Origin of the sequence: Longimycelium tulufanense, assembly GCF_014645795.1 — a bacterium.
Lineage (GTDB): Bacteria > Actinomycetota > Actinomycetes > Mycobacteriales > Pseudonocardiaceae > Longimycelium > Longimycelium tulufanense.
In genome coordinates this window covers 1-115343 of the sequence record NZ_BMMK01000009.1, presented here as the reverse complement: position 1 = coordinate 115343, position 115343 = coordinate 1, and the positions used below count along the sequence as shown (strand labels likewise).

General features: G+C 69.6%; 114 protein-coding genes, 3 tRNA genes and 1 pseudogene (1 of these 118 running past the window's edge). 94 read left to right on the top strand and 24 right to left on the bottom strand.

The window, feature by feature from the left end; all coding sequences use genetic code 11:
* From IEY55_RS11730 to IEY55_RS11720, 3 genes are all read right to left on the bottom strand, one after another.
* On the bottom strand, window positions 1-488 hold the 5' end (the start) of the coding sequence (locus IEY55_RS11730) for a DUF1259 domain-containing protein (RefSeq protein ID WP_189056965.1). The gene continues 502 nt to the left of window position 1, outside the view; only the first 488 of its 990 coding nucleotides appear in the window; the start codon lies at window positions 486-488; its stop codon lies off the left edge, out of view.
* 85 nt (window positions 489-573) lie between these two features.
* Entirely contained in the window at window positions 574-1170 is a 597-nt protein-coding gene (locus tag IEY55_RS11725; protein WP_229686278.1) for a carboxymuconolactone decarboxylase family protein, read from the bottom strand.
* Window positions 1171-1283: 113 nt separating this feature from the next.
* Window positions 1284-1829 carry a hypothetical protein gene (locus tag IEY55_RS11720; RefSeq protein WP_189056963.1) on the bottom strand — a complete coding sequence of 182 codons (546 nt, stop codon included), beginning with the start codon at window positions 1827-1829 and terminating at the stop codon, window positions 1284-1286.
* Between the two features lie 464 nt (window positions 1830-2293).
* Between IEY55_RS11720 and IEY55_RS11715 the strand changes: the two genes are divergently transcribed.
* The gene (locus tag IEY55_RS11715; RefSeq protein WP_229686277.1) at window positions 2294-3118 is read left to right on the top strand and encodes a DUF817 domain-containing protein; all 825 of its coding nucleotides are present in this window, start codon (window positions 2294-2296) and stop codon (window positions 3116-3118) included.
* A gap of 20 nt (window positions 3119-3138) precedes the next feature.
* On the top strand, window positions 3139-3657 hold the full coding sequence (locus IEY55_RS11710; protein WP_229686276.1) for an NUDIX domain-containing protein: 519 nt from the start codon (window positions 3139-3141) through the stop codon (window positions 3655-3657).
* Here the strand turns inward: IEY55_RS11710 and IEY55_RS11705 are convergent.
* The 3 genes from IEY55_RS11705 to IEY55_RS11695 all read right to left on the bottom strand — a co-directional run bounded on the left by IEY55_RS11705 (window position 3630) and on the right by IEY55_RS11695 (window position 5731).
* Window positions 3630-4190: a flavoprotein gene (locus IEY55_RS11705; protein ID WP_189056959.1), complete on the bottom strand. Its 561-nt coding sequence runs from the start codon at window positions 4188-4190 to the stop codon at window positions 3630-3632. The genes IEY55_RS11710 and IEY55_RS11705 overlap by 28 nt on opposite strands.
* Window positions 4191-4344: 154 nt before the next feature.
* A complete protein-coding gene (locus IEY55_RS11700; protein WP_189056957.1) occupies window positions 4345-5202 on the bottom strand; it encodes an NAD-dependent epimerase/dehydratase family protein in 858 nt (285 codons plus the stop codon).
* Window positions 5203-5347: 145 nt separating this feature from the next.
* On the bottom strand, window positions 5348-5731 hold the full coding sequence (locus tag IEY55_RS11695) for a thioesterase family protein (RefSeq protein ID WP_189056955.1): 384 nt from the start codon (window positions 5729-5731) through the stop codon (window positions 5348-5350).
* A gap of 84 nt (window positions 5732-5815) precedes the next feature.
* Here IEY55_RS11695 and IEY55_RS11690 point away from each other — a divergent pair, with 84 nt between their 5' ends.
* The 7 genes from IEY55_RS11690 to IEY55_RS11660 all read left to right on the top strand — a co-directional run bounded on the left by IEY55_RS11690 (window position 5816) and on the right by IEY55_RS11660 (window position 11903).
* Window positions 5816-6592 carry a PhzF family phenazine biosynthesis protein gene (locus IEY55_RS11690; RefSeq protein ID WP_189057131.1) on the top strand — a complete coding sequence of 259 codons (777 nt, stop codon included), beginning with the start codon at window positions 5816-5818 and terminating at the stop codon, window positions 6590-6592.
* A 418-nt stretch (window positions 6593-7010) separates the two neighbouring features.
* Complete coding sequence (locus IEY55_RS11685) at window positions 7011-9626, top strand: putative bifunctional diguanylate cyclase/phosphodiesterase (RefSeq protein WP_189056953.1); 2616 nt, start codon at window positions 7011-7013, stop codon at window positions 9624-9626.
* A gap of 64 nt (window positions 9627-9690) precedes the next feature.
* Window positions 9691-9763, top strand: a tRNA-Thr gene (locus IEY55_RS11680).
* 75 nt (window positions 9764-9838) lie between these two features.
* A tRNA-Met gene (locus tag IEY55_RS11675) sits at window positions 9839-9911 on the top strand.
* Between the two features lie 606 nt (window positions 9912-10517).
* Complete coding sequence (rpmG, locus tag IEY55_RS11670; RefSeq protein WP_189056951.1) at window positions 10518-10682, top strand: 50S ribosomal protein L33; 165 nt, start codon at window positions 10518-10520, stop codon at window positions 10680-10682.
* A 319-nt stretch (window positions 10683-11001) separates the two neighbouring features.
* On the top strand, window positions 11002-11481 hold the full coding sequence (locus IEY55_RS11665) for a MaoC family dehydratase N-terminal domain-containing protein (RefSeq protein ID WP_189056949.1): 480 nt from the start codon (window positions 11002-11004) through the stop codon (window positions 11479-11481).
* Complete coding sequence (locus IEY55_RS11660) at window positions 11478-11903, top strand: MaoC family dehydratase (RefSeq protein ID WP_189056947.1); 426 nt, start codon at window positions 11478-11480, stop codon at window positions 11901-11903. Before IEY55_RS11665 ends, IEY55_RS11660 begins: the two co-directional genes overlap by 4 nt.
* Before the next feature lie 361 nt (window positions 11904-12264).
* On the opposite strand, the gene IEY55_RS11655 is transcribed toward IEY55_RS11660, so the two are convergent.
* Window positions 12265-13488, bottom strand: a complete 1224-nt coding sequence (locus IEY55_RS11655; protein ID WP_229686275.1) for a pyridoxal phosphate-dependent aminotransferase — start codon at window positions 13486-13488, stop codon at window positions 12265-12267.
* A gap of 237 nt (window positions 13489-13725) precedes the next feature.
* Here IEY55_RS11655 and IEY55_RS11650 point away from each other — a divergent pair.
* The 6 genes from IEY55_RS11650 (at window position 13726) to IEY55_RS11625 (ending at window position 19091) form a co-directional block, all read left to right on the top strand.
* Window positions 13726-13798, top strand: a tRNA-Trp gene (locus IEY55_RS11650).
* A gap of 32 nt (window positions 13799-13830) precedes the next feature.
* On the top strand, window positions 13831-14244 hold the full coding sequence (gene secE, locus IEY55_RS11645; protein WP_189056945.1) for a preprotein translocase subunit SecE: 414 nt from the start codon (window positions 13831-13833) through the stop codon (window positions 14242-14244).
* A 74-nt stretch (window positions 14245-14318) separates the two neighbouring features.
* A complete protein-coding gene (gene nusG, locus IEY55_RS11640; protein WP_189056943.1) occupies window positions 14319-15134 on the top strand; it encodes a transcription termination/antitermination protein NusG in 816 nt (271 codons plus the stop codon).
* Between the two features lie 162 nt (window positions 15135-15296).
* Entirely contained in the window at window positions 15297-15731 is a 435-nt protein-coding gene (rplK, locus tag IEY55_RS11635) for a 50S ribosomal protein L11 (RefSeq protein WP_189056941.1), read from the top strand.
* 74 nt (window positions 15732-15805) lie between these two features.
* Window positions 15806-16522, top strand: coding sequence for a 50S ribosomal protein L1 (gene rplA, locus IEY55_RS11630; RefSeq protein WP_189056939.1), 717 nt, complete (start codon window positions 15806-15808; stop codon window positions 16520-16522).
* A 202-nt stretch (window positions 16523-16724) separates the two neighbouring features.
* Complete coding sequence (locus IEY55_RS11625) at window positions 16725-19091, top strand: HAD-IC family P-type ATPase (RefSeq protein ID WP_229686274.1); 2367 nt, start codon at window positions 16725-16727, stop codon at window positions 19089-19091.
* A gap of 352 nt (window positions 19092-19443) precedes the next feature.
* Here IEY55_RS11625 and IEY55_RS11620 read toward each other — a convergent pair whose 3' ends face one another.
* Entirely contained in the window at window positions 19444-19947 is a 504-nt protein-coding gene (locus IEY55_RS11620; RefSeq protein ID WP_189056935.1) for a hypothetical protein, read from the bottom strand.
* 425 nt (window positions 19948-20372) lie between these two features.
* Between IEY55_RS11620 and rplJ the strand changes: the two genes are divergently transcribed.
* The 21 genes and pseudogenes from rplJ to IEY55_RS11515 all read left to right on the top strand — a co-directional run bounded on the left by rplJ (window position 20373) and on the right by IEY55_RS11515 (window position 47381).
* Complete coding sequence (rplJ, locus tag IEY55_RS11615) at window positions 20373-20906, top strand: 50S ribosomal protein L10 (protein ID WP_189056933.1); 534 nt, start codon at window positions 20373-20375, stop codon at window positions 20904-20906.
* Window positions 20907-20996: 90 nt separating this feature from the next.
* Entirely contained in the window at window positions 20997-21389 is a 393-nt protein-coding gene (gene rplL, locus IEY55_RS11610; RefSeq protein ID WP_189056931.1) for a 50S ribosomal protein L7/L12, read from the top strand.
* Window positions 21390-21869: 480 nt separating this feature from the next.
* Window positions 21870-22991 (top strand): annotated as a pseudogene (locus IEY55_RS11605) (ABC transporter ATP-binding protein); the annotation flags it as partial.
* Window positions 22992-23434: 443 nt separating this feature from the next.
* A complete protein-coding gene (locus IEY55_RS11600) occupies window positions 23435-24166 on the top strand; it encodes an MlaE family ABC transporter permease (RefSeq protein ID WP_189057127.1) in 732 nt (243 codons plus the stop codon).
* Between the two features lie 77 nt (window positions 24167-24243).
* A complete protein-coding gene (locus IEY55_RS11595) occupies window positions 24244-25008 on the top strand; it encodes an MlaE family ABC transporter permease (protein WP_373289999.1) in 765 nt (254 codons plus the stop codon).
* Entirely contained in the window at window positions 25005-26384 is a 1380-nt protein-coding gene (locus IEY55_RS11590) for an MCE family protein (protein WP_189056927.1), read from the top strand. Before IEY55_RS11595 ends, IEY55_RS11590 begins: the two co-directional genes overlap by 4 nt.
* Window positions 26381-27412, top strand: a complete 1032-nt coding sequence (locus tag IEY55_RS11585) for an MCE family protein (protein ID WP_189056926.1) — start codon at window positions 26381-26383, stop codon at window positions 27410-27412. Before IEY55_RS11590 ends, IEY55_RS11585 begins: the two co-directional genes overlap by 4 nt.
* Complete coding sequence (locus tag IEY55_RS11580) at window positions 27409-28419, top strand: MCE family protein (protein WP_189056924.1); 1011 nt, start codon at window positions 27409-27411, stop codon at window positions 28417-28419. The genes IEY55_RS11585 and IEY55_RS11580 overlap by 4 nt, the downstream gene beginning before the upstream one ends.
* Entirely contained in the window at window positions 28416-29636 is a 1221-nt protein-coding gene (locus IEY55_RS11575) for an MCE family protein (protein ID WP_189056922.1), read from the top strand. Before IEY55_RS11580 ends, IEY55_RS11575 begins: the two co-directional genes overlap by 4 nt.
* A gap of 5 nt (window positions 29637-29641) precedes the next feature.
* On the top strand, window positions 29642-30823 hold the full coding sequence (locus tag IEY55_RS11570) for an MCE family protein (protein WP_373289998.1): 1182 nt from the start codon (window positions 29642-29644) through the stop codon (window positions 30821-30823).
* Window positions 30820-32070, top strand: coding sequence for an MCE family protein (locus tag IEY55_RS11565; RefSeq protein WP_189056918.1), 1251 nt, complete (start codon window positions 30820-30822; stop codon window positions 32068-32070). Before IEY55_RS11570 ends, IEY55_RS11565 begins: the two co-directional genes overlap by 4 nt.
* A gap of 48 nt (window positions 32071-32118) precedes the next feature.
* Window positions 32119-32682 (top strand): Rv1363c family protein, encoded by a 564-nt coding sequence (locus IEY55_RS11560; protein ID WP_189056917.1) that lies wholly within the window; start codon window positions 32119-32121, stop codon window positions 32680-32682.
* A gap of 71 nt (window positions 32683-32753) precedes the next feature.
* Window positions 32754-34160: a hypothetical protein gene (locus IEY55_RS11555; protein WP_189056915.1), complete on the top strand. Its 1407-nt coding sequence runs from the start codon at window positions 32754-32756 to the stop codon at window positions 34158-34160.
* 889 nt (window positions 34161-35049) lie between these two features.
* A complete protein-coding gene (rpoB, locus tag IEY55_RS11550; RefSeq protein ID WP_189057125.1) occupies window positions 35050-38535 on the top strand; it encodes a DNA-directed RNA polymerase subunit beta in 3486 nt (1161 codons plus the stop codon).
* A 97-nt stretch (window positions 38536-38632) separates the two neighbouring features.
* Window positions 38633-42508 (top strand): DNA-directed RNA polymerase subunit beta', encoded by a 3876-nt coding sequence (locus tag IEY55_RS11545; RefSeq protein WP_189056913.1) that lies wholly within the window; start codon window positions 38633-38635, stop codon window positions 42506-42508.
* A gap of 246 nt (window positions 42509-42754) precedes the next feature.
* Entirely contained in the window at window positions 42755-43138 is a 384-nt protein-coding gene (locus tag IEY55_RS11540; RefSeq protein ID WP_189056911.1) for a PE domain-containing protein, read from the top strand.
* On the top strand, window positions 43131-43739 hold the full coding sequence (locus IEY55_RS11535) for a DUF3558 domain-containing protein (RefSeq protein WP_189056909.1): 609 nt from the start codon (window positions 43131-43133) through the stop codon (window positions 43737-43739). Before IEY55_RS11540 ends, IEY55_RS11535 begins: the two co-directional genes overlap by 8 nt.
* A gap of 17 nt (window positions 43740-43756) precedes the next feature.
* Entirely contained in the window at window positions 43757-45073 is a 1317-nt protein-coding gene (locus IEY55_RS11530) for a PPE domain-containing protein (protein ID WP_189056907.1), read from the top strand.
* Complete coding sequence (locus IEY55_RS11525) at window positions 45070-45876, top strand: ESX secretion-associated protein EspG (protein ID WP_189056905.1); 807 nt, start codon at window positions 45070-45072, stop codon at window positions 45874-45876. The genes IEY55_RS11530 and IEY55_RS11525 overlap by 4 nt, the downstream gene beginning before the upstream one ends.
* A gap of 132 nt (window positions 45877-46008) precedes the next feature.
* A complete protein-coding gene (locus tag IEY55_RS11520) occupies window positions 46009-47031 on the top strand; it encodes a hypothetical protein (protein WP_189056903.1) in 1023 nt (340 codons plus the stop codon).
* Window positions 47025-47381 carry a GntR family transcriptional regulator gene (locus tag IEY55_RS11515; protein ID WP_189056902.1) on the top strand — a complete coding sequence of 119 codons (357 nt, stop codon included), beginning with the start codon at window positions 47025-47027 and terminating at the stop codon, window positions 47379-47381. The genes IEY55_RS11520 and IEY55_RS11515 overlap by 7 nt, the downstream gene beginning before the upstream one ends.
* Before the next feature lie 39 nt (window positions 47382-47420).
* Here the strand turns inward: IEY55_RS11515 and IEY55_RS11510 are convergent, their stop codons facing one another.
* Complete coding sequence (locus IEY55_RS11510) at window positions 47421-47636, bottom strand: hypothetical protein (RefSeq protein ID WP_189056900.1); 216 nt, start codon at window positions 47634-47636, stop codon at window positions 47421-47423.
* Between IEY55_RS11510 and IEY55_RS32010 the strand changes: the two genes are divergently transcribed.
* Together IEY55_RS32010 and IEY55_RS32785 are read left to right on the top strand one after the other, a co-directional pair.
* The gene (locus IEY55_RS32010; RefSeq protein ID WP_229686298.1) at window positions 47532-48077 is read left to right on the top strand and encodes a DUF5753 domain-containing protein; all 546 of its coding nucleotides are present in this window, start codon (window positions 47532-47534) and stop codon (window positions 48075-48077) included. The genes IEY55_RS11510 and IEY55_RS32010 overlap by 105 nt on opposite strands.
* 4 nt (window positions 48078-48081) lie before the next feature.
* Complete coding sequence (locus IEY55_RS32785; protein WP_308424746.1) at window positions 48082-48396, top strand: DUF397 domain-containing protein; 315 nt, start codon at window positions 48082-48084, stop codon at window positions 48394-48396.
* Here the strand turns inward: IEY55_RS32785 and IEY55_RS11495 are convergent.
* The 4 genes from IEY55_RS11495 to IEY55_RS11480 are packed head-to-tail and all read right to left on the bottom strand — an operon-like array spanning window position 48378 to window position 51136.
* Complete coding sequence (locus tag IEY55_RS11495) at window positions 48378-49016, bottom strand: hypothetical protein (protein WP_189056896.1); 639 nt, start codon at window positions 49014-49016, stop codon at window positions 48378-48380. The genes IEY55_RS32785 and IEY55_RS11495 overlap by 19 nt on opposite strands.
* Window positions 49016-50218, bottom strand: coding sequence for a hypothetical protein (locus tag IEY55_RS11490; protein ID WP_189056894.1), 1203 nt, complete (start codon window positions 50216-50218; stop codon window positions 49016-49018). The genes IEY55_RS11495 and IEY55_RS11490 overlap by 1 nt, the downstream gene beginning before the upstream one ends.
* Before the next feature lies 1 nt (window position 50219).
* Window positions 50220-50573, bottom strand: a complete 354-nt coding sequence (locus IEY55_RS11485) for a hypothetical protein (protein ID WP_189056892.1) — start codon at window positions 50571-50573, stop codon at window positions 50220-50222.
* Complete coding sequence (locus tag IEY55_RS11480) at window positions 50573-51136, bottom strand: YbaB/EbfC family nucleoid-associated protein (protein ID WP_189056890.1); 564 nt, start codon at window positions 51134-51136, stop codon at window positions 50573-50575. The genes IEY55_RS11485 and IEY55_RS11480 overlap by 1 nt, the downstream gene beginning before the upstream one ends.
* Before the next feature lie 763 nt (window positions 51137-51899).
* Between IEY55_RS11480 and IEY55_RS11475 the strand changes: the two genes are divergently transcribed.
* The 38 genes from IEY55_RS11475 (at window position 51900) to truA (ending at window position 77599) form a co-directional block, all read left to right on the top strand.
* Entirely contained in the window at window positions 51900-52343 is a 444-nt protein-coding gene (locus IEY55_RS11475) for an enediyne antibiotic chromoprotein (protein ID WP_189056888.1), read from the top strand.
* Between the two features lie 1214 nt (window positions 52344-53557).
* Window positions 53558-53932 (top strand): 30S ribosomal protein S12, encoded by a 375-nt coding sequence (gene rpsL, locus IEY55_RS11470; RefSeq protein WP_189056886.1) that lies wholly within the window; start codon window positions 53558-53560, stop codon window positions 53930-53932.
* A complete protein-coding gene (gene rpsG / locus IEY55_RS11465; RefSeq protein WP_189056885.1) occupies window positions 53932-54402 on the top strand; it encodes a 30S ribosomal protein S7 in 471 nt (156 codons plus the stop codon). The genes rpsL and rpsG overlap by 1 nt, the downstream gene beginning before the upstream one ends.
* Before the next feature lie 114 nt (window positions 54403-54516).
* Window positions 54517-56619, top strand: a complete 2103-nt coding sequence (fusA, locus tag IEY55_RS11460; protein WP_189056883.1) for an elongation factor G — start codon at window positions 54517-54519, stop codon at window positions 56617-56619.
* Window positions 56620-57055: 436 nt separating this feature from the next.
* Window positions 57056-58249 carry an elongation factor Tu gene (gene tuf, locus IEY55_RS11455; protein ID WP_189056881.1) on the top strand — a complete coding sequence of 398 codons (1194 nt, stop codon included), beginning with the start codon at window positions 57056-57058 and terminating at the stop codon, window positions 58247-58249.
* A 444-nt stretch (window positions 58250-58693) separates the two neighbouring features.
* Window positions 58694-58999: a 30S ribosomal protein S10 gene (rpsJ, locus tag IEY55_RS11450; RefSeq protein WP_003938093.1), complete on the top strand. Its 306-nt coding sequence runs from the start codon at window positions 58694-58696 to the stop codon at window positions 58997-58999.
* 23 nt (window positions 59000-59022) lie between these two features.
* Window positions 59023-59676 (top strand): 50S ribosomal protein L3, encoded by a 654-nt coding sequence (gene rplC / locus IEY55_RS11445; protein ID WP_189056879.1) that lies wholly within the window; start codon window positions 59023-59025, stop codon window positions 59674-59676.
* A complete protein-coding gene (gene rplD, locus IEY55_RS11440; protein WP_189056878.1) occupies window positions 59673-60356 on the top strand; it encodes a 50S ribosomal protein L4 in 684 nt (227 codons plus the stop codon). The genes rplC and rplD overlap by 4 nt, the downstream gene beginning before the upstream one ends.
* On the top strand, window positions 60353-60652 hold the full coding sequence (gene rplW / locus IEY55_RS11435) for a 50S ribosomal protein L23 (protein WP_229686273.1): 300 nt from the start codon (window positions 60353-60355) through the stop codon (window positions 60650-60652). Before rplD ends, rplW begins: the two co-directional genes overlap by 4 nt.
* 47 nt (window positions 60653-60699) lie before the next feature.
* Window positions 60700-61536, top strand: a complete 837-nt coding sequence (gene rplB / locus IEY55_RS11430; protein ID WP_189056876.1) for a 50S ribosomal protein L2 — start codon at window positions 60700-60702, stop codon at window positions 61534-61536.
* An 18-nt stretch (window positions 61537-61554) separates the two neighbouring features.
* Complete coding sequence (rpsS, locus tag IEY55_RS11425) at window positions 61555-61836, top strand: 30S ribosomal protein S19 (protein WP_189056874.1); 282 nt, start codon at window positions 61555-61557, stop codon at window positions 61834-61836.
* A gap of 41 nt (window positions 61837-61877) precedes the next feature.
* Complete coding sequence (gene rplV, locus IEY55_RS11420; RefSeq protein WP_189056872.1) at window positions 61878-62303, top strand: 50S ribosomal protein L22; 426 nt, start codon at window positions 61878-61880, stop codon at window positions 62301-62303.
* Window positions 62303-63160: a 30S ribosomal protein S3 gene (gene rpsC / locus IEY55_RS11415; RefSeq protein ID WP_189056870.1), complete on the top strand. Its 858-nt coding sequence runs from the start codon at window positions 62303-62305 to the stop codon at window positions 63158-63160. The genes rplV and rpsC overlap by 1 nt, the downstream gene beginning before the upstream one ends.
* 3 nt (window positions 63161-63163) lie before the next feature.
* Window positions 63164-63583 (top strand): 50S ribosomal protein L16, encoded by a 420-nt coding sequence (gene rplP / locus IEY55_RS11410; RefSeq protein ID WP_189056868.1) that lies wholly within the window; start codon window positions 63164-63166, stop codon window positions 63581-63583.
* Complete coding sequence (rpmC, locus tag IEY55_RS11405) at window positions 63583-63822, top strand: 50S ribosomal protein L29 (protein WP_189056866.1); 240 nt, start codon at window positions 63583-63585, stop codon at window positions 63820-63822. Before rplP ends, rpmC begins: the two co-directional genes overlap by 1 nt.
* Window positions 63819-64100: a 30S ribosomal protein S17 gene (rpsQ, locus tag IEY55_RS11400; RefSeq protein WP_268239297.1), complete on the top strand. Its 282-nt coding sequence runs from the start codon at window positions 63819-63821 to the stop codon at window positions 64098-64100. The genes rpmC and rpsQ overlap by 4 nt, the downstream gene beginning before the upstream one ends.
* A gap of 63 nt (window positions 64101-64163) precedes the next feature.
* Complete coding sequence (rplN, locus tag IEY55_RS11395) at window positions 64164-64532, top strand: 50S ribosomal protein L14 (protein WP_189056864.1); 369 nt, start codon at window positions 64164-64166, stop codon at window positions 64530-64532.
* Window positions 64532-64846, top strand: coding sequence for a 50S ribosomal protein L24 (gene rplX / locus IEY55_RS11390; protein WP_189056862.1), 315 nt, complete (start codon window positions 64532-64534; stop codon window positions 64844-64846). The genes rplN and rplX overlap by 1 nt, the downstream gene beginning before the upstream one ends.
* A gap of 2 nt (window positions 64847-64848) precedes the next feature.
* Window positions 64849-65412 (top strand): 50S ribosomal protein L5, encoded by a 564-nt coding sequence (gene rplE, locus IEY55_RS11385; protein ID WP_189056860.1) that lies wholly within the window; start codon window positions 64849-64851, stop codon window positions 65410-65412.
* A gap of 2 nt (window positions 65413-65414) precedes the next feature.
* Window positions 65415-65600, top strand: coding sequence for a type Z 30S ribosomal protein S14 (locus tag IEY55_RS11380; RefSeq protein ID WP_189056858.1), 186 nt, complete (start codon window positions 65415-65417; stop codon window positions 65598-65600).
* A 93-nt stretch (window positions 65601-65693) separates the two neighbouring features.
* Entirely contained in the window at window positions 65694-66092 is a 399-nt protein-coding gene (rpsH, locus tag IEY55_RS11375) for a 30S ribosomal protein S8 (RefSeq protein ID WP_189056856.1), read from the top strand.
* Window positions 66093-66109: 17 nt separating this feature from the next.
* Window positions 66110-66649, top strand: a complete 540-nt coding sequence (gene rplF, locus IEY55_RS11370; protein WP_189056854.1) for a 50S ribosomal protein L6 — start codon at window positions 66110-66112, stop codon at window positions 66647-66649.
* Between the two features lie 2 nt (window positions 66650-66651).
* Window positions 66652-67053, top strand: a complete 402-nt coding sequence (gene rplR, locus IEY55_RS11365; protein WP_189056852.1) for a 50S ribosomal protein L18 — start codon at window positions 66652-66654, stop codon at window positions 67051-67053.
* A 43-nt stretch (window positions 67054-67096) separates the two neighbouring features.
* Window positions 67097-67699 carry a 30S ribosomal protein S5 gene (gene rpsE / locus IEY55_RS11360; RefSeq protein WP_189056851.1) on the top strand — a complete coding sequence of 201 codons (603 nt, stop codon included), beginning with the start codon at window positions 67097-67099 and terminating at the stop codon, window positions 67697-67699.
* 5 nt (window positions 67700-67704) lie between these two features.
* Complete coding sequence (rpmD, locus tag IEY55_RS11355) at window positions 67705-67890, top strand: 50S ribosomal protein L30 (RefSeq protein ID WP_189057119.1); 186 nt, start codon at window positions 67705-67707, stop codon at window positions 67888-67890.
* Window positions 67890-68345 (top strand): 50S ribosomal protein L15, encoded by a 456-nt coding sequence (gene rplO, locus IEY55_RS11350; protein WP_189056849.1) that lies wholly within the window; start codon window positions 67890-67892, stop codon window positions 68343-68345. Before rpmD ends, rplO begins: the two co-directional genes overlap by 1 nt.
* 859 nt (window positions 68346-69204) lie before the next feature.
* On the top strand, window positions 69205-70515 hold the full coding sequence (gene secY, locus IEY55_RS11345; protein WP_189056847.1) for a preprotein translocase subunit SecY: 1311 nt from the start codon (window positions 69205-69207) through the stop codon (window positions 70513-70515).
* Window positions 70515-71069, top strand: a complete 555-nt coding sequence (locus IEY55_RS11340; RefSeq protein WP_189056845.1) for an adenylate kinase — start codon at window positions 70515-70517, stop codon at window positions 71067-71069. The genes secY and IEY55_RS11340 overlap by 1 nt, the downstream gene beginning before the upstream one ends.
* 13 nt (window positions 71070-71082) lie before the next feature.
* Window positions 71083-71877 carry a type I methionyl aminopeptidase gene (map, locus tag IEY55_RS11335; RefSeq protein WP_189057117.1) on the top strand — a complete coding sequence of 265 codons (795 nt, stop codon included), beginning with the start codon at window positions 71083-71085 and terminating at the stop codon, window positions 71875-71877.
* Between the two features lie 140 nt (window positions 71878-72017).
* Complete coding sequence (locus IEY55_RS11330; RefSeq protein ID WP_189056843.1) at window positions 72018-72449, top strand: DUF1707 SHOCT-like domain-containing protein; 432 nt, start codon at window positions 72018-72020, stop codon at window positions 72447-72449.
* A 330-nt stretch (window positions 72450-72779) separates the two neighbouring features.
* A complete protein-coding gene (gene infA / locus IEY55_RS11325; RefSeq protein WP_009948665.1) occupies window positions 72780-73001 on the top strand; it encodes a translation initiation factor IF-1 in 222 nt (73 codons plus the stop codon).
* A gap of 64 nt (window positions 73002-73065) precedes the next feature.
* Window positions 73066-73179, top strand: coding sequence for a 50S ribosomal protein L36 (gene rpmJ / locus IEY55_RS11320; protein WP_010148647.1), 114 nt, complete (start codon window positions 73066-73068; stop codon window positions 73177-73179).
* A gap of 209 nt (window positions 73180-73388) precedes the next feature.
* The gene (rpsM, locus tag IEY55_RS11315; protein WP_189056841.1) at window positions 73389-73769 is read left to right on the top strand and encodes a 30S ribosomal protein S13; all 381 of its coding nucleotides are present in this window, start codon (window positions 73389-73391) and stop codon (window positions 73767-73769) included.
* Window positions 73770-73798: 29 nt separating this feature from the next.
* Window positions 73799-74206, top strand: coding sequence for a 30S ribosomal protein S11 (gene rpsK / locus IEY55_RS11310; protein WP_189056839.1), 408 nt, complete (start codon window positions 73799-73801; stop codon window positions 74204-74206).
* Window positions 74207-74229: 23 nt separating this feature from the next.
* Window positions 74230-74835: a 30S ribosomal protein S4 gene (gene rpsD, locus IEY55_RS11305; RefSeq protein ID WP_189056837.1), complete on the top strand. Its 606-nt coding sequence runs from the start codon at window positions 74230-74232 to the stop codon at window positions 74833-74835.
* A gap of 168 nt (window positions 74836-75003) precedes the next feature.
* Window positions 75004-76065 (top strand): DNA-directed RNA polymerase subunit alpha, encoded by a 1062-nt coding sequence (locus IEY55_RS11300; RefSeq protein WP_189056836.1) that lies wholly within the window; start codon window positions 75004-75006, stop codon window positions 76063-76065.
* Between the two features lie 56 nt (window positions 76066-76121).
* Window positions 76122-76664: a 50S ribosomal protein L17 gene (gene rplQ / locus IEY55_RS11295; protein WP_189056834.1), complete on the top strand. Its 543-nt coding sequence runs from the start codon at window positions 76122-76124 to the stop codon at window positions 76662-76664.
* 62 nt (window positions 76665-76726) lie between these two features.
* Window positions 76727-77599, top strand: a complete 873-nt coding sequence (truA, locus tag IEY55_RS11290; protein WP_189056832.1) for a tRNA pseudouridine(38-40) synthase TruA — start codon at window positions 76727-76729, stop codon at window positions 77597-77599.
* A 32-nt stretch (window positions 77600-77631) separates the two neighbouring features.
* On the opposite strand, the gene IEY55_RS11285 is transcribed toward truA, so the two are convergent.
* Window positions 77632-78402: a class I SAM-dependent methyltransferase gene (locus IEY55_RS11285; RefSeq protein WP_189056830.1), complete on the bottom strand. Its 771-nt coding sequence runs from the start codon at window positions 78400-78402 to the stop codon at window positions 77632-77634.
* A gap of 600 nt (window positions 78403-79002) precedes the next feature.
* Between IEY55_RS11285 and IEY55_RS11280 the strand changes: the two genes are divergently transcribed.
* The gene (locus tag IEY55_RS11280) at window positions 79003-79335 is read left to right on the top strand and encodes a hypothetical protein (RefSeq protein ID WP_189056828.1); all 333 of its coding nucleotides are present in this window, start codon (window positions 79003-79005) and stop codon (window positions 79333-79335) included.
* An 81-nt stretch (window positions 79336-79416) separates the two neighbouring features.
* Here IEY55_RS11280 and IEY55_RS11275 read toward each other — a convergent pair whose 3' ends face one another.
* From IEY55_RS11275 to eccE, 3 genes are all read right to left on the bottom strand, one after another.
* Window positions 79417-81012 (bottom strand): S8 family peptidase, encoded by a 1596-nt coding sequence (locus IEY55_RS11275; protein WP_189056826.1) that lies wholly within the window; start codon window positions 81010-81012, stop codon window positions 79417-79419.
* Window positions 81013-81655: 643 nt separating this feature from the next.
* Entirely contained in the window at window positions 81656-82378 is a 723-nt protein-coding gene (locus IEY55_RS11270; RefSeq protein ID WP_189056824.1) for a hypothetical protein, read from the bottom strand.
* A complete protein-coding gene (gene eccE / locus IEY55_RS11265; RefSeq protein WP_229686294.1) occupies window positions 82375-83625 on the bottom strand; it encodes a type VII secretion protein EccE in 1251 nt (416 codons plus the stop codon). The genes IEY55_RS11270 and eccE overlap by 4 nt, the downstream gene beginning before the upstream one ends.
* 357 nt (window positions 83626-83982) lie before the next feature.
* On the opposite strand from eccE, the gene eccB reads away from it, so the two are divergent.
* A complete protein-coding gene (eccB, locus tag IEY55_RS11260) occupies window positions 83983-85584 on the top strand; it encodes a type VII secretion protein EccB (protein ID WP_189056820.1) in 1602 nt (533 codons plus the stop codon).
* A 268-nt stretch (window positions 85585-85852) separates the two neighbouring features.
* Here the strand turns inward: eccB and IEY55_RS11255 are convergent, their stop codons facing one another.
* Window positions 85853-86728, bottom strand: a complete 876-nt coding sequence (locus tag IEY55_RS11255; protein WP_189056818.1) for a phosphatase domain-containing putative toxin — start codon at window positions 86726-86728, stop codon at window positions 85853-85855.
* A gap of 418 nt (window positions 86729-87146) precedes the next feature.
* Between IEY55_RS11255 and IEY55_RS11250 the strand changes: the two genes are divergently transcribed.
* Window positions 87147-89075 (top strand): S53 family peptidase, encoded by a 1929-nt coding sequence (locus IEY55_RS11250; RefSeq protein ID WP_373289994.1) that lies wholly within the window; start codon window positions 87147-87149, stop codon window positions 89073-89075.
* 165 nt (window positions 89076-89240) lie between these two features.
* Here the strand turns inward: IEY55_RS11250 and IEY55_RS11245 are convergent, their stop codons facing one another.
* The 3 genes from IEY55_RS11245 to eccD are packed head-to-tail and all read right to left on the bottom strand — an operon-like array spanning window position 89241 to window position 92725.
* Window positions 89241-89777 (bottom strand): DUF1697 domain-containing protein, encoded by a 537-nt coding sequence (locus IEY55_RS11245; RefSeq protein ID WP_189056816.1) that lies wholly within the window; start codon window positions 89775-89777, stop codon window positions 89241-89243.
* Window positions 89778-89828: 51 nt separating this feature from the next.
* Entirely contained in the window at window positions 89829-91316 is a 1488-nt protein-coding gene (gene mycP, locus IEY55_RS11240) for a type VII secretion-associated serine protease mycosin (RefSeq protein ID WP_189056814.1), read from the bottom strand.
* A gap of 11 nt (window positions 91317-91327) precedes the next feature.
* A complete protein-coding gene (gene eccD / locus IEY55_RS11235; RefSeq protein ID WP_189056812.1) occupies window positions 91328-92725 on the bottom strand; it encodes a type VII secretion integral membrane protein EccD in 1398 nt (465 codons plus the stop codon).
* A gap of 319 nt (window positions 92726-93044) precedes the next feature.
* Here eccD and eccCa point away from each other — a divergent pair, with 319 nt between their 5' ends.
* The 11 genes from eccCa (at window position 93045) to IEY55_RS11180 (ending at window position 106904) form a co-directional block, all read left to right on the top strand.
* On the top strand, window positions 93045-97070 hold the full coding sequence (gene eccCa, locus IEY55_RS11230; RefSeq protein ID WP_189056810.1) for a type VII secretion protein EccCa: 4026 nt from the start codon (window positions 93045-93047) through the stop codon (window positions 97068-97070).
* Between the two features lie 63 nt (window positions 97071-97133).
* A complete protein-coding gene (locus tag IEY55_RS11225) occupies window positions 97134-98957 on the top strand; it encodes a type VII secretion-associated protein (protein ID WP_229686271.1) in 1824 nt (607 codons plus the stop codon).
* Between the two features lie 480 nt (window positions 98958-99437).
* On the top strand, window positions 99438-99752 hold the full coding sequence (locus IEY55_RS11220) for a WXG100 family type VII secretion target (protein ID WP_189056808.1): 315 nt from the start codon (window positions 99438-99440) through the stop codon (window positions 99750-99752).
* A gap of 74 nt (window positions 99753-99826) precedes the next feature.
* The gene (locus tag IEY55_RS11215) at window positions 99827-100111 is read left to right on the top strand and encodes a WXG100 family type VII secretion target (RefSeq protein ID WP_189056807.1); all 285 of its coding nucleotides are present in this window, start codon (window positions 99827-99829) and stop codon (window positions 100109-100111) included.
* A gap of 259 nt (window positions 100112-100370) precedes the next feature.
* Window positions 100371-100814, top strand: coding sequence for a 50S ribosomal protein L13 (rplM, locus tag IEY55_RS11210; protein ID WP_189056805.1), 444 nt, complete (start codon window positions 100371-100373; stop codon window positions 100812-100814).
* Window positions 100815-100873: 59 nt separating this feature from the next.
* Window positions 100874-101287 (top strand): 30S ribosomal protein S9, encoded by a 414-nt coding sequence (gene rpsI, locus IEY55_RS11205; RefSeq protein ID WP_229686293.1) that lies wholly within the window; start codon window positions 100874-100876, stop codon window positions 101285-101287.
* 157 nt (window positions 101288-101444) lie between these two features.
* Entirely contained in the window at window positions 101445-102779 is a 1335-nt protein-coding gene (gene glmM, locus IEY55_RS11200) for a phosphoglucosamine mutase (RefSeq protein WP_189056801.1), read from the top strand.
* A gap of 20 nt (window positions 102780-102799) precedes the next feature.
* Window positions 102800-103117, top strand: a complete 318-nt coding sequence (locus IEY55_RS11195; protein WP_189056799.1) for a hypothetical protein — start codon at window positions 102800-102802, stop codon at window positions 103115-103117.
* 189 nt (window positions 103118-103306) lie between these two features.
* The gene (locus IEY55_RS11190; protein WP_189056797.1) at window positions 103307-103615 is read left to right on the top strand and encodes a hypothetical protein; all 309 of its coding nucleotides are present in this window, start codon (window positions 103307-103309) and stop codon (window positions 103613-103615) included.
* Window positions 103615-106422 carry a WXG100 family type VII secretion target gene (locus IEY55_RS11185; RefSeq protein ID WP_189056795.1) on the top strand — a complete coding sequence of 936 codons (2808 nt, stop codon included), beginning with the start codon at window positions 103615-103617 and terminating at the stop codon, window positions 106420-106422. Before IEY55_RS11190 ends, IEY55_RS11185 begins: the two co-directional genes overlap by 1 nt.
* A gap of 29 nt (window positions 106423-106451) precedes the next feature.
* Complete coding sequence (locus IEY55_RS11180) at window positions 106452-106904, top strand: hypothetical protein (RefSeq protein ID WP_189056793.1); 453 nt, start codon at window positions 106452-106454, stop codon at window positions 106902-106904.
* 57 nt (window positions 106905-106961) lie between these two features.
* Here the strand turns inward: IEY55_RS11180 and IEY55_RS11175 are convergent, their stop codons facing one another.
* Window positions 106962-107501, bottom strand: a complete 540-nt coding sequence (locus IEY55_RS11175) for a hypothetical protein (RefSeq protein ID WP_189056791.1) — start codon at window positions 107499-107501, stop codon at window positions 106962-106964.
* Window positions 107502-107734: 233 nt separating this feature from the next.
* Window positions 107735-108556, bottom strand: coding sequence for a dienelactone hydrolase family protein (locus IEY55_RS11170; protein ID WP_189056789.1), 822 nt, complete (start codon window positions 108554-108556; stop codon window positions 107735-107737).
* Between the two features lie 85 nt (window positions 108557-108641).
* On the opposite strand from IEY55_RS11170, the gene glmS reads away from it, so the two are divergent.
* From glmS to IEY55_RS11155, 3 genes are all read left to right on the top strand, one after another.
* A complete protein-coding gene (gene glmS, locus IEY55_RS11165) occupies window positions 108642-110513 on the top strand; it encodes a glutamine--fructose-6-phosphate transaminase (isomerizing) (RefSeq protein ID WP_189057111.1) in 1872 nt (623 codons plus the stop codon).
* 92 nt (window positions 110514-110605) lie between these two features.
* Window positions 110606-111229 (top strand): hypothetical protein, encoded by a 624-nt coding sequence (locus IEY55_RS11160; RefSeq protein WP_189056787.1) that lies wholly within the window; start codon window positions 110606-110608, stop codon window positions 111227-111229.
* 55 nt (window positions 111230-111284) lie between these two features.
* Window positions 111285-112754 carry an NAD(P)H-hydrate dehydratase gene (locus tag IEY55_RS11155; RefSeq protein ID WP_189056785.1) on the top strand — a complete coding sequence of 490 codons (1470 nt, stop codon included), beginning with the start codon at window positions 111285-111287 and terminating at the stop codon, window positions 112752-112754.
* 24 nt (window positions 112755-112778) lie between these two features.
* On the opposite strand, the gene IEY55_RS11150 is transcribed toward IEY55_RS11155, so the two are convergent.
* A complete protein-coding gene (locus IEY55_RS11150) occupies window positions 112779-113795 on the bottom strand; it encodes a class I SAM-dependent methyltransferase (protein WP_189056783.1) in 1017 nt (338 codons plus the stop codon).
* A 257-nt stretch (window positions 113796-114052) separates the two neighbouring features.
* Between IEY55_RS11150 and IEY55_RS11145 the strand changes: the two genes are divergently transcribed.
* Window positions 114053-115276, top strand: a complete 1224-nt coding sequence (locus IEY55_RS11145) for an MFS transporter (protein ID WP_189056781.1) — start codon at window positions 114053-114055, stop codon at window positions 115274-115276.
* The last annotated feature ends 67 nt before the right edge of the window (window positions 115277-115343 follow it).

Genomic DNA, 115343 nt, shown 5'->3' with positions numbered 1-115343 from the left:
AAGTGCGTCCACCACACGTCGGGCTCGTGGGCCAGCAGATGCTTGTGCACCGCGGTCTGCGCGATCCCCCTGGCCTGGAGGGCGTCGGTGACCTTCGGCAGCTCCTCCTCGGTCACCACCAGGTCGCCCATGGCGATGTTCTTGCCGTCCGGATAGCGGGCGAAGACCGCGTAGGAACCCAGCGCGAACCCAGCCTTGATCGGCATCCCTCTTGACACCAGGTTCAGGTCGCTCCGGGGAAAGCCAACTCGGTAGACGGTGTCACCGGACATCTTCCCGGCGCGGCCCAACGCCTCCGCCACGCCCTTCCAGTCGTCCTCGGAGGTCTGCACCGGGTCCTGCCCGCGCTGTTGCCCCGCGGGGAGCTTGTCCCGATGGCCGGTACCCGTGCCGCCCGCCGGACCATCACCCCCGTCGGCGCAGCCGGCCAGCATCACGGCCGCTGCCGCGATCGTCCCCAGCAGGCGGCCGGCATGTCCCCGCGACATCAAGCTCACTCCAATTCGTGGTCGGCTTCGCTCCTCAGCCGGGTCCCCGAGGGTGCTGTGATCACACCTGGTGGCGCGTTCTCCGTCAGGCCGGCAGCCGCTCCCGCACGGCCAGGTAGCCCCGCCCGGTGAGCAGCCCGGCGAGCTGCTCGTAGAACTCGGGCTCATCCGGTGCAGTCGCCCCCAACCCGTCGACATAGCGGTTGAGCAGCGAGAACATCGCGGCGATCAGCACGGTGTCGTGGATGTCCAGGTCGGACGCGCCGGCGGCGCGCGCGGCGGCGACATCCTCCGCGGTGACGGCCTTACCGTCCTGCCGGACCAACTCCGCGATCCGCAGCAACGCCTTGAGCCGGTCGGAGATGGGCGCCGACTCCGGATCCGCGTGGACCTGGTTGACGAGCGACATTCCACCGGACAGCTGGGCCGCGGCGTTCGCCGAGTGCGACCGCGCACACCAACGGCATTGGTTGTGCCCGGACACGAAGGCGCCAATGAGTTCGCGCTCCCCCGGGGAGAGGGATTTCGCCGAACGGAGCAACGCCTCACCGAGTTCCAGGAGCGGCCGTGCCGTCTCCGGACGGAACTCGAACAGGCCGATGATGCCCGGTGAGTCGGTGGGGAGGTCGATGTGCGGCATGGCGTCACGCCCTTCGCCGGACCCGGCAAGATCGTCGGCCATGCTATCGACCCTGGCTGCCGAGCGCACTCGTCCGATGACCGGCAGTAGCCGAAGGGTACAAAGCCGTGTCCAGGGCCAGCGCCCGCTCCCAGCTACCGGCGCTGGTAGACGCGCTATGCCCCCGTGCTGTTCGTGGCGGCTGGTTCGTCGTGGTGGCCGGCTGTTGTCGCCCACTCCGGCAGCTGCTGGACAACGCGGTACAGCACCTCGAACACCACGGCGGTGACCACCGCGTAGCCGAGGTGCGGGATGAGGTCGGAGATCCAGTCCCGCCAGCCCCACCCGATCTGGTTCGTCAGCCCGAAAACGACCATCGGGCCGTTGCTTGCCAGCATCACGACCACGAACACGGCCAACGTGGCCGGGAGAAGTGACAAACGGCGGACCCGGAGACGGGCGAGCGCGTACCCGGCGCCCACGGCCAGTCCGGTGAGGTAGCCGAGCAGTGCGCCCACGGCGGCGCGACGACCGGGCACGGCTGCGGGGTCGCCGAGGTCGACGCCCAGGACCCTGGCGAGGGTGTCGGCCACGGCGGCCGGCGTCTGGCTTGCCGCCCGCCCGCTGACCACCATGTCCAGGTAGCCGGTGATGTCCAGGACCATCGTGCCCGCCGCGCCGGCCACCAGGCCGACCAGGAGCACCAGCCATCCGGATCTCATGTTCCGGTTTCCTCCCAGTTGTCGCTGTTGTTTCCTCGCCGTTGTTCACCGGGATACGCGGGCGGTTGGGCGGGGATGCTAAACGTCCAGACAAAGCGCGGACGAATCAGCGGTGGTCGTTTTTTCCAATGCCGGCAAGGGAGTGGTCCGGCAGCGGGACACACGCAGGCGGGAGGCAAGCGAACTCCTTGTGGTGGCGGGCAGTTTGGGCGGAGCCTGCCGGCTGTCACGCGATATACACGCCGCCCGCTCGCACGCGTCAGCGAGGCACCGCCATCCCTTTCCCGATGACTCCGAACGGTTTCTCCCACGCGCCGGATCGCGCCACGAATCCCGAGCCGGCGACCAGGAAAATCGGCCGCCAGACCATCTCCCCGACCACGCACCCCGATCAGGGCGGCCGGTGTCTCACCGCAATCGTGCGTGACGACGCAACTAAGCCGGCCGTCAAGCGTCACCCACTTGTGAGATCTGTCCGGTTCGGTGTCCTCCAGCTGCTACGTTTCGCGTGGCTGGAGGCACGGAGTTGCGCGTTCGCGGTGACGTTGTTCGCCGGCCTCGCCGCCTCCACGCTGGTCGACCTGCCGATCCCGCGTTACGACGCGTTGCTGCTGTACGGGCTGCTGGTCAGCCTGCTGTTCTGGCTCACCGGACTGGAAACGACCGGCGAGATCGCGGTGATCGGCGTGTTCCATCTCATCGGGCTGGCCTTCGAGCTGGTCAAGGTGCACCTGGGCTCGTGGGCCTACCCCGAGCCCGCGCTGACCAAGCTTGGCGGCGTCCCGCTCTACAGTGGCTTCCTCTACGCCGCGGTCGGCAGTTACGTCTGCTGGGGGTGGCGGTTGTTCGACCTGCGCGTCTCCAACTACCGCCCGCTGGCCATCGGGCTGGTCTCCGCCGGGATCTACGCCAACTTCATCACCCACCACTGGCTGCCCGACCTGCGTTGGCTGCTCGCTGCGGCGTTGCTCGTGGTGACGTGGGGCGCCCACGTGCACTTCACGGTGGGAGGGCACCGGTACCGGATGCCGCTGGCGCTGTCCTTCGTACTGATCGGGTTCTTCCTGTGGGTGGCCGAGAACGTCGCCACGTACTTCGGCGCCTGGCGGTACCCGTACCAGCTGGAGGTCTGGCGCCTGGTGCATCCGTCGAAGTTCGGCGCGTGGGCACTCTTGGTCAGCGTGTCGTTCGTACTCGTCGCGGGATGGAAGTCCAGGCATGGCCAACTACGACCGACCACAGTGGACGCGCCAAAGATGGACCGACGCGATCCGTTGCCGCAGACCTGAGATCGCTAGGGTTACCCGCCGTGGGGCTGGCCGAGGACCTGAACGCCGAGGGGGAGCCGGAGCGGGAGTTCGTGCCCGGTATCGCGAAACGAATGCCACGCAAGAGAACCGCCTCCGGTGCCCTGGTGCGCGACCACGCCGGCCGCGTCCTGTTCGTCGAGCCGACCTACAAGCCCTACCTGGACCTGCCGGGCGGGATGGTCGAGGACGACGAGTCACCGCTCATGGCGTGCCACCGCGAAATCCGCGAGGAGCTGGGGACGGTGTTGCCGATCGGCCCTCTGCTGGTGGTCGACTGGGTGCCCGCGCACGGGGCCTGGGGAGATGCCGTGGCGTTCGTCTTCGACGGGGGAGTCCTGGACGACGACCAGATCGCGAACCTTCGCCTCGCCACCGACGAGCTGCGCGCCGTTCACCTCCTGGACCCGGCGGACCCGGCCGCCGAACTCCGGCCGTCCCTGCGGCGACGCGTCCTGACCGCGCTGACGGCGCTGGCGGACGGCGTCCCGCGCTACGCCGAGTTCGGCCGGGTGCGCTGAACCGTCTCGAGGATGGTCGCCCACGGCATGGCTCGGTCGGGCTCCTCCCCGCTCTCGTACAGCGGCCAGACGTCCGGACCGTAGACGAGGTGGACACCGCCGCCTCGGAGCGTGGCCAGGTGACCCTCCCAGGCCGGGTGCCGGGCGTTCGCGGCGTTCACCCTGGGGAACACCACGACATCGACCCCGGGCGTTCCGATCCCCTCGCAGACCGGCGTGAGCGCCTGGTTGTCCCCGATCCCCAGCGCGAGCTTCGCGACGGTGTTCGCGCTGGCCGGGGCAACCACGTAGCAGTCGGCCGGCGGATGCGGCCTGGGCTCGCGGGGCAACCGGGACTCCCACCGCACCGGCAACCCGGTGACCTCGGCCAGCCGCTCGATCTCGCCGAGATCGGCCAGCCAGCGGGCGGCGGTCGGCGTCAACGTGACCCCTACCTGCCAACCGAGGTCCACCGCCGGCTCGACCAGGCCCGTGCGCAGGCCCTGCAGCCCGCCGGCGGCCGACCCGACGACCGCTAACACCCCGTGCGACACCCGTGACCTCCCTGCTCCGTTGGATTGCTCGGTTCTGGGTTTCGCTGTGCGCCTTATCGCCCCGATGCTCGCTTCACCCGTCACCTCGCGGTGACCGGCACTCGACCCGCCACTGATCGGCAACGATGTCCGGCAACCTGGACCGCTCGGGAACTCACCCCAGCTCACGCCGGATCCGCTCGGTCGCCGCACGCATCTCACGGACCTCACCGGGATGGGCCGGGTGCCGCGTCACCGGAACCGGTCGCCTGGCCACCGACTCGGTCACGGCCACGATCTCGTTCACGGTCGCCGGTGTCGCTCCCACGTTGAACACCCGGTAGTCCCCCCACCGGCAGGTATCCAGCGCCAGGACGAAGGCACGCGCCACATCGGCGACGTGCACGAAGTCGCGGACGGCGGAGCCGTCGCCGTAGATGTCGAGGCCGGCCACCCGCCCCGAGGCCACCGCACAGGCTCGGGTGATGACTCGGGTGTCGTCCTGATCGCCCTGCTCTCCCACGGCGCCGGCCACGTTGAACAACCGCAACGTGACCGCACCCAACCGGCCGGCCCGCGTCTGCCATGCCACGGCCTGCTCAGCGGCCAGCTTCGAAGCGGCGTAGGGGTTGTTGGGGTCGGGCAGCGTGTCCTCGGTGATGGGCTGTCGGGCGGGCGAGCCGTACACGCTGGCGGTGGAGGCCAACACCAGACGTGCCGGACCCACCTGGTCCGCGAGGGCGTCGAGCACGTTGGTCGTGCCGCCCACGTTCACCCGGTAGTAGCGGGTCGGGTGCTCGAACGACTCCCGCACGTTGGCGAGCGCCACGAGATGCACCACCGCGTCGACACCGTCGACCGCTGCCCGCAACGAGGGCACGTCGAGCACGTCACCACGGCGCCACGTGATGCCACCGAGGTCGGACGACGCGACCCGGTGCACCAGACCGATCGGCTGGTGGCCGGCAGCGGCCAGCGCGCGCACCACGGCTTGGCCCACATAGCCGGATGCACCGGTGACCAGAACCCGCATGAGCTGATCAGATCAGGTTGGGATCGTCTCCGGGAGGGGCACCGGAGCCGATGAGGGCACGGTGCGGACCGCTGAGCGCATGCGCCTGGCCGGCCTGCCCGCTCCGCCACGCGGCGGACAGCGGCACCGAGGGCCCGCCGCCGGGTCAGTTCCGGGTCGGGCCGAGGAAGCGCTCCCGCTCCACCAGGGCCCGGTGGACGGTGCCCCGGCCGACCACCTGGCCGTCCCCGTCGACCGCTTCGAATTCGAATCGCAGGCGCTTGCCGTTGGCCTCGGCCAACGTCGCCCGCACGGTGACCTTTCCGCCGACGGGTGTCGCCCGCACGTGGTCCAGCTCCACCCGGGTGCCGACCGTCGTCCAGCCGGGGGCCAGGTGCCTGGCCAGCAGCGCGACCGTTGCGGCCTCGGCGAGTGCGAGCAGCCTGGGCGTGGCGAGCACGGGCACGTCCCCGCTGCCCACCACGCTCGCGGTGTCCGATTCCTCGACGACCCGCTCCACGGTTGTCTGGGTGCCCGGCGCCACGTCCATGCCACCGAGGCTAGGGGCGCCCCGTGCGCGGCGCCAAAATCGCTCTTGCCCAGGTTTTCCACCGTTTAGGTTGCGGGCATGGGTATCGAGATCCATGTCGTGGACGCCTTCACCGACCGCGCCTTCGCGGGCAACCCCGCGGGCGTGGTGCTCCTGCGGGAACCGGCCACCGGGGCGTGGATGCGGTCGGTCGCCGCCGAGATGAAGCACGCCGAGACCGCGTTCGTGGAGCTGGACCGCGAGGTCGACGGTGCGCTGCCGCTGCGCTGGTTCACCCCGACCACCGAGGTCGACCTGTGCGGCCACGCCACCCTCGCCACCGCGCACATCCTCGGTGGCACGCGCCGCTTCCACACCCGCAGTGGCGTGCTGACCTGTGCGGTCGGTGCGGACGGCTGGCTGTCGATGGACTTCCCGGCCGACCCGCCCGCACCCGTCGAGCCACCGTCGGACCTGACCGGCGGGCTGCCCGGCGTGCGCATCCAGGCGGTGACCCGCGGCGTCTCAGACTTCCTGGTGGAGGTCGCCTCGGCGGCGGAGCTGCGGGCACTGCGCCCGGACCTGGCGGTGTTGGAGCGGCTGCCCGTTCGCGGGGTCATCGTGACCGCACCCGGCGACCGGGCGGACATCGACTTCGTCAGCCGGTGCTTCTACCCCGCGGCGGGCGTGCCCGAGGACGACGTGACCGGGTCCGCGCACTGCACGCTCGCCTGCCGGTGGTCCGACCGGCTCGGCCGGGCCGAACTCGTCGGCGAGCAGGCGTCACCCCGAGGAGGGATTGTGCGTGTCGCGCGACGCGGGGACCGGGTCGTTCTCGCCGGCCGTGCCGTGACGGTGCTGAGCGGGACACTGCACGTCTGACACTTGGGAAGACGGCGCCGGAAGTGTCAGCTTCACCACACGACGGCTGATGACGCCAAACAGTAACGAGACCTGCGCCTTCGCAGGACCGGATGCCAAGCGGTTACACTGCGTAGTGGACACAAGGTTTACCCGATATTGCTCTCGACCACTCCAAAGGGGTATCCAGAACCCGATCACTGGCAATTGCCACCAGGGAGTTGCCTGATGGGTTCCGCGACCGGGTGACGGCACGTGACCGGTAGGGGTGGGTTGGCCTAGTGCCAGCCACCTATCCGATCGGGTGAGCAATGTGTGCGGTCCGTGGTTGTTAGCCGGAGCGCTCTGGTCAAGCGGGCGGGCGTCCGTCACGATCGGGCGACGGTGCGGTCCCGTTACTGCCCACGCGGTGTCGGGGACGAAGGTGATGAGGAGGGCCATGTCCGATCACCACCGCCCGCATGACCCGGACTCGTCCCGCCTGTCCGACCGGGCGCAGATGGATCCGCGCCGGCGGCTGCTCTACCGAGCGTTCTCGCGCGCCGTCCTGGTGGTGGGCGTTGTCGCCGCCGCCGCGGTCGCCTGGTGGCTGCCGCTGGAGCTCGAGACCCGCCTGCTGTGGATCGGGCCGCTGCTGGTACTCGGCTTCCTGCTCGCCGAGCACCTCACCATCGACGTGGACATCCGGCAGGTCGGCTGGGCCATCTCCTTCACCGAGATCCCGCTCGTGCTCGGCCTGCTCAGCGCGCCGTTCGAGGTCGTACTGGCCGCGCACCTGCTCGCCGGCGTGGGCAGCCAGCTCGTCCGCCGGCTGACCAGCAACCTGGTCTACAACGTCGGCGTCATGTGCCTGGAGATCGCGGCGCCGTTCGCGATCTACTCCCTGCTCAAGCAGGCCCTGGAGGGTGCGGCCCCGCCCTGGGTGGCCGCGCTGCTCGGTGCCCTGGCCGCACCGCTGGTGAGCACCGCCCTCGGCCTGACCGCGCTGAACATCCTGCGCGGCGAGCCCCGGCTGCCGGCCGCCTTCCGGCTCGCCCTGCACACCCTGGTCGTCGGCCTGCTCAACATCTCGGTCGGTGTCGTCGTCTACGAGGTCGCCCACCGCGCGGACTGGGGCTGGGTGCTGAACATCCTGGTCGTCGCGGCACTGGCCGCCCTCTACCGCGCCTACTACGGGCTGCTGCGCGAACAGCGGGACCTGGAGACCCTCAGCGACGTCAGCCTCAGCGTGGCCCGCTCTGGGCAGCAGGTCGTGGCGCGCCCCGGCAAGCTGCTGGAGAGCTCGCTCACCGAGCTGGACTCCGACGAGTGGCAGAAGATCGCCCAGCGGTTGCGCGAGCAGCTCTCGGCCAAGCGCGTCGTGCTGCACCTGCGCCTGGACCAGGCCGGCCCGACCCGCACCGTGGTCGCCGGCCGGCCACTCCCGGCGGGCGCGGAGCACCCGTCCCCGGACGACCCGCTGGTCGAGCTCCCCGGCGGCCACGTCCGCTACTTCCGCAGCCTGGACGCCGACGACGACGTCCGGCAGGCACTGCGGCACCGCGGTGCGCACGAGTCGCTGGTGGTCCCGCTCCGGGGCGCGCACCAACTGCTCGGCACCGTCGAGGCGCACGACCGGCTCAGCCGCTGGCGCGGCTTCGGTCGCTCCGACGTCCAACTCCTCGGCACCCTGGCCAGCCACCTGGCCACAGCGCTGGACAACCGGCGACTGCTCGCCAGGCTCCGGCACGACGCCTACCACGACCCGCTCACGAACCTGCTGAACCGGCCGGGCTTCCGCGAGGCCGTGCTGGAACGACTGCGCCGGCACTCCGGTTCCGTGCTGCTGCGCCTCGACCTGGACGTGCTGTCGGCGGTCAGTGACGCGCTGGGGCACACCTGGAGCGACCGCATCGTGGTGGCCGCCGGGCGACGGCTCAAGGAGGCACTCGGCGACGACGTGCCCTTGGCACGGCTGGAAGGTGGCGCCTTCGCCGCGCTGCTGGTCGATCGCACCGAGGCGGAGGGGCACAAGCTGGCCGAGCAACTGCACGAGGTGTTGGCGGCGCCGTACCCGGTGGACAAGCTCAACGTCGAGGCCGGTGCGGTTGTGGGGTATGTGGCCGTGCCACCGGACGGCGGCGAGGGCGGCGTGGAGGTCGACAGCCTGCTGCAGCGCGCCGACGTGGCGCTGCGCGCGGCACGCACCAGCGGGGACGCCGTCCGCGCCTACCTGCCGAGCATGGGGCAGATCTTCCTGCGCCGGTTCCAGCTCGTCACCCAGTTCCGGCAGGCACTGGACAGCGGGCAGGTCACCGTGCACTACCAGCCGAAGGTGGCGCTGCCAGGTCGTGAGGTGCTCGGGGTGGAAGCGCTGGTGCGCTGGGTGCACCCGGAGTTCGGCCGGCTGGACCCCGACGAGTTCGTGCCGGCCGTGGAAGCCACCGGACTGGTCGACGCGCTGACCTCGTTCGTGATGGACAGCGCCCTGGCCAAGGTGCGCGGGTGGCTCGATCGGGGACTGCGGCTGTCCGCCGCGGTCAACCTGTCCGTGCGCAACCTCGCCGACGAGACGTTCCCGGACCGGGTGGCCGAAGCACTGCGCCGGCACGACGTGCCACCGCGCCTGCTGTCGTTCGAACTGACCGAGTCCGGGGTCATGGCAGAGCCGGAGCGGGCGCTGCCGGTCCTGCGGCGGCTGCACGCGCTGGGCGTGGTGCTGGCGGTGGACGACTTCGGCACCGGGTACTCGTCGCTGGCCTACCTCCGCCAGCTCCCGGTGGACGAGGTGAAGATCGACAAGAGCTTCGTCCTGGGCATGGGCACCGACCTGGGCGACATGGCGGTCGTCCGGTCGATCGTGGAGCTGGGGCACTCGCTCGGGCTGATCGTGGTCGCCGAGGGTGTCGAGGAGGACGCCGCGCGCGACCAGCTCATCGAGATGGGCTGCGACGTCGCCCAGGGCTACCTGATCTCGCGGCCGCTGTCGGAGGACCGGTTCGAGGCGTGGCTGCGGGCCCGTACCGTGCGGGCACGGGGGCGCCGGGACGAGACCGTGCTCACCCTGGTCCGCTGAGGCGCCCCCGGTTTTGGATCGTGGGCCGGGGTTGTGTAGAGTTCTCCTCGCTCCGCGAGGGCACGCCCCAATAGCTCAGTCGGCAGAGCGTCTCCATGGTAAGGAGAAGGTCTACGGTTCGATTCCGTATTGGGGCTCAAGGGAAAGGCCGCGGTGCTCGCGAAGCGGGCCCGCGGCTTGTTCCTGTGGGACGTCTTATGATGTCCCGGTGTGGCGGTGTAGCTCAGGTGGTAGAGCAAGCGGCTCATAATCGCTGTGTCGCCGGTTCGAGTCCGGCCACCGCTACGCGAGGGGGCGAGGTGTGTCTGGCGGCGTCAGACCGGCTCGCTTCGCGTTTTTGTGGGGGCGAAGCCCCCACACCCACCCGGGGGGCTTGCTCCCCGGACCCCCACCGGGGTTCCGTAGGGCTTCGAGCTCGCTGTGGGTAGGTCTTCCGGAGTCCCACTCGGGGTTGCGGAGGACTCGGGCGTTGCGGATGAGTCCTTCGGACCCCCGAGCAGCAGGGTGACGTAGGGGAGGAGCCCGCTCGGGTGGTCCCCGGTCGGCCCTGGCCGGGTTGCGGAGGTCTTCCGTCGTGTGCGGGGAAGTCCTCCGGCGCCGGGCGGGGTACCAGGCGCAGGCCCGGTACCTCGTGGGGGCGCCAGGGGTGGGCGGTGTCCGTGCGGACGGCTGCTCACTCGAGTTTCGCTCCGCGCGAGGTCGCGCGGAGCGGTGGGGCAGGTCCCCGAACCCCCATTACTGGGGGTGTGAGCGGGTGAACCGGGCTCGCGTGGCGGGCAGGTTCACCACGTGATGCACACTGGGACCAACCGGTCCCAGACCCCAGCCGGGGACTTCGACCCCGGGCCCCCGCTTGCGGGGGTGCGAGCACGAGCGAGAGAGAGGCACCCCGTGGCCGCCACCGACGTCCGCCCGAAGATCACGCTGGCGTGCGAGGAGTGCAAGCACCGGAACTACATCACCAAGAAGAACCGGCGCAACGACCCCGACCGCCTGGCGATGAAGAAGTACTGCCCGAACTGCAACGCGCACCGGGTGCACAAGGAGACGCGCTGACCGCTCGGTCGGCGTAGTCCCGCCACAGCCTTTTCACCGGGCCGCCCCGCCTCGCCGCGGGGCGGCCCGGTCGTGTTCGTCTACGGGCCGCGGTCCGCGAAGTTCTCGCGCGCTGGCCAGGCGGGCGCGCTGCGCGGCGGCTCTTCCTCGCGGTCGGGCGGGATGGCCGGGGGCGATCCCGCCGAAGGCCGGTCGCGACAGTGGACTGGCCAGCCCCTTCCTCCCTTTCCTCCCGGGACGGGGGTGGGGTTCCGCACAGCCGGGGTGGTGGCCGCCGCCGGTCCACGGGGTGGCGGCGGGCCTCGGCTAGCCTGCCGACGTGGCCCTTGACCAGTCGTTCGTCGGGCGGTCCTACCCATCCACCGAGGTGTGGGAGGTCGGCCGGGAGAAGATCCGAGAGTTCGCCGACGCGATCGGGGACGACAACCCCCTCTACCGCGATCCGGAGGCCGCGCGCGCCGCCGGCTATCCGGACGTCATCGCGCCCCCGACCTTCGCCGTCGTCCTCTCGCTCAAGGCGCACCACCTCGTCATCAACGACCCGGAGCTCGGCCTGGACTACAGCCGCGTCGTGCACGGTGACCAGCGGTTCATCCACCACCGGCCGATGCGGGCCGGCGACCGCCTGGTCGCCGCCGCGCACGTGGACGACATCAGGTCCCGGGTCGGCAACGACTTCCTGTCGATGCGCGCCGAGATCACCACCGAGGACGGCGAGCCGGTGTGCACCTCGCGCGCGACCCTGGTCGCTCGCGGCACCGCCGACCGCCCCGCGTCCAGCGAGGAGGCCACCGCATGACCCGCCGCGGCTTCGCCGACGTCGTCGAGGGCGAGGAGCTGCCGCTGCACAGCTTCACCGTGACCCGCGTCGACCTGGTCCGGTACGCGGGCGCGTCCGGCGACTTCAACCCGATCCACTGGAACGAGCGGTTCGCCCGCGAGGTGGGCCTGCCCGACGTGATCGCGCACGGAATGCTGACCATGGCCCTGGCCGGGCGCGCGGTCACCGCGTGGGCGGGCGACCCGGGCGCCGTCGTGGACTACGGCGTGCGCTTCACCCGGCCGGTCGTGGTGCCCGACGACGACAAGGGCGCCACGGTCGAGGTCACCGGCAAGGTCACGAAGAAGAACGATGATGGCACGGTCAAGATCAATATGACCGTCAAGTACGCCGGGCAGGGCGTGCTGGGCGGCGCCTCGGCCCTCGTCAGGCTCGCCTGAGCCCGTGGCGGCGCGACGGCCACTGCCCGAGCACCGTCGCGCCGCCACGGCGGGGCCAGTAGGTCGCGAGCGTTGCGGCAATGCGGTCCGCACGAACGCCCGGAGGGCAGCGCGCAGGCTGGCGCGTGGCTCGCGTCCGTCGGGCAGGAGCTGCGCTACGGATCTCAAGTGCAGTCGGCAACTCCCGGGGGGCAGCGGGAAATCTGCCTGACTGGCGTCGGACCCGGCCTACGTGCCGAACGCAAGTGCAGCCCGCAGGAACGGCGGCTCTGCTCACGCCCGCGTGGCTCTCGTTCGAGCCCGGGGTACTCCACACATTCGAGCCGGGGCACTCGCCACCCCGGCGGGCGTCCGCCAGGGCTCAGCGCGCTTCGGCGAGGAAGTCGGCGATCCGGGTCACGCCGGTGACCAGGTCGTCGTCGCCCAGTGCGTAGGAGAGCCGGAAGTAGCCGGGCGTACCGAACGCCTCGCCGGGCACCACGGCGACCTCGACGTGCTCCAGCAACAGCCCCGCCAACTCGGTGCTGCTGCTCGGCCGCACCCCACGAATCTCCTTACCCAGCAACTCCTTCACCGACGGGTAGGCGTAGAACGCCCCCTGCGGAACCGGGCACGTCACGCCCTCGATCCCCTGCAGCAGCTCCACCATCCGGCGCCGCCGCCGGTCGAAAGCCGTCCGCATCTCCGCCACCGCGTCCAGTGGCCCACTCACCGCCGCCAGCGCCGCCCGCTGCGCCACGTTGCACACGTTCGAGCACAGGTGCGACTGCAGGTTGGTCGCCGCCTTGACCACGTCCGGCGGCCCGATCAGCCAGCCCACCCGCCAGCCGGTCATCGCGTAGGTCTTGGCCACGCCGTTGAGCACCACGCACGTGTCGGCCAGCTCCGGCACCACCGTCGGCATCGACACGTGCTCGGCGCCGTCGTAGGTGAGGTGCTCGTAGATCTCGTCCGTGATCACCCAGATGCCGTGCTCGTGCGCCCAGCGGCCGATCGCCGCCACCTGCTCCGGCGGGTAGATCGCGCCCGTCGGGTTCGACGGCGAGCAGAACAACAACGCCTTCGTTCGCGAGCTGCGCGCCGCCTCCAGCTGCTCGACGCTCGCCAGGTAGCCGGTGGACTCGTCGGTGGGCACGATCACCGACCGGCCCCCGGCCAGCGCGATCGCCTCCGGGTAGGTCGTCCAGTACGGAGCCGGCAGCAGCACCTCGTCGCCCGGGTCGATCAGGGTCTCGAACGCGGTGTAGACGGCCTGCTTGCCGCCGTTGGTGACCAACACCTGGCTCGGCTCCACCGAGTAACCGGAGTCCCGCCGCGTCTTCGCCGCGATCGCCTCCCGCAGCTCCGGCAGGCCGGCCGCCGGGGTGTAGCGGTGGTTGCGGGGATCGGCGCAGGCCGCGGCGGCCGCCTCGACGATCGGGCTCGGCGTCGGGAAGTCCGGCTCACCGGCACCGAAGCCGATCACCGGCCGCCCCGCCGCCCGCAGCGCCTTGGCCTTCGCGTCCACCGCCAGGGTGGCCGACTCACCGATCCCCCCGACCCGCGCCGACACCCGTCGGGTTCCGCTCACCTGCGATGCGCCCATGGCCCGCATGATCGCAGGGATCACGCGACGGCGCGACGAACCAACCGGATCACGCCCCCGCGCACGGCTGGCGCAAGGTCGCTGACATGGGCGGTTGGAGGTCGCCGACCGGTGTGTCGTAGACTCGCCATCTTGGAACGCTCGACCATCGACCCCACGAGGCCCGTGGGGCGGGTGGAAGACGGCCACGCGCGTGATCTCGAGTACCCTCTCCGGGTGCGCGGGTCGATCGCGCGAAGGGGTGTAGCTCAACTGGCAGAGCAGCGGTCTCCAAAACCGCAGGTTGCAGGTTCAAGTCCTGTCACCCCTGCGTCGTAGCAGACGGCGAGCGGAGGAGCAGGCGTGAGCGAGGACCGCGAGCAGGGCCGGGCCGAGGAGCGCGACGCTTCCCGTCCGGTGACCTCCGCGGCGCGGCGGGAGCGCCGTGCCTCCGCCCGCCCGGCCGCCCGCAGGGCTCGGGGCGGCCGCGCCGCCGGCCCGGGTGCTGGCGGCACTGCCGAGGTGACGGGTGCCAGTGGTGCCAAGGGCCGGCCGACGCCGGTGCGCAACCGCCGGGAGTCCAAGGGCTCTCCGCTGCGTCGGCTCGGGCGGTTCCTCCGTGAGGTCGTCGCCGAGCTGCGCAAGGTCATCTGGCCCACGCGCAAGCAGCTGGTGACCTACACGGCGGTGGTGCTGGTGTTCGTCGCCTTCATGACGGCGCTGGTGGCGGGGCTGGACTTCGGCTTCGGCCAGGCCATGTTCTGGCTGTTCGGCTGAGCCGGCCGGGCGAGCCGGGGCGGGCAGGCGCAACGGCCGGGACAGGTGCGACACGAGAGGAAGCGAGACCGACTGTGACCTCCCACGACGGCAGCCAGGAGCTGACCGGTCAGCTCGACGACTCCGCGCGCGCGGCCGCTGAGCCGGGCGACGCCGAGCGCGTCGAGGACGCGGTCGCCGAGGCCGGCGCCGAGGACGCAGGCGCGGTCTCGGACAGCGCCGAGGAGCCGGCCGAGCAGGCCGCGGACACCCCCGCCTCCGACGAGGAGGAGGCCGAGGAGGACCCGGTCGCCGAGCTGCGCGCCGCACTGCGCCGCGCGCCGGGCGACTGGTACGTGGTGCACTCCTACGCCGGCTACGAGAACAAGGTCAAGGCCAACCTCGAGACCCGGATCCACTCCCTGGACATGGAGGACTACATCTTCCAGGTCGAGGTACCGACCGAAGAGGTCACCGAGATCAAGAACGGCCAGCGCAAGCAGGTGCAGCGCAAGGTGCTGCCCGGCTACATCCTGGTCCGGATGGAGCTCAACGACGCCTCCTGGAGCGCGGTCCGCAACACCCCGGGCGTGACCGGCTTCGTCGGCGCCACCTCCAAGCCTTCCCCGCTGTCCATCGACGAGGTGCTGAAGTTCCTCGCGCCGCAGGTGGAGAAGGAGCAGGAGAAGGCGGCCCCGGGCAAGAAGGCGCCGGCCGCGGCGGCCAAGCCGGCGATCGAGGTCGACTTCGAGGTGGGCGAGTCGGTGACCGTCATGGACGGCCCGTTCGCCACGCTGCCGGCGACGATCAGCGAGGTCAACGCCGACGCGCAGAAGCTCAAGGTCCTGGTGTCGATCTTCGGCCGGGAGACCCCGGTCGAGCTGTCGTTCAACCAGGTCTCCAAGATCTGACCGGCACCCCCGCCGGGCGGCGGGGCGACCGGATCGGCCGTGCCACCGCGAGGCAGGGCAGTGGCACGGGACACCTCACCTGGCGAGGTGCGCGTCGCGATGCGGTGACCAGCCGCGGAGCAGGCCCGGAACCGAGCCATCGAGCACAGAGGAAGCACTGAGATGCCGCCCAAGAAGAAGAAGCTGGCAGCGATCATCAAGCTGCAGATCAGCGCGGGCCAGGCGAACCCGGCCCCGCCGGTCGGCCCGGCGCTGGGTCAGCACGGCGTCAACATCATGGAGTTCTGCAAGGCATACAACGCCGCGACCGAGTCGCAGCGCGGCAACGTGGTGCCGGTCGAGATCTCCGTGTACGAGGACCGGTCGTTCGACTTCAAGCTCAAGACCCCGCCGGCCGCGAAGCTGCTGCTCAAGGCCGCCGGTGTGGACAAGGGCAGCGGCGAGCCGCACCGCAACAAGGTCGCCAGGGTGACCATGGACCAGGTGCGCGACATCGCCCAGCAGAAGATGGCCGACCTCAACGCCAACGACATCGACGCCGCCGCGAAGATCATCGCCGGCACCGCCCGTTCCATGGGCATCACCGTCGAGGGCTGACCAGACCGACCCCGCAGGTGGGAGGGCCAGGCGCTGGCCCGCACCACGACTGATCCGTAAGAGGGAACAGCACAATGAAGCGCAGCAAGGCATATCGCAAGGCCGCCGAGCTGGTCGACCGCGCCAAGCTGTACTCGCCGCTGGAGGCGGCGAAGCTGGCGAAGGAGACCAGTGCGGTGAAGATGGACGCCACCGTGGAGGTGGCGATCCGGCTGGGGGTCGACCCCCGCAAGGCCGACCAGATGGTCCGCGGCACCGTGAACCTGCCGCACGGCACTGGTAAGACCGCACGCGTCATCGTGTTCGCCACCGGCGACAAGGCCGCCGAGGCCGAGGCCGCCGGCGCGGACGCCGTTGGTACCGACGAGCTCATCGAGCGCATCCAGGGCGGCTGGCTCGAGTTCGACGCGGCGATCGCCACCCCGGACCAGATGGCCAAGGTCGGCCGGATCGCCCGGATCCTGGGCCCGCGTGGCCTGATGCCCAACCCCAAGACCGGCACCGTCACGGCCGACGTGTCCAAGGCGGTCAAGGACATCAAGGGCGGCAAGATCAACTTCCGGGTGGACAAGCAGGCCAACCTGCACCTGGTGATCGGCAAGGCCTCCTTCGACACCGACAAGCTGGTGGAGAACTACGCCGCTGCCCTGGACGAGATCCTGCGGGCCAAGCCATCCGCGGCCAAGGGCAAGTACCTGAAGAAGGTCACCTTCACCACCACCATGGGCCCGGGCATCCCGGTGGACCCGAACCGGACCCGCAACCTCCTCGCCGAGGAGGCGTCGGCCTGATCCAGGAGTGAAGCAGCCGTGAGGGGCGCGTTTCCCAGCAGGGGACGCGCCCCTCACGTGTCGCCAGTTCTCGAGGACACGGCCACGCCCGTGCGGGCGAGGTCCTGGCCGGTCCTCCGACCGGATGGTCGCCGAACGGCGGACCCCGACCTGGCCGGTCGGTCGATGCGCACGGCGGTCGTCCCGCGCATACGATCGCGGAGTGCCGGCATCACCGCAGGTGGACGACGTCGACGTGGTACGGGGACTCAGCGCTGAGCAGGTCCGGCGTCGCGTCGCCGCGGGGCAGACCAACGACGTGCCCGCCCGGGCCAGCCGCAGCGCCACGGACATCGTCCGGGCCAACGTCCTCACCCGGTTCAACGCCATCATCGGCGTGCTGTTCGTGATGATCATGGTCGTGGGCCCGGCCAAGCAGGGCCTGTTCGGCCTGATCATCGTGATCAACACGGTGATCGGCATCTTCCAGGAACTGCGCGCCAAGCAGACGCTGGACAAGCTGGCGATCATCGGCGAGGCCCGACCCCACGTGCTGCGCGACGGCGAGGTGGTCGAGCTGCCGCCCAACCAGGTCGTGCTGGACGACATGATTGCGCTCGGACCGGGCGACAAGATCGTGGTGGACGGCGCGGTGACCGCTGCCGAGGGCTTGGAGGTCGACGAGTCGCTGCTCACCGGCGAGGCGGACCCGGTCCTGAAGCAGCCCGGTGACCAGGTGCTCTCCGGCAGCTTCGTGGTGGCCGGCAGCGGCCGTTACCGCGCCACCAAGGTCGGCCGCGAGGCGTATGCCGCCAAGCTCGCCGAGGAGGCGAGCCGCTTCACGCTGGTGCACTCCGAGCTGCGGTCGGGCATCAACGACATCCTGCGGATCATCACCTGGTTGCTGGTGCCGGGCGGGGCGTTGATCATCTGGAGTCAGCTGCTCAGCACCCCCGACCTGCCGGGCGCGATCCGCGGGATGGTGGCCGCGCTCGTGCCGATGGTTCCCGAGGGCCTGGTGCTGCTCACCAGCGTCGCGTTCGCGGTGGGTGTGATCCGGCTCGGCTTCCGCAAGTGCCTGGTGCAGGAGCTGCCCGCGATCGAGGGCCTGGCCCGGGTCGACGTGGTGTGCGCCGACAAGACCGGCACCCTCACCGACGCCGGCATGCACCTGGCCGAGGTCCGACAGCTCGACAGCTCCGCGCCGGTGCCGGATGTGTTGGGCGCGCTCGCCGCTACCGACCCGCGGCCGAACGCCAGCCTGCAGGCTATTGCCGAGGCGCATCCGTCGGTGGACGGTTGGCGGGCCACGGCGGTGGCGCCGTTCTCCTCCGCACGGAAGTGGAGTGGTGCCAGCTTCGGGGAACACGGTCACTGGGTGCTCGGTGCGCCCGAGGTCCTGCTGCCGCCGGACAGCCCGGTGCTGGCCGACGCGGAGCAGATCAACGTCCGGGGACTGCGGGTGTTGTTGCTCGGCCGGGCGGCGATGTCGGTCGACGACGCGGGCGCGCCGGGTGCGGTGGAGCCAGCCGCGCTCGTGGTGCTGGAGCAGAAGATCCGGCCGGACGCCGCACCGACCCTGCGGTACTTCGCCGAGCAGGACGTCGAGGTGAAGGTGATCTCCGGCGACAACGCGCGCTCGGTGGGCGCGGTCGCGACCACTCTGGAACTGCCCAGGGCCGACCGCCCGGTGGATGCGCGCGAGCTGCCTGCGGAACGGGACCAGCTCGCCGAGCGGTTGGCCGCGGGCACCGTGTTCGGACGGGTCACGCCCGCGCAGAAGCGCGACATGGTGGGTGCGCTGCAGTCCCGCGGTCATGTTGTCGCGATGACCGGCGACGGTGTGAACGACGTCCTCGCGTTGAAGGACGCAGACATCGGCGTCGCGATGGGGACCGGTAGCCCGGCGACGCGTGCGGTCGCGCAGATTGTCTTGCTGGACAACAAGTTCGCGACGTTGCCGTACGTCGTGGCCGAGGGTCGCCGGGTGATCGGCAACATCGAGCGGGTCGCGAACCTGTTCCTGACCAAGACGGTCTACTCGGTGTTGCTGGCGATCCTCATCGGTGTGGTGCACGTGCCGTTCCCGTTCACGACGTTGCACCTGACGCTCGTCGGCAGCCTCACCATCGGCACGCCTGCGTTCTTCCTCGCGCTGGCGCCCAACGTGGAGCGCGCCCGGAGCGGGTTCGTGCAACGTGTCCTGCGGATGGCGGTTCCCGCCGGGATCGTGGCGGGGTTGACCACGTTCATCACGTACTGGATCGCGCGGGGCGATGCCAGCGCCACGCCGCGTGAGCACCAGACCGCGGCGGTGGTTGCCCTGTTCCTGGTGGCGTTCTGGGTGCTGGCGATCGTCGCCCGCCCGTACGTGTGGTGGAAGCTGGTGCTTCTCGGGACGATGTTCAGCGGTTTCCTGCTGGCGTTGTTGCTTCCCCTGGGACAGCGATTCTTCGAACTCGACCCCAGCCACCCGCACGTCATGCTGACCGCATTGGTGAGTGCGGCGGTGGCGATCGCGCTGCTGGAGGTCGGTTGGTGGCTCGACGGCTGGTTCCGGCAGGAGAAGCGCCGGCTGATTGGTCGGTGAAGCGCGGGAGCCAGCCTGCCGCCGCGCGGCACCTCGACGGCGTTGTGGCTGGCGAGAGCCCCTCGCGGGGCGGGACGGTGACTGCACGAAGCACGCAGGATGCGTGACGCCGACGGGATCTCGAGTGCGCTACGAGTGCTCCCACGGCGTCGCTTGCGGGCATGTGCTGTCGCGGCGGTGGCATGGGACGGCCCGGGTTGGTGGTCATCGGCCAGGGCGGCATGGGGTCCGGGCGTCGGGCAGGCGGTGAGTGCGGTGCGGTGGGGCCGGAAGCCCGGGTGCCGCTGGGAGCCAGGTACTCGCCGCGGAGCGAGCAAGAGACCCCGAATGAGGGCGCTGGTAGTCCACGGCCTCAGCCGGTCGAACAGTTGGCCGGCTCGGTGCGGTGGTCCGTGATGATCCAGCTCCCGTTGTCCTGGCGCTCGAGCGTGAAGGCACCGAGAAGTCGCCCGCCGCTGACCTTCATCGCGCACGAGCTGATTTCGGCCCGCCCACCGCTCACGGTGGCCGAGCCCGCCGGGAAGCCGGGGTTGGCGTAGCCGGACTTGTCCCTCACCTCGCCGGAGAGGCGGCGCATGGCCTCGCCGCAGTCACCGCCACCCATCGCCTCGGCGAACCCGCTGGCAGCCTCCGGCTGGAACAGGGCGCATGCCTGCCCGCCCCGGTTGGCCGCGACATAGCCGTAGAGCGCGCGCACCGAGTCCTTGGGCGACTGGGGGAGCACCACGGTGTTCTCCGGGCCGCCCTGCCCGGATCCCGGGTCGCGGTCGCTGGTGAAGTACCAGGCGGCGACCACGACGAGCAGGAACCCGCCGCCGAACAACAACAGCGTCCGCTTGACCTTCCACTTCGCCACGAATACCTCCCCGGATGCCCGCCAGAGATCGTGCCAGGTGGGGGTGCGGGCCCACACCCCGCTTCCACCCGATGCGCCCCGAGCCCACCGCTGATCCCCGGGGGCTCGGCAGCCGGCGGGACCGGGGGGCGGTTTGCCGGCGAAACCGCGGGTCACGTACAGTGGTCGCCGGTTCCACCAAAGACCGCTGGTCTCCTGTCGCGTGCCGGGCACGTCGACGGGACGAAGAACCCGGGAAGCCGGGCGGCCTGCGCAGGAGGGACGAGGCAAGACTGACCACGCCCACTATCGGGCGTGCGTCCGTGTTCTTACGCCCCGTGCCGCATCCTGCGCCGGGGCGTTTGTCGTTTCCTCGGGGTTCTGCAGGGCCCGTACGGGCCCGAGTGCCGGCCAGCCCGCGCACTATCCACAGAGAGGAGGCGACCATGGCAAGGCCCGACAAGGTCGAGGCCGTCGCCGAGATCCGGGACCGGTTCCGGAACGCCTCGGCGGCCCTCGTCACCGAGTACCGCGGCCTCACCATGGCCCAGCTCACCGAGCTGCGTCGTGCCCTGGACAAGGGGGGCGCTGCGTACCGCGTTGCAAAGAACACGCTGGTCAAGCGCGCTGCCGCCGATGCCGGTGTGACCGGGCTGGACGCCCTGCTGAGCGGCCCGACCGCGATCGCCTTCGTGCAGGGCGAGCCGGTCGATGCGGCCAAGGCCCTGCGCGACTTCGCGAAGAACAACAAGGCCCTTGTCATCAAGGGCGGCTACATGGACGGCAAGCCGCTCTCGGTCGACGAGGTCAACCGGATCGCGGACCTGGAGTCCCGCGAGGTGCTGCTCGCCAAGCTGGCGGGCGCGATGAAGGGCAACCTGACCAAGGCCGCCGGGCTGTTCGCCGCCCCGGCCTCGCAGGTCGCCCGCCTGGCCGCCGCCCTGCAGGAGAAGAAGCAGGGCGAGGGCGAAGCCGCCTGAGCCGGGTAGTCACCCCCACCAAATTCATCACCACCCGGTGCCCCGCGCGTGTCGGCGCAGGGCCCAGCTAGCGAGAGAGGAACCGCCATCATGGCGAAGCTCAGCACCGAGGACCTGCTCAAGCACTTCGAGGACATGACCCTGCTCGAGCTGTCGGAGTTCGTGAAGGCGTTCGAGGAGAAGTTCGACGTCACCGCGGCCGCCCCGGCCGCCGTCGTGGCCGCCGCCCCGGGTGCCGCCGGCGCCCCGGCCGAGGCCGCCGAGGAGAAGGACGAGTTCACCGTGGTGCTGGACTCGGCCGGTGACAAGAAGATCCAGGTCATCAAGGTCGTCCGCGAGGTCGTCTCCGGCCTGGGCCTGAAGGAGGCCAAGGAGCTGGTCGAGGGCGCTCCCAAGCCGATCCTGGAGAACGTCGCCAAGGACGTGGCCGACGCCGCCAAGGAGAAGCTGGAGGCCGCCGGCGCCAAGATCACCCTGAAGTGATCTTGCGCCTGGCTCCGCCAGGCAGTCGCCGAAGGGGCGGTCACCCGACACCGGGTGACCGCCCCTTTCGCTGTTCGGCGCCTGTGCGTCGCCGTCTTGATCACGACAGTGTCGGCATGTCAACTGGTTTTCCGTCCGCTGTGGATCCCCCATCTTCCCTGTGGACACCCATTTTGATCTGGCCTGCCAGCCCAAATAGGATTGACCTGGGGTCGCCCCCGGGCGGGAGGGGGCTGTCTCGTGAGGTAGCTCACGAATCGAGCTTTTCGGTCAGTGCGGGTGTGATCGCCTCCGCTCGTTCGGTGGCCGCTCAGGTGGGTGAGCGAGCGCCCCGTGACCAGATCAACACTGTCATCTTTGCGTCATTTCCTTGTCCCACGGGTGAACGAGTGAGTAACCCGTCCGGATGATCCTCGTTACACGGGTGACGCCGGACACGTCCGGCGTGCCGCCGCTGTAGTCGACACCCGGGAGGCGCGGATGGGCGTCGAGGTGGTCGTCGAGGGCCTCAGTAAGTCCTTTGGCCGGCAGACCATCTGGCGGGACGTCACACTCACCCTCCCGCCAGGGGAGATCAGTGTGCTGCTGGGCCCGTCGGGCACCGGCAAGTCCGTCTTTCTCAAGTCATTGGTCGGCCTGCTCAAGCCGGAGCACGGTCGCATCGTCGTCAGCGGCACCGATGTCTGCCGCTGCTCGGAGCACAAGCTCTACGAGGTTCGGAAGCGCTTCGGCGTGCTGTTCCAGGACGGCGCGTTGTTCGGCTCCATGAACCTCTTCGACAACATCGCCTTCCCGCTGCGCGAGCACACCCGTAAGTCCGAGGCCGACATCCGCCGCATCGTCGGCGAGAAGATGGAGATGGTCGGCCTGGTCGGTGCAGAGCGGAAGCTGCCCGGCGAGATCTCCGGCGGCATGCGCAAGCGGGCCGGGCTGGCCCGCGCGCTCGTCCTCGACCCGGAGATCATCCTGTTCGACGAGCCCGACTCCGGCCTGGACCCCGTCCGGGTCGCCTACCTCAACCAGCTCATCGTCGATCTCAACGCACAGATCGACGCCACCTTCCTGATCGTCACGCACGACATCGGCACCGCACGCACCGTGCCGGACAACATCGGCATGCTGTTCCGCCGCGAGCTGGTCATGTTCGGGCCGCGCGAGGTGTTGTTGACCTCCACCGAGCCGGTTGTCGAGCAGTTCCTCAACGGCCGCCGCCAGGGCCCGATCGGCATGAGCGAGGAGAAGGACGCGGCACAGGCCGCCGCGGAACTCGCCGAGCTGGCGGCCAACGGCGGCGTGGACATCGCGGGTGGCGGCCCCAAGGGCGGCGGGGGCACCGGCATCGTGCCGCAGATCGACCCCAGCCCCGGCCTGCCCGCACGCAAGGCCGCGCAGCGCCGCAAGGACCGGGTCATGCGCATCCTGCACACGCTGCCCGCGTCCGCACAGGACGCGATCATCAACAGCCTCAGCCCCGCGGAGCGGGCCCGCTACCGGCTGTTAGGCGTGGACCGTGCCACGATCATCGTCGGCGGCGCGGCGTCCGGGGAGGCTGTGCCACCGGGCGCGGTGCCACCCACCCCACGTCCCCGGCCGCATACCGAGTCCGTCCCGGCCCCAACGCTGGCTTCCGGGTCGACGCAGAGCCAGGCCCAGACCTCCGCGCCGTCCTCGACGTCGGCATCCGGACCGGCACCCGCGCAGGCATCCGCCCCGGCCCCCGCGTCGGCCTCAACGACGCCGCCGACCGCAGTGCCCACCCCGGTACCTACACCGGCAACGCCCGCGGCGGAGTCGGCACACCCCAACGAGGAGCAGCCGGCACACCCCGGCGACCCGGACCCGGACGACGCGCCCACCCAACCCGTTCCCGTGGCCCAGGTACCGGAGTCGCCGTGGCGGTCGCCCGAGCAGATCGCCGCCGAGCACCCCACCTCCGAGCCGCGGCACGCCGCGCCACGCCGCCGCGGCTGGCGCCGCCTGCTGCCGGGAGGCCGGCGTTGACCAACCCCCTGCCCGGGTCGGCCGCGCTGCGCGAGACCGGCCGGATGTTCGCGCTCGCCCTGGACACGGTCCGGCTGACGGTCCGCCGCCCGTTCCAGTGGCGCGAGTTCGTCCAGCAGTGCTGGTTCATCGCCAGCGTCACGATCCTGCCCACGGCACTGGTCGCGATCCCGTTCGGCGCGGTGATCGCGCTGCAGCTCGGCTCCCTGACCCGCCAGATCGGCGCGCAGTCGTTCACCGGCGCGGCCAGCGTCCTCGCCGTCATCCAACAGGCCAGTCCGATCGTCACCGCGCTGCTCATCGCCGGTGCCGGCGGTTCGACGGTCTGCGCCGACCTCGGTTCCCGCAAGATCCGGGACGAGATCGACGCCATGGAGGTGCTGGGCATCTCCCCGATCCAGCGGCTGGTCGTGCCCAGGGTGCTGGCCGCGATGGTTGTCGCGCTCCTGCTCAACGGCATGGTCAGCGTGGTCGGTGTGCTCGGCGGCTACTTCTTCAATGTGATCATGCAGGGCGGCACCCCCGGCGCCTACCTCGCCAGCTTCTCCGCCCTGGCCCAACTGCCGGACCTGTGGATCAGCGAGCTGAAGGCGGTCGTCTTCGGCTTCCTGGCCGGCGTGGTGGCCGCCTACCGCGGGCTGAACCCGGCCGGCGGACCCAAGGGCGTGGGCGACGCGGTCAACCAGTCCGTCGTCATCACGTTCCTGCTGCTCTTCTTCGTCAACTTCGTGCTGACCGCGCTCTACCTCCAGCTCGTCCCCGCGAAGGGCATGTGAGAGTGACCAGCGTTCCCGAGCGCGCCAAGCGGGCCGCGCACCGTCCCGTCGAGGTCCTCGACGACCTCGGCGACCAGATGTCCTTCTACCTGCGCGCCCTGGCCTGGGTGCCGCGGGCGCTTCGCCGCTACACCAGGGAGATGCTGCGCCTGCTCGCCGAGGTGAGCTTCGGCAGCGGCGCACTGGCGGTGATCGGCGGGACCGTTGGCGTGATGATCGGCCTGACCATGTTCACCGGCACCGTGGTGGGCCTGCAGGGCTACGCGGCGTTGAACCAGATCGGTACCTCGGCCTTTGCTGGGTTCGTCTCCGCCTACTTCAACACCCGCGAGATCGCGCCGCTCGTCGCCGGGTTGGCACTGTCGGCCACCGTCGGCTCCGGCTTCACCGCGCAACTTGGCGCCATGCGCATCTCCGAGGAGATCGACGCGCTCGAGGTGATGGGCGTGCCGAGCCTGCCTTTCCTGGTGACCACCAGGATCATGGCCGGGTTCGTCGCGGTGATCCCGCTCTACGTGATCGGCCTGCTCACCTCGTACATGGCGTCCCGCACCATCACCGTCCACTTCTACGGACAGTCAGCAGGCACCTACGACCATTACTTCAACCTCTTCCTGCCACCCGAAGACGTGCTCTGGTCCTTCGGCAAGGTGCTGGTCTTCAGCGTCGTGATCATCCTCGTGCACTGCTACTACGGTTACCGCGCCAGCGGTGGCCCGGCAGGCGTCGGTGTGGCCGTCGGCCGCGCGGTGCGCACCGCCATCGTCACCACCGCCGTACTCGACTTCTTCCTCAGCCTCGCCATCTGGGGCACCACCACGACGGTGAGGATCGCCGGATGAGCGCGCGGGAAGCCCTGGGCAAGGCCCGGCGTCGGTTCCTCGGTGTCGCGTTCCTCGCCGTGCTGGCGTTGTTCGTCTGGTTCAGCCTTGCGCTGTACCAGAAGAAGTTCACCCCCGTGGTCCTGGTGGACCTGCGCACGGACCGCGTTGGTAGCCAGCTCATGCCCGAGTCCGACGTGAAGGTGCGCGGGCTGGCCGTGGGACAGGTGCGGCAGATCCGCGCCGACGGCGCTGGCGCGGTGCTCCAACTCGCGATGGACCCGGACAAGATCGATCTCATCCCCCGCAACACCAAGGCAAGACTGCTGCCCAAGACATTGTTCGGCGAGCGGTACGTGTCCCTGGTGCTACCGGAGAAGCCCGCCCAGGAAAGGCTTTCCGCGGGTGACAGCATCCAGCAGGACCGCAGCCGTGAGGCCGTCGAGCTGGAGCACGTGCTCGGCAACCTGATGCCGGCGCTGCAGGCCGTCGAACCGGCGAAGCTGGCCAGCACGCTCACCGCGTTGTCGAACGCGCTGGACGGCCGCGGCAGGCCGTTGGGCGAGACCCTGGTCCAACTCAACGACTACCTGCGCGAGATCAACCCCGCGCTGCCCGCGATCAACGAGGACATCAGCAGGCTCGCCGATGTCTCCGACACCTACTCGAAGGCGGCACCCGACCTGATCCAGGCCCTGTCGGACCTGACCGCCACCAGCCGGACGCTGGTCGAGCAACGCGGCAACCTCGAACACCTCTACGCCAGCGTCACGCACGGCACCGGCGACCTGGACGATTTCCTGCGCGCCAACGGGGAGAACCTGATCCGCCTCAACGCCTCCTCTCGACCGACGCTCGAGGTTCTCGCCAAGTACGCACCCGAATATCCTTGCCTGCTCAAGGGACTCAGTGAGATCGCGCCACGCATGGAGGATGCCTGGGGCAAGGGCACCGACAAGCCCGGCCTGCGCATCACCCTGGAGGTCACCGAGAACCGCGGGAAGTACGTACCCAACCAGGACGAGCCGCGCTACGCGGACAAGCGTGGTCCACGCTGCTACGACATTTCGCCGCGCCCGGATCCGTTCCCGCAGTACCCGCCGGACGGCCCGGTGAAGGACGGCTCGAAGCCACCACCAGCCGCGCGCACGCAGCACAGCGGCGTCCAGCCCGCGCTCAGCGGCATGTGGGCGCAGGCCAAGCCCGCCGCGGTCACCAATCCCACGTCGGCGTCGGCGTCGCCGGTCGAGCTGTCCCTGCCGAACTCGCTGGTAGAGCGGAAGCTGCTGGCCGCGCTGCTGGCCGCGCGCACCGACCTGCGACCGGACGAGGTGCCGGGCTGGAGCTCGCTGCTCGTGGGCCCGCTGTTCCGGGGAGCGGAGGTGACGCTGCGATGAGGGGCATTGCCGGCCCACTGACCAAGCTGTCGATCTTCGCCGTCGTCACGGTCCTCGCCACCACCGTGCTCGGCCTGACCATCGCCAACGTCGATCCGCGCGATGCCGCCGCCTACAGCGCACGCTTCACCGACGTCACCGGCCTCAACGAAGGCGACGACATCCGCATTGCCGGCGTGAAGGTCGGTGAGGTGGAAGAAATCGGCATCGTCGACCGGCGCCTGGCCGAGGTGCGGTTCACCGTCCGCGCCGACCGGAAGCTCCCGGAGTCGGTCACCGCGACGATCAGGTACCGGAACCTCGTCGGGCAGCGGTACATCGCACTGGAACACGGGCCCGGCGACCCCGACGGCACGTTGCCGCACGGAGGGCGGATCCCGGTGGAACGCACCAAGCCGGCGCTCGACCTCACCGCCCTGTTCAACGGTTTCAAGCCGCTGTTCCAGGCGCTGTCACCGAAGGACGTCAACCAGCTGTCCTACGAGATCATCCAGGTACTGCAAGGAGAAGGCGGAACGATCGAGAGCCTGCTCGCCCACACCGGGTCCCTGACCAAGACGATCGCCGAGAAGGACCAGGTGATCGGTGAGGTCGTCGGCAACCTCAACCGGGTGCTGGAGACCATCAACAGCCGTGACGAGCAGCTGTCCGACCTGATCGTCAACCTGCAGCGGCTCGTCTCCGGCCTGGCCGCCGACCGGCAGCCGATCGGCGACGCCATCAGCGCGCTGGACGGCCTCACCAACTCCACCGCCGGGCTGCTGGCCCAGGGACGGGACCCGCTCGAGCACGACATCGACCAGCTCGGCCGGCTCTCGGCGAACCTGGGCGACGGCGAGGAACTGGTCGAGGGCGTGCTGCGGCGGCTGCCGACCAAGCTGGAGACCATCACCCGCACCGCCACCTACGGGTCCTGGTTCAACTTCTTCCTCTGCGAGGGCTCGGGCGACGTCACGCTCTCCGACGAGGTCGTCCAGCCGATCCGGATCACCGCGCTCCCCACCACGCAGGGGAGGTGCCGCCGATGAAGGGATTCAAGGAACGCAACCCGATCACCGTCGGTATCGTCGGCCTCGCCGTGCTCGCCACGGCCGTCGCGGCCGCCTTCTTCGCTGAGGACCTACCGATCATCGGCGGTGGCACCACGTACCGGGCCCACTTCGCCGAGGCCGCCGGGCTGCGGCCGGACGATCCGGTCCGGGTCGCCGGCGTGAAGGTCGGCAAGGTGCGCGACGTGGAGCTGGAGGGCGACCACGTGGCCGTCACGTTCAAGGTCTCCGACGCCTGGCTCGGCGACCGGACCACGGCCGCCATCAAGATCCAGACCCTGCTCGGGCAGAAGTTCCTCGCGCTCGACCCGATGGGCAGCAAGCCGCTCGACCCCGACGAGCCGATTCCCCGCGAGCGCGCGATCTCTCCCTACGACGTGACTGAGGCGTTCAACGACTTGTCGCGCACCGTCGAGAAAATCGATACCGACCAGCTCGCGCAGAGCTTCCGCGTCATGGCCGACACGATGCGGAACTCCTCGGAGGACGTACGCGGCGCCTTCGATGGCCTGTCCGCGCTGTCCCGCACCATCTCCTCCCGCGACGAGCAGCTCGCCACGTTGCTGAACAACACCAGCAAGATCAGCAAGACGCTGGCGGAGCGCAACGACGAGTTCGAGAAGCTGCTCACCGACGGCAACCTGCTCCTCGCCGAGATCCGCCAGCGGCGGGACGCCATCGGCTCGCTCCTGGACGGCACCCGGAAACTCTCCACCCAGCTGCAGGGACTGGTAGCGGACAACGAAAAGCAGCTGCGCCCCGCACTCGAGCAGCTCGAGCGCGTCACCACCATGCTGCAACGCAACCAGGACAACCTGAACCGGAGCCTGGAGCTGATGGCGCCCTTCTACCGGGTCTTCGCCAACACGCTCGGCACCGGTCGCTGGTTCGACACCTACATCTGCGGACTCATCCCGCCCACCCTCGGGCCGGTCAACGAGCAGGGCTGCGCTCCGCCCCACGGCCAGGCCGGAGGTGGCCGATGATCACCACCGCCCTCGGCAACCGGCTGGCCCGCATCATCGCGCTCGGCTGCGTGCTGGCGTTGGTCGTCGCGTTCGGCATGTGGTGGGGACTGCACGGTCCCCAGGCCAAGCGGATCACCGCGTACTTCGGCTCGGCCGTCGGCGTCTACGAGGGCTCCGACGTGCGCACCCTGGGCGTCAAGGTCGGCGAGATCGTCTCCGTCGAACCGGAAGGACGCCAGGTCAGGGTCGGGCTCACCATCGACCGCGACGTGAAGGTTCCCGCCGACGCCCAAGCCGTCGTGGTCGCCCCCAGCGTGGTCAGCGACCGCTACGTCCAGCTCGCCCCCGTCTACCGCGACGGCCCCGAACTCGGCGACGACGCCGTGATCCCCCGCGAGCGCACCGCGACCCCGGTCGAGCTGGACGAGGTCTACGCCAGCCTCGACCAGCTGGCCACCGCGCTCGGCCCGAATGGTGCCAACCGCGACGGCGCGTTCTCCGAACTGCTCCGGGCCGGCGCGGCCAACCTGGACGGCAACGGCCAGGCCATGCACGACACCATCCGCCAGCTCGGCCAGGCCAGCCGCACCCTCTCCGGCAACCGCGACGACCTGTTCGCCACCGTGGACCAACTGCAGAAGTTCACCACCATGCTCGCCGGGAACGACGGCCAGGTGCGGTCGTTCAACACCCAGCTCGCCGAGGTGAACCGGTTTCTCGCCACCGAACGCGACGACCTGGGTACGGCGTTGCGGGAGCTGGCTACCGCCCTGGAACGGGTGCGGAGCTTCGTTCGTGACAACCGCGACGTGTTGAAGTCCAATGTGGACAAGCTGGCCGACATCACCCAGGTGCTGGTGGACCAGCGGGCGGCGCTCGCCGAGAGCCTCGACGTTGCACCGCTGGCCCTGGGCAACCTGCAAAACGCCTACAACGCCGCCTCCGGGACGCTCGACACCCGGGCCGACCTCAACGAGCTGACCGACCCACCGCTCGTGTTGATCTGCAAGACGATCCGCCAGACCAGTCCGAGCAAGATTCCACCCGCGCTGGCCGAGATCTGCCAGAAGTTGCGGCCCGTCGTCGACGGCGTGGCCAAGCTGCCGAGCCCTGCCCAGGCGCTGGAGGCGTTGCACGAGGGCCACCTTCCCCAGCTGCCGCTCCCACTCGTGCAGACGCTCAACGCCGGCGCGGCACCCGGCACACCCACGACGCCGTCGAAGGGAGGCCGCTGATGGCGATCCGACGACTCCGCGCCCTCGGCGTCGCGGTCCTCACGGCGGGGCTGGTCGCCGGCTGCGGCGGCGAGTTCGGCGGCCTCTACGGGATGCCGCTGCCTGGCGGCGCGGACCTCGGCGATCGGCCGTACCGGGTCACCGTGCACTTCACCGACGTGCTCGACCTCGTGCCGCAGGCCGCGATCAAGGTCAACGACGTCAGCGTCGGCAAGGTGGAACGGATCGAGCTGGTCACGGACAACTGGCACGCCGAGGTCACCGTCGCCGTGCCCGGGGACGTCGAGCTTCCCGCCAACGCCGAGGCCCGGCTACGCCAGTCCAGCCTGCTCGGCGAGAAGTTCGTGGAGCTGGCACCGCCCAAGCGCGAGCAACCCACCGGTCGGCTCGCCGACGGCGACGTCGTCCCGTTGCAGCGCACCAACCGCAACCCCGAGGTCGAAGAGGTCCTCGGTGCGCTGTCGCTGGTGCTCAACGGCGGTGGCATCGCCCAGCTGCAGACCATCACCCGTGAGCTGAACGCCGCACTGTCGGGCAACGAACCCCAGCTACGGGAGCTGCTGGACAACCTGAACAAGCTCGTCAGCACCCTCGACGGGCACAAGGGCGAGATCACCCGCGCCCTGGACGGCCTCAACCGGCTCTCCGCCACCCTCGACCGGCAACGCGACCGCATTTCCGGCGTGGTGAAGGACCTCGGGCCCGGCCTGGAGGTGCTCGCCGACCAGCGGGAGCAGCTGGTGACCATGCTCCGCTCGCTGGACTCCCTGTCGGGCGTGGCCACCGACGTGGTCAACCGGGGCCGCGACGACCTGCTGGCGAACCTCCGCGCGCTGCGGCCCACGCTGACCAAACTCACCGAGGCGGGGCAGAACCTGCCCAGGTCCTTCCAGCTGCTGCTGACCTTCCCGTTCCCGGATGCCGCGGTGGAGGGGATTCGCGGCGACTACACCAACCTCTACGCCACGCTCGACCTGGACCTGACCCGCATCATCGACAACCTCTCCGCGTCCCGGCAGGCACCGGTCGACCCGCTCGGCCCGGGTGAGCAGGGCACAGCGCGGCCGGGCGAGCGGGCGCCGGGGGCGGGCGAGCTTCCGTTGCCGCTCCAACCGCCGCGGCTCCCGCTGCCCGGGCGGAGCGGGTCCGGCGACCTCCTCGACGACCTGCTGGGAGGTGGCCGGTGATCACCCGCAAGATCCGGTGGCAGCTCGGTGCGTTCGTCGTCATCGCACTACTCGGTGTCAGCTATGTCGGAGCCAACTACGTAGGCATCGACCGGCTCTTCGGGCCGCGCGGCTACGTGGTGCGCGTGCAGCTGGCCGAGTCCGGCGGGATCTTCCGCAACGCCGAGGTGACCTACCGGGGCGTCACCGTCGGCCGGGTCGGACCGCTACGGCTCACCGACGACGGCGTCGAGGTCCAGCTGGACATCGAACCGTCCGCGCCCGAGATCCCTGACGACGTGCGGGCGGTGGTAGCCAACCGGTCGGCCGTCGGCGAGCAGTACGTCGACCTGCGGCCCAACCGCGGCGGCGGCCCCTTCCTCACCGACGGGGCGGTCATCCCGCAGGAGCGCACCTCGACCCCGTTGCCCGTACAGACCCTGCTCGCCAACCTGGACGGGCTGGCCAGCTCCGTGCCCACGGAGGAGCTGCGGACCGTCGTGCACGAGCTGGGCACCGCCTTCGAGGGGACCGGGCCGGACCTCCAGGTCCTCCTGGACACCACCCGAGCCCTCACCAGAGACGCCCACGAGCACCTGCCGCAGACACTCCGCCTGATCGACGACGGGCGGACGGTGCTGCGGACGCAGGCGCAACAGTCCTCGGCACTCACCTCGTTCAGCCGCGACCTGCGGACACTGGCCGAGCAGCTCAGGAGCTCCGACCCGGACCTGCGGCGGCTGATCTCCGCGGCGCCGCAGGCGTCCGAACAGCTGACCGGGCTGCTCCGCGAGTCCGGGCCCGGCCTGGGCCGGATGATCGCGAACCTGCTGACCACCTCCGACATCATGCGCACCCGCACCGCCGGGCTCGAACAGGTGCTGGTGACGTACCCGCTGGTGGTCGGCGGCTCGTTCACCGTCCTCCCCGGCGATGGCACCGCCCATTTCGGCCTCGCGCTCAACACGTTCGACCCGCCGCCCTGCACCAGGGGCTACGAGGGCACCAGGCAGCGGCCGGGCAACGACACCGGGCCCGTCCCGCTCAACACCGGTGCCTACTGCGCGGAGCCACTGGGCAGCCCGATCGTGGTTCGGGGCGCACAGAACGCCCCCTACGGCGGCAGGCCGGCGCAACCGAACGCGACCGGGACGTCATCTGGGAACGGCAAGGAACCCGCGCAACCCCCGCTGCCGGGGCTGCTCGGCCTACCCCACCAGCCAGGACCACGGACCTTCGCCGAGCTTCTCGGCCTATTGGAGCGGTGAAGCCATGCACAGACCAGCGGTGAAGCCATGCACAGATCCAGGAACGCCATGAACGGCCAAGCGCGCGACACCGACAGCTACGGGCAGGCCAGCACGCGGCGCCGCGAGGTGCCGCGCCTCGTGCTGCGGGCGGCGGTGGTGCTCGTCGTGCTGGCCACCATCGTCACTGGTTGGTTCGGCTGGTCGTGGTGGCGTGCGGCGGGCGACGAGTCGCTGGAGCTCGCCCACACCCGGGACGAGGTGCTGCGCGTCGCGCAGCAGGGCATCACCAACTTCACCTCGCTCGACCACCGCAAGATCGACGAGGGCTTCGACCGCCTGCAGCAGTCCGCCACCGGCCCCCTGCTGGCGGAGGTCGTGCGCGGCAGGGAGGACAACGCCAAGCGGATCCGGGACGCCAAGGTCGTCAGCGAGGCACGGGTACTCGAGGCCGCCGTGGTCGAACTCGACCGGCGGGCCGGCAAGGCCCGCGTCATCGCTGCCGTCGAGGTCGAGGTGATTCGACCCGACCAGCCGGAACCGCCACGGCGACAGCGGCTCCGGGTGGAGCTGAGCCGCACCGAGTCCGGCTGGAAGCTCAGCCGGATCGGGGAGGTGCCGCTCGGCCCCTGACACCAACCCGCCGGTACCGGCTTCCGACGCCCCGCCGGGCTCGCCGCCGATCGTTACGGAAGGACACCCACGTGCCACCCACACGCCGCAACCGCATCACCAAGCCGACCCGCCGGCCGCGGGTGGCGGGGAGCCGGCTGCGCCCGCACGGCGCCGAGCGCCAGGCCGGTGCCCGCGGGATCGGCACGGCGCCCGCGCCCCAGTACGACCCCGGACTGGAGCCAACCCGCACCAACGGCGTCCCAAGCACGTCCGGAACGGACGACACGGCGCCCCATGAGGGGAGCTCGGTCGTCGCGGAGCGCGCTTCCGGTGTCGCGGAGAGTGCGGCAGGCGTTGCGGAGCGTGCGTCAGGTGTCGTGCAGAGTGCATCCGGTGATGTAGGGCATGCATCCGGTGCCGATGAACGCGACCTTGGTGCAGTGGAGACGCGCGACGTGCCGGCCGAGTTCGACGACACACCGGCCGAGCCTGCGGAACAGCGCGGGCCCTCCGCCTCCGCGGCCTCGACGAGTGGTTCGGGTGCCGCGGACAAGTGGGGTGACGGCGGGCCCGAGGCGTGGGTCATCCCCGCGGACAACGAGGAGCTCCTGGCCACGCTGCGCGGGGCCAATATCGCCGACGAGATCGCCAACGAGGACCCAGGGCCTACCGGAGCGGGATCTGAGCCGCATGATTCCGGCACCTCGGGCGCAGGTGCGGGGAGCTCGGGCGCTGGAGCGAGGAGTGAGGCCGCAGGCGCGCGCCCTGAGGCCGCCGAGGGGCGCGCCGAGGGCGCAGAGGCAGCTGCGGATGAACGCGTGCCGGAGGAGGCAGCGGCCTTCCCTGGCACCGCGAGCACAGCGGGGAGCGGCAAGGACACGGCCCGTAACGGCAGGCGCCGCGCGCAAGGAAACATAAAGGAGACGCCCGGCGGGACCGACAGCGCCGCCGGCAAGCGGCAGGGGCGTCCGACCGGCATTCGCGACGTCCCTCAGCTGCGCCTCGCCGCCGCGCTGCTGCTTCTCTTCGCGATCCTGACCGGCCTGGCCGTCTGGTTCCGCGGCGAGGCCGAGCACCTGCGGTCCGGCGCCGCGCAGAACCGCGCACTTGTCGACTCCTCGGCCACCAGTGAGCTGCTCGGGCAGCTCACCAGCGCCGTCGAGACGGTCTTCTCCTACAACTTCAACGACACCGCCAAGACCGAGAAGGCCGCCCACGAGCTGCTCACCGGCAACGCCGTCGACCAGTACAACCGGCTCTACGCGCAGGTGAAGGAGCTGGCGCCCGAGCAGAAGGTGGTGCTGACCACCAGGGTGCGCACCGCCGGCGTGCAGGTCCTCGACGGCGACCGCGCCGTGGTCCTGGTCTTCGCCGACCAGCGCTGGACCAGGGCCGACTCCTCGGGGGAGGCGCAGCCCCCCGGCGCCGCCCAGCTCGCGGTACACGCCGAGCGCCACGACGAGCGCTGGCTCATCAGCGACATCCGCACCTACTGACCCGCTGGCGAGCACCACTTGCCGCCGGTTGCTCGGACGCCCGTCGGCAGCCGCGGGCCCGGCAGCGATCGGCGGAAGAACACTCCGGCCACCAAGTCCTCGATGTCCAGGGTCAGACCGTCCCCCGCTGGTCGCGACGAGGACGAGACCACCGGTCGCCTGGCGCAACGCCGCTCGCCGAGCGCCCAACGGAGCCCTGTGACCGGTGGTCGCGGCACACCCGCATGTCAGGACAGCGCGGAATCCCTGTCGCGCCGACTACGACCCGTCCTCGGCTTGCTACCCAACGCCATTGCTGGCCTACTGGGACTGGTAGCTGGCCTGGCTTCTCCGGCCGCGCGGGTGCGGGGAAGCCGCTTCGGCGCCGGTCCGGGGCCGACCGGAGATCGTCAATGTCGGCCGGGGAAGGAAAAATGGGCGTCGTTTGTTGATCTCATTACGAGTAGTTGTGAGGCCTTTCCGGGTAGGGGTGCGGGAAGTCACATGTGGATCGCAAAGAGGGGCAGGTGAGCGCCTTCGGTGGGTCGGGTGAGTCCCCACGGACGGGCGTCCCACGGCCGCCAATCGTGCAATGACCTGCGGTTTCGTCCGGCCACAGTGGTCACTTGCCGTCACTGTGTCGTGCGCCGCGAGGGTGATCGAGGCGTTGCACCTTGACTGGGAGCCGCCGCAGGGTCACTCTGTCGGTGAGCATGAGGCGCGGTGTCCGCACCCGCCTCTCGACAGTCGCCGTTTGTGTGGCTAGACTGCCCCTTTGCGCTGCCCTCTTTCCGTGTGCCCTTCCCCGGGGCAACGGTTGGCGGGCACCCACCGCACCCTTGAAAGCGTGCTTGCTCGGGCCGCGCACGCGGTCCACCAGGCAGCTACCAAGTCCCTGGAAGGACGCATCTTGGCAGTCTCCCGCGCGACCAAGGCCACTGCTGCGACCAACTCCACGTCGGGGATCCCTGGGGCACCGAAGCGGGTCTCGTTCGCGAAGATCCGTGAGCCGCTGGAGGTGCCCGACCTGCTGGCCCTCCAGACCCAGTCGTTCGAATGGCTCATCGGCGCCGACGAGTGGTACCAGCGCCGGGTTGACGCCGGCGACGAGAACCCGGTGAGCGGGCTGGAGGAGGTCCTGGGCGAGATCTCGCCGATCGAGGACTTCTCCGGCTCCATGTCGCTGTCCTTCTCCGACCCGCGCTTCGACGAGGTCAAGGCCTCCGTCGAGGAGTGCAAGGACAAGGACATGACCTACGCGGCGCCGCTGTTCGTCACCGCGGAGTTCACCAACCACACCACCGGCGAGATCAAGAGCCAGACGGTGTTCATGGGTGACTTCCCGATGATGACGAACAAGGGGACGTTCATCATCAACGGCACCGAGCGCGTCGTGGTCTCGCAGCTCGTGCGTTCCCCGGGCGTCTACTTCGACCAGGCGGTCGACAAGACGACCGACAAGGACGTCTTCAGCGTCAAGATCATCCCGAGCCGTGGTGCCTGGCTGGAGTTCGACGTCGACAAGCGGGACACCGTCGGTGTCCGCATCGACCGCAAGCGCCGCCAGCCGGTGACCGTCCTGCTCAAGGCCCTGGGCTGGACCAACGAGCAGATCCGTGAGCGGTTCGGCTTCAGCGAGACGCTGATGGCCACCCTGGAGAAGGACCACACCGCCGGCCAGGACGAGGCGCTGCTGGACATCTACCGCAAGCTGCGTCCGGGCGAGCCGCCGACGCGGGAGAGCGCGCAGACCCTGCTGGAGAACCTGTTCTTCAAGGAGAAGCGCTACGACCTGGCCAAGGTCGGACGCTACAAGGTCAACAAGAAGCTCGGCCTGGAACTGCCGTTCTCGGCCGGCGTGCTGACCGAGGACGACATCGTCACCACCATCGAGTACCTGGTCCGGCTGCACGCCGGCGAGGTCAAGATGGCGACGGTGGGCGAGACCGAGGTCCCGGTCGAGATCGACGACATCGACCACTTCGGCAACCGCCGGCTGCGCACCGTGGGCGAGCTGATCCAGAACCAGATCCGGGTCGGCCTGTCCCGCATGGAGCGGGTCGTCCGGGAGCGGATGACCACCCAGGACGTCGAGGCCATCACGCCGCAGACCCTGATCAACATCCGCCCCGTGGTGGCGGCGATCAAGGAGTTCTTCGGCACCTCGCAGCTGTCCCAGTTCATGGACCAGACCAACCCGCTCGCGGGCCTGACCCACAAGCGCCGCCTCTCGGCGCTGGGGCCGGGCGGTCTGTCCCGGGAGCGGGCCGGCTTCGAGGTGCGTGACGTGCACCCGTCGCACTACGGCCGGATGTGCCCGATCGAGACGCCGGAAGGCCCGAACATCGGTCTGATCGGCTCGCTGTCCTCCTACGCGCGCGTCAACCCGTTCGGCTTCATCGAGACGCCGTACCGCAAGGTCGTCGACGGCCGGGTCACCGACCAGGTCGACTACCTGACCGCCGACGAGGAGGACCGGCACGTCATCGCGCAGGCCAACGCGATGGTCGACGCCGAGGGCAGCTTCATCGACGAGCGCGTGCTGGTCCGCCGCAAGGGCGGTGAGATCGACTACATCAGCCCGGACGGCGTCGACTACATGGACGTCTCGCCGCGGCAGATGGTGTCCGTGGCGACGTCGATGATCCCGTTCCTCGAGCACGACGACGCCAACCGGGCGCTGATGGGCGCGAACATGCAGCGCCAGGCGGTGCCGCTGCTGCGCAGCGAGGCCCCGCTGGTCGGCACCGGCATGGAGCTGCGCGCCGCGGTCGACGCCGGTGACGTGGTCGTGGCCGAGAAGGCCGGCGTCGTCGAGGAGCTGTGCGCCGACTTCGTCACCGTGATGGCCGACGACGGCACCCGGCAGACCTACCGGCTGCACAAGTTCCGCCGGTCCAACCAGGGCACCTGCATCAACCAGAAGCCCATCGTCAACGAGGGCGACCGGGTCGAGGTCGGCCAGGTGATCGCCGACGGCCCGTGCACCGACGACGGCGAGATGGCCCTGGGCAAGAACCTGCTCGTGGCGATCATGCCGTGGGAGGGCCACAACTACGAGGACGCGATCATCCTGTCCCAGCGCCTGGTGCAGGACGACGTGCTCACCTCGATCCACATCGAGGAGCACGAGATCGACGCCCGCGACACCAAGCTCGGCGCCGAGGAGATCACCCGGGACATCCCGAACGTCTCCGAGGACGTGCTGGCCGACCTGGACGAGCGCGGCATCATCCGGATCGGTGCCGAGGTGCAGGCCGGCGACATCCTGGTCGGCAAGGTCACGCCCAAGGGCGAGACCGAGCTGACCCCGGAGGAGCGGCTGCTGCGCGCCATCTTCGGTGAGAAGGCCCGCGAGGTGCGCGACACCTCGCTGAAGGTGCCGCACGGCGAGACCGGCAAGGTCATCGGCATCCGGGTGTTCAGCCGGGAGGACGACGACGAGCTGCCGCCGGGCGTCAACGAGCTGGTCCGGGTCTACGTGGCGCAGAAGCGCAAGATCCAGGATGGCGACAAGCTCGCCGGCCGGCACGGCAACAAGGGCGTCATCGGCAAGGTGCTGCCGGCGGAGGACATGCCGTTCCTCCCCGACGGCACCCCGGTTGACATCATCCTGAACACGCACGGTGTGCCGCGACGGATGAACATCGGCCAGGTGCTGGAGACGCACCTGGGCTGGATCGCCAAGCAGGGCTGGAGCATCGACGGCGACCCGGACTGGGCCAAGCGCCTGCCCGAGAACCTGTACTCGGCCGAGCCGAACACCAACACCGCGAGCCCGGTCTTCGACGGTGCCCGCGAGGAGGAGATCACCGGTCTGCTGTCGGCCACCCGCCCGAACCGTGACGGCGAGCGGATGGTCAACGGCGACGGCAAGGCGACCCTGTTCGACGGCCGCAGCGGCGAGCCGTACCCGTACCCGGTCGCGGTCGGGTACATGTACATCCTCAAGCTGCTGCACCTGGTCGACGACAAGATCCACGCGCGGTCGACCGGCCCGTACTCGATGATCACCCAGCAGCCGCTGGGCGGTAAGGCCCAGTTCGGTGGCCAGCGGTTCGGTGAGATGGAGTGCTGGGCCATGCAGGCCTACGGCGCCGCCTACACCCTGCAGGAGCTGCTGACGATCAAGTCGGACGACGTCCTCGGCCGCGTGAAGGTGTACGAGGCGATCGTCAAGGGCGAGAACATCCCGGAGCCGGGTATCCCGGAGTCGTTCAAGGTGCTTCTCAAGGAGCTCCAGTCGCTGTGCCTCAACGTCGAGGTGCTCTCCAGCGACGGTGCGGCGATCGAGATGCGCGACGGCGACGACGAGGACCTGGAGCGGGCCGCCGCGAACCTGGGCATCAACCTGTCCCGGAACGAGGCACCCTCCGTGGACGACGTCGTGAACTGACCTCGCCGGTCCGGTCGGGGTGTCCCCGGCCATGGGGACACCCCGACCGGACCAGCCACTGCCCTAGCCCGCTACAACCGGGGAGAAGGAAACCGACGTGCTCGACGTCAACTTCTTCGACGAGCTCCGCATCGGCCTCGCCACGGCCGACGACATCCGTCAGTGGTCCTACGGCGAGGTCAAGAAGCCCGAGACCATCAACTACCGCACCCTCAAGCCGGAGAAGGACGGGCTCTTCTGCGAGAAGATCTTCGGTCCGACCCGGGACTGGGAGTGCTACTGCGGCAAGTACAAGCGTGTCCGGTTCAAGGGCATCATCTGTGAGCGCTGCGGCGTCGAGGTGACCCGGGCCAAGGTGCGCCGCGAGCGCATGGGCCACATCGAACTGGCCGCGCCGGTCACGCACATCTGGTACTTCAAGGGTGTCCCCAGCCGGTTGGGCTACCTGCTCGACCTGGCGCCCAAGGACCTCGAGAAGATCATCTACTTCGCCGCCTACGTCATCACCTCGGTCAACACCGAGCTGCGGCACAACGACATGCCGACGCTGGAGAACGAGATCAGCGTCGAGCGCAAGCGGCTGGAGGACCAGCGCGACGCCGACATCGAGGCCCGGGCGCAGAAGCTCGAGGCCGACCTCGCGCAGCTCGAGGCCGAGGGGGCCAAGAGCGACGTGCGCCGCAAGGTCAAGGAGGGCGGCGAGCGCGAGATGCGCCAGCTCCGCGACCGGGCGCAGCGCGAGATCGACAAGCTCGACGAGATCTGGGAGACCTTCACCAAGCTCGAGCCCAAGCAGCTCATCGCGGACGAGATTCTCTACCGCGAGCTGTACGACCGCTACGGCGAGTACTTCACCGGCGGCATGGGCGCCGAGGCCATCCAGAAGCTACTGGTCGACTTCGACGTCGAGGCCGAGGCCGAGTCGCTGCGCGAGGTGATCCGGACCGGCAAGGGCCAGAAGAAGCTGCGCGCGCTCAAGCGGCTCAAGGTCGTCGCCGCGTTCCAGGCCACCGGCAACTCGCCGCAGGGCATGGTGCTGGACTGCATCCCGGTGATCCCGCCGGACCTGCGGCCGATGGTGCAGCTGGACGGTGGCCGCTTCGCCACCTCCGACCTCAACGACCTGTACCGCCGGGTCATCAACCGGAACAACCGGCTCAAGCGGCTGATCGACCTCGGCGCGCCCGAGATCATCGTCAACAACGAGAAGCGGATGCTGCAGGAGGCCGTCGACGCGCTGTTCGACAACGGCCGCCGCGGCCGGCCGGTCACCGGCCCGGGCAACCGTCCGCTGAAGTCGCTGTCCGACCTGCTCAAGGGCAAGCAGGGCCGGTTCCGGCAGAACCTGCTCGGCAAGCGTGTCGACTACTCCGGCCGTTCGGTCATCGTGGTCGGCCCGCAGCTGAACCTGCACCAGTGCGGCCTGCCGAAGCTGATGGCGCTGGAGCTGTTCAAGCCGTTTGTGATGAAGCGCCTGGTGGACCTCAACCACGCGCAGAACATCAAGTCCGCCAAGCGGATGGTCGAGCGGCAGCGCCCGCAGGTGTGGGACGTGCTCGAGGAGGTCATCACCGAGCACCCGGTGCTGCTGAACCGGGCGCCGACGCTGCACCGCCTCGGTATCCAGGCCTTCGAGCCGCAGCTGGTGGAGGGCAAGGCCATCCAGCTGCACCCGCTGGTCTGTGAGGCGTTCAACGCCGACTTCGACGGTGACCAGATGGCGGTGCACCTGCCGCTGTCGGCCGAGGCGCAGGCCGAGGCCCGCATCCTGATGCTGGCCAGCAACAACATCCTGTCGCCGGCGTCCGGCCGGCCGCTGGCCATGCCGCGGCTGGACATGGTGACCGGCCTGTTCTACCTGACCAAGATGGTGGACGGGCAGCCGGGCGAGGGCCTGGCGTTCTCCTCGCCGGCCGAGGCCATCATGGCCTACGACCTGCGGCGGATCACCCTGCAGTCGAAGATCAAGGTGCGGGTCGGCGACCGGCAGCCGGCCGCGGGCCAGCAGCCGGAGGGCTACGAGCCGGGCAAGCCCTGGATCGCTGAGACCAGCCTGGGCCGCATCCTGTTCAACGATCTGCTGCCGAGCGACTACCCGTTCGTCAACGAGGTCATGCCCAAGAAGCGGCAGGCCGAGGTGATCAACGACCTGGCCGACCGGTACCCGATGGTCACGGTGTCCCAGACGCTGGACAAGCTCAAGGACGCCGGCTTCTACTGGGCCACCCGCTCCGGTGTCACGCTGGCCATCTCCGACGTGGTCGTGCCGCCCACCAAGGGCGAGATCCTGGACGGCTACGAGGATCAGGCCGACAAGATCCAGAAGCGCTACCAGCGTGGTCTGCTCTCCTACCAGGAGCGCAACGACGAGCTGGTGAAGATCTGGAGCCAGGCGACCGACGAGATCGCCCGGGTCATGGAGGAGAACTTCCCCGACGACAACCCGCTTCCGATGCTGGTCAAGTCGGGTGCGGCGGGCAACATGACCCAGGTCCGGCAGCTGGCCGGCATGAAGGGTCTGGTCGCCAACACCAAGGGTGAGTACATCCCGCGGCCGATCAAGTCCAGCTTCCGCGAGGGCTTCTCGGTGGTCGAGTACTTCGCCTCCTCGCACGGTGCCCGTAAGGGTCTGGCCGACACCGCGCTGCGGACCGCCGACTCCGGCTACCTGACCCGGCGTCTGGTGGACGTCTCGCAGGACGTCATCGTCCGCGAGCTGGACTGCGGCACCGACCGCGGCATCACGCTGCCGGTCGACGAGCACGCCAAGACCAGCGTGTACGCGCGGGTCGCGGCGGACGACATCGTCTCCGACGGCCAGGTGCTGGTGGCCCGGGGCAGCGAGATCGGCAACGACGAGGTGGAGGCGCTGGAGCGCTCCAGCGTGCCCACGGTCAAGGTGCGCAGCGTGCTCACCTGCGACTCGCACACCGGGGTCTGCGCGACCTGCTACGGCCGCTCGATGGCCACCGGCAAGCTGGTGGACGTCGGCGAGGCGGTCGGCATCGTGGCCGCGCAGTCGATCGGTGAGCCCGGTACCCAGCTGACGATGCGGACCTTCCACACCGGTGGTGTGGCCGGGGACGACATCACCACCGGTCTGCCGCGTGTCCAGGAACTGTTCGAGGCGCGGATCCCCAAGGGCAAGGCGCCCATCGCCGACGCCTCGGGCCGCATCCGCATGGAGGACAACGACAAGTACTGGAAGATCACCATCATCCCCGACGATGGGGGCGAGGAGATCGTCTACGACAAGCTGTCCAAGCGGCAGCGGCTGGCCACGATCCCGGTGGACGGCACCGAGCGGCAGATCTCCGACGGTGACCACATCGAGGTCGGCCAGCGGCTGCTGGACGGCACGGTCGACCCGCACGAGGTGCTGCGCGTGATGGGCCCGCGCGAGGTGCAGCTGCACCTGGTCCGCGAGGTCCAGGCGGTGTACCGCTCGCAGGGCGTCTCCATCCACGACAAGCACATCGAGGTCATCATCCGGCAGATGCTGCGCCGGGTCACGATCATCGACTCCGGCGCGACCGAGTTCCTGCCGGGCTCGCTGGTCGAGCGCGCCGAGTTCGAGGCGGAGAATCGGCGCGTGGTGGCCGAGGGCGGCGAGCCCGCCTCCGGGCGTCCGCTGCTGATGGGTATCACCAAGGCGTCGCTGGCCACCGAGTCGTGGCTGTCGGCGGCCTCCTTCCAGGAGACCACCCGGGTGCTCACCGAGGCGGCGATCCACGGCCGCAGCGACAAGCTGATGGGCCTGAAGGAGAACGTGATCATCGGCAAGCTGATCCCGGCCGGCACCGGCATCAACCGGTACCGCAACATCCAGGTCCAGCCGACCGAGGAGGCGCGGGCCGCCGCCTACGCCATCCCGTCCTACGACGACGGCTACTACACGCCGGACGTCTTCGGCACGGGCACGGGTGCGGCGGTGCCGCTGGACGACTACGACTTCGGGCGGGACTACCGCTGAGGTCGCAGTAGCCGGCAGTAGGCCGGCGAGGCACTGACTGGCGAGGCCCGCCAGACGCTCCGCGGAGCGTCTGGCGGGCCTCGCCGTATCCGGTGGCCCGTCCACGAAAGTGCTGGTCGCCGGGGTGATTCGGTGCGCCGACCGGGATAAATCACTGCGCCGAACGGGTGAAACTTCAGGTTCGTGAGAACCGTTCGGGTGGCTTCGCTAGTCTCACCCCCGAATATCGACTCCAGGGGGAGAACCATGCCGTTCGCCGCAATGGGTCCCGCCGGCCACCAGCCGGCCGCCGGCGCCACCCCGGGCGCCGCCCCGGTGCTCCGCTTCGAGCCCGCCCAGGTCGCCCAGGCGCTCAGCTTGTTCCGCGCTGCGCTCGACAAGGTAGAGCCGCTCATGCAACAGGCACAGAGCAAGCTCGAGATGAAGCCGATGGCCAGGGACGACGTGAGCGTCGAGGTAGCCCAGGAGATCACCAAGAAGGGGATTGAGGGCAAGACGTCGGCGCTTGCCGCGATCACGGGCTACCACCAGCAGCTCAAGACGATCGTGGAGCAGCTCGAGGCGGCAGCCCGCCAGTACGGCATCGCCGACGAGCGGAGCAGCGTCCAGGTGGAGGGACATCGTGCCTGATCGGCGGTTGGTAGTGGCCGCGGCCCTCGCTGCTGTGGCTGCCCTGGGTGCTGCCGGTTGCTCCGGCGGGAGTTCGGGTGCCCAGCCAGCCCCGGGCACCTCGGGTAGCGAGGCGACCTCTGCTTCCCCGGATCGGAAGCCGTCCGACCGGCCGCGCGAGGTGAAGCTCGATGGCAAGGACCCTTGCTCACTGCTGACTGACGATCAGAAGAAGCGGTTTGCGCTTGACCGACCCCCGCAACAGTCGAAGGACTCCACCTTCAGGGGGGCGTCAGCCTGCACCATTCGCAGTGAAGTCGAGGACATTTCCGCTTCGGTGACGACCATCACGGCCATGGGGATCGAGAATTTTGGTCCTGGGCAGGTGAACGGTGACGTGCGTGAGGTGCAAGTTCAGGGGTTCCCGGCCTACGAGATCCACACTCCCGGCACACCGACCGGGTACGACTTCTGCACGGTCAACGTGGATGTCGCGGACGGACAGGTGCTGCGTGCGCACTACAGCGAAAGCGGGGCGAAGCAACCGCTCGGCAAGGAAGAGATCTGTAAGCGGGCGGCGCAGTTGGCTGACGCCGCGATGACGACGTTGTTGGCGGGCTGAGGTTCGAGGGGGACGAGATGGGCACGTTGGGCTTGTGCCGGAACTGGATGGCGATCCCGCACCGGGAGCTCTACGACAAGATCCACAGCGGCCCCGGCGTCAGCGCGGGTACACCCGTCCAGGACGGCTACGCCGACGTCTGCCGCGGGCTCTACGAGACCGACCAGGAGCTTCAGGCCAGCCTGAACCGGATGGTCGAGGGGTACGAGGGCGCGGCGGCCGAGCAGGCCCATGCGTCCATCCAGACCCTGAAACAGTGGGCCCAGGACGCCTCCGAGGGAACCATGCGGGCCGTCATCGGGGTCATGGGCCAGACGCAGAGCTATGCGCGGGCCAAGAACGAGATGCCGGAGCCGAAGGAGGTGACGGCTCCCGAGGACTCCTTCAAGGGGATCAAGAACTTCTTCGGGATCAGCACCGACCGGCAGGAGCAGGAGCAGGCCGCCAACGAGGCACACCAGAAGGCCGCGCTGGTGATGTCGCAGTACAACACCTCCTCCTCCGATGCCGTCAGTGGCATGCCGGAGTACACGCCGGCGCCCACGGTCGCGGTGGACGTCGCGCCTGCCGGTACGCAACAGTCCTCTGTGGATGGCTGGGGCGGCCGGGACTCGTCCGCGAACAACAACGTCTACTCGGGCGGCGGTGGAACGCAGGGCCACCAGCCCGTGCGCGAGACTCCGTGGACGAACCCGGGTGGTAGCGGCACGGGCTCGCCCAACCAGCCCAACCCGGGCACCGGCGGCTCGTGGACCGGCGTGCACAAGCCGCCGGCCACCGTCGACCCGCAGTGGGTGGCCCCGTCAACCGGTGGCAACCCGCCGCCGGTCCAGGTGCACCCGCCGTACGCCGGTGGTGGCAACCCACCGCTGAGCGGCGGTAGCAACCCGCACGTGTACGGGCCGTGGGGCGTCAACACCGCGCCTTACGGCGGTGCTCCCGGTACGGGTGGGAACGGCCCCGGCGGTGCCGGCGGCCGTGGTCCCGGCGGCTTGGGCGGGCGTGGTGTGCCCGGTGGGTTCGGTCCGGGCGCCGGTGGTGGTCCGGGTGCGCCCGGTGCGGCCGGCGGTGTCGGCCAGGGCGGCGGTATGGGTCGTGGTGGCGCGTTCGGTATGGGCGAGCCGGTGGCAGGTGGTCGTGGCGGTGGCGCGATGGGTGCAGGAGCTGGGCGGGCCGGCATGGGGCAGTCGTTCATGCAGCCGGCTGCCTCCAGCGCGAGGGGCGACGAGGACAAGGAACACCAGCGAAAGTACGTCATCGACGAGGACGCGATCTTCGACGATGATCGCCTGGTCGCTCCGCCGGTGATCGGCGAGCAGCCGCCCCAGCGGTGACCGTGTTCGGCGAGAGAACCGAGCCGGCGACGGTGCTGTCCGCGTCGGCTTACCAGGTGCTGTGGGAGCACCTGGGGTTGCCGTCGATGCCGATCGTCCTCCTGGTGAACCCGCGGGGCTACGAGGAGGACGAGCGGCGGGCGGTCGTCGAAGCGGCCTGGAACGAGCTGCGAAGCAGTGGGCTGGTGGGTGGTCGGGGGATGGATCCCGGCCTCCGCACCATGCTCGAGCTGCTCGCGCGGCCGACCCGCTCGATCGACGTCCGGATGTGGCTGGGGCACGAGGTGCGCGCCCTGGTCGCGGGGGACGGGTACCAGGCGGCGGTCGGCGTCCTGGCCGAGGACCGGTTGACCCTGCGGCTCACGCATCCCGGCGGGCTCTCCCGCACCGCAGCGGGACTGCTGCCGTCGACCCCACCGGGTCCCGGACGGTCGGTCTCGATCGCCAAGGACTTGGCGGAATCAGCGGCGGACGGGGTCGGGCATGACGTGAAGGCGTTCGAGAACTCGTTGCGTGCCAAGGGCGCCAGGGGTTCGGATGCGCACCACCTCGCGGAGATGCTTGACGGACCGGACAAGTACGCCCAGTTCGGGGCGAACATGCGGGACCGTCTTGGCCGGGAGCGCCGTGCCGACCACGTGGTCGCCTGGTACGCGACCCCGAAGGGCGGCTACGTGATGGAGGACCACAGGTCCTTCGACGGCCGGCTGTGGACGACGATCGCGCCAGCGGACCCCCGCCGCATCAGCGGGCAGATCGACCGCCTGTTCCAGGACCTGGAGCGCCAACTTGACACCCGCTGAGGCTGGTTCACCCTCATAGCCGGTAGGCAACTCAGGCCCGGACGCCGCTGGCGTCCGGGCCCGAGGCGTGTTGCGCTCTTGATCAACCAAGCTATAGTTGTTCTACTCGTAGTAGAATAATGGGGGTTGGAGATGGCCGGCACGCGGGACCTGGCACGTAAGGGACGGGCGCGACGGCTCGTACTGGTTCTGTTGCCGTTCCTGGCTCTGGCGATGCTGCCGCGAGTACTGGTCGCGCACTACCGCGACCGACTTCCCGAGCGCGCCTACGTCGACGGCTGGGCCCGGATGATGGAACGAGTTCCGGACCTTGCGCCGAGCTGGGACCGCTGGGCGCACAATCATCTGGGCGTGCTCCTCGGCGCGGCCGTCATCGTCGGGCTCTTCGTGTGGCGCTGGGAGTACCCCACCGGACAGCGTTTGATGGTCCTGATGAGCTGGGGTGGCGCCGGATCGGCAGCGGTGGCGACCGCGCTGAAGGTTGGCGCCGCGCTCGACGCGACCCACGCCGCGGTCACACTCGCCTGGTGGTGGGGGCTGCTCAACTTCGGCCTCATGGTCGTCGGGGCAGTGGTCGGCTGGCTGCTCTCCGGGCCCAAGCCCCGGCTACCGGACGCCATGCTGAAACCCCCGGTGACCGCGCCTCGACTCCGCCTCGGCGCCACGGAACGCGCGGTCTTCACCGCATCGCTGCGCTCCACGCAGCAGTTGATGTGGGGGAGCACCTTCCTCGGCCTGGCATTGATGGCGAGCTGCATCGATGTCGGTCCTCCCGGCATCACACCGCTGTACATGCTCCTGGGGCTCCTGATGTTGTCGCAGGCGACCGCACGATTGCGAATCACGCGAGAAGGAGTCTGTCTCGCCTTGCCCTGGCTCGGCCGACTTACCAGGCTCGTGCAGTACCGGCATATCCAGTCCGCCTCGGTGACACGGCAGAAGGCATCCCTGCAGTGCCTCGCAGGAGTAGGTGACGGTCCGGTGTTCGGCTACACCGGGCGCACTGGGCCAGCGCTCACGCTCCATCTCAGCGACGGCCGCCGGTTCGTCGCCACCGTGGACGACGCCGAGACCGCGGCCGCCCTGGTCAACGCCGAACTGGACCGGCAACGTGGGCCATGCGCCACCGCCGACCAGAAGAGCGTGCCGTGCTGATCACAATCGATCCCGCCGCACCGATGCCGCTGGCTGACCAGGTCTCGGCGTCGGTCCGCGCCGCGCTCGCCCGCGGCGACATCAAACCGGGCGATCGGCTGCCGGCGGCCCGCGAGCTTGCGTCGGCCCTCGGCATCAACCTGCACACCGTGCTGCGCGGCTATCGGCAACTCAGCGACGAGGGCTTGGTGTCCTTGCGCCGTGGCCGAGGCGCAGTGGTGTCCGAAGCCGCAAGCCAGCATGCCGCGCTGGTGGACCTTGCACGTGATTTCGTGGCCGCCGCGCGCCGGCTCGGCGCCACCTCGGACGAGATCGTCGATACGGTCCGCGTCACTCTCGACCGAGCCTGACCAGCCCGGGCCTGGCCAGACCTGGCCCGACGCGCTACATCAAGCGACGTCGAACCACACCAGTCGCCGCGAGCCGATGAGCAACGACAGCTTCAACGCGCTCTCGGCGGACCTGGACTTCATCACCGCATGCAGGTTGTCCCGGACTGGCTGAGGATCTTCGTCGGACTGGAAGCGCTTGCCGAGCCAGAGTTCATCTACGAGCCAGTTCTGCTTCCTGGCTTGCTCCAGACGGTCGTATGTCCGGGCGCTCACCAACGCTCCCCTCGGGTGCGTCCGGATCACGCCGAGCACTTTGTCTCATTCCGGCTCAGCCGAACTCAACGTCTCCGCGATGCGGAGCCGTTGAAGGTGTACGCCGTCATCGGTGAGGCCGCCCTCCGCCTACGTGTGGGCAATGACGAGACGATGCAGGAGCAATACCGGCACCTCGTGTCGCTCGCAGAACGACCGAACATCATCTTGCAGGTGCTCTGGCCAGAGGACGGCATCCACCGCGGCATCACTGGGATGTTCTTCGTGTTGACCTTTGCCGATGCCGAACCGGTCGCCTACGTGGAGATCCAAAACGATGCCATCTACGTCCAGGATCGGAGCCGGGTGCAGACCTACGTGGCGTCGGCCGAAAACCTCCGCTCGGTGGCGCTTGACCCGGAGGCTTCCGTCGCGCTAGTCAAGTCTCTGATCTTCACCTGAGTGAGTGATCGGAGGGGTCGCTGTGTTCACCTTCGACGTGGCAGCAGCACGGTGGGTCAAGAGCAGTTACAGCGGAGACAACGGTGACTGCGTGGAGGTTGCTGCGGTATCCGGACTGCCGTGGCGCAAGAGCAGCCGCAGCGGAGACAACGGCAACTGTGTCGAGGTTGCGCCCGTCTCCCGCTACGTCGCGACCCGCGACTCCAGGAACCCGCTGGCCCGGCGCTGGTGTTCGACCGCGCGCAGTGGGTCGCCTTCCTCGGTGCCGTCAAGGAATGCGCCCTCGACCGCGGGAGGTAGTTACTTGGCGCGCTCGTGATTCGGGTGCACAACCCGTGCCTCGTCGGGGAAGCGCCTTGCCGCCCGGGCCAGGAACCGGATCTTGCGCCGGAGCTTGCCGGGGTAGATCGAACTGGACCATTTGGTGCTGGCAAACCCTAAGCCGGTCTCGAAGGTGCACCCGTGGCGCAGGTTCCACTTGAGCCACTTCTCGAAGGGTGAACCTGGTATCACCTTCTTCGTGACAGGGTCGCTGTGAACCCTGACCTTTCGCGTCAGCAGGTTCAATTTGATACTCGCGTACGGCAGGTTGCCCAGACCGTTCACGTGGAGCGTGGTCCGAGTTGAGGTGCTGTCGTTGAGGTTGCTCTCCTCGATCTGGACTGCCTCGAACCTGTATCCGCAGTATGTCCCGCTGATCCGGCAGACAACATTGGGAATCCGCTTAACCAGTCCTACCGGCTCGACTTCGTAGGCCCATCCCCGGCGCTTCGCCACGATGGGTAGCGCGAACCGGCGAAAGACCCAGGCGTGAGGCAAGCTGAGATAAGCCTGCACGAGCCCCCGGAGTAGCAGCAGGAAGAGCAGCCAGGCCACCGGACCCCAACTCGCCATCACGTGCAGGATCAGGGGCTCTCCCACCGCGAGGTGTAGCTGCATCAGAACTCCAGGTCGCGTCGGATCTCCGAGTCGGACATGTTCTCGCCGGGCCGTGTGGTGTCGTAGATCTTCTTGGCGTCCTTGGCGTATCCGGTCGCCTTGCTGGCGATCTTGTTGAGGTCTGTGTAACTCGTGGATTCCTCGCCCGGCCCGTTCCCGTAGCTCGTCTTGTCTAGGCCGACCATCTTCTTCAACTGGTCCCCCGCGCTCGTCTTGACCTTGTCGCCGAAGGTCTCCCGAAGCATCCGGGTGTAGTTGGTGCTCCCTTCCTCGAGCGTGTCCCGCCAGGCATCCCTCGTGAGCCGCCCGCCCGCGCGTTCCGTAGCGTTGGCAACAGCGTTGTCCTGCGCCTTGGTGAGCGCCTTGCCGCCCTTGCCGGTGGTCGCGTCCATGAACATCTGGCCCAGCTTGGACTCCTTGAGGAACCGCTGGAGCTTGGCGATGACCTCTCGGATCTTGTTGAGGAGCTGGGTCACCTTGCTGATCTTCTGCCCGGCCTGGGCGGTGGTCACGGCCACCTCGCCGGTGGTGGCGGCGCCGGCTGCGGCGGTGGATCCGCCGAACGTGACCGGGGCGGCGGCGAGGGCCGCCAGCCAGGTCACGATGAGCCACTCCACGAGCTCGGTGAGCAGCCCTCGGATGAACTCCTCGACGACCTTCGCGACGATGCTCGCGGTCTGCAGCAACCTGGCGATGTCGCCGGCATGGTCGGCGGTACCGGACACACCCCTGCCGAACCTTGCCAGCTTGGCCTTGGCGGCCTGGGCGGCCGGGCCCTCCCAGTCCGCCAGCTCCTGCTGAACCTGCTCGACGAACTCTCTGCCGAAGGCCACCAGCTCGTTGCCGATCGCGGTGAACTTGTCGCCCGCCGCTTTGAGAGCGTCTGGGTCCCCGGTGACGTAGTGCAGCGCTTCCTTGAGCGGTGTGATGGCGTTGAGCAGGAAGCCGAGCCCCTGGTTGATGAGCCAGCCGAGCGGGTCCGTGGCGATGCTGGCGGCCGTCGTGCCGCACGACGTCACAAACGACGTCGCATCCGTCACGACGGTGGTGACATCAGTCGTGATGGAGAACGCGTCGTCGCCGTTGGAACCGATCTTCAAGCCGTCTTTGATCGTCTTGTATCCGGACGAGACGGGGCCGGGAGCGTTGCTCGCTGCCGTGTCCCAGAAGCCGCCTGGTGGGAGAAGGTTCGAGTCGGACATCTCACCGCGCTCCCGTGTTCGGGGTCTGCGCGGAGGAGTCGAGCATCCGCATCGCCGCCTCAATCTTCAGCTTCGTATGGTCGTCGCACGTGCGGTACTCGGTGGCGGTGTCGGCAAGTTGCTCGCCGGCCCGCTTGACGCCTTCCCCGATCTTGTTCAGGTACTCCTGAAAGTCGCTCATCATGCTGTGGTAGATGTGCACGAAGGCGAGCTGCCCGATGAGGCCGAACGCGAGGTCGGGCACCTCGGCCTGCGTGACCTTCCGCTTGATGGCGTCGGCCTTCGCCTCGAAGTCGTTGACCTTCCTGCCGCAGGATTCGATGGTGTCGAGCTTGGCGCGGAAGTCACCGGGCATCAGTCGTCCTCACGGTTGTAGAGGCTGCGCAGGAAGGCGTCGCCGGGGCTGGTCGGATCACCCGTGCGACCCGGAGAAGCTGGCGGCGTGGGGTCGTCGTCGCGCATGACCGACCGCTCGGCGAAATCCTCCTCTTCGGACGGACGCGCGGGTGCGCTCGGTTCCAACCCGGCCCGAAGCTCTTCCACGGGCCGGCCAAGCATCTGGGCCTGCGTCTCCAACACCTGGTCGAGGACGTTGAGGTCATCGCCGACGAACTGCTGCACCACGGCAGCCTGCTGCCGTGCGGCGCCGGCAACCGCCTCCTGCAACGTCGACATGACCATGCTGCCCAACGCCTGCGGCGACTGCTGGAGCGCCTTCTCGGTGAACTCGATACCGGTCACCGCGCCGCCCGGCCCCGCGGTGACATTCACGCAGCGGTCCGCGGAGTGCGCCGTCACCGAGACCGCGGCGATTTCGTCCTGCATGCCCGAATAGCGCTCCAGACGGTCGTCGACCCGTCGGAGCGACTGCTGGAACCGCTCGAACTCCCGCTGCAGTTGATCAAACTCCGCTGTCACCGTGGGTCCCCTCGGCTTTCGAGCTGATGTTCGGCGACTCGACATCATTCCCGATCGCCGTCCGGCGGTGGGCCGAAGGGCGCAATCGTTCGCAGATGCGAGGGGCGGGCCGAAGCGGCTGGTCATGGCGGGTGTCACTCGATCGGCCGCGGCCGGTCGGCGGGGATGGTGGGCGACCCGATCGGCCGGGCGCGTCCACCTGGTGCCGAACAACTTTGAACAACCATCTTTCCTGCTTCTTTCAATCCCTGGGAAACAAATGGGGAAAATAGTTGTCACCCGGAGTTGTGTTGACGATTCCGTGCGGTGCTGGATAACGTTCTCGTCCGGGTGGTCACGAAGGTTCGAACGGAGGTGGCGAAGCGCGGAAGGGCAGCTCGAGGCCGTCTCGTCCACCTTATCCGTCCGCAAGGTCGTGCATTCCTCTTTTCGGTAGTACTGGCGGTGGTCCGAATTCGACCACCCGTTCGTAAATCGAAGTTGACCGGCGCCGGGAAGGCCCGGGCGACTGTGCGCCCGCGGTCGGTCGCCGCCCGTTTCCGGGTCAGCACGCGAGGGGCGCCGGGCTCAGTCATTGCTTCGTGGGCACGAGCGCGGAGCGAGTCCGGAACCGAGCAAGGAAGAACCGAAGGCGTCGGGCAGTCCGTCCGCCGCCGAGCCATTGAACCGCGAGGTGACGGGCGTCGGGCGCATCGCGCCACATGGCGATGAGCGCAAAGCGAGCCCGGATCCGAGCAACCAAACCAAGGAGTGGATCGAAGCGATGCGACTCGCAGCGAAGTTCCGTCCGGGTAAGCGGCTGGCCGCCGTGGCCGCGTTCGGTGCCGGCCTGGCCCTGGTGGCCGCGTCCCCGGCTTTCGCCGCCCCGCAGTCCATCTCCGTCGACCCGACCACCAACCTGCGGGACGGCCAGACCGTCACCGTCTCCGGGCAGGGCTTCCCCGCCGGCCAGACCGCCTACGCCGCCCAGTGCGGCCGGGTCGGCGAGAAGTTCGGCTGCCACCTGGACGGCTTCGGCAGCACCCGGGTGGGTGCGGACGGCAAGATCAGCATCTCCGTCAAGGTGCGCAAGTCCTTCACCGCGGTGCACCCGCTGACCGGTGAGGTGGGCGGCACGGTCGACTGCACGAAGGAGCCGAAGTGCGTGGTGGGCGCCGCCACCCGCGCCTCGGGCATCTCCAACCTGGTGCCGATCGACTTCAAGTGAACGCGATGACCTTCGGCCGCTCTCCTTACTAGACAGGGGAGTGGCACGGCGGGCGGCCGCTCCCAGGTGGAACGGCCGCCCGCGGAACGAGGAGGGACAATCCAGCCGGCTGTGCCCGGACCCGGCCGGCATCACGGGCGCAGGCACCCGCACGGTGTCGACCTGTGCGCTGTCCTCTTCGGACCTGCGCAGGAGAATCCGACTTCGGCGCAGGCATTCGTGAGCTACGTCACCAGCGGGTCCACTGTGTACACCTCATCTACAAGGACGCCCCGTAGGGCGACCTACAAAGATCAGTAAGGACGGCCCACACGCCTCTCCCGATGAGGAGTGCGTGCTGAACCGGGCCGGGCCTCGGCAGTAGGTGGTGCCGAGCGCCGCGTGGCTCGGTCGGACCGGTGTGAGCGGCCCCATGAGGGACGAGTGGCCCACCCGGCGAGGAGCCGCTGGCATGGCTGGGCGGCCCCGGCACGCACCCGGTCGGCTTCGATCTGGCTCGGCGGCTGCCGCGCGGCTCGTGCGAGTGTCGGTTTGTCGACTTGGGTGGCGCATCTGGGCGGTAGGGGGCTCACGTGCCGAGCGTCTTTCCCGCCAGCTGCTGTCGGGGCCGCCCTGCGCACCCACGTCCCGCATCGGCGCCAGCGGGTACAGGACCCACGCACCCAAGCACGTCTCGCGGTGAGACGCTCCACGGCGACCGTCCGGCTCGGAGAGAGCTACGCCACTCAAGGCCCGGCCACCCCGGACCAGCCGCTCACCGTCGACTCCCGGCCGTGCCGCCCCGGCTGCCCCTAAGATCAGCGGCGAGGTCAGTCCACAAGTCCTGGGACGGGGTGACGGGGTCCGTCGTCGGTGATGGCGGTACCCGCCCGGGGCCGGTCGGGGCGGGTGGCCGGCAGCGCGCACCCCCACGGTGCGGCGTATCCTCTGACATGGGACTTTGTCCCCACCGAGCTGGGTGACCCCCGTTTTGACCCGGTGCGAGAGGGCCAGGTATCTTTGTTAGCCGTGCCCGACTAGCGTCGGGCCACTCCGCGTGCCTGTGAGCGGCGGCTGCCGCGCCGGGAGTGCGGAGCTCCCTCCCACTATCCAGGGGTGCTCGGGTCCTGCGCGGGCCGGAGAAGCGGGCGACACGCCCGACCTCGGGATACGGAGGGCCAACACAGACACAGCTCGCTGAGCACGACACGCGAACGCTACGAGAAAGACGGTCCATGCCCACGATCCAGCAGTTGGTCCGGAAGGGCCGCAAGGAGAAGGCCGCGAAGGTCAAGACCGCGGCGCTGCAGGGGAACCCGCAGCGGCGGGGTGTGTGCACGCGCGTCTACACGACCACTCCCAAGAAGCCGAACTCCGCCCTCCGCAAGGTCGCCCGTGTCCGCTTCGGCAACGGCATCGAGGTCACGGCCTACATCCCCGGGGAGGGCCACAACCTGCAGGAGCACTCGATCGTGCTGGTCCGCGGCGGTCGTGTGAAGGACCTGCCGGGCGTCCGCTACAAGATCATCCGGGGTGCGCTGGACACCCAGGGCGTGAAGAACCGCAAGCAGGCCCGCAGCCGCTACGGTGCGAAGAAGGAGAAGAGCTGATGCCCCGCAAGGGTCCGGCCCCGAAGCGGCCGCTCATCGCCGACCCCGTCTACAGCTCGCCGCTGGTGACCCAGCTGGTGAACAAGGTGCTGCAGGACGGCAAGCGGTCCATCGCGGAGAAGATCGTCTACGGCGCCCTCGAGGGTTGCCGGGAGAAGACCGGCACCGACCCGGTCGTCACCCTCAAGCGTGCGCTGGACAACGTCAAGCCCTCGCTGGAGGTGCGCAGCCGCCGCGTCGGTGGCGCCACCTACCAGGTGCCGGTCGAGGTGCGGCCGGGCCGGTCCACGACGCTGGCGCTGCGCTGGATCGTGACCTTCGCCCGCCAGCGCCGGGAGAAGACCATGGTCGAGCGGCTGATGAACGAGCTGCTCGACGCGAGCAACGGCCTCGGGGCGTCGGTGAAGCGCCGCGAGGACACGCACAAGATGGCCGAGTCCAACAAGGCCTTCGCGCACTACCGCTGGTGATCAGTGGCGGTCGCCGGCCAACGGGCGCCCCGCCTGCGTGGGGGACGAGCCAGTTGACACCGCCGGCTCCGCCGTTTGGACAGCGACCGCTGCAATCTCAGAACGGGGAAGACCGTGGCACGCGACGTGCTGACTGACCTGGCCAAGGTCCGCAACATCGGGATCATGGCCCACATCGACGCGGGTAAGACCACCACGACCGAGCGGATCCTCTTCTACACGGGGATCAACTACAAGATCGGCGAGGTGCACGACGGCGCCGCGACGATGGACTGGATGGAGGAGGAGCAGAAGCGCGGCATCACCATCACCTCCGCCGCGACCACCTGCTTCTGGGCCGACCACCAGATCAACATCATCGACACGCCGGGGCACGTCGACTTCACCGTCGAGGTGGAGCGGTCGTTGCGCGTCCTGGACGGCGCGGTCGCCGTGTTCGACGGCAAGGAGGGCGTGGAGCCCCAGTCGGAGACGGTCTGGCGGCAGGCGGACAAGTACAACGTCCCGCGCATCTGCTTCGTCAACAAGATGGACAAGCTGGGTGCGGACTTCTACTTCACCGTGCGCACCATCGAGGACCGGCTCAACGCCCGTCCGGTGGTGATCCAGCTGCCGATCGGCGCCGAGTCGGAGTTCAGCGGCGTCATCGACCTGGTGGAGATGCGCGCCCTCACCTGGCGTGGCGAGGTGCAGAAGGGCGCCGACTACGAGGTCGAGGAGATCCCGGCCGACCTGGCCGACCAGGCCGCCGAGTACCGGGAGAAGCTGCTGGAGGCGGTCGCCGAGACCGACGAGGCGCTGATGGAGAAGTACCTCGAGGAGGGGGACCTCTCCGTCGCCGAGATCAAGGCCGGCCTGCGGGCCATCACCACCAGCGGTGAGGCCTACCCGGTGCTGTGCGGTTCGGCGTTCAAAAACAAGGGCGTGCAGCCCATGCTGGACGCGGTGATCGACTACCTGCCCTCGCCGCTGGACGTCCCGCCGGTCGAGGGCACGCTGCCCGACGGCGAGACCAGGGCGCAGCGCAAGGCCGACTCCAGCGAGCCGTTCTCGGCGCTGGCGTTCAAGATCGTCACCCACCCGTTCTTCGGCAAGCTCACCTACGTCCGGGTCTACTCGGGCAAGGTGGCCGGCGGCACCCAGGTCATCAACGCGACCAAGGAGCGCAAGGAGCGCATCGGGAAGCTCTTCCAGATGCACTCCAACAAGGAGAACCCGGTCGACGAGGCGCGTGCCGGTCACATCTACGCGATGATCGGTCTCAAGGAGACCACCACCGGCGACACGCTGTGCGACCCGAACGCGCCGATCGTGCTCGAGTCGATGACCTTCCCGGACCCGGTGATCAAGGTCGCCATCGAGCCGAAGTCCAAGGCGGACCAGGAGAAGCTGTCCACCGCCATCCAGAAGCTCGCCGAGGAGGACCCGACCTTCCGGGTCAGCCTGGACGAGGACACCGGGCAGACGATCATCGAGGGCATGGGCGAGCTGCACCTCGAGGTGCTCGTCAACCGGATGAAGACGGACTTCAAGGTCGAGGCGAACGTCGGCAAGCCGCAGGTCGCCTACCGGGAGACCATCCGGCGCAAGATCGAGAAGTTCGAGTACACGCACAAGAAGCAGACCGGTGGTTCCGGCCAGTTCGCCCGGGTGATCATCAACCTGGAGCCGCTGGAGCAGACCGCCGACGGTGCGCTGTACGAGTTCGACAACAAGATCACCGGTGGCCGCGTGCCGCGGGAGTACATCCCGTCGGTGGACGCCGGTGCCCAGGACGCCATGCAGTACGGCGTGCTGGCGGGCTACCCGCTGGTCGGCATCAAGGTGACGCTGGTCGACGGCGCCTACCACGAGGTCGACTCGTCCGAGATGGCGTTCAAGATCGCCGGCTCGATGGCGCTCAAGGAGGCGGCGCGCAAGGCCGACCCGACGCTGCTCGAGCCGATGATGGCGGTCGAGGTGACCACGCCCGAGGACTACATGGGCGACGTCATCGGCGACCTGAACTCCCGCCGTGGCCACATCCAGGCCATGGAGGAGCGCGGCGGCAGCCGCGTCGTCAAGGCGCTGGTGCCGCTGTCGGAGATGTTCGGGTACGTCGGCGACCTGCGGTCCAAGACCCAGGGCCGCGCGAACTACTCGATGCAGTTCGACTCCTACGCCGAGGTTCCCGCGAACGTCGCGAAGGAGATCATCGCCAAGGCGACCGGCGAGTGAGCATCGTGGCGTTGCGGCGGTCGGACGTCGCAACGCCACCCGATGCGAAGCGAGCCACGAGCCGAGCGACGAACTGTGCAGGCGGCGGGCACCGAGCAGCACTTCGCACCCTCGGGCGCGGGGTGTGGCCCGGGGCCTGGTAACTGAATAGGCAACGGGCATGTGAGCATTGCCCCGCGTCCTTCCAGGCACGGGGTGGGCTCGGAGCCGAGCGATCGGACACGTCGAGCCGCGGGCGAGCATCGCGAGCACGCGGCCCGGCAAGACAACCGCGAAGGCGACGGGGGAGCGCCCCCTAGCCGGAACCGCACATCCAGTGCGGGGCCCGCGGGGAGTTGCTCCCCAGGGTCCGCACAACCGGCCCTGACGGCGCCGCTCGAGGTGGATCCACATTCGAACGGCGGACGAAAGAACAAGTCCAGGAGGACACACCAAAGTGGCGAAGGCGAAGTTCGAGCGGACCAAGCCGCACGTCAACATCGGCACCATCGGTCACATCGACCACGGCAAGACGACGCTGACCGCGGCGATCACCAAGGTGCTGCACGACGCGTACCCGGAGCTGAACCCGTTCACGCCGTTCGATGAGATCGACAAGGCGCCGGAGGAGCGCCAGCGCGGTATCACCATCTCCATCGCGCACGTCGAGTACCAGACGGAGAACCGGCACTACGCGCACGTTGACTGCCCCGGTCACGCCGACTACATCAAGAACATGATCACCGGTGCCGCCCAGATGGACGGCGCCATCCTGGTGGTCGCGGCGACCGACGGCCCGATGCCGCAGACCAAGGAGCACGTGCTGCTGGCCCGCCAGGTCGGCGTGCCCTACATCGTGGTGGCCCTGAACAAGGCCGACATGGTGGACGACGAGGAGATCCTGGAGCTCGTCGAGCTCGAGGTCCGTGAGCTCCTCAACGAGTACGAGTTCCCCGGCGACGACGTGCCGGTGGTCCGCGTCTCCGCGCTCAAGGCGCTGGAGGGCGACAAGGAGTGGGGCGCCAAGCTCCTCGAGCTGATGAAGGCCGTGGACGAGAATGTCCCCGAGCCGCAGCGTGAGATCGACAAGCCGTTCCTGATGCCGGTCGAGGACGTGTTCACGATCACCGGTCGTGGCACCGTCGTCACCGGCCGTGTCGAGCGTGGCGTGATCAACGTCAACGAGACGGTCGAGATCGTCGGCATCAAGGAGAAGAGCATGTCGACGACCGTCACCGGCGTCGAGATGTTCCGCAAGCTGCTCGACCAGGGCCAGGCCGGCGACAACGTCGGTCTGCTGCTGCGTGGCACCAAGCGCGAGGAGGTGGAGCGCGGCATGGTCGTCTGCAAGCCGGGCTCCGTCACCCCGCACACCGAGTTCGAGGGTCAGGTCTACATCCTGTCCAAGGACGAGGGTGGCCGGCACACCCCGTTCTTCAACAACTACCGTCCGCAGTTCTACTTCCGGACCACGGACGTGACCGGTGTGGTGACCCTGCCCGAGGGCACCGAGATGGTCATGCCGGGCGACAACACCAACATGTCGGTCAAGCTGATCCAGCCGATCGCGATGGAGGAGGGCCTCAAGTTCGCGATCCGCGAGGGTGGCCGCACCGTCGGCGCCGGCCGGGTCACGAAGATCATCAAGTGAGGTGGTGGGGGAGGTCACCCGGGCTGGTGGCCTCCCCCACCCCGGTTTGGAATGCCGCACCCAGGTGTGGCATTCTGTACGGGTTGCTCGTTCGGGGCGGTCGGCTCGGCTCGCCCAGTGCCCGGCACTGTGTGGTTCGGCCGGCCGCCCCGTCGCGAGCTTCCCTCCAGTAGGGAACAACCGCAGCGCCCCTTCCTCGCCGGCTCCGCCGTGTTCCGCTCGAGCACGCGTTGCTGTCGCAGGTGGGGTGCACCGGGCCGCAAGGCCCATCCCACGACCACGTCAGTGGGACCGGTCTGTGCCAACGGGCGCGACACGCCCGACCGCGTGGACCGGGCACCGTGACACCTGAACAGGGGCGGAAAGCGCGGTCTGGGTCCCCTTCGGGCCCACCGGTAAGGCACCCGCACCGCAGCGGTACGAGAAGAGGAACGGCAAGCCACCATGGCGGGACAGAAGATCCGCATCCGGCTCAAGGCCTACGACCACGAGGCGATCGACGCGTCCGCGCGCAAGATCGTCGAGACCGTGACGCGCACCGGCGCTCGGGTCGTCGGGCCGGTGCCGCTGCCCACCGAGAAGAACGTCTACTGCGTCATCCGCTCGCCGCACAAGTACAAGGACTCGCGCGAGCACTTCGAGATGCGTACGCACAAGCGTCTGATCGACATCCTCGACCCCACGCCGAAGACGGTGGACGCGCTCATGCGCATCGACCTGCCGGCCAGCGTCGACGTCAACATCCAGTAAGGCTGTGCGGAGAGCAAGGACCCATGTCTGACAGGCAAGTCAAGGGGATCCTGGGCACCAAGCTCGGCATGACCCAGGTCTTCGACGAGAACAACCGGGTCGTCCCGGTGACCGTCGTGAAGGCGGGGCCGTGCGTGGTCACCCAGATCCGCACCCAGGAGAAGGACGGCTACTCGGCCGTGCAGTTCGCCTTCGGCGACATCGACCCGCGCAAGGTCAACAAGCCGAAGAAGGGCCACTTCGAGAAGGCCGGCGTGACCCCACGCCGCCACCTCGCGGAGCTGCGCACCACCGACGCCGGGGAGTACGAGCTCGGCCAGGAGATCACCGCCGAGGTGTTCGAGGCCGGTGCCCTGGTCGACGTGGTCGGCACCAGCAAGGGCAAGGGCTTCGCCGGTGTCATGAAGCGGCACGGCTTCGGCGGTCTGGGCGCCAGCCACGGCACCCAGCGCAAGCACCGCTCGCCCGGTTCCATCGGCGGCTGCGCCACGCCGGGCCGCGTGTTCAAGGGCGTGCGCATGGCCGGTCGCATGGGCCACGAGCGCGTCACCACGCAGAACCTGAAGGTGCACCAGGTCGACGGCGAGTCCGGCCTGCTGCTGATCAAGGGCGCGGTGCCCGGCCCCAAGGGCGGGCTCGTGTTCGTCAAGACCGCTGCGAAGGGTGGTGCGCGATGACCGCGATCGAGATCCGCACCCCGGACGGCAAGGCCGAGGGCACCGTCGAGCTGCCCGCCGACGTCTTCGACGTCCAGGCCAACATCCCGCTGATGCACCAGGTCGTGGTGGCGCAGGAGGCGGCCGCCCGGCAGGGCACGCACGACACCAAGTCCCGCGGCGAGGTCCGCGGCGGTGGTAAGAAGCCGTACCGGCAGAAGGGCACCGGTCGCGCCCGCCAGGGCTCGATCCGCGCCCCGCAGTTCACCGGCGGTGGCACGGTGCACGGCCCGACGCCGCGCAACTACAGCCAGCGGACCCCGAAGAAGATGAAGGTCGCCGCGCTGCGTGGCGCCCTGTCCGACCGGGCCCGGGCCGGCCGCGTGCACGTGGTCTCCGGCGTCGTCGGGGGGGACAAGCCCTCGACCAAGGCCGCCAAGGAGACGCTGGCCAAGGTCACCGAGGCCAGGCGGGTGCTCGTGGTGCTCAGCCGTGCCGAGGAGATCGCCTGGCTGAGCCTGCGCAACCTGCCGAACGTGCACCTGATCCACCCGGACCAGCTCAACACCTACGACGTGCTGGTCAACGACGACGTGGTGTTCACCAAGGACGCGTTCAACCTGTTCCTGGCCGGGCCGGTCCGCGGCCGGGCCGCCAAGGGCAGCGCGCGCTCCGGTGAGCTGGAGGAGGCGGCGAAGTGATCCCCGACCCGCGTGACGTGATCCTCGCGCCGGTGATCTCCGAGAAGTCCTACGGGCTGCTCGAGGAGAACAAGTACACCTTCATGGTGCACCCGGAGGCGAACAAGACCGAGATCAAGATCGCGGTCGAGAAGATTTTCGGGGTGAAGGTCGTGGCGGTGAACACGCTCAACCGCCAGGGCAAGCGCAAGCGGACCCGGATGGGTTTCGGGAAGCGCAAGGACACCAAGCGCGCCATCGTGACGCTCTCCCCGGAGAGCAAGCCGATCGAGATCTTCGGCGGCCCGGCCGCGTGAGCGGCTGAGTCGGTCGAGACGCAAGGACGACGAGGACTGCTGCAGACATGGGCATCCGCAAGTACAAGCCGACGACGCCGGGCCGTCGTGGCGCGAGCGTGTCCGACTTCGCCGAGATCACCCGGTCTCACCCGGAGAAGTCGCTGGTCCGCCCCCTGACCAAGTCGGGCGGCCGGAACGCGCGCGGCAAGATCACCACCCGGCACCGGGGCGGTGGGCACAAGCGGGCCTACCGCGTGATCGACTTCCGGCGGGCGGACAAGGACGGCGTGCCGGCCAAGGTCGCGCACATCGAGTACGACCCGAACCGCACCGCGCGCATCGCGCTGCTGCACTACGCCGACGGCGAGAAGCGCTACATCATCGCCCCGAACCAGCTCCGCCAGGGTGACCGGGTGGAGAACGGTCCGCGGGCCGACATCAAGCCGGGCAACAACCTGCCGCTGCGCAACATCCCGGTCGGCACCGTGGTGCACGCCATCGAGCTGCGCCCGGGCGGTGGCGCCAAGATCGCCCGCTCGGCCGGCTCCAGCGTGCAGCTGGTCGCCAAGGAGGGCATGTACGCCCAGCTGCGGATGCCCTCGGGCGAGATCCGCAACGTGGACGTGCGCTGCCGCGCCACCGTGGGCGAGGTGGGCAACGCCGAGCACCAGAACATCAACTGGGGCAAGGCCGGCCGCATGCGGTGGAAGGGCAAGCGCCCGACCGTCCGCGGTGTGGCCATGAACCCGGTCGACCACCCGCACGGTGGTGGTGAGGGCAAGACCTCGGGTGGCCGTCACCCGGTCAACCCGAAGGGCAAGCCCGAGGGTCGGACGCGTCGCAAGGGCAAGCCCAGCGACCGCCTGATCGTCCGGCGCCGTCGCACCGGTAAGAAGCGCTGAGCAGGGAGGGAGTGAAGGATGCCGCGCAGCCTGAAGAAGGGCCCCTTCGTCGATGACCACCTGCTCAAGAAGGTGGACGCGCTGAACGAGAAGGGTGCCAAGCAGGTCATCAAGACCTGGTCCCGCCGTTCCACGATCATCCCGGACATGCTGGGGCACACGATCGCGGTGCACGACGGCCGCAAGCACGTCCCGGTGTTCGTCACCGAGGCCATGGTCGGGCACAAGCTGGGCGAGTTCGCCCCGACCCGCACCTTCAAGGGCCACGTCAAGGAAGACCGCAAGTCGCGCCGCCGCTGAGCGGGCCGTGACTGGAACCAAGAAGCAAGGGGTTAGCAGCGATGGGTAACACCGACGCCGGCGCGGAGGAGCTGCCGCGCGCCGTGGCGCGGGCCCGCTACGTCCGCATGACGCCGATGAAGGTGCGTCGCGTGGTCGAGCTGATCAAGGGCCGTAACGCCCGCGAGGCCCTGAGCGTGCTCCAGTTCGCGCCGCAGGCCGCCAGCGGTCCGGTCGCGAAGGTGCTCGCCAGCGCCATGGCCAACGCCGAGAACAACCTCGACCTCGACCCGGAGACCCTGTGGATCTCCCAGGCGTACGTGGACGAGGGGCCGACGCTGAAGCGGATCCGCCCGCGGGCCCAGGGCCGGGCGTACCGGATCCGCAAGCGGACCAGCCACATCACCGTCGAGGTCGAGTCCCGTCCGGTCGAGAAGGCCGGAACGGCGAAGGCCCGTAAGACCAGCGCGAAGGGAAGTGCCCGGTAGTGGGTCAGAAGATCAACCCGCACGGCTTCCGGCTGGGGATCACCACGGATTGGAAGTCCCGCTGGTACGCCGACAAGCAGTACTCGGAGTACGTGGCGGAGGACGTCAAGATCCGCCGCATGCTGTCGAAGGGCATGGAGCGCGCCGGGATCTCCAAGGTGGAGATCGAGCGCACCCGGGACCGCGTCCGGGTGGACATCTTCACCGCCCGTCCGGGCATCGTGATCGGCCGCCGCGGCGCGGAGGCCGACCGGATCCGCGGCGCGCTGGAGAAGCTGACCGGCAAGCAGGTCCAGCTCAACATCCTCGAGGTGAAGAACTCCGAGGCGGACGCGCAGCTGGTGGCCCAGGGTGTGGCCGAGCAGCTGTCCAACCGGGTCTCCTTCCGGCGCGCGATGCGCAAGGCCATCCAGTCGGCCATGCGGTCGCCGCAGGTCAAGGGCATCCGGGTGCAGTGTTCGGGCCGGCTGGGCGGCGCCGAGATGTCCCGCTCGGAGTTCTACCGCGAGGGCCGGGTGCCGCTGCACACGCTGCGCGCGGACATCGACTACGGCATCTTCGAGGCCCGCACCACGTTCGGCCGTATCGGCGTGAAGGTGTGGATCTACAAGGGTGAGCTCGTGGGTGGGCTCAAGGCCCGGGAGACCGCCGCCGAGTCCCGGCCGCCGCGGCGCGAGCGCGGGGAGCGGGGCGAGCGCGGCGAGCGGCGTCGCCGCTCCGGTGCCTCCGGCACCACGGCGACGAGCACCGAGGCCGGCCGGGCCGCTGCCCAGCAGCAGAGCACGGCGCAGGACGCCGCGGCCGCCGGTGCCCCGGCCGAGGGCAAGCCGGCCGCGGCAGAGAAGACGGAGGGCTGAGTAGTGCTCATCCCGCGGAAGGTCAAGCACCGCAAGCAGCACTCCCCGAGCCGCAGGGGTGCGGCCAAGGGCGGCACGCGTGTGGTGTTCGGCGAGTACGGAATCCAGGCGCTCGAGCCGGCCTACGTGACGAACCGGCAGATCGAGTCCGCCCGTATCGCCATCACCCGGCACATTCGCCGTGGCGGCAAGGTCTGGATCAACATCTTCCCGGACCGCCCGCTGACCAAGAAGCCGGCCGAGACCCGGATGGGTTCCGGTAAGGGCTCGCCGGAGCACTGGGTGGCCAACGTCAAGCCCGGTCGGGTGCTCTTCGAGATGAGCTTCCCGAACGAGACCGTGGCCCGCGAGGCGCTGCGCCGCGCGATCCACAAGCTTCCGATGAAGTGCCGCATCGTCACGCGTGAGGGTGGTGAGTTCTGATGGCAGCGGGTACCACCGCCGCTGAGCTGCGTGAGCTCACCGATGAGGAGCTCGTGCTGCGTCTGAAGGAGGCCAAGGAGGAGCTGTTCAACCTCCGCTTCCAGATGGCCACCGGGCAGCTCGACAACAACCGCCGGCTGCGGACCGTCCGGCACGACATCGCCCGCATCTACACCGTGATGCGGGAGCGTGAGCTGGGCCTGTCCGTGACCCCGGCTGAGGGTGAGGGTGCGGCGTGAGCGAGAACAAGGGCGAGAAGACCGTGACCCGGAACCGTCGCAAGGTCCGCGAGGGCTACGTCGTGTCCGACAAGATGGACAAGACGATCGTGGTGCAGCTCGAGGACCGCAAGAAGCACCCGCTGTACGGCAAGGTCATGCGCTCCACCTCCAAGGTGAAGGCGCACGACGAGGGCAACGTTGCCGGCGTCGGTGACCGCGTGCTGCTGATGGAGACCCGCCCGCTGTCGGCGACCAAGCGCTGGCGGCTGGTGGAGATCCTCGAGAAGGCTAGGTAACACTGAAGGACCGCGCACGTCCAGGTCGGAAATCTGGCGTGCCAGCAAGGGTCGGGAGTTGACGTGATCCAGCAGGAGTCGCGACTGCGCGTCGCCGACAACACCGGTGCGAAGGAGATCCTTTGCATCCGGGTGCTCGGTGGTTCGGCGCGGCGCTACGCGGGCATCGGCGACATCATCGTCGCCACTGTCAAGGACGCCATTCCGGGCGCCGGCGTGAAGAAGGGCGACGTGGTCAAGGCCGTCGTCGTCCGCACCGCCAAGGAGAGGCGCCGCCCGGACGGCTCCTACATCCGGTTCGACGAGAACGCCGCCGTTCTCATCAAGAACGACAACGAGCCGCGGGGCACCCGCATCTTCGGGCCGGTCGGCCGGGAGCTGCGCGAGAAGAAGTTCATGAAGATCATCTCGCTCGCGCCGGAGGTGCTGTGATGAAGGTGAAGAAGGGCGACACGGTCGTCGTCATCGCCGGCAAGGACAAGGGCGCCAAGGGCAAGGTCATCCAGGCCTACCCCAAGGAGCAGCGGGTCTTGGTCGAGGGCGTGAACCGCATCAAGAAGCACACCCGGGTCTCGCGCACCCAGCGCGGTGCGCAGTCCGGCGGCATCGTGACCCAGGAGGCCACGATCCACGTGAGCAACGTGATGGTCGTGGACTCCGACGGCAAGCCGACCCGGGTCGGGTACCGCACGAACGACGAGGGGAAGCGCGTCCGCATTTCCCGTCGGAACGGTAAGGACATCTGAGCATGACCACGGCTGAGAAGATCGTTCCGCGGCTGAAGACCCGGTACCGCGAGGAGATCAAGAAGGCCCTGCGGGAGGAGTTCGCCTACTCCAACCCCATGCAGGTCCCGGGTGTGGTCAAGGTCGTCGTGAACATGGGCGTCGGCGACGCCGCCCGCGACGGCAAGCTGATCGAGGGCGCGGTGCGCGACCTGTCGGTGATCACCGGCCAGCGGCCGGAGATCCGCCGGGCCAAGAAGTCCATCGCGCAGTTCAAGCTGCGCGAGGGCATGCCGATCGGCGCGCGGGTGACGCTGCGCGGCGACCGTATGTGGGAGTTCCTGGACCGGCTGCTGACCATCGCGCTGCCCCGTATCCGCGACTTCCGCGGCCTGTCGGCCAAGCAGTTCGACGGCAACGGCAACTACACGTTCGGCCTGAGCGAGCAGTCGATGTTCCACGAGATCGACCCCGACTCGATCGACCGCCCGCGCGGCATGGACATCACCGTCGTCACCACCGCCACCACCGACGAGGAGGGCCGGGCGCTGCTGAAGCACCTGGGCTTCCCGTTCAAGGAGAACTGAGCATGGCGAAGAAGGCGCTGATCAACAAGGCCGCGCGGAAGCCGAAGTTCAGGGTTCGCGGCTACACGCGGTGCAACCGCTGCGGGCGCCCGCACTCGGTCTACCGCAAGTTCGGCCTGTGCCGGGTGTGCCTGCGCGAGATGGCGCACCGCGGCGAGCTCCCCGGCGTGAGCAAGTCGAGCTGGTAACAGGTTCGCTCGCCATGCCCTGCTCAAGGACCCCCACTTCGCTGTAGGCCCCACCGAAGGGGAACCGCGGCGAGAAAGGTTGATTAGGTCACCATGACGATGACCGACCCGGTCGCAGACATGCTGACGCGTCTGCGCAACGCGAACGCGGCGTACCACGACGAGGTCGTGATGCCGCACTCCAAGCTCAAGGCGAACATTGCCGAGATCCTGCAGCGCGAGGGCTACATCGCCGGCTTCCGCGCCGAGCAGGGCGAGAAGGGCAAGAACCTGGTCGTCGAGCTGAAGTACGGCCCCAACCGGGAGCGGAGCATCGCCGGCCTGCGCCGCGTGTCCAAGCCCGGCCTGCGGGTCTACGCCAAGTCCACCACCCTGCCCAGGGTGCTCGGTGGGCTGGGCGTGGCGATCATCTCCACGTCGTCCGGCCTGCTGACCGACCGGCAGGCCTCGAAGCAGGGTGTGGGCGGGGAAGTCCTCGCCTACGTCTGGTGAGGAAGGGGGAACAAGGCATGTCGCGCGTTGGTAAGCAGCCGATCCCCGTTCCCGCCGGCGTGGAGGTCACGATCGACGGGCAGCAGGTGACGGTGAAGGGCCCCAAGGGCAGCCTGAGCCACACCGTGAACGAGCCGATCGTGGTCGAGCGTGGCGAGGACGGCGCGCTGCTGGTGAGCCGGCCCGACGACGAGCGCAAGAGCCGCGCGTTGCACGGGCTGAACCGCACGCTGCTGAACAACCTCGTCGTCGGGGTCAGCCAGGGCTACGAGAAGAAGCTGGAGATCCACGGCGTCGGCTACCGCGTGCAGCTCAAGGGCGGCTCCCTGGAGTTCGCGCTGGGCTTCAGCCACCCGGTCAAGGTCGACCCGCCGGAGGGCATCACCTTCGCGGTCGAGGGCACGACGAAGTTCTCCGTGCAGGGCATCGACAAGCAGCTTGTCGGCGAGGTTGCGGCCAACATCCGCAAGATCCGCAAGCCGGAACCGTACAAGGGCAAGGGTGTGCGGTACGCGGGCGAGAACGTCCGCCGCAAGGTCGGGAAGACGGGTAAGTGAGCATGAGCGAGACCACTGCTACGAAGCGCCGCCCCGTCGGCAAGGGTGTCTCCCAGGCGCGTCGCGAGGCCCGGATCAAGCGGCACAACCGGATCCGCAAGCACGTCAGCGGAACCCCGGAGCGGCCGCGGCTGGCGGTGTTCCGCTCCACGCGGCACATCGTCGCCCAGCTGATCGACGACACCAAGGGGCACACCCTGGCGGCGGCCTCCAGCCTGGAGGCCGACGTGAAGACGGTCTCCGGCGACAAGAAGGCCAAGGCGGCCAAGGTCGGCGAGCTGGTTGCCGCCCGCGCCAAGGCCGCGGGTGTCTCCCGGGTCGTGTTCGACCGGGGCGGCTTCGACTACCACGGCCGGGTCGCCGCGCTGGCGGACGCCGCGCGCGAGGCGGGGCTGGAGTTCTGATCGTGCACGTTTTCAAGGTCCAGACCACCGGAAGGGACGCCTAATGCCTGGACGCATGCGTCGTGACGGCGAGCGCGGCGAGCGCCGCGACCGTCGGGACGGTGGCCGCGGCGGGGCGGCCCAGGAGAAGACCCCGCACATCGAGCGCGTCGTGTCGATCAACCGCGTCGCCAAGGTCGTCAAGGGTGGCCGGCGGTTCAGCTTCACCGCGCTGGTCGTCGTCGGCGACGGTGACGGCCTGGTCGGCGTCGGCTACGGCAAGGCCAAGGAGGTGCCGGCCGCGATCGCCAAGGGCGTGGAGGAAGCCAAGAAGAACTTCTTCCGCGTGCCGCGGATCGCCGGCACCATCCCGCACCCGGTGGAGGCGCGGGACGCCGCCGGCCAGGTGCTGCTCCGCCCGGCCGCCCCCGGTACCGGTGTCATCGCCGGTGGCCCGGTGCGTGCCGTGCTGGAGTGCGCGGGTGTGCACGACGTGCTGAGCAAGTCGCTGGGTAGCGACAACGCCATCAACATCGTGCACGCCACCGTGGCCGCCCTGAAGCAGCTGCAGCGCCCGGAGGAGGTGGCGGCCCGCCGTGGCCTGCCGCTGGAGGACGTGGCGCCGGCCGGTCTGCTGCGGGCCCGAGCCGCAGGGCAGGGGGCGTGAACGCGATGGCGAAGCTGAAGGTCACCCAGGTGCGCAGCACCATCGGCACCAAGCAGAACCAGCGCGCCTCGCTGCGCACGCTGGGCCTGCGCAAGATCCGCCAGTCCGTCGTGCGTGAGGACACGCCGCAGGTGCGCGGCCTGATCCACACCGTCCGGCACCTGGTGGCGGTCGAGGAGGTCAGCGACTGATGACCATCAAGATCCACCACCTGCGCCCGGCCCCCGGCGCCAAGACCGCCAAGACCCGCGTGGGTCGCGGTGAGGGCTCCAAGGGCAAGACCGCCGGTCGCGGTACGAAGGGAACCAAGGCCCGCAAGAACGTGCCGGCCGGGTTCGAGGGTGGGCAGATGCCCATCCACATGCGGCTGCCGAAGCTCAAGGGCTTCAAGAACCGGTTCCGCGTGGAGTACCAGGTCGTCAACGTCGGCGACATCGCCCGGCTGTTCCCGCAGGGCGGCACCGTCGACGTGGACGCGCTGGTCGCCGCGGGCGCGGTCCGCAGGAACAAGCCGGTGAAGGTCCTCGGCGAGGGCGAGCTGGGTGGCGTGAAGGTCGACGTGACCGCGCACGCCTTCTCCAGCAGCGCGGCGGAGAAGATCTCCGCCGCCGGTGGCACCGTCACCAAGCTCCGACCGACGGCCTGACCGCGAGGCCGGGAGCGAGTGAGCATCGCACCGGAAAGGTGCGGAGCGAGCACCCGGCCGAGCGGTCGAACCAAGGCCACGGTCGGCTGGCACCCGCCAGGCCCGGCGCACGCCTCGCGCGTGTGCCGGGCCTTGGTGTGTTTTGTGCGCGCCGCCGACGATGGCGCGGCCCAGCCGGACGGCGGTGGCGTCTTTTCGCCGCCGGGGGCGCGGCGTGTGCGCCTGTTGCGAGGCGCAGTGGGACCAAAGGAAGACCCCCGCTTCAACACGACCTCATTTCGTCCCGTGTGTCTGGAAAGCGCAGCACCGGACGCGGGCGGGCATCGTGCGGTGGCATGACCGGAAGGGCCGCGATCGACCGGCACGTCGGCCCGCTCGTGGTGCCCGTGCCCCAGCTTCGTTTCACTGTGGGTGACGCCCCGGGGCTCCGGCCGGGTCTGCTCGCCCGCTCGATCTTTCGATCGCATCCGGATTTCGACCAGGCCCTCCGACGGAGGGCCAGCCGGCGCGAGTTGTCGGCAAGTTTTGTGAATTGTGGGAGCGCCGCGGCCGGCTCCGGCCCGCGCTCTGATAGAGATGAGGGCAAGGCCAGGTCACCGGGCCACGGACCGCATTGGCCGCCGTATCGGGGTGACCCAGGTCTCCTCCTCCCGGGGGATGCGGGGCTGTTCGAACCCGACCGGCGCAGGCCGTGGCCCCGGTCCTTGCTGTTAGAGTCGTCAGCGCGCTTCGCCCCGTAGCGGGCGGGCGCGTCCGGCTTGCCCGCCAGGCCGCCCCAGACTGCGAACCGACCGCCGGCCCGCGCGCCGGCCCAGCCGTCTTCACCGGTCAGCCACCGGTGATGCCGAGGAGGTACCGCGTGCTCAGCGCCTTCCGGTCGGCTCTTGCGACGCCGGATCTGCGTCGCAAGATCCTGTTCACCCTCGGGATCGTCGTGGTGTACCGGCTGGGCTCCACGATGCCGGCGCCTGGCGTGTCGTTCAAGAACGTCAGGGAGTGCGCCGCCCAGGTCGAGTCGAGCGGTATCTACTCGCTGATCAACCTGTTCAGCGGCGGCGCGCTCCTGCAGCTCTCGGTCTTCGCGCTCACCGTGATGCCCTACATCACGGCGAGCATCATCGTGCAGCTGCTCACCGTGGTCATCCCGCGGTTCGAGCAGCTGAAGAAGGAGGGCCAGGCCGGGCAGGGCAAGCTCACCCAGTACACCCGGTACCTGACCATCGCGCTGGCGGTCCTGCAGTCGACCGGTGTGGTGGCCCTGGCCGTGCGCGGCCAGCTCTTCCAGAACTGCAGCGTTCCGGTCATTCCGGACCAGTCGGTGTTCAGCCTGGTCGTCATCGTCATCACCATGACGGCGGGCACCGCGCTCATCATGTGGCTGGGCGAGCTGATCACCGAGCGCGGCGTGGGTAACGGCATGTCGCTGCTGATCTTCAGCGGCATCGCCGCCCGGCTGGTGCCCGAGGGCGGCAACATCCTCCGCGGCCAGGGTGGCGTCGTCTTCGCCGTGGTCTGTGTGTTCGGCCTCGCCATCATCGCCAGCGTCGTCTTTGTCGAGCAGGGCCAGCGCCGGATCCCGGTGCAGTACGCCAAGCGCATGATCGGGCGCCGGATGTACGGCGGGACCTCCACCTACCTGCCGTTGAAGGTCAACCAGGCGGGCGTGATCCCGGTCATCTTCGCCTCGTCGCTGCTGTACCTGCCGCAGCTGGTGTCCCAGCTGGCCGCCTCCCCGACCGGCGAGGTCTCCGAGTGGCGCCGGTTCATCGACACCTACCTGGTCAATCAGTCGAACTGGGTGCACATCTCGATGTACTTCGGGCTGATTGTCTTCTTCACGTACTTCTACGTCGCCGTCACGTTCAACCCGGACGAGCGGGCCGACGAGATGAAGAAGTTCGGCGGATTCATCCCCGGTATCCGGCCCGGCCGGCCGACCTCGGAGTACCTGGGCTTCGTGTTGAACCGCATCACGCTGCCAGGCTCGATTTACCTGGGTACCGTGGCGGTCCTACCGAACTTCTTCCTGGACATGACCGGGGGAGGCGGGGCGCAGAACTTCCCGTTCGGCGGCACCGCGGTCCTGATCATGGTCGGGGTGGGCCTCGACACCGTGAAGCAGATCGAGAGCCAGCTGATGCAGCGCAACTACGAAGGGTTCCTCCGCTAGTGCGACTCGTTCTGATCGGCCCGCCGGGGGCGGGCAAGGGCACCCAGGCGGCGGTGCTGAGCGAGAAGCTCGGCATCCCGCACATCTCGACCGGCGAGCTGTTCCGCAGCAACGTGGGCCAGCGCACCCCGCTGGGCCTGGAGGCCAAGCAGTACCTCGACGCCGGCGAGCTGGTGCCCGACGCCGTCACCAACCGGATGGTCGAACAGCGGCTGGCGGAACCCGACGCGCGGGCCGGCTTCCTGCTCGACGGCTTCCCCCGCAACACCGCGCAGGCGGAGGTGCTGGCTGGGGTCCTGGCGGGCGGGGGCACCCGGCTGGACGCCGTGCTGGAGTTCGACGTGCCCGAGGACGTCGTGGTGGAGCGGCTGCTGGCCCGCGGCCGGTCCGACGACACCGAGGACGTGATCCGGCGCCGGCAGCAGATCTACCGGTCGGAGACGGCCCCGCTGCTGGAGTACTACCAGGACATCCTGATCACCATCGACGCCGTCGGCGCGGTGGAGGAGATCAGCGAGCGCGCGCTCAAGGCCCTGCGCGCAAACGAGGCGTGAGCCGGGGCTCGTGGTGTTGCGACGCGGACGCGGTATCGAGCTCAAGAGCGCCGGTGAGCTGGCGGCCATGCGGGCCGCCGGCCTGGTGGTGGCGCGGGCGCTGGCGGCGGTGGCCGAGCACGCCAAGCCCGGGGTGAGCACCGGCGAGCTGGACGAGCTGGCCGAACAGACCATCCGGGACGCCGGTGCGGTGCCCTCGTTCCAGGGCTACCAGGGCTTCCCGGCCTCCATCTGCGCCTCGGTGAACGAGCAGATCGTGCACGGCATCCCCAGCCGGGCGCAGGTGCTCGCCGAGGGTGACCTGCTGTCGGTGGACTGCGGGGCGATCCTGGACGACTGGCACGGCGACTCGGCGGTGACGCTGGCGGTGGGCGAGGTCGGCGCGGGCGACCGCAAGCTGTCCGCGGCGACCCGGGAGTCCATGCTGGCCGGGATCGCGGCGGTGCGAGCGGGCGGTCGGCTGACCGACATCTCGCACGCCATCGAGACGGCGGTGCACGCCGCGGCGGAGCGGGACGGCATCGAGTACGGGATCGTGCAGGAGTACGGCGGGCACGGGATCGGCAGCCGGATGCACATGGAGCCGTTCCTGCCCAACTACGGCAAGCCGGGCCGGGGTCCCAAGCTGCGGGTGGGGATGGCGATCGCCATCGAGCCGATGCTGACCCTGGGCTCGCCGGAGACCCAGGAGCTGGACGACGAGTGGACGGTGGTCACGGTCGACGGCTCCCGCGCGGCCCACTGGGAGCACAGCGTGGCCGTCACCGAGGACGGGCCCTGGGTGCTCACGGCCCCCGAAGAGGACTGAGCCCGGCCAGCTCCCGGGTCGCTGGGCGCTGGGCCGTCCGGCCAGGGGCCGGCGAACATGCGCGTGGTCTTGGTCGGCCTCGGTGGCCGGTTCTGTCGTTCGGTCTCCGGTTGGGCACCTGACCTGGCAGGATCACCCGGGTGAGTGACCTGGTGCACCCGGACGACCAGCGCGTCTCCGACGCCGACCGGAAGGCGATGCAGGACACGCTGCGGCAGGCACACGAGGCGGGCCTGATCGACCTGGCCGAGTTCGACGACCGGACCCGCGTGGCATGGGCCGCCCGGACCCGGCGCGAGCTGAACCGGCTGCTCGCCGACCTGCCCGCGGCGTGGCGGGACCGGCGGCCGGCCCGCAACCCCGGCCGCACCGCGATGAAGGTCCTGGCCATCATCTGGGCGGCGCTGAGCGCGGTGAACCTGACCATCTGGGTCCTGGTCGGGATCACGGTCGAGTGGGTCCACCCCTGGTGGGTGTGGGTGGCCGGGCCACCGGGCGCGGTCCTCGCGGTGCTGTGGGGGATCGGGATCGGCCGGAAACGCGGCCCGGAAGGGCCCCGCCCTCTTCCGTAACGCCGTTAAGCCGAGCTCGCCCGGCAGCAGAGCGCCGCGTCGGGCCGCGCGGCCACCCGGCGGCTCCCCGCCCGAGGCCACCGATTGCCCCGCCGATTACGTTCCGTGACGAAAGTCCATCGCTGGTCGGGGTGGGGGCCGATTTGGTGGCCGGGGCGAGCTGTGCCTACACTGGCTTGTCGGCGCGTACCCTGCGCCGGTTCCGTCGTGCGCGTTGCACCCGCATCTCGTGACGTTTCCGGAGCCGGAGCGGCGTGCGCCCACCACTCTGCCCCGCCCCCGGTGGGGTCGGGTGTGACCCTACTCGCACCGTCACGAAACGCGGAGGACATGGGCAAGAAGGACGGGGCCATCGAGGTCGAGGGCCGCGTGATCGAGCCGCTACCCAACGCGATGTTCCGCGTCGAGTTGGAGAACGGACACAAGGTCCTCGCACACATCAGCGGCAAGATGCGGCAGCACTACATCCGCATCCTGCCGGAGGACCGGGTAGTCGTGGAGCTCTCGCCCTACGACCTGTCTCGCGGCCGCATCGTCTACCGCTACAAGTGACCGCAGTGACGTTCTTGGTGCCCGGGCCCGGCCCGGGCACGCGGCCCAGCAGGAGATCACGACCGTGAAGGTCCAGCCGAGCGTCAAGAAGATCTGCGACAAGTGCAAGGTGATCCGGCGGCACGGCCGGGTCATGGTGATCTGCGAGAACCTGCGCCACAAGCAGCGCCAGGGCTGATCACCGGCCTTGCCGCGTCGGGGTCTTCACCAGGACGCTGCAATGTGACAAGACCTCCCCGCACCTACCGGGCCCGCCAGGGCCCGACCAACCCCCGGTCTCCAGGCCGGGGCCCGGGACACCGACCAGGAGTCGGTACGGCAGGCGCGCCGCTCCCGGGGCGGGCGGGGAGCAGACCTGGAGCAGGCAGAAGAAGGAGAACGCGCCACATGGCACGGGTTTCCGGCGTCGACCTCCCCCGCGAGAAGCGGATGGAGATCGCGCTGACCTACATCTTCGGGATCGGCAAGACCCGGTCCAAGGAGATCCTGACCGCCACCGGTATCAACCCGGACCTGCGCGCCAGGGACCTGACCGACGACGACGTCACCAAGCTGCGTGACTTCATCGAGAACAACTACAAGGTTGAGGGTGACCTCCGCCGCGAGGTCCAGGCCGACATCCGCCGGAAGATCGAGATCGGGTGCTACCAGGGCCTGCGGTGGCGCCGCGGGCTCCCGGTGCGTGGCCAGCGGACGAAGACCAACGCCCGCACCCGCAAGGGCCCGAAGAAGACCGTCGCCGGCAAGAAGAAGGCCGGGAAGAAGTAGCCCCGCAGGCTTAGGAGAGCACCGCAGATATGCCACCGAAGTCTCGCTCCGGTGCCGGCGTCAAGAAGGTCCGGCGCAAGGAGAAGAAGAACGTCACGCACGGCCACGCCCACATCAAGAGCACGTTCAACAACACCATCGTGTCCATCACGGACCCGACCGGGAACGTGATCTCCTGGGCCTCCGCCGGCCACGTCGGGTTCAAGGGCTCCCGCAAGTCCACCCCGTTCGCCGCGCAGATGGCCGCCGAGAACGCCGCGCGCAAGGCCGCCGAGCACGGCATGCGCAAGGTCGACGTGTTCGTCAAGGGCCCCGGCTCGGGTCGCGAGACCGCGATCCGCTCGCTGCAGGCCGCCGGCCTCGAGGTCGGCACCATCCAGGACGTGACCCCGCAGCCGCACAACGGCTGCCGGCCGCCGAAGCGGCGCCGGGTCTGAGGCGCGGGGAGGAGTAGCTACCAATGGCTCGTTACACCGGACCCATCACCCGCAAGTCCCGCCGGCTCAAGGTCGACCTGGTCGGCGGCGACCAGGCCTTCGAGCGTCGCCCCTACCCGCCGGGCCAGCACGGCCGCGCGCGGACCAAGGAGAGCGAGTACCTGCTGCAGAAGCAGGAGAAGCAGAAGGCCCGCTTCACCTACGGCGTCCTGGAGCGGCAGTTCCGCCGGTACTACGAGGAGGCGGTGCGCCGCCCCGGCAAGACCGGTGAGAACCTGCTGCGGATCCTGGAGACCCGGCTGGACAACGTGGTCTACCGCGCCGGCCTGGCCCGTACCCGCCGGCAGGCCCGACAGCTGGTCAGCCACGGCCACTTCCTGGTCAACGGGCAGAAGGTGAACATCCCCAGCTACCGGGTGTCGCAGTACGACCTCATCGACGTCAAGCCCAAGTCGCTGAAGACGCTGCCGTTCGTGGCGGCCAAGGAGGCGCTGGGCGAGCGGCCGGTTCCGGCCTGGCTGCAGGTCGTGCCGTCGAACCTGCGCATCCTGGTGCACCAGCTCCCGGAGCGCGCGCAGATCGACGTGCCGGTCCAGGAGCAGCTCATCGTCGAGCTCTACTCGAAGTGACCCGACCCGGGGGAGGCGGCCGTCCGGCCCGCCTCCCCCGGCGCCGGGTCGGCACGGCACGAAGGGTGTGCCGTCGCCCCGCGGGAGTCGCCGGGACGCGTTCCCGGCTCCTCCCGCCGCCATCCGTCGGCGTCATATGGCGGGCGCCGGTAGGAAAGGAAGAAGACAGTGCTGATCTCCCAGCGACCCACGCTGACCGAGGAGCCGGTCAACGAGACCCGCTCCCGGTTCGTCATCGAGCCGCTCGAGCCGGGCTTCGGTTACACGCTCGGTAACTCGCTGCGGCGTACGCTGCTGTCCTCCATCCCGGGCGCGGCCGTGACCAGCATCCGCATCGACGGCGTGCTGCACGAGTTCACCACCGTGCCGGGGGTCAAGGAGGACGTCACCGACATCATCCTCAACCTCAAGGAGCTCGTGGTCAGCTCCGAGGAGGACGAGCCGGTGACCATGTACCTGCGCAAGCAGGGCCCGGGAGAGGTCACCGCCGGCGACATCGTGCCGCCGGCCGGCGTCACCGTGCACAACCCGGACCTGCACATCGCGAGCCTGAACGCGAAGGGCAAGCTGGAGATCGAGCTCGTCGTCGAGCGCGGCCGCGGCTACGTCCCCGCCGTGCAGAACAAGCAGGCGGGCGCCGAGATCGGCCGGGTCCCGGTGGACTCGATCTACTCGCCGGTGCTGAAGGTGACCTACAAGGTCGAGGCGACCCGTGTCGAGCAGCGGACCGACTTCGACAAGCTGATCCTCGACGTGGAGACCAAGCCCTCGATCACGCCGCGGGACGCGCTGGCCTCGGCCGGCAAGACCCTGGTCGAGCTGTTCGGCCTGGCGCGCGAGCTGAACGTGGACGCCGAGGGCATCGAGATCGGCCCGTCGCCGGCCGAGGCGGACACCATCGCCGCGTTCGCCATGCCGATCGAGGACCTCGACCTGACGGTGCGCTCCTACAACTGCCTCAAGCGGGAGGGCATCCACACCGTCGGCGAGCTGGTCTCGCGCAGCGAGGCCGACCTGCTGGACATCCGCAACTTCGGCGCGAAGTCGATCGACGAGGTCAAGATGAAGCTGGCCGGCCTGGGCCTGGCGCTCAAGGACAGCCCGCCCGGGTTCGACCCGACCGCGGCCGCCTCCGAGTACCCGACGGAGGGCTGGTCGGCGCCGGCCAGCGGCACCACCGACCACGGCAACGACGACGGTCACGACTACGCGGAGACGGAGCAGCTCTGACGCGTGGCCGCCTCGCCGGTCACACGGGGCCTCCAGGAGTGTAAGAGGAGCAACCGATGCCCAAGCCCACCAAGGGCCGCCGTCTCGGCGGGTCGCCCGCCCACGAGCGGATGATGCTGGCCAACCTGGCCACGTCTCTGTTCGAGCACGGCAAGATCCAGACGACCGAGGCGAAGGCGCGCCGGCTTCGCCCGCTCGCCGAGCGGCTGATCAGCAAGGCGAAGCGGGGCGACCTGCACAACCGTCGCCAGGTGCTGCGGATCATCCGCGACAAGGATGTGCTGCACAAGCTGTTCGCGGAGATCGGGCCGCACTTCGCGGAGCGCAACGGCGGCTACACCCGCATCACGAAGACGATGCCGCGTAAGGGCGACAACGCCAAGATGGCGGTCATCGAGCTGGTGCAGGAGAAGACCGCGACCGCCGAGGCGGAGAAGGCGCGCGGCACCAAGTTCGCCAAGGACGCCAAGGCCGAGGCCAAGCCGGCCGAGACCGCGAAGGCCGAGGAGGCCGCCGAGGATGCGGCGGAGCAGCCCGAGGCCGAGCAGCCGGCGGCGGCCAAGGCCGACGAGACCGGCGAGAAGAAGGACGAGTCCTGACGACTCGCCCGGGACCGTACGACGAGCCCGCCACCCCGACCGGGGGTGGCGGGCTCGTTGGCATGCACCCTGCACCGGACGGGGCGCTCCGCCGGATCCGGCTCGATCTCGGCTACGACGGCACGGACTTCTCCGGTTGGGCCAGGCAGCCCGGCCGACGGACGGTGCAGGGCGAGTTGGAGGCGGCACTGGCCCGGCTGCTGCGGGTCGAGGTCGCGCTGACGGTGGCCGGCCGCACCGATGCGGGCGTGCATGCCACGGGGCAGGTGGTGCATGCTGACCTGCCGAGCACGCTTCCCCAGCGCGGCCGGGACACGGGCGACGGGACGCTTTCTCCGGAGTCCGTTGTGGACCATCTGGCGCGACGGCTGAACCGCTTGCTGCCCGAGGATGTGCGCATCTACTCGGTGCGGTTCGCGCCGGAGGGCTTCGACGCCCGGTTCTCCGCTCTGCGCCGGCACTACGAGTACCGCGTGTGTGATGCGCCGTGGGGTGTGGATCCCCTGCGGCGCAAGGACGTTGTGGGGTGGCCGCGTCCGGTCGACCTGACTGCGACGAACGATGCCGCCGCCCGACTGCTCGGCGAACACGACTTTGTCGCCTTCTGTAAGCAGCGTGACGGTGCGACGACCGTGCGGGAGCTGCAGCGGCTGGAGTGGGTACGCGACGGGCACTATCTGACGGCTTTCGTGTCGGCCGACGCGTTCTGCCACTCCATGGTGCGCAGCCTCGTGGGCGCGTTGCTCGCGGTGGGGGAGGGGCGGCGTCCCGTGGACTGGCCGGCGTCGTTGCTCACCACGACCGAGCGCGCGAACTCGGTGACTGTTGCGCCGGCCCACGGCCTGACGCTCGTGGGCGTGGACTATCCGCCGGACGAGGAACTGGCCGCGCGGGCCACGGCGACGCGACGGCTGCGGGTCCCGCCGCACGCCTGAGCGAAGGCCCGTCCGAGCCTTGGCCCGCCGCGCTAGGCCGCAACCTGTGCGAGAAAGAGCTCGCTCCGGTAGGGGATCGTCAGGGTGCCGTCGCTGGCGGCGTCCCGGGTGAGGGCGGTGAGCCGGTCGAGGAACGTGGCGCCGTGGGTGGAGATGGCCCGCTGGACCTGGGTGGATGAGCGCGCCATGCCGATGAAGTCGCTCGGCGTCATGATTCGCGACCACGTGGTCCGGACGACCTCCACCGTGCCTGCCGAGGGAGCGAAGGCGTCAGTGAGTTCCGCGGCGTAGTCGAAGTCCCGGTAGTCACGGGTGTAGCCCGGGCTGTACTCCTCGAGGAGCGTCTCGTACGCATCGAGGAACGGGCTTTCGGTGGAGCTCCGGTTGTTCTGGAGCACCGCGAGCACGCCCGCAGGCTTCAGGCAGGTCGCCGCCGCGCGGAGAAAGCCGGGACGGTCCATCCACTGGAAGGACTGCGCCGCGGTGATCAGGTCGACGTCAGGGGCGGTTTCCAGGAATGGCTCGACAGGTTCCAGGCGCCACTCCACCTGGGGAAGTTTGCTCCGGCCGGCGGCCACCATGTCGGTCGAGATATCGACGGCCTGGTAGGTGCAGCCCGGGCCGAGGAGCGGGATGAGCCCTTCGAGTGCGATACCGGTGCCCGCTCCGGCGTCGATGACGTACAGGTTGTCGGTCGCGGGCAGCTTCTCGACGATCTTCTGCAGGAGATCGGTCGGATAGCGGGGACGGAACCGGTCGTAGTCCGCGGAGAGTCCGTCGAACCTCGACTGTTGGTCGGTCATGGCCCCTCACTCTCTCCAGGACGGGCTACCTCTCGGTCACGGACCGCGTACGGACCGCCACGATAGCTGCTGGGAGTATGGCGCCCCGCACGTTCGGGGTCCACGGCATGGGGCCCGTTGTCGGAGCATGGGGACACCGGCGTCACCTTCAGGGGGTAGGTCACCTTCTGGGACGAGGGCAGATCGCCGCTTCTTGTTCCTGGTTCCTGCGTACTGGTCCGAAGGGGCGAGAAAGGATGCCCGTCCGACATCGGAGGTCTCTCTTTCAGTGCAGCATTGATGGTCCACAACACGATATTGTTCGGCATCTTCGGGATGTGTTTCGTGTGTGGGGGAGGCTTCACTGTGTCAGAGCAGCGGTGCCGGTCAACACATGGCGGCGAACGTGTGAAGAAACGTGACGAGTAAAGTACGCCCGATGCTTACTGTGGGTCGTTGACCAGCGGTGATCACGTCCTGTAGCGCCGGGATATGCGTGGGTCCCTCGATAATCGCAGGTGTCAGCCGTGGTCTTCGGCGATAGCGTGGTACCAGGTGCTGGAATTTGAACAGAAATGGGGTTCCCGCAGAAGTCGCGCTACTCCGACGAGGGAGGGTGCCATGGCGCTCGGGGTTAGTTTTCAGACACGCACGGAGCAGTTCAGTACCTACAAGGGTGGGCCGCGAAAAGCGACGCTGGACTTCCACTTCGACTACCCGGTTTATGAGGCCGAGGCTGCGGTCCGGGGGTTCCGTGCCGAATTCACCGGCAGTGATCACTCGGTCCATCTGTTGTATCACCGTATTACGAACGTCCGCATTTCGCCGCATTCGCCCAGGGTCGTGGAGGTCGACGTGGAGTTCGGGCTCCGCGACCACTCCGGCGACTGGGACGACAACTACGAGGGCGAGCTGGATGTGCTCGTCATCGCCCTCACCTACATCAAGCCGTAGCCGCACAGCGGACGTGCTAGCCGCACGGTGACAAAGACGTGCCTCTGGGCCGTGGCCCAGAGGCACGTCGTCAGGGTTGCGTCAGGGCGTCAGGTTCCAGGAGTCGATGTGTCCGGTGTCCTGGGCGTAGACGTCCCGCACCCGGAGCTGCCAGGTGCCGTTCTTGGTTTCGCCGGAGGCGTCGACCGTGTAGGTCTCGTTGACGTCGTCCGCCGAGTCCCAGGCGTTGTTCTGCTTCAGGTTCTTCACCGCGCCGCTGGGCGTCACGAGGTCGATCACCAGGTCACCCCGGTAAGTGTGCTTGATGTGCACCTCGACCTTCACCGCGTTCGATGCCGTGCCCTCGCACTCGCCAAAGGTGATCGAGCTACTCACCGCGGCACCGTTGTCCGGAATCGCCACGTCGGTGTCGTTCGTCTTCAACTTGCAGCCCGGCCCGGGCCCCGGGCCCGGGTCACCGCCGCCGCTGCCCGTGTACAGCAGCAGATTCGGCGTGCCAGGGCCAGGGTTGGAGATCACGTTGGGCGTTGCGGCGCCCACCAGCGCGTCGGCCACCTGCTGCGGGCTGTAGCTCGGGTTGCCCGCGAGCACCAGTGCCGCGGCCCCGGCCACGTGCGGCGTCGCCATCGAGGTGCCACTGATCGTTCTCGTCGCACTGTCGTTGTCGAGCCACGCCGAAGTGATGCCCACGCCAGGAGCCGCGATGTCCACACACGTGCCGTAATTCGCCCAGCTCGCCTTGGCATCGTTGCGGTCGGTCGCGGTCACGGTTATAGCTTCCTTGGTCCGCGCCGGGGACACCGTGCAGGCGTCCTGCGGCCGGCCCCACTGGTCGCCGTTACCCGCCGCGATCGCGTAGGTGATCCCGGAGGAAACCGACCGCCGCACCGCGTTGTCCACCGCCGACGACGCGGGGCCGCCCAGGCTCATGTTCGCCACGGCCGGCTTCCGGGCGTTCGCCGTGACCCAGTCAATACCGGCGATGACGCCGGAGTAGCTGCCGGAGCCCCGGCAGTCGAGCACCCGGACGGCCCACAACGTCACGCTCTTCGCCACACCGTGGGCGGCGCCACCCACGGTGCCGGCCACGTGCGTGCCGTGTCCGTGGCAGTCGGTTGCGTCGTTGTCGTTGTCGACGGTGTCCCGGCCGTGCCTGGCCCGCCCACCGAAGTCGGAGTGCGTGGTGCGGATGCCGGTGTCGATGACGTACGTGTTGACGTTCCCGGCCTTGGTCGCGTACTCGTACTTGCTGTCCAGCGGCAGGTTCCGCTGGTCGATGCGGTCCAGGCCCCAGGACGGCGGGTTGTTCTGCACGTCCATGGTGTGGACCTCCTGGTCCTGCTCCACGAAGGCGACCCGGGGGTCGGCGGCCAGCCGCCGGGCCTCCCGCTCGCTCATCTTGGCGGCGAAACCGGAGAGTGCGTTGCGGTAGGTGTGTTTCACCGTGCCGCCGTGCTTACCGGCCAGTGCGGAGACAGTGGAATCAAGGACCTGCGTGGATAGCCGGTCCTTGAACACCACGATGTAGCTGTCCTTGATGGCCCTTGGTGCGTCGGCGGCCCGCACGGTGCCGTCGTTGGCACCCGCGGGTAAGCTGGCGCCGACCGTGAGGGCGACCGCGGTGGCGGTCGCCATGCCGAGCCCGGTCAATTTCCGGGCAGCACGAATACGATGCATTGTTTCGCTCCCTCAGTGCAGGGGTGCGCTCGCCGGCGGTCGGCCGGTTCGCGCGCTGGGGGACGGAAAACGTCCGCGCGGACGTGCCACCCAGGATATGGCGCGCTGAGCTGGGGAAACAGGAGTTGAAACGTAATATTCCGCGTGGTACCACCAGAAATTACGCGTGCCCGCGAAACTAGGCTCTTCGGACTATTCCCCTGCGGCGGACGCCGGGGATACGCGCTACCCGGAACGGGTGGCCGAAGGTATGACGTCGAGTCAACAACAAGCTATCCGTCCGGAGAACGGACATGGTGTGGACAATTTTGTCGGAGCCGTGCCCGCGCCGCAACCGGCCGGCCCACGGTGCTGCCGGAAGGAGGGCGGCTCGAGCATGCGGGCTGTCGAACGGACGGGACCGAGAGAGGGCCTGCGTTGCCGCGCCGAGCGCGAGGGGACGAGGTCCCCGCCCATGCAGGGATGGGTCCCGGGTTCGGGAGATTGACCGGCCGCTGCAACAGGAAGTCCCCCGCGAGCGGGGGTGAGTCCCTCAACGAGGCCCGCAACGCCTTGGGCCGACTGAAGTCGCGCGCAGGCGGGGTGCGTTGTTCATGTCCCGGGGCGTCCGGCCAACCGGCGCCCGGGACACCCGTCATCCGGCCTAGTCCCCGCGGCGAACGGGGCCGAGAATCTGCTGTTCCTTCGGTGTCGTCACCAACCGCAGGGGCCGCCACAGGTTCGGCCCCAGGGCGATCACCCCGTCATCCTTCAGCGTCGTCAGCTGCTGCGCCATCTGCGGCGCCAACCGCCAGATCCGCCCGGCCAGGTGCGCCTGCCCGATCGGCAATCGCTGCAAGAGGATCAAGTCCGCGCCGTTCGCCGTCACACTCGCGTGCGGATGCAGGTACGGCAACACGTACAACGTGGTCTGCCAGGGCGACCGCGGCGGGAAAAGCTCCTGCGGCACCGCGCCCCCGTCGTGCATTATCAGCACGGGGTTGTCCTCGGTCGCCCGATCCAGCTCGGTCGGGATCAGCCGCCGGATCTGCACGGCCGGCACCGGCCGACCGTCCGGTCCCTGCCCCGCGGCCCGGCGCAACACCTCCCACGCCTGCGGCCGGCCGGTCGACACGATCACCGTCGCCCCACTGGCCATCGCCCGCAGCGCGAGCTGCCGCGCCAGGTAAAGCCCGCCGACCATGACGATCCGGGTCGGCGCGTTCCGCAGCACCGAGATCGTCAGCGGCTCGCCCTTCAACCCCGAGCCCAGCAGCAGCCCACCGCGGTCGCCGGACGGACTGATCGCGTCCAACACCTCCGGCGGGACCAGGAACTCCGGTGCCACGCCCGCGGCCGAGACCTGGTTGTCCAACCTGGTGCTCACGCCTTGCCTCCCAACGGCAACGTCGCGGCCAATCCGGCCATCTGCAACCCGCGCAGCGGCGTCAGGCTGATGCCCAGCCGCTCGCCCAGGTGCGTGAGCCGGTCGTCGGCCGCCTCCAGCTCACTCGGCGTACGCGCGCTCACCCGCACCAAGCCACGTAGCCCCACGTTGCCGTCCTCACCACCCGGCGACAGGGACAACGCCACCGTCGACGACAGCGCACGCACACCGGTCAACGCGTTCAGGTTGTGCGAGAGCTGGTCCGGCCAGCCGGTGATCGCGTAGCTGGCGTGCCCCACACCGCCCGCGGTCACCCCGGTCCACCGCTCCCGCAGCCGCACCGGGTTCGGCGAGCCCAGCAGCGCGGTCAGCTCCGCCGCGGAGATCCCCGCGTGCAGCAACTCGTCCACGTCCAGGGGCCGGGTCGGGATGCCCCGCGCGCCCAGCGCGCTGCGGATCCGGGACAACGCACCGATCAACGCCCGGTGCGCACCCACCACGCCACCGCCCCGCTCCCGCACGGCCGCCGGGCACCGGCGCGGGTCCAGCCGGACCGCGATCCACGTGGTGCGCCGCGCCGCCGCCGGCAACGGGCCAAGCACCTCGAGGTAGGAGTTCAACGCCGGCGAGCTGACCGGCAACGACGTGCTGCCCGGGTAGCAGTGCCAGATCACCTGGATCGCGTCCAGCACCGTGCCGCGGTCCTCCAGGCACGGCGCCAGCGCACCCAGCGGCAGGTTCGGGGCCGCGCCGAAGTGCGACACCAGCGCCGGGGCCGGGTCGACCAGCAGCACCGCGGTCCAGGTGCCCTCGTGCCAGGCCATCCCGACCGGTCGCCGCTCGTGGTCGATACCGTGCGCGACCACCAGGTCGGGCACGGCCAGCCGCAGCAACGCCACCCGGCGGTCCTCCGCGCCGGTCACCTTGGCATCGCCCCGCGCCTGCTCAGCCGCCTGCTCCAGCGCCCCGGTGGCCGCGGCGGGCTCGGCCTGACGGCCGTGCTGGCGGAGCAGGTAGCGCACAGTGAGCCCGACCCACTGCGTGAACCAGCGGCCCCGCCACCGGATGAAGGCGACCACGATCGCGATCACCAGCACCGCGGCCGACACCGGCCACGCCTTCGGGGCGAGCGCGAGCAGCAGCAGGCCCAACGCCAGCCCGGCCTCGATCACCACCAGGTTGGTGACCGGCAACGCGCCCAGGCTCGCGCCGACCGTGCGCCGACGGGCCCGCACCGCGGCCCGCATCGCGTTCGCCGCGCTGGCCGCCGCCGTGGCCGGCGGCCCCGGTGGGGCGGGACGGGGTGTGGTCACGGACATCCGCTAGGTCTCTCCCTGCTCGGTGTCGATCGGCTGCCGCCACCAGCGGGCTGCCACCGGCTGGACACCGCCCGCAGACCGCCGTCGGGCAGGCACCCGCCAGCGGGCCGCAGCCGGCGAGCTGCCGTCGGCAGGTTGCCGACGACGGCTGCCATCAACACTGCTCCCATGGCCGACGCCGGGGCCGGCCGCCGCGGGCCCAGTTGGCATGAACCGGACCCGGACGTTCACCCGCCCGGCTATCCTGCCGAACCGTACCGCGACCGGGAGAGCTGCAGGCCGAGAATGCCCTCAACACCTACCACCAAGTCCCAGGTCCAGGCGTACCGCTTCGTGCTCCGCCGGATGGAGTCCGCGCTGACGCGCAAGGACGCGGTGATGCTGCACGAGCCGATGCGCACGCACCAGCGTGCGCTGGCCGCCGGCGCCATCATCAGCATCGTCGGCGTGCTCGGCTTCCTGATCTTCGCCGTGCTCAGCCCCAAGGGCCACGTTCCGGATGCCGGAAACATCGTCGTCACGAAATCCGGCGCCACGTACGTGGTCGCCGGCAGTCCCAAGATCCTCGTTCCCACGCCGAACATCGCCTCGGCGAAGCTGCTGCTGATGGCGCAGGCCGCCAAGGGAAGCGGCGGGCAGTCCTTCGGCGGCAGCCCGGTCGAGCCGGTACTGGTCGACGACTCAGCGCTGGAGAACACCCCGAAGGGCCCGCTCACCGGGATCCCCGGCGCGCCGGAGATGTTGCCCACCTCCGCGGAACAGCGGGTTCCGCCCGTGTGGTCGGTCTGCGACACGCTCACGCTCGACAAGTCGCTGCCGTCGTACCAGGCGAAGCCGGAGGTGGTGACGACCGCTTTGATGGGCGTCGAGGAAACCAACCCGCGGCTGAGCGATGACAACGCGTTGCTGGTCAAGGCCAGCACGGGCCAGACATACCTGATCTACAACAACGAGCGGGGCGACCACACCACGGTCCGCGCCAAGGTCGACATGAACAACCAGCAGGTGGTGGAGGCGCTCCGCCTGCGGGACGTGGTGCCGCGACTGATCAGCACCCCGCTGCTTAACGCCATCCCCGAGGTGGACGAGATCACCGCGCCGCGAATCCCGGGCGCGGGGGAGAAGCCCAGCTACCCGATCGGCAGGGCGACCGTCGGCAGCGTGGTGAAGGTGCAGCGGGCCGGCCAGCCCGAGGAGTACTACGTGGTGCTGCGCGAGGGCGTGCAGCTGGTCCCGCGCGCGGTGGCCGACCTGATCCGGTTCTCCAACGAGGAGAGCAAGCTCACCGAGGCGGCGCCCGCCGACGTGACGAAGGTGGTGCCGGACAACAGGAAGCTGAGGATCGACGATCTTCCGGTCGTGGTGCCGAATTCCCTGGAGATCGAGAGGGCCCCGGTGACCTGCCTGCGCTGGAGCGGCAAGGACAGCAAGCTGCGCACCTCGGTGTCGGTCGGCGGTGAGCTGCCGATGCCCAAGGACATGCGACCGGTGAAGCTGGCCCAGTTCAACAAGCAGAGCCTGGAGAACGTCGACCAGGCGTTCATGCCCCCGGGCCGCGGTGCGGTGGTGCGCAGCGTCACCACGCAGATGGAGATCGCGTCCGGTCCGATCTTCGTGGTCTCCGACCGCGGGGTGAAGTACGGCGTGCCCAACCCGCAGATCGCGCAGGGACTCGGGCTGGGCGACCGCTACGAGCCGGCGCCCGAAAGCATCCTCAAGCTGCTGCCCAACGGTTCCCCGCTGGACCCGGCGCTGGCCGACCGGATCTACGACACGCTTCCGGTCGACCCGAACTCGCCGCGCGCGGACTTGCCGGATGCGCCGAAGGCCGGGGAGAAGGAGGGAACCGGCCAGGCCAACTCGGACGGCGGGTTGTTCGGCAACTGACGTTGCGGGCGCCACGGCGGGAACTGCCGCACTCTCCCATCGATGCAACAACGTCAGCGGGGGCCGATGTGCACGGTGTGAGGGTCGAGACCGACTGCGCGGCTATGCCAAGCAGGTGGAGGATGCTGCACAAGCCGTCGCAGCGCACGCAGCGGTCGGTGAACGCGCATCCACTGACGCCTCATACATCGGGCGACAGCCGCGGTACGACGAGGGATCATTGGCGAGCCGCGGCCCGGTGACCGCTTCGTGAGAAACGTGTTCCAGACTACTTTCCGCCGCTGCGGCGCCAGTCGCTGTAGGCGGTCTGGAATCCGTCGGCGTTCTGCTGGACGTACTTGTAGAAAGTGGACAGGAACGCGAGTTGCGGTCCGTTGGGAAACCACTGCATCGTCGCCCTTTCCGCGTCGGTCCGGGCGGTCTGCAGCGCCAGTATCTGCTGCCGGCGGACGATGTCGTCCTCGCTGACCTGCTTCGCATTGTGCAGCATGTCGTGCATGGCCATGAACATCGTGGTCCTGCCCATGCCCTCCCCGCCGTGGAAGTAGACCCACTGGTCGCTCGGCAGCTCCCGGAAGAGGCGGAGGTACCGGTCCACGTCGTCGTCCTGCGGAGGTTCGACGTCCGGCACGGTGAGCCGGAGATACCCCATCCCCGCGTCGGTGACGACCGTGATCTCGGTCTGGACGGTCTTGGGCGCCGACACCGTGCTCGTGTGATCCCCAACCTGGATGGTCGTGCTCGGTTCCCTGGTGAGTTCGACCTTCTTCCGTTCCTCGTCGGCGAGTACCTCGACGTGGCTCAGGGCGGCGTTCGCCTTGTTACCGGGTCCACGCCAGCTGACCGCCGATCCGTCGACGAACAGGTGCGACTCCTGACGAAGGTCCACGACGACGATCAGGGGCGCACTGATGCGTTGCTTGATCGCCGGCAGCTGGCCCGCTGAGAACTGCCTGCTACCGGCCAGCCGCAGCTCGGCCAGCCCGGTGCGGCTCGGTGGTGGCCCCTCCGGTACCACCAGCGGGTCGCTGGCCAACCGCAGGCGTTCCGGCAGGCCCGGTTGGTTCGGGGTGTCGAGAACGAGCTTGACCTTGTTGTCCGGGGGCGGCCCGGAGTCCGGCGAACCACATCCGGGCGCTGCCAACAAGGTCGCCGTACAGACGGCAACCGCGAGTCTCGGCAGCACCCTCTGGCTCTCCATCTCCGGGCCCCGATCGCGAACAGCGACAGTCGAGATGCTCAGGAGAATAGGGCTGACCGACGAGGTTGGCTGGTCCAGCAACGGGGCGCGGGCCCATGCGCACCGGGGCCGTAGGCGGTGTCGACTCCGTCCCGGATCGGCTGAGCCCACCACCGACGCGACCAGGCTCCGGCGCGGTGATGCCCAGCCGCGGACCCGCCGACGCCAGTCTTCGCCCTGACGAGGCGTTGCGGATCACCTGAGCTGGTGAACTCGGGGTCCGCTGATCCCCCACAACCGCTACCCACCGGTTGCGGCCGTGTCGTTCCGGCAGTTGCCTGGTGAGACTTTCGATCACCCGGCGAGCAGATCGGGGGACGCGATGGCGGCTCGATGGTTCCGCACGGCACGGCTCATCGTCGGGTGCATGGTCCTGGCGCTGGTGGGGGCAGGCCCCGCCGTCGCCCAGCCCACGAACGGCGATGCGGTCAACGATCGTGTCCCGATGCCCGGTAGCACCCCCCAATGGGCACGGCCAGACCTGAAAGCTGGTCGGGTTTCTCCGGGGTCGCAACGGCGGGTCTTGGTGGCCCTGTCGTTGCGGAACCGCGCCGAGGCCCAGCAACGTGCAATCGAGGTCTCCACCCCTGGCTCACCACGGTACCGGCATTTCCTCACCGCCGAGCAGTTCGTCGACCGGTTCGGCCCGGACCAGCACACAGTGGACCGGGTGCGCACGTGGCTCCAAGAGGCGGGACTGCACGTGGAGGGTGTATCAGCCAATCGGCATCTCGTCACCGCCACCGGACGGGTCGAGCAACTGGAGAGGGCGTTCGGGACAGGGCTGGCGCGCTACCGGTACGGCAAGGACGTCCTCGTGGCGCCGGAATCACCGGTCCGGATACCGGCGGATCTTCGCGGGGAGGTCAGCGCGGTGCTGGGACTGGACGATTCCCACCGTCTGATCCGATCCCGACTCGTGAGGTCCCCACAGCAGACAACCCAGGGCCCGGAAGGGAGCGGTGGGGCGGAGGAGGACTGTGCCGAGTACTGGGCGCAGCACAACAACACCGCGGTGCCGCAGAAGTACCCGGAGGGCCGGCAGTCGAACGTCCTGTGCGGCTACACCGCCAACCAGCTGCGGGCGATCTACGGCCTGGGGCAGGAGGCAACCGGTGCTGGCCGCACCATCGGGATCACCGGTGAGTGCACCCTGGCCACGGCCGAGTCCGACACCAACCGGTGGTCGCGGCGGATGGGCCTGCCGCCGTTGCGGCCGGGCCAGTACCGGGAGGTCCTGCAACCCGGCGCGGCCGCCGACGCCCCCGAGTGCCGAGGCTCGGGCTGGGGTGTCGAACAGGCACTGGACATCCAGTCGGTACGCGCCATGGCCCCGGACGCCGACATCGTCTACTACGGCGGAGCGCCCGAGAGCGGCAGCGTGTTCGAGGCGCTGAACACCGCCATCGCGCAGAACGAGACCCCCGTCATCAGCAACAGCTGGGGTGAGGACGAGCCCGAGGTTCCCACCGACGTCCGGACGCAGTTCGCCGACATGGTCACCCAGGCCGCGAACCAGGGCCAGAGCATCCTGTTTTCCTCCGGGGACTCCGGTGACAACTCCGGTCCGTCCGCGTTCGGCTTCGCCGCGCCCGATTTCCCTGCCGAGAGCCCGATGGTGACCGCGGTCGGCGGCACCTCGGTGGGACTGGATGCGCAGAACCGGGTCGAGTTCACCACGGGCTGGGAGAACTCCGCCGACCAGCTCCAGGACGGGCAATGGGCGCCGATCCAGTCAGCGGACGGGGATTTCATCGGTGGCGCGGGTGGCGGCGTGTCGCCCAACTACTCGATGCCGATCTACCAGAGGGGAGTGGTGTCGACCCGCTACGCCAGGGGACAGCGCGCGGTGCCGGACATCTCCGCGTTGGCCAACAACTTCACCGGCATGCGCATCGGGTTCACCCAGGCACCGCACGGTTTCGTCCTCGAGCCCGTCGGTGGGACGAGCCTGGCCTCACCATTGATCGCTGGCCTGCTCGCCGACCGCATGCAGGTACACGGTGTCCAGCGCATGGGATTCCTGAACCCCTGGATCTATCGCTCCTACCGCAGCCCGGGGCTCGCTGACGTGACCCACCACGACGCAGGCGTATGGACATCGCGCATGCACCTCGCCGACAGGACACTCGTGACCGGAAGCTACCTCGTGGACTTCGACAGCAAGCCGCAGAGCCTGCAGTCGATGCCGGGGTGGGACCCGGTCACCGGTGTAGGCACACCCACCCGTACGTTCGTCTACGGGTACTAGGTGTCCGAACAGGGCGGTTCAAGAGTCTCCACTGCCCCACGAACCGCGCCAGGCCAGCCGCCCTCGGCCTGATCCCGGTACTGGATTCTCACCATCAGCCAAGGGGAAATCCGGCTGCCGGACGGGTTTCCCCGAGCCCGGCCCTTCCTCCGGAAGGTCCGGGTGTCACCCGGCAAGCATCTCCCGCAGCCTGCACACGGTGTTCCAGTTCCGCGCCGTGACCGAGACCTTCAGGTTCTGCTCCACGAACCTCCGCACGTCAGGCGCGTTCCGAGCACCGTCCGGGCACCACTGGTAGATCACCCGTTCCCCGACCCGGATGTGGTTCGCATCGAGCCGGGTGGGGTCGTTATGCCTCAGCAGTTCGGGATCGGGTGCCTCCGACAGGAACAACGCCAGCAGCTTCGCGCCGTCGTCGTGCACCGTGGCCAGCGGGTTTCCTTCGATCACCCCGCGAAGCTGCTCCTCGGTCCGGACCAGGCAGGGTACCGCCATCCCGAACCGGTCGCCGATCGCCCGCTCGACCTCGGCCACCAGCTCCCCGGGGCCATGATCGCATTCGACCACGGCGTTGCCGCTCTGCAGCAGGGTGGCGACACCGGCATACCCGAGCCCGGACAACAGCTGCCGCAGTTCGGCCATGGGGACCTTGGTCCTGCCCCCGACATTGATCCCCCGGAGAAGCAACGCGTATCGGGTCATCTACCCACCCTCGTTGGAACGAACACCCGCGTCCGGCGACCAGAAACCCGATCAGGATCGGGCCGGCGGGGTCGGGGGCTGCTGCCGGGCGCGGACGCGCGCCATGGTGTTCACGACGAAGAGGGTGATGCCCAGCAACGCCACCCCACCACCGGCACCGCCGAGCGCCACGATCATCGGCGTCCAGTTCTTCTCCTGGTACGGCGGAAGCTCCAACCGCGCCTTGCCCACCGGCGGAGCGGCGACGCCCTGCTCCTCCGGCAGCACCGCGGTCACGGCCGCGACCGGATCGACCATGCCCCAACCGATCATCGGATTCCACCCGCCCTGCCCGGCGGGATGCTGCGAGGTCTTCTCGATCCGATGGATGACCTGCTTCGCGTTCAGGTGCGGGTACCGCGCCCGCACCAGAGCCACCACGCCGGCCACGTACGGCGCGGCGAAGCTCGTTCCCTGGATCGAGGTGAGCTCGTTCCGCTCGTTGGCGAGCTTGTTCGCCAGCCCGGTTCCGTTCCGTGCCGGGTCCAGGGTGGTGATCTCGGTGCCCGGGCCGGCCACGTCCACCCACGGCCCGGCGACGCTGAAGTTCGCCGCCGAGCCGTCCTCCTGCACCGCACCCACGGTCAACACCTCGTCGTCGAACCACGCGGGGCTCGGCAGGCTGTTGATCTGGCCGTAAGGCTCGTTCTGCTTACACCCCTTGTTCTCGTTGGTGTTCCCGGCGGCCGCCACCACGACGACGTCATGCTCGATCGCGTACCGCACCGCGGCGTGCAGCCGCGGGTAGTAGGCACCGGGGCCCGGCGGCTCGCACGCCGACTCGGAGATGTTGATGACCTTCACCTTGGCCGAGTCCACCGCGTGCACGATCGCCCGGGCCATGGTCTCCACGTTGCCGGCGTTGCGCTTGGCGCCGTTCTCCTCGCCCTCGTAGGAGGGGTCGGCCTGCCGGTAGGTGACGATCGTCGCCTCCGGCGCAACGCCCGCGAAGCCCACGCTGGGGTCCTTGTCGTCGGCGGCGATGATGCCGGCCACCGCCGTGCCGTGGCCCTCGCAGTCGGTGAGGCCGTCCTCCTTCTCGACCACGTAGTCACCGCCGGCCTCGACCCGGTTGCCCAGCCGCGGGTGCCGGTTCACCCCGGTGTCGATCACCGCGACCCGGACACCCGCACCCTTGGTGAACCTCCACGCGTCCTCGAAGTTCAGCGCGATCTGTCCCCAGGGCTTGCGCTCCACCTTGCGGGCGCTGGCATCCAGGGTCTGCACGCAGTTCTTCTTCTTCGTGTACTTCAGGTCCGGCTTCGGCTTCTCGTTCGCCGGCGGGCCGGCCTTCGGCTGCAACGGCGGGATTCCCCGCAGCGGGTCACCCTCGGGCGGCCGCCCCTGCGGCTGCGGCTTCCCACCCGAGCCGGACTCCGGCCCGGCCGGGTTCGAGGCGGTGGGCGGTTCCGCCGCGGCCGGCCAGACCGGGCCCGCCAGGGCGAGCAGGCCGGCCGCGGTCACTGCGGCCACCGCACGGTGGGACCGGGCGCTGCGCATCGAAGATCCCTTTACAGGTTGATGTTCAGGTGGCGGATCGTGCTGTAGAGGTCCATCACCGCCAACGCGAGTGGCAGCACGGACGCGATCAGCAACGCCTCGGTCACGTCCACGGTGCGACGCAGCACCGGCGAGAACTTCCGCTCCGGGAACACCACCCCGAGCACCACGCCCAGCACGCCGAGCAGCAACAGCGCGCCGAACACCCATAGCAGCAGGTTGAACGGGCTCGCGGTGAAGATCCAGCCGAGCAACACGCCACCCGCGGCCACGATCCCGGTCACCAGCAGCGCCACCGCCTGGCTGCCGTTGGCGTAGCTGCGGGCACGCAGCAACATCACCGCCGCGACCACCAGCGCCATGATCCCGCCGTACACGCCCTCACCGGCGGTGATCATCGCGGCGATCGCGGCAACGGCGCCACAGCCGATGATCATGCCGGTCATGTACTCGTGGGCGAGCCCCGCGCGCCGCTCGATCACGGTGTACTCCGGGAAGCCGCCGTCCTCCCTCAGGTCCTCGGCGCTCCCCGGCACCTGCGGCAGCGGCAGCCGCGCGAGCTGGATCGTGATCCGCGGCAGCCACGACAGGCCGGCCAACGCGACCGCGGCCGCCCCGGCGGCGACGGCCGGCGCCGGAACGTCGACCAGTGTCGCCACCGCGAACGCCACCGCACCCAGCGTGGCCGCCGTCGCGGCGGCGATGAACGTCGTCACACCGCTGCCGAGCACCATGATCGCCGCGGCGGCGACCACCAGCACCAAGACACTGCCCAGCAACAGGTTCGGCCTACCCAGCCCCCACTCGCCGGCGTCCGGGACCAGGAACACACCGGCCACGAACGCCATCGGCAGGCCACCGGCCGCGGCCACCACGACCCCGGTCGTCCCGGCCAGGTAGGCGCGCGCCACGACCGCGCCCATCACCACCGCGAGGATCGCCGCCACCGCGGCCAGGATGCCGGTGGTCAGCGGGTACGCCGGGCCGGCGCGGAACAGGGCGAGGGCGGCACCGCCCAGCGCCAGCCCGCCCGCCACGTGCCCGGTGCGCCGCGCCGTCTCCTTGGTCCACGGCCGGTAGCTGCCCGGCACCGAGTCGGCGATGGCGTCGACCACGTCGTCGTAGAGCGGCGGGGGAGGGTTGTCCACGCGGCGCCGGAGCTGCAGCAGGTCGCCGTCGACCACGCCCAGCGAGGCCAGCGTGCGGCTCGGGTCCAGCGGTGCCTCACCCAGCTTGGCCAGGCACCAGCCGCCGTGCCGGCTCCCGCCGTCCGGGCTCTTCTGGTCCGCCATCTGCAACAGCATCGGCAGCAGGTCGGCCACCGCGACGTCGGCCGGCAGCGCGACGTCGATGCGAGTGGTCGGCGCCACCACCGTCACCCGGCTGAACACCGTCGTCCCGTTCGCCACCAGCGCCCCTCGCTCTTGTCGTCCTGCTTCTCCGTCGTGGGTCGGGTGGCCGGGCCACCCGTCTCGCCGCCGGTGCGAACCGCGACGCCCGGTGCCGGCGATCCGCCGGAAGTCCCGGAACCGACCCAACCGGTCGACGAGCGCCCCTAGTATGGCCGCACCGAGTGCGGCCGGACGGCGGGTTCTGCGAACTCGTGCCAACCCACCCGCACCCCCCGCGCGGACCTGCGCGGTCGTCGCTCGGATCCGCACGACCACCCGTTGCCGACGCGGCGGAACGCCCGCCGCCGGATACAGCCTTGAATGAGGTGCCCGCCCGGTGAGCACGCTGCAGTTCAAGCGGTCGCCGCGCCTGGCCGCCCCGCGTCCCCCGGGCGGCGAGGTCCACCTGGAGCCACCGCCCGAGGTGCCCCGCGTCATCCCCGGCAACATCGTGATGAAGCTGTTGCCGGTCGTGATGATCGTGGCGTCCATCGGAATGATGGTCTTCATGTTCATGGCGGGCAGGAACCCGATGTCCCTCATGTTCGGGGGCATGTTCCTGATCTCGACCATCGGCATGATGGCCGGCGGCATGGGCCGTGGCGGGGGCCAGAAGAAGGCCGAGATGAACGAGGACCGCAAGGACTACCTGCGGTACCTCGGCCAGATGCGGGAACGTGCCCGGGAGGCTGCCGAGGAGCAGCGCACCGAGCGCGAGTGGACCCACCCCGACCAGCAGATGTTCTGGTCGCTGGCGGGCGGGCGCCGGATGTGGGAGCGCCGCACCGGCGACTCGGACTTCTGCCACCTGCGGGTGGGGCGCGGCTCGCAGCGGCTGGCCACCCGGCTGGTGCCGCCGCAGACCGGCCCGGTCGACGAGCTGGAGCCGATCGCCACGCTGGCGCTGCGCCGCTTCGTCCGCGCGCACTCGATCGTGCCGAACCTGCCGGTCGCCATCTCGCTGCGCGGCTTCGCCGCGGTCTCGCTGCTCGGCGACAAGGAGCGGACCCGCCCGCTGGCTCGCGCCATGCTCGCCGAGCTCGCCACCTTCCACACCCCCGATGACGTGCTGATCTGCATCGTCAGCCAGGGTCCCGCCCGCCGCGAGTGGGAGTGGGCCAAGTGGCTGCCGCACGTGCAGCACCCGCGGCACGTCGACGCCCTCGGCCAGGTGCGGATGATGTTCGGCTCGCTGGCCGAGGTGGAAGCCGCGCTCGACGAGGAGCTGCGGGACCGGCAGCGGTTCAGCCGCAACGCCCCGGCCTCCTCCGACCAGGCGCACGTCGTGGTCGTGATCGACGACGGCGACGTGACCCGTGAGGAACGCCTCATCCTGGAGGAGGGCCTGGTCGGCGTCACCCTGCTCGACCTGTCCGAGTCCCTGGGCAACCTGGCCGCCCGGCGCGGCCTGCGCATCGTGGTCGAACCGGACCGGCTGGGCGCGCGCACCGCGGCCGGCGTGGAGTGGTTCGGCCGGCCCGACTCGCTCAGCCTGGCCGAGGTGGAGGCGCTGGCGCGCAAGCTGTCGCCGTACCGGATGGTGAGCAGCCAGGGCGACGTCAGCGACGAGCAGCCGCTGCTCAACTCCAACGTCGGCCTGTTCGAGCTGCTCGGCCTGGGCGACCCGATGACCTTCGACATCGCGCAGGCGTGGCGCCCCAAGCCGATCAGCGACAAGTACAAGGTCGCCTTCGGCGTCGGCGAGTACGGCCAGCCGGTCGAGCTGGACATCAAGGAGGCGGCGGTCGGCGGCATGGGCCCGCACGGCCTGTGCATCGGCGCGACCGGTTCCGGCAAGTCGGAGTTCCTGCGCACCCTGGTACTGGCCATGATGGCCACGCACTCCTCGTCCCACCTCAACTTCGTGCTGGTGGACTTCAAGGGTGGTGCGACGTTCCTCGGCCTGGAGGGCGCGCCGCACGTGTCCGCGGTCATCACCAACCTCGGCGAGGACCTCACCCTGGTCGACCGGATGCAGGACGCGTTGGCCGGCGAGATGAACCGCCGCCAGGAGGAACTGGCCAAGGGCAAGTTCAAGAACGTCTGGGACTACGAGAAGGCCCGGGAGAACGGCGCCGACCTGCCGCCGATGCCGGCGTTGTTCATCGTCATCGACGAGTTCTCCGAGCTGCTGTCGGCCAAGCCGGACTTCATCGACCTGTTCGTCGCGATCGGACGGTTGGGCCGGTCGCTGCAGATCCACCTGCTGCTGGCCTCGCAGCGGCTCGAAGAGGGCAAGCTGCGCGGCCTGGACACCCACCTGTCCTACCGGATCGGCCTGAAGACGTTCTCACCCGCCGAGTCGCGCGCGGTGCTGGGTGTGCCGGATGCCTACGACCTGCCGCCGATTCCGGGCTCGGGCTACCTGAAGATCCAGGGTGAGCCGATGACCCAGTTCAAGGCGTGCTACGTGTCCGGGCCGTACCGGCCGCCGGGCCTGCAGCCGGTGCAGACCGGTGCTCCGGTGCGCGGCGACCGGCGGCCGCGGCCGTTCGTGCCCGAGTTCGTGCCGATTCCCAAGGAGCCGGAGCGGCCGAAGGTCGAGGAGAAGAAGCCGGCGAAGAAGGAGAGCGGTACCGAGCAGACCGAGCTCGACCTCGTGGTGCGCCGCACGATCGGGCAGGGGCCGCGGGCCCACCAGGTGTGGCTGCCGCCGCTGGACCTGCCCGACACCCTCGACCTGCTGCTGCCCCCGCTGGCGCAGACCGAGCGTGGCCTGTGCCCGCCGGACTACCCGCACAACGGCCAGCTGATCGTGCCGGTCGGGGTGGTGGACAAGCCCTACGAGCAGAAACGCGACGTGCTCTGGGCCGACGTGTCCGGTGGCGCCGGCCACATGGCGGTGGTGGGTGGTCCGCAGTCGGGCAAGTCGATGCTGTTGCGGACAATGATCATGTCGATGGCACTGACCCACACTCCGCAGGAAGCGCAGTTCTACTGCCTGGACTTCGGTGGTGGGTCACTGGCCACGGTCGCGGACCTGCCGCACGTCGGCGCGGTGGCCGGCAAGCTCGACCCGGACCTGGTGCGGCGCACCATCGCCGAGCTCAACGCGCTGATGGGCGAACGCGAACAGCGGTTCCGCCAGCTCGGGATCGACTCGATGAACGCCTTCCGGCACCGCAGGCGCCGTGGCGAGATCACCGATGACCCGTTCGGCGACGTGTTCCTGGTGATCGACGGATGGCTGGCGTTCAAGCAGGAGTTCGACATGCTGGAGCAGCAGGTCGTCACGCTGGCCACCTCCGGTCTGTCCTACGGGGTGCACGTGGTGATCTCGGCCAACCGGTGGGCCGAGATTCGCCCCGCCCTCAAGGACATGCTCGGCACCCGATTCGAGCTGCGGCTGGGTGACCACACCGAGTCCGATGTGGACCGTCGGGTGGCGGTCAACGTGCCGCAGAACCGCCCCGGTCGCGGCCTGTCGCGGGAAAAGCTGCACTTCCTGACGGCGTTGCCGCGTATTGACAGTGCCCGGGTCAACGAGCTGCAGAACGAGGCTGACCGGCGGGTGATGCTCATCGACCGGGTCGGTGAGGGCATCGCCGAAAGCGTGCAGAGGGTTGCCGCCGCGTGGCGTGGGCCGGGCGCACCCCCGGTGCGGCTGCTGCCAGCGGTGCTGCCATACGAGCAGATGCCCAGCCCGCAGCAGCAGCCGGCGCCCCACCTCATCCCGATCGGTGTCAACGAGGACCAGCTGGCGCCGGTGTACCTGGATTTCGCCGCCGAGCCGCACTTCATGGGCTTCGCCGAGACCGAGGCCGGCAAGACCGGTGTGCTGCGCGCCATCGCCCGCGGCATCGTCAACCGGTACACCCCGCAGCAGGCGCGGATCATCCTGGTGGACTACCGGCGCAGCATGCTCGGTTTCATCGACAGCGAGCACCTGCTGGCCTACGCCGCCTCCTCCCAGCAGCTGCAGGGCATCATCGGCGACGTCCGCACCGCGATGTCCAAGCGGCTGCCGGGCCCGGACGTCACCCAGGAACAACTGAAGAACCGTTCCTGGTGGTCCGGTCCGGAGTTGTTCCTGTTGGTCGACGACTACGACCTGGCTGCGCCGTCGTCGACCAACAACCCCCTGGCGGTGCTCTCGGAGTTCCTCCCGCAGGCCCGCGACATCGGTCTGCACGTGGTGGTCATGCGCAACTCCGGTGGTGCCAGCCGCGCGGTGTTCAGCGACCCGATCATCGCCAAGCTCAAGGAACAGGCCGCACCCGGCATCGTCATGAGCGGCAACAAGGACGACGGCGTGCTCGTGGGCAACGTCAAGCCCTCGCCGATGCCGCCGGGCCGTGGCACGCTCGTCAGCCGCAAGACCGGCCAGCAACTCGTCCAGGTCGCCTGGATCCAACCCGAATAGGTGGCGCCGGGTGGGCGGGACGCCGGTCGCGTCCTGCCCACCCGCGGCGCGGAGGGATGAGCGGTGACACTGCACGTCGCGATCGACTTCGGTACCTCGAGCACGTGCACCGCACTGTCCATGCCGGACGGTTCGGGCGCGCTCGGCCCGGAGCCGCAGGTGGTCGTGGTCGACGGGCAACCGCTCGTGCCGTCCGCGGTGTACGCCGCGCCGGACGGCACGCTGTTCGTCGGGCACGAGGCCGAGCGGCAGGCCGCGGTCGACCCGTCCCGCTACGAGCCGCACCCCAAGCGCCGCGTCGACGAGGGCGACCTGCTGCTGGCTACCACCGTGCTGCCGGTGCTGGACGCCATCCGCGCCGTGCTCTCCCGCGCCGTCGGCGAGGCGCGACGCGTGGCGGCGGGTGCCCCGGTCGATCTGCTGGTGCTGACCCACCCGGCCGACTGGGGCGCGGTGCGCACCAAGATCCTGCGCCAGGCGGCCGCCGGCCTGGCCGCCGAGGTCGCCCTGGTGCCCGAACCCGTTGCGGCCGCGGTGTTCCACTCCGCCGGGCACGGGATGGCCGACGGTGCCGCGCTGGCCGTGCTGGACCTGGGTGGCGGCACCGTCGACGCCAGCGTGGTGCGGCGGCAACGCAGTCCCGCCCCGCACCACCCCGGACGGGTCGGCGGCTTCGAGGTCTTGGCCACCAGGGGCGACCCCACCTTCGGCGGGGCCGACGTGGACCAGGCGTTGCTGGAGCACGTCGGTGCCCTGGTGGCCGGCACCGAACCCGAGGCGTGGCAGCGGCTCGTCGAGGGCCGGGAACTGGCGGACCGGCGACGCCGCCGGGTGCTGCGGCAGGACGTGCGGGGCGCCAAGGAGACGCTGTCCCGGCACACCTACACCGATGTCCCGCTGCCACCACCGTTCCCGGACGCCCACGTCACCCGCGTCGACCTGGAGGGACTGGTCGCGGGCCCGCTGGGGCGCGCCGTGGACCTGGTCGTCGCCACGGTGCGCGAGGCCGGCCTGAGCCCACCGCAACTCGCCGGGGTCTTCCTGGTCGGCGGATCGAGCCGGATCCCACTGGTGTCCCGGCTGGTGCACGAGCGCACCGGGCTCGTTCCGATCACGCTGGACCAGCCGGAGACGGTGGTGGCACGCGGCGCGCTGCGCGCGGTGACCAGAGATCCGGACCGTACCGCCGCGATCGCCCCACCCCCACCCGTCCAGCCGGGCCCACCCGCTCCACGCCCGCCGGCCTTCACCCCGTCGACCGGGATTCCGGCCACGCCGCCACCGGTTCCGCCGTCCGGGATGGGCATGCCGAGCCCGACGCTTCCGCCTCCGGCGCGGCAGAAGAAGTCACGCGCGCCCTTCGTCTTCGGTGGGGTGGTGCTGGCATTGGCACTCGTCGGCGGGGCGATCGCGATCGCGTTCAGGTCCGGTGGCGAGGAGCCGCGCGCGAACGCGGCCACCAAGGAGATCAAGCAGTACGACTACTCCTTCACCTATCCCGGCGACTGGGAGCAGAACGGCGGCGACGCCAACCTCCGGAAGGTGTTGGTGAAGCCGCACGACGCCGCCGCGGACACCGACGTGATCGCGGTGCAGGAGTTCAAGCTCACATACGACAGCGACGCCGACCGCAGGCGTGCCCTCGACGAGCTGCGCGGCAAGTACCAGCAGGCCGGGCCCGGCTTCACGGGGTTCCAGGAGAAGGCCAGCTTCGCCGGCCGCGACGTCGTCTACTACCGGCAGCAGCGCGAGGGGACCACAGTGGACTGGTACGTGCTGTTCCAGGGCGACGCGCAGGTTTCCGTCGGCTGCCAGTACACCCCGGCGGGCCAGGGACGCGTTGCCGCCGCGTGCGACACGGTCGTGCGCACCCTGAAGATCAGCTAGCCGCGTCCGTCGTCGGTGCCGCGAAACGAGGCAACCGGCTGATGCGCCGGCTTTCCGCCCGTGCCGACCGACCGGGTGCGCCGGTCGGAACCGGTAACCCCGTCCGAGACCACGCGGGACCGCCTGCGCACCACCGCCGTTGGGTTCCGCACCGTGCGCGGGTGCTCGTCGAAGCGCTCCCGAACTCCCCGGAACTGGTCGCCGGACATTTCCGTGCGCAAAAGAATGAGCCTTGCCCGCAGAACGCGACGGACCGTCGCACAACTGCCCGAACGGCCCCTCACACCGGCGATGACGAGGACTTTTCCTAGGAGCGAATCCTCCACTGAATCGCGGTTCCCCGGCCCCGCCGTTCACACCCGCAACCACTTGCGGCAAACCTGGCTCCGGGAGGGAACCGAACCTGGCAACCTCTGCGTCGCAAGGTCGTCCGATCACGAGGACGAGACGGCACCGACGAAGACTTAGGGGGCCCACGAGATGGCCGGTTCCTACACCACCGACTCGGCGACGATGCAGCAGGCCGGGAACGACATCGCCAACACCAACCAGGAGATCCAGGGTCTGCTCTCCAACCTCCGTGGCCAGATCGAGCCGCTGCAGTCCGCCTGGAAGGGCCAGGCCGCCACGGCCTTCCACAACCTGATGGAGCGGTGGAACACCGACGCCAAGAAGCTGAACGACGCGCTGATGGCGATCTCCGAGATGATGGGCGCCTCGGCCAAGAGCTACGTCCAGCAGGAGGAGGAGCAGTCCCAGTCGATGAACAGCATCCTGGGTGCCCTGGGCGGCTGAGCCCGCGGTCCGGCAACCCCGTTCATCCATCCCGCGCGTAGCGCACCCAGCTTGAGCACGAGAGAGGCGATCCCATGGAGATCCTGGTCACCTTTGGTGAGCTCCAGGCCGGTCAGCAGAACGTCACCAGCGGCGCGCAGAAGATCCAGAGCACGCTGGACGACCTGAAGCAGCGCATCCAGCCGGTGGTGTCCACCTGGCAGGGCGAGGCCGCCGAGGCCTACAACCACCACCAGCAGCAGTGGGACCAGGCCGCGGCCGACCTGCAGCAGGTGCTGGCCCAGATCGGCGTCGCCCTCGGCCACGCCGCCGAGAACTACCAGCAGGCCGAGCGGGCCAACACCTCCCGCTGGGGCTGAACCGACCGGCTGTCGACCGGCCGGGCCGACCAGCTACCGTTGGTCCCCGGAGCCGCCCGGCTCCGGGGACCACGCCTGTTCGGGTGGGCCTCCCGCGGCCGGCCGCCGGCCCGGACCACCCCCGTTTTGACCCTGTCCGAGTGGAGCGGGTATCTTCTTCTGCTGTTGTGCGGTGTGCGGCACGTGGCCGTTGCATACCTCAGCCCGCGAGGTGACCGCCGCGACAACTTCCCGACGCGAGTGACGACGAGGTAGATCCGTGCGCACGTACAGCCCGAAGCCCGGCGACGTCCAGCGCGCCTGGCATGTCATCGACGCACAGGACGTGGTGCTCGGCCGGCTTGCCACCGAGGCCGCCACGCTGCTGCGCGGCAAGCACAAGCCGACCTTCGCGCCGCACATGGACATGGGTGACTTCGTCGTCATCATCAACGCCGACAAGGTCGCCCTCACCGGCAAGAAGCGCGACCAGGAGTTCGTGTACCGCCACAGCGGTCACCCGGGCGGTCTGAAGAAGCGCTCCTTCGGCGAGATGCTCGACAAGCATCCGGAGAAGCTGGTCGAGAAGACCGTCAAGGGCATGCTGCCGAAGAACAAGTTGGGCCGCGCCATGGCCAAGAAGCTCAAGGTCTACGCCGGGGCCGAGCATCCGCACCAGGCCCAGCAGCCGAAGCCCTTCGAGATCACCAAGGTCGCCCAGTGACCGACGCACCCGAGGACCAGAGCGTGACCACTCCTGAGACCGAGACCTACGCCGAGGAGATCCCGGCGCCGGTCGCCATCGTCGACAACAAGCCCGTGCAGACCGTGGGCCGCCGCAAGGAGGCCATCGTCCGGGTCCGCATCGTTCCGGGTAGCGGCAAGTTCACCCTGAACGGCAAGCCGCTGGAGACCTACTTCCCGAGCAAGGTCCACCAGCAGCTGGTCCGCGAGCCGCTGGTGACCGTGGAGAAGGCCGAGTCCTTCGACGTGATCGCCAACCTCAAGGGCGGCGGCATCTCCGGCCAGGCCGGGGCGCTGCGGCTGGCCGTCGCCCGCGCCCTGGTGGCCGCGGACGAGGACGACCGCCCGGCGCTGAAGAAGGCCGGGTTCCTCACCCGGGACGCCCGGGCCAAGGAACGCAAGAAGTACGGCCTCAAGAAGGCCCGCAAGGCGCCGCAGTACAGCAAGCGCTGACGCCTGCGGACCGGCGAGGACAACCTGCGGGAGCAGTCATCCGTCTCATCGGGTGCTGCTCCCGCAGCTGCGTTTGGTGGACGTTTTCTTCTCCTGTGAATCTTTCCTGCTGAACCTTTCCGGCGAGCGTCTCGCTTCCTAGGAGGTCCTCGAGCCCATGGCGCGTCTGTTCGGCACCGACGGGGTGCGTGGCCTGGCCAACGCTGACCTGACCCCCGAGCTGGCCCTGTCGGTGGCCAGCGCGGCCGCCCGGGTGCTGGGCGAGCACGACCGCAGTCACCGCCCGGTCGCGGTGGTCGGCCGCGACCCGCGCGCCAGCGGCGAGCTGCTGGAGGCCGCGGTGACCGCGGGCCTGGCCGCGGCCGGGGCCGACGTGCTGCGGGTCGGGATCCTGCCCACCCCGGCGGTGGCCCACCTGGTGGGCCAGCTCGAGGCCGACCTGGGCGTGATGATCTCGGCCTCGCACAACCCGATGCCGGACAACGGGATCAAGCTGTTCGCCACCGGCGGGCACAAGCTGCCGGACGCGGTGGAGGACGAGATCGAGTCGCGGCTGGGCGACACCGCCGGCCGGCCGACCGGCGCCGGCGTGGGCCGGGTGCGCGACGTTACGGACGCGGGGCGGCGCTACGTCGACCACCTGCTGGTGGCCACCCCGCAGCCGCTGGACGGGCTGAAGGTGGTCGTCGACTGCGCGAACGGGGCCGCCTCCGTGGTGGCGCCGGAGGCGTACCGGCGGGCGGGCGCCGAGGTGATCGCGCTGCACGCCGAGCCGGACGGGATCAACATCAACCACGGCTGTGGGTCGACGCACGTCGAGGGGCTGCGGGCGGCCGTGGTGGAGCACGGCGCCGACCTCGGTGTGGCGCACGACGGCGACGCCGACCGGTGCCTGGCCGTGGATTCGGCCGGGGAGCTGGTGGACGGCGACCAGATCATGGCCGTGCTGGCGCTGGCCATGAAGGAGGCCGGCGAGCTGGCCCAGGACACCCTCGTGGCCACCGTGATGAGCAACCTCGGCCTGCACCTGGCGATGAAGGAGCACGGGGTCGGCGTGCGCACCACGGCGGTCGGCGACCGGTACGTGCTCGAGGAGCTGCGCACCGGCGGCTTCTCGCTCGGTGGTGAGCAGTCCGGGCACGTGGTGCTGCCGGCGCACGCCACGACCGGGGACGGCCTGCTCACGGCGCTGCGGCTGATGGCGCGGGTGGCTTCGACCGGCAAGCCGCTGGCCGACCTGGCCGGGGTGATGCGGCGGCTGCCGCAGGTGCTGGTGAACGTGCCGGTGACCGACAAGCGTGCGGTGGTGCGGGCCCCGTCGGTGACCGAGGCGGTGGCCGCGGTCGAGGCGGAGCTGGCCGGCAAGGGCCGGGTTCTGTTGCGGCCGTCCGGCACCGAGCAGCTGGTCCGGGTGATGGTCGAGGCCCCCACACAGGATGCGGCCGAGGCCGTTGCCCATCGCCTGGCCGGCGTGGTCTCCTCGGTGTGCTGAGGACACCGGAGGGGACATCTGTGGGGCCTGTTGGAGCGTGGGAGTTGCTCATCCTTCTCTTCCTGCTGGCGTTGGTCGGCGTCGTCGTTCTTGGAGTCGTGCTGCTCGTGCGGGCGAACCGACGCCGGCAGGTCCAGCCGCCGGGCGCATGGCCTCAGCAGCAGTTCGGCCCGCAGCCCGGCGGCCCACCCCCGGGCCAGGGAGTGCCGCCCGGCTACCCGCCGCAGCCGGGCCCCGGCGTCTACCCACCGAACTACGGACAACCGCCCCAGGGCTACGGGCCGCTCCCCGGTCAGGTGCCCCCACCGCCCCCTCCGCAGGGACCACCGCAGCAGTGAGCGTTGCCCGGGGCGGGTGTGACCCGGGCGCATTCGCTTCACCTTTGCAAGCTTCTGTCGGATTTTCCTGCCCGTGACCGTTGTTCTCGGCCACGCTGGGGAACCAGCGCAGGGAGAACCCGCGTCGTAGCACCGTGCGCGCTGGGGGGAAGCTGCGCAGCCGAGCTTCTGTGGAGGGGAGAGCCCACGGTGGGTGGATACGGGACCAACACCGGCGAGATGGTCGCCACGGCCAGCACCATCAAGGGACTGGCGCAGACCGTGCGGGACCTCAAGAACAAGGTCTCGTCCACGGCGGTCACCGCGCAGAACTTCGGCCGGGCGCACATCGGCCCCGGCGGACAGTACCCGCCCGCGCTGCAGAAGATCGCGACCATGATCGAGCAACACGCGGCGGCGATGGACGACTTCGCCGGCCGGCTGGAGGGCTCCAGGGGCGGCTACGAGTTCGCTGAGTCGAGCAACACGGCGACCGTGCGCAAGGCAGGGGGCAACTGATGGCCGACGTGCCGTCCTGGGACGACATCAAGAAGGTCCTGGACAGTCCTGATGTTCCCGCAGACCAGAAGAAGGCACTTGTTCTCGCATGCGTCAGTGCCGACGACTGGTCGATGTTCGGCAACAGCGACGAGGTCGAGAGATACGCCAATCAGTACGACGTCGGTTACTGGGGCGGTCAGTGGCAGCAGTTCAAGGACATCATCGGCGATGACGACCGTGACGAGCGGCTGAAGAACGCCTACTCCATTGCCAAGAAGTCCGCGGACAAGGGCGCGGAAGCGAACAGGCAGCACCAGGAGGAGGTCTCCCAGGGCAAGGCCGCCCTGGAGGACTCCGACCGTAGGTCGGCCGACGGGAGCGCCGGGGCGAAGAACTCCGACGAGCTGCTGGATGTCGGCAAGCCCGGACTGCGCTACTTCGACAACTTCCTTCCGCTGTACGAGAAGATTCCGGGGTACCTGAAGAATCCACCGAAGGATGCGGGAAACCTCGGTAAGGACTATGTCCACCAGCGCTACGACGAGCAGCGCGGGATCGACTTCACCAGGTTCGACCATGACGCCAACGAGCTGAGCCAGGCCGCCTCCACCGCCCGCCAGCAGCACACGGACATGGCTAACAAGTTGAGCGGTCTGTGGGGACACTGGACGGGTGGGGCGTCCGAGAAGGCGCAGGAGTTCTTCGCCGACTTCGCGAAGAAGGTCGACAAGCACATCCAGAACATGAACGACTCGGCGGGAGCTATCCGGGTCGCCACACACGCCGTGGCCCAGCAGATCCGTACCAAGGCACGGTGGATGCTCGACAGCATCAAGGAGGTCAACACCGTCGGGGGCAAGAGTGCCGCGCAGATCGCCGACATCATCGAGGCCGCCAAGGGCAACACCGACGATGCGCTCGTGCGTCGTGTGTGCGGGTACTTCGGTATTGAGATCGATGACGGGTGCGGTGACGACGACACCTATAAGAACAAGGTCGGCCAGAAGGCGTCGGAGTGGACCGAAACAGTCTTCGCCGCCGATGTGGAGGGCAAGTACAAGGGTTTCTACGAGACGTGTGAGGCCACCAAGAAGGCCGTGGACGAGTCGTGGAACGGGATGAACAAGATCGTCGGTAGTGACGAGAACCCGTTCACCAGCCAGGGAGAGGGCGGCGGCAGCGAGCCCAGGCCCGCAGGCGACGACAAGGGCAGCGGTGGTCAGCAGGGCGGCACCGGGAATGTTCCCGGCGCCGGTACCGGTGGTGGTGCCGGCGGTGGGGGAGCCGGTGGCGGCGTCGGTGGAGGAGGTGCCGGCGGTGGCGTTCCGAACATGCCGAAGTTCGAGACCCCCAAGCCTCCGGAGGCGCTCAAGCCGGAGGACCTGGTCGGCAAGCCCGAGGAGTTCATGCCGAAGCCCGGGGAGCAGCCGTCGGGAATGGTGGGCCTGGTCGATCCCGTCAAGCAGGAGGGCGTCACCATCGACGACCACGGCCGCAGGATCACCGTCAGCAGCCCGGACGGCCAGGGCGGCGTGAAGATCACGGTCGAGGGTCCGGACGGCAAGCCCAAGACCTACGACATCGACTTCGGCCCCGGCGGGCAGAGCGGCACCGACCCGCTCGGTCTCGGCCAGCGCTCCGGTGACCAGCTGGCCCGCTCGATGGACCTGCGTCCGGAAGACGCGCTACAGCCCGGTGCGCCGCCGATGCCGTATCCCGCCCCGGAGAGTGGTTCCGCTGGGATCGGAGTTCCCGGTGCGATGCCGCAGGGCGATGTCGAGCAGATACTCCGCCCCGGCCCGGACGGCAAGGCCTTGATCGAGGACGGTGGCATGACCATCACCGCCGAGCATCCACCCGGCCAGCCGGACCGGCTCACCGTCACCGTGGACGCCGGCGACGGCAGCCAGCCGACCAAGTACGCGCTCGACTTCGACGAGACCGGCGAGGGCCGGCCGAGTGCGACCACCGGCCCGCAGAGCCACGGCCCCACCGGTGGGCCGGTCCTCGGCGTGGCCGGGTCCGGTGAGCGACTGGGCCCGCAGCCCGGTCGGGAGTTCGCGCCACAGACCGAGGAACCGGTCGCGCGACCCACCTACGCGGCGCCGGAGGACTTCCGCCCCCAGCAGCCTTACCCGCAGTACGACGTCGGTGTCGCACATCCGCAGGGCGACCCGCGGGTGACTCCGGCCGCTGCCGCCTGGCAGCAGGGGCCGGTGCCACCCACTCCGCCGCATCAGGGCGGTTGGCAGCCGGCTGGGCCCGGCGGGGACGTTCCGCCGCAACCTGCGCACCCGCAGGCCGGTGGCCCAGCGCCGACCACTCCCGCAGCGACGAACCCCGCACCAGCGGGCTTCCCGAGCGCTCCGGACTACGGGTACGGCTCCTCCGATTACGGCACGGGTGGCCACCCAACCGGCCACGGAAACCCCGGTGGTGGCTATGGATCCGTGGGCTACGGCCCCGGGGGTTACTCCGAGATGCCGGGCAGCCCCTGGTCCCAGCGCGGTCCGGATCCGGCCGGCGCACCCGGCGGACTGGCCAGCACCAGTGCCCCGCAGGCGGGTGAGGCCGGGGGAGCCGGGCTCGCCGCGATGCCGGACCACCAGGCTCCCGCGGGCGGCGCGGGGCACGGTGGCCAGGCCGGGATGACGGGCGGCGGCATGCCGATGATGGGTGGCATGGCCGGCGCCGGGGGCCAGAACAGCGAGCAGGAACGCGGCGGGAACCGCTGGAACACGCCGGGACAGCTGTTCAGCGACGAGGAGCAGAGCGCCGTGCACCGGATGCGCGGCGTCCTCGGCGAGGACAACCGTGACAAGTAGCGCGGCAACGGGGTGGGGAGGCAAGCCCGATGGAAGGTGAGGCCGTTGTCGCGCTCCGCCGGCAGCTCGACGGGATCAGCCGTGAGCAGGCGGATCGGTTGGAGCTGGCCGCGCGGCGGGTCGCGGAGACCGAGAAGCAGACGGCGGAGCGGAACACCGAGTTCAGCCAGAAGGCGTTGCGGCTGGCCGAGCGGGTGCGGGCGGACGCCATGGCACGAAATCCCATGACGCCCAAGAAGAAGCCGGACACGCTCGCGCTGGGGCAGGTGGAGGAGGACGAAGAGGAGAACAGGCACTTCTCTTATCCGGTACCGCCGCGGGCCGAACAAGTGGCTCCGGCTGAACCGCCATCGGCCAGTCCACCGTGGAGCGCGCCCGCTGCTCAGGCCGGGCCGCAACGGAGTGCTCGGCCGGCCGCGCGTCGGCCGATGCCCGGCGACGACGATGACGAGGACTTCTCGCAGCAAAGTTGGCTGCACTGAGCCGGAAGTGTTCTGGGCCCGTGGAACCCGCCTTGATCCACGGGCCCAGAGCCTTCTTCACCACTGCTGCGGGGGTCCTTGCCGCCAACCGGATCCGGGCGCGTTCATCCCGGGCGGGGTCGCCGGCCCCGGCGGGTAGCCGGGTCCCGCCGGTGGAAACGGATACGGGTGTTGCTGGGCAGAGCCAGGGGAACCGGTCGACCGCACCTGGGGGAGCAAGGCGAGCGTAATGACGACCACGGCCAGCAGGATCCACAGGACCACCCACATATTGAAGTGGTAACCCACCTTGACCGGTTGGTCCCGGAACACGAAGAAGATCTCCGACAGTAGACCGGCTCCGCCGCCGGCCACCGTGAGCATCCAACCCGCTGGCTTACGAATGAGGAGCACCACAACTCCGGCGACGAGCAACAGCGCGCCAAGTGCGGCGGACGACGATCTCACGATGTAGAGCGCCTTGGTCGCCCCCGCGTTGCGGTCCGGATATTTGCCCAGCGCGTCAGCAGTCTCGGCGAAGTCGTTTAAGCCGATGAAACCCTTGATCCCCAGATAACCCCACCACAGGGCCGCGACGACGGCGACTGCCACCGTCACCCACACCAAGGGGCTCGGCCGGCTCGCACCCGGACCTGGCGGCGGCCCGAAGCCTGGCTGCGGCGGGGGAAAGCCTGGCTGCACGGGTTGTCCGTACGGCTGCCCGAAAGGTGTCGGTTGCCAGCCGGGCGGGGGTCCAGAAGCGCCGGGATTCATACCTCGAACCGTAACGGCAACCCAGGTGGCGAATGGGTGGAACGGCGGGATCCCCGTCGCTCTCCCGAAGATAACGATCAGCGGACGCAGCTGGTAGTGGGGGCGCCGCGGGTGAAGTCGATGGGGCAGCCGCGGATGTCCTCTTCCAGCAGGGCGTCGTAGTCCCGGACGCCGGACAACGTGCGAAGGAAGAACGCGGTGAGTAGCCCCCGCGTCAACCGGTGCACAACCCGCTGCGGCTTTCCGTCCAACAGCAGGTCGGTGAAATGCCGGCCCTCGGTGAAGCCGAGGTGCGTGGCCTTGCCGATGGTGCGCAGCTGGGTCGGGCCGGCCCAGGCGTGCGCCAGTGGCTCGGCGTGCCCGGCGGATGGCGCGATCCGGTCCTCCCCGCCAGCGATGTGCAGCCCCGGCATCCGGCACCGCCGCGCCGCGTCCAGCGCCGACGGACGGGCCTCCGAGGGGGCCAGCGTCGCCACCCCCCGCACCCGCTCGTCCACGGCCGCCGCCAGCACCGCGCAGCCACCCCCGAACGAGTGACCGGCCATGCCGAGCCGTTTCGGGTCGACGCTGATCTCACCCTCACCCAGCCGCACGTTCACGCACACGTCCAGCGCGGTGCTCAGGTCGGTGGCGAACATCCGGTGCGAGGGCAGCGGCCCCCGGTACGTCGACGGCGCGGCGACCACGAACCCCCAGGACGCCAGGTGGCGCAGCAGGCCGCGGTACCGCTGCGGCGGCTGCAGCCAGCCGTGACCGAACGCGACGGCGGGCAGACCCAGCCCCGACCGCGGGGTGAGCACCAGCCCGGGAAGGCCGACGAGCCCGAGGTCGCCGTGCAACACCGTGTGCGGTCCGGGCCGGCTCAGCTCGTCGAGCGCCTTCTTGGCAGTCCGCGCCATGCTTGCCGAAGGTAGTCGATCGCGCACCGTGGCACCCCGGTGACGGGGGAGGACCCCCAACCGGCGGATGGCTACTCTGTCCGACGTGTGTGGGATCGTGGGTTACGTAGGGCACCGGTCCGCCCTCGAGGTTGTCCTCGAGGGCCTACGCAGGTTGGAGTACCGGGGCTACGACTCGGCCGGCGTCGCCGTCCTGGACGGTTCCGGCAGCCTGGCCGTCGAGCGCAAGGCCGGCAAGCTGGCCAACCTGGAGACGCGGCTGGACGAGGTCGGCCGGGACCGGTTCGCCGGTACCGCGGGCATGGGACACACCCGGTGGGCCACCCACGGCGCGCCCAACGACCCCAACGCCCACCCGCACCGCGACGCCACCGGCCGGGTGGCCGTGGTGCACAACGGCATCATCGAGAACTTCGCCCAGCTGCGCGCCGAGCTGGAGGCCGCGGGCGTCGAGTTCGCCAGCCAGACCGACACCGAGGCCGCCGCGCACCTCGTCGGCCGCGCCTACGCCGGCCAGGACGACTCGGGCACCGCCGGCGACCTGGCGGCCAGCGTGCACGCCGTGGCCCGCCGCCTGGAGGGCGCCTTCACCCTGGTCGTCACGCACGCCGACCATCCCGACATGGTGGTGGCGGCCCGCCGGTCCTCGCCGCTGGTCGTCGGCGTGGGTGACGGCGAGCACTTCCTGGCCTCCGACGTGGCCGCGTTCATCGAGCACACCCGGGACGCGGTCGAGCTGGGCCAGGACCAGGTCGTGGTCATTACCCGCGAGGGCTATGCGGTGACGACCTTCGCCGGTGAGCCGGCGCGGGGCAAGCCGTTTCGGGTCGACTGGGACCTGTCGGCCGCCGAGAAGGGCGGCCACGAGTACTTCATGCTCAAGGAGATCGAGGAGCAGCCCACCGCGCTGGCCAACACCCTGCGCGGGCACTTCCGGGACGGCCGCATCGTGCTCGACGAGCAGCGGCTGGACACCCAGGACCTGCGCGACATCGACAAGGTCTTCGTGGTCGCCTGCGGCTCGGCCTACCACTCCGGCCTGGTCGCCAAGTACGCCATCGAGCACTGGTGCCGGCTGCCCGTCGAGGTGGAGCTGGCCAGCGAGTTCCGCTACCGCGACCCGGTGCTGGACCGGGACACCCTGGTGGTGGCGGTGAGCCAGTCCGGTGAGACCGCCGACACCCTGGAGGCCGTCCGGCACGCCCGCGAGCAGAAGGCCCGCGTGCTGGCGGTGTGCAACACCAACGGCGCGCAGATCCCGCGCGAGTCCGACGCCGTGCTCTACACCCACGCCGGCCCGGAGATCGGCGTCGCCTCCACCAAGGCGTTCCTCGCCCAGATCGCGGCCAACTATCTGGTCGGCCTGGCCATCGCGGGCGCCCGCGGCACCAAGTACCCCGACGAGGTCAGCCGGGAGTTCGCCGAGCTGGAGGCCATGCCGGAGGCGGTGGAGCAGGTGCTGTCCACCGTCGGGCACGTGCGCGAGCTGGCGCAGGGGCTGGCCGACTCCAAGGCGGTGCTGTTCCTCGGCCGGCACGTGGGCTTCCCGGTGGCACTGGAGGGCGCGCTCAAGCTCAAGGAGCTCGCCTACATGCACGCCGAGGGCTTCGCCGCCGGTGAGCTCAAGCACGGCCCGATCGCGTTGATCGAGGACAACCTGCCGGTCGTGGTGATCATGCCCTCACCGAAGGGCCGCGCGGTGCTGCACGCCAAGCTGCTGTCCAACATCCAGGAGATCAAGGCGCGGGGCGCCCGCACCATCGTGATCGCCGAGGAGGGCGACGAGACGGTGCGGCCGTTCGCCGACCACCTCGTCGAGGTGCCGGCGGTGCCGACCCTGCTGCAGCCGCTGGTGTCGACCGTGCCGCTGCAGGTGTTCGCCGCCGAGGTGGCCCGCTGCCGCGGCTACGACGTGGACAAGCCGCGCAACCTCGCCAAGTCCGTCACTGTCGAGTGATCCCGGCCCCGCTCGTCGCGCGCCGGAAGGTGACCTTGGCTACGTATGAACTCCAGGTCACCTTCGGCGTTTCGGGCGAGGGGAGGACCCGGATGGCGGCGACGAAGGAAGCCCCCGGTAACCGGCCGGCGGCCCGGCTCGTGAGCAACGTGCTGGGGCCCGAGGTGTGGGTGGCGCTGCTGCCGCTCGCGGTGGCCTGGGAGGCGACCGGGCAACGGATCGGCCCGACACTGGGCTGGGGGCTGTGGATCGTGCTCTTCGCCGTGGCGGTCCCGATGCTGGTCATGGTGCAGGGCGCACGACAGGGCCAGTGGCGGGGTCGCTATGTCGACAACCGCGAAGGCCGGCTGGTGCCGTACCTGGCGTGCATCCTGTCCGTCTTCCTCGGCCTGGTCGGCCTGTGGGTCGGCGACGCGCCGTCGGATCTTGTCGCCTTCGTCGTGGCGATGCTGCTGTCGCTGGTGCTGTTCCTGTACATCACGGTCGCCTGGCGGTGGAAGATCTCGCTGCACGCGGCGGTCGCCACCGGGGCGAGTGCGGCCCTGGTCGTGGCCTACGGCCCCTGGGCACTGGCCGTCGCACCGCTGGCGGCGTGCGCGGCCTGGTCGCGCGTGGCTCTGGGCAAGCACACGGTTGGCCAGGTCCTCGCTGGGGCAGTGGTCAGCGTGGTGTTCGGCGGTTGCCTGTTCTGGGCCGTACAGGCATGGCTCGCCTGACTCGCCTCACCGTGATCGTGGTCATGCGCGCGGCGGGGCGGCAGGATGGCTCGACATGAAGGGCGTGTGGACGGTCGAGCGCGTGCGGGCGGCGGAACGGCGGGTCTTCGAGCGGACCCCGGAGGCCACGTTGATGCGCCGGGCCGCGTTCGCGGTCGGGGTGCGGTCTGCGGAACTGCTCACCGAGCACACCGGCGCTGTCTCGGGACGCCGGGTGGCGTTGCTAGTCGGGGCTGGCAACAACGGAGGCGACGCGCTGTGGGCCGGCGTCTTCCTGCTGCACCGTGGGGTGGCCGTCACCGCGGCGTTGCTGGCGCCCGAGCGCACACACGCGGAAGGGCTGGTGGCCTTCCGGCGCGCTGGCGGGCGGATCGTGCGCGTGCCCGAGGACACGGAGGCGGCACACGTCGCGGTGTCGACCGCGGACCTGGTGATCGACGGGATCGTCGGCCTGTCCGGACGCGGGCCGCTGCGGCCGCCGGCGGCCGAGCTGGTGAACCTGGTCACCGGGCCGCTGGTGGCGGTCGACGTGCCCAGCGGGGTGGACCCGGACACCGGGGCGGTGGCGGGGCCGGCGGTGAACGCCGACGTGACGGTGACCTTCGGCGGGCGCAAACCCGGGCACGTGCTCGCCGACGGTGCGGTGTGCTCCGGCGCGGTGCACGTGGTCGACATCGGCCTGGGTGACGAGCTGGGCGAGCCGGACCTGGTGCTGCTGGACGCCGCCGACATGGGGGCGCTGTGGCCGGTCCCGGGGCCGGAGGACGACAAGTACACGCAGGGCGTGGTGGGGGTGGCCGCGGGCTCGGAGACCTACCCGGGGGCCGCCGTGCTCGCCACCGGTGCGGCCGTGCTGGCCACCTCCGGGATGGTGCGGTACGCCGGGCCGGCCGCTGACGCGGTGCGTACCCGGTGGCCCGAGGTGATCGCGACCGGCTCGATCAATGACGCGGGCCGGGTACAGGCATGGGTCGTCGGGCCCGGGCTCGGCACGGGCGCGGCCGGGCGTGAGGTGCTCGCGACCGTGCTCGAAAAGGGAGTTCCGGTGTGCGCGGACGCGGATGCGATCAACCTGCTCGCCGCCGAGACCGCGCTGTGGGACGCACGCGAGCCGGACACCCCGCTCGTGCTCACCCCGCACGACCGCGAGTTCGCCCGGCTGGCCGGGGACGTGGGCGACGACCGGGTCGCGGCGGCACGGCGGGCCGCCGAGCGAACCAACTGTGTGGTCCTGCTCAAGGGGCACAGCACGGTGGTGGCGGCCCCGGACGGCCGCGTGCTGGTCAATCGCGCCCGGGGCGCCTGGCCGGCGACGGCGGGTTCCGGCGACGTGCTGTCGGGGCTGATCGGGGCGCTGCTGGCGTCGGGTGTGGAGCCGTGGTTGGCAGCCGGCTGCGCGGCCGGGGTGCACGAGCTGGCGGGGGATGTCGCCGCGGACGGTGCGCCCATCGGCGCGTCGGCCCTGCTGGCGGCGGTCCCGGACGCGGTGCGGATGGTCCGCGCCGCCGCGGCCGCCTCGGCGTGAGCCGGTGGCAGGGCCGCGGGTGGGTCACTTCCGTTGCGCGAGCTGGAAGGCGATCGAGCCGTCGGCCGTGGTGCGCTGGGCGACCACGACGAACTGCCCCGACCTCTCCCGCAGTCGCAGGTACTCGGCCGCGGAGAACTTGAGGCAGTAGTTGGTGACGAAAAGGCCGGGCTCGCCGGTGGGGACGCCGACGATGCGTTCCGCCGTCACCGCCGCCATCAGCGGCGAGTCCAGCTCGGGTAGCTCGAGCGGGACGAGGAAGACGCAGTATTCGGACTCGACGTCCGGACGGCTCCGGTGGAGCGTGATCTCGGAGAACTTCCGCATCAGGTCGGTGCGGTAGAAGTCGAAGACGGGACTCCAGCCGCTGGGGGAAAGCAGCTGCATCTCGGAAAGGAAGAGGTCGCCGGGCCGCAGGATGTCGTCCAGTAGGCGGGCCACCGCGGTCGGGTGTTCGTTGCCCTCGGCGAAACCCAGCATTGTCACCAGGTTCCGGGTACCGGGCAGTCGGTAATCCGTTCGGGCGAGATCGGAGAACAACGTCTGCTGGTAGTGGATGCGTCCGGCCGGGAGCAGGGTGGCCAGCTCCCGTTCCATCGTTTCCCGGGACGCCGGATTGATGTCGACGCCGGTGTAGCGGCGCAGGTCCACACCCTCGGCGCGGAGACTGCGCAGGATGAACGTGGTCTTGCTCGGTTCCGGCCCCAACTCGGTGTACTGGAGGGGCTCGGCACCGGCAACGGCGCGCAGGTCGGCCACGATGAGGCGTAACGCCTGTACCAGCGGCAGGCGCGCGTGCCCGGTGTTGCCCAGATCCGGGCTGCCCAGGCCCACCCGGTTCAGCTCCCACATCAGGTGAAAGACCTGTTCCAGCTGGGCGTTGACCCGCTCCGGGGCCAAATTGTCGTAATATTTCTCCACGTTTTCCGAAACGATGATCTCCGGCTCGGGGATACCCGAATATCGGGATACCGCGCGGCGAACGTGGTCGATGAGACCGGCGGTCGGGGTGTCGAGCTCGCCGGTTGCCGGATAACTCACTGCTGCACTCCCGGGCGGCCGCTGGAGATGGCAGGGGTGGTGATGTCCGGGCCGGTGTCTCCCGACGGACGCCCTCGGGTTACCGGCGGTGTCGGCCCGATATCTCCGTATGGGTACGGTAATCGCTCGACCGCGAGAGTATGGTGGGGTGCCGACCATGTCAATCTTGGAATGATGTCCGAATTCTTTCGGAGATATGTTCGGAAGTGGAGTCGGGCCGCCAGTTCGTGGAAAAAGGTGCTCTGAATGGGGGAGTGGTGTCGCCCGGTCGTCTGATTCCGCCCGGCGTGCTGATGATTGCGGTCAGCTATGGGCTCGCCCGCTACACGTACGGCCTCTTCGTCCCCGGGATCCGCGCCGAGCTCGATCTGTCCACCCGTGTGCTCGGGCTGATCGCCAGCGGGTCCTATGCCAGCTTCCTCCTCGCCAGTGCCGTCACCGCGGTGATCGCGGCGCGGACCGGGCCGCGATTGCCCGTGGTCATCGGCGCCGTGACGGCCGCGGGCGGCATGTTGCTCATCGGGTTGTCGCACAGCACCGAACTGCTGGCGCTCGGCGTCATCCTGGCCGGTGCGAGCCCCGGCTGGGCATACACCCCGTTCTCCGACGCGGTGGTGCGGCTCGTTCCCAGGAAGGCGCAGGACCGGACATACGCGATCATCAACTCCGGTACGGGTTTCGGTGTGCTCGTCGCCGGGCCGGTGGCGCTCTGGATGGGGACGCAGTGGCGTTCGGCCTGGATCGTCTTCGCGGTGCTCGCCCTGGCCGCCGCCTTGTGGAACGGCCTGTTACTGCCGTCCGGCGCCCACCGGTCGGAGGACCCGGCGGGCGGTGCGGCCGTGCCGAAGCTGCGGTGGAGCTGGCTGGTCGGGAAGAAGTCGGTCCGGCTGTTCGCCGTGGCCGTGGTGCTCGGGATCTCCACCTCCGCCTATTGGACGTTCGCCGTCGACGCGATCACGCGGGCCCAGGGAACCGGTGGCGGCGACACCGCCACGCTCGGCCCGCTGTTCTGGACCGTTGTCGGTGTCGCGGGGATCGGCGGGGCCGTGGCCGGCGATGCCGTGCAGCGTCTGGGCCTGCACATCTCGCTCGCCGCAACGGTGTTCGCCATCGCCGTGGCCATCGCGTTGCTGGCCGCGCTGCCGACCAGCTGGCCCGCGGTGATCTGCTCGGCCGTGCTGTTCGGGATCGCGTTCATCGCGGTGACCGGCATCCTCGGTGTCTGGAGCATCGCGGTGTTCCGGGACCGGCCCTCGGCCGGGTTCGGCACCACGTTCTTCCTGATCTCGCTGGGCCAGTTCGTGGGGCCGTCGCTGTTCGCGGTGATCGCTGGCGCCACCAGCCTGCGAACGGCGTTCACCTGGGCCGCTGTGATCACCCTCGCCGTGCTTGTCGTGCGGCCCGGTGCGCTCCCCAGCCCCCCGCCGTCCAGCACGGCCGCGGTGGGGTCGGGAGGGCGTTCGGGGCACGGTGCCGGCTAGACGAGTAATTCCGAAGTCGGGGTGGTCCCTGGAGACAGGCGAAGGGTGTCCAAGATCGGGTTGTGAC

Excerpts from the sequence above, each read along its gene's own strand:
- rplJ (WP_189056933.1), top strand. The coding sequence starts at position 20,373 with ATGGCAAGGCCCGACAAGGTCGAGGCCGTCGCCGAGATCCGGGACCGG.
- IEY55_RS11275 (WP_189056826.1), bottom strand. The coding sequence starts at position 81,012 with ATGCATCGTATTCGTGCTGCCCGGAAATTGACCGGGCTCGGCATGGCG.
- IEY55_RS11185 (WP_189056795.1), top strand. The coding sequence starts at position 103,615 with ATGGCCGACGTGCCGTCCTGGGACGACATCAAGAAGGTCCTGGACAGT.
- IEY55_RS11540 (WP_189056911.1), top strand. The coding sequence starts at position 42,755 with ATGCCGTTCGCCGCAATGGGTCCCGCCGGCCACCAGCCGGCCGCCGGC.
- glmM (WP_189056801.1), top strand. The coding sequence starts at position 101,445 with ATGGCGCGTCTGTTCGGCACCGACGGGGTGCGTGGCCTGGCCAACGCT.
- rplR (WP_189056852.1), top strand. The coding sequence starts at position 66,652 with ATGAGCGAGACCACTGCTACGAAGCGCCGCCCCGTCGGCAAGGGTGTC.
- rpsJ (WP_003938093.1), top strand. The coding sequence starts at position 58,694 with ATGGCGGGACAGAAGATCCGCATCCGGCTCAAGGCCTACGACCACGAG.
- IEY55_RS11490 (WP_189056894.1), bottom strand. The coding sequence starts at position 50,218 with ATGTCCGACTCGAACCTTCTCCCACCAGGCGGCTTCTGGGACACGGCA.
- rpsG (WP_189056885.1), top strand. The coding sequence starts at position 53,932 with ATGCCCCGCAAGGGTCCGGCCCCGAAGCGGCCGCTCATCGCCGACCCC.
- rpsM (WP_189056841.1), top strand. The coding sequence starts at position 73,389 with ATGGCACGGGTTTCCGGCGTCGACCTCCCCCGCGAGAAGCGGATGGAG.
- IEY55_RS11595 (WP_373289999.1), top strand. The coding sequence starts at position 24,244 with ATGTCCTTCTACCTGCGCGCCCTGGCCTGGGTGCCGCGGGCGCTTCGC.
- IEY55_RS11170 (WP_189056789.1), bottom strand. The coding sequence starts at position 108,556 with ATGGCGCGGACTGCCAAGAAGGCGCTCGACGAGCTGAGCCGGCCCGGA.
- IEY55_RS11495 (WP_189056896.1), bottom strand. The coding sequence starts at position 49,016 with ATGCAGCTACACCTCGCGGTGGGAGAGCCCCTGATCCTGCACGTGATG.
- rplK (WP_189056941.1), top strand. The coding sequence starts at position 15,297 with ATGCCGCCCAAGAAGAAGAAGCTGGCAGCGATCATCAAGCTGCAGATC.
- rplX (WP_189056862.1), top strand. The coding sequence starts at position 64,532 with ATGAAGGTGAAGAAGGGCGACACGGTCGTCGTCATCGCCGGCAAGGAC.
- truA (WP_189056832.1), top strand. The coding sequence starts at position 76,727 with ATGCACCCTGCACCGGACGGGGCGCTCCGCCGGATCCGGCTCGATCTC.
- IEY55_RS11380 (WP_189056858.1), top strand. The coding sequence starts at position 65,415 with ATGGCGAAGAAGGCGCTGATCAACAAGGCCGCGCGGAAGCCGAAGTTC.
- IEY55_RS11220 (WP_189056808.1), top strand. The coding sequence starts at position 99,438 with ATGGCCGGTTCCTACACCACCGACTCGGCGACGATGCAGCAGGCCGGG.
- eccB (WP_189056820.1), top strand. The coding sequence starts at position 83,983 with ATGCCCTCAACACCTACCACCAAGTCCCAGGTCCAGGCGTACCGCTTC.
- rpsK (WP_189056839.1), top strand. The coding sequence starts at position 73,799 with ATGCCACCGAAGTCTCGCTCCGGTGCCGGCGTCAAGAAGGTCCGGCGC.
- eccE (WP_229686294.1), bottom strand. The coding sequence starts at position 83,625 with ATGCGGGCCGCGGTGCGGGCCCGTCGGCGCACGGTCGGCGCGAGCCTG.
- IEY55_RS11245 (WP_189056816.1), bottom strand. The coding sequence starts at position 89,777 with ATGACCCGATACGCGTTGCTTCTCCGGGGGATCAATGTCGGGGGCAGG.
- rplV (WP_189056872.1), top strand. The coding sequence starts at position 61,878 with ATGGGTAACACCGACGCCGGCGCGGAGGAGCTGCCGCGCGCCGTGGCG.
- IEY55_RS11560 (WP_189056917.1), top strand. The coding sequence starts at position 32,119 with ATGAACGGCCAAGCGCGCGACACCGACAGCTACGGGCAGGCCAGCACG.
- IEY55_RS11700 (WP_189056957.1), bottom strand. The coding sequence starts at position 5,202 with ATGCGGGTTCTGGTCACCGGTGCATCCGGCTATGTGGGCCAAGCCGTG.
- IEY55_RS11485 (WP_189056892.1), bottom strand. The coding sequence starts at position 50,573 with ATGCCCGGTGACTTCCGCGCCAAGCTCGACACCATCGAATCCTGCGGC.
- IEY55_RS11575 (WP_189056922.1), top strand. The coding sequence starts at position 28,416 with ATGATCACCACCGCCCTCGGCAACCGGCTGGCCCGCATCATCGCGCTC.
- IEY55_RS11655 (WP_229686275.1), bottom strand. The coding sequence starts at position 13,488 with ATGGGCGCATCGCAGGTGAGCGGAACCCGACGGGTGTCGGCGCGGGTC.
- rplE (WP_189056860.1), top strand. The coding sequence starts at position 64,849 with ATGACCACGGCTGAGAAGATCGTTCCGCGGCTGAAGACCCGGTACCGC.
- IEY55_RS11475 (WP_189056888.1), top strand. The coding sequence starts at position 51,900 with ATGCGACTCGCAGCGAAGTTCCGTCCGGGTAAGCGGCTGGCCGCCGTG.
- rpsS (WP_189056874.1), top strand. The coding sequence starts at position 61,555 with ATGCCGCGCAGCCTGAAGAAGGGCCCCTTCGTCGATGACCACCTGCTC.
- IEY55_RS11215 (WP_189056807.1), top strand. The coding sequence starts at position 99,827 with ATGGAGATCCTGGTCACCTTTGGTGAGCTCCAGGCCGGTCAGCAGAAC.
- rpsD (WP_189056837.1), top strand. The coding sequence starts at position 74,230 with ATGGCTCGTTACACCGGACCCATCACCCGCAAGTCCCGCCGGCTCAAG.
- IEY55_RS11285 (WP_189056830.1), bottom strand. The coding sequence starts at position 78,402 with ATGACCGACCAACAGTCGAGGTTCGACGGACTCTCCGCGGACTACGAC.
- IEY55_RS11725 (WP_229686278.1), bottom strand. The coding sequence starts at position 1,170 with ATGGCCGACGATCTTGCCGGGTCCGGCGAAGGGCGTGACGCCATGCCG.
- rplA (WP_189056939.1), top strand. The coding sequence starts at position 15,806 with ATGAAGCGCAGCAAGGCATATCGCAAGGCCGCCGAGCTGGTCGACCGC.
- rplC (WP_189056879.1), top strand. The coding sequence starts at position 59,023 with ATGTCTGACAGGCAAGTCAAGGGGATCCTGGGCACCAAGCTCGGCATG.
- IEY55_RS11660 (WP_189056947.1), top strand. The coding sequence starts at position 11,478 with ATGACCCGCCGCGGCTTCGCCGACGTCGTCGAGGGCGAGGAGCTGCCG.
- rplL (WP_189056931.1), top strand. The coding sequence starts at position 20,997 with ATGGCGAAGCTCAGCACCGAGGACCTGCTCAAGCACTTCGAGGACATG.
- IEY55_RS11580 (WP_189056924.1), top strand. The coding sequence starts at position 27,409 with ATGAAGGGATTCAAGGAACGCAACCCGATCACCGTCGGTATCGTCGGC.
- rplQ (WP_189056834.1), top strand. The coding sequence starts at position 76,122 with ATGCCCAAGCCCACCAAGGGCCGCCGTCTCGGCGGGTCGCCCGCCCAC.
- IEY55_RS11530 (WP_189056907.1), top strand. The coding sequence starts at position 43,757 with ATGGGCACGTTGGGCTTGTGCCGGAACTGGATGGCGATCCCGCACCGG.
- IEY55_RS11695 (WP_189056955.1), bottom strand. The coding sequence starts at position 5,731 with ATGGACGTGGCGCCGGGCACCCAGACAACCGTGGAGCGGGTCGTCGAG.
- mycP (WP_189056814.1), bottom strand. The coding sequence starts at position 91,316 with ATGCGCAGCGCCCGGTCCCACCGTGCGGTGGCCGCAGTGACCGCGGCC.
- rplF (WP_189056854.1), top strand. The coding sequence starts at position 66,110 with ATGTCGCGCGTTGGTAAGCAGCCGATCCCCGTTCCCGCCGGCGTGGAG.
- IEY55_RS11685 (WP_189056953.1), top strand. The coding sequence starts at position 7,011 with ATGTCCGATCACCACCGCCCGCATGACCCGGACTCGTCCCGCCTGTCC.
- IEY55_RS11585 (WP_189056926.1), top strand. The coding sequence starts at position 26,381 with ATGAGGGGCATTGCCGGCCCACTGACCAAGCTGTCGATCTTCGCCGTC.
- rpsL (WP_189056886.1), top strand. The coding sequence starts at position 53,558 with ATGCCCACGATCCAGCAGTTGGTCCGGAAGGGCCGCAAGGAGAAGGCC.
- rpsH (WP_189056856.1), top strand. The coding sequence starts at position 65,694 with ATGACGATGACCGACCCGGTCGCAGACATGCTGACGCGTCTGCGCAAC.
- IEY55_RS11155 (WP_189056785.1), top strand. The coding sequence starts at position 111,285 with ATGAAGGGCGTGTGGACGGTCGAGCGCGTGCGGGCGGCGGAACGGCGG.
- rpmD (WP_189057119.1), top strand. The coding sequence starts at position 67,705 with ATGGCGAAGCTGAAGGTCACCCAGGTGCGCAGCACCATCGGCACCAAG.
- rplB (WP_189056876.1), top strand. The coding sequence starts at position 60,700 with ATGGGCATCCGCAAGTACAAGCCGACGACGCCGGGCCGTCGTGGCGCG.
- rplD (WP_189056878.1), top strand. The coding sequence starts at position 59,673 with ATGACCGCGATCGAGATCCGCACCCCGGACGGCAAGGCCGAGGGCACC.
- IEY55_RS11180 (WP_189056793.1), top strand. The coding sequence starts at position 106,452 with ATGGAAGGTGAGGCCGTTGTCGCGCTCCGCCGGCAGCTCGACGGGATC.
- IEY55_RS11590 (WP_189056927.1), top strand. The coding sequence starts at position 25,005 with ATGAGCGCGCGGGAAGCCCTGGGCAAGGCCCGGCGTCGGTTCCTCGGT.
- IEY55_RS11720 (WP_189056963.1), bottom strand. The coding sequence starts at position 1,829 with ATGAGATCCGGATGGCTGGTGCTCCTGGTCGGCCTGGTGGCCGGCGCG.
- rpsE (WP_189056851.1), top strand. The coding sequence starts at position 67,097 with ATGCCTGGACGCATGCGTCGTGACGGCGAGCGCGGCGAGCGCCGCGAC.
- IEY55_RS11600 (WP_189057127.1), top strand. The coding sequence starts at position 23,435 with ATGTTCGCGCTCGCCCTGGACACGGTCCGGCTGACGGTCCGCCGCCCG.
- IEY55_RS11160 (WP_189056787.1), top strand. The coding sequence starts at position 110,606 with ATGGCGGCGACGAAGGAAGCCCCCGGTAACCGGCCGGCGGCCCGGCTC.
- IEY55_RS11520 (WP_189056903.1), top strand. The coding sequence starts at position 46,009 with ATGGCCGGCACGCGGGACCTGGCACGTAAGGGACGGGCGCGACGGCTC.
- infA (WP_009948665.1), top strand. The coding sequence starts at position 72,780 with ATGGGCAAGAAGGACGGGGCCATCGAGGTCGAGGGCCGCGTGATCGAG.
- IEY55_RS11250 (WP_373289994.1), top strand. The coding sequence starts at position 87,147 with ATGGCGGCTCGATGGTTCCGCACGGCACGGCTCATCGTCGGGTGCATG.
- IEY55_RS11280 (WP_189056828.1), top strand. The coding sequence starts at position 79,003 with ATGGCGCTCGGGGTTAGTTTTCAGACACGCACGGAGCAGTTCAGTACC.
- rpmC (WP_189056866.1), top strand. The coding sequence starts at position 63,583 with ATGGCAGCGGGTACCACCGCCGCTGAGCTGCGTGAGCTCACCGATGAG.
- rplO (WP_189056849.1), top strand. The coding sequence starts at position 67,890 with ATGACCATCAAGATCCACCACCTGCGCCCGGCCCCCGGCGCCAAGACC.